Source organism: Winogradskyella sp. J14-2 (genome assembly GCF_001971725.1).
In the GTDB taxonomy this organism is placed as follows: domain Bacteria; phylum Bacteroidota; class Bacteroidia; order Flavobacteriales; family Flavobacteriaceae; genus Winogradskyella.
Genome location: NZ_CP019388.1, coordinates 807,400 through 922,742 on the forward strand (window position 1 = coordinate 807,400; position 115,343 = coordinate 922,742).

Consider the following 115,343-nt stretch of genomic DNA (forward strand, 5'->3'; position numbering starts at 1 on the left):
TGCGCTATACAATCGTTTTATAATCAACACCAATCTTACAACCTATGGCCTTAACCTATAGAGTTATACTACTCTTATTATTTTTTTGCCCAAGTGTACTACCAGCACAAGAAAAATTTACATTAAGCGGAACGATTACAGATAGTGAAAGTAACGAAACCTTGATTGGTGTGAATGTTCTTATTCCAGAAATTCAATCTGGTACCATGACCAATGAATACGGCTTCTACTCTATTACACTTCCAAAGGGAACTTACAACATTCAAATAAGCTATTTAGGGTTCAAAACCATAAGCCAGACTATTGAGTTAACTAATGACCTATCTAAAAATTTTCAACTTACTGAAGCTGCTGAGAGTTTAGACGAAGTGGTTATTACTGAAAACGTAGAACAACTTAACATCAGAAAACCACAAATGAGTGTTAACGCCTTATCTATAAATACCATAAAGCAAATGCCAGTAGTTTTAGGCGAAGTTGATGTTATTAAATCCATCACACTTTTGCCAGGTGTTACTAATGCAGGTGAAGGCTCGTCTGGATTCAATGTGCGCGGTGGTGCTGCAGATCAAAATCTTATATTATTAGATGAAGCTACTATTTTTAATTCATCTCACTTATTTGGATTCTTTTCTGTTTTTAATCCAGATGCTATAAAAGATATTAAGCTTTACAAAGGTGGAATTCCTGCCAAGTATGGTGGACGCGTATCGTCTGTTTTAGATATTTATCAAAAAGAAGGTAATAGTAGTAAATTTCAGATGAATGGTGGCATTGGTTTAATCTCCAGTAGGTTGTTAGCAGAAGGACCAATTAAAAAAAATAAGGGATCATTTTTATTTGGTGGTCGCAGTAGTTATGCTCATTTGTTTCTTCCACTTTTTGACCTTGATAATGTGGCCTATTTTTACGATTTAAACACCAAATTAAGTTACCGCTTAAATGATAATAACAGTATTTTCTTGTCGGGTTATTTTGGTAGAGACGTATTTAGCATTCAGGATAGTTTTGAAAACACTTACGGTAATACTGTAGTTAATTTTAGGTGGAATCATTTATTCTCAGATAAGTTATTTTCTAACCTGTCGCTCATTTACTCTGATTATTATTATGGCTTAGATTTAAATTTTGTAGGTTTTGAATGGGAATCTGGTATAAGAAACTTTAATGTTAAGTACGATTTAAAACATTATATAAATAATAATTTTAAGTTAGAATACGGACTCAACAGTATCTATTATAAATTTAATCCAGGAGAAATTAACCCTAATACCGAAGATTCTGGTATTAATCCTTTTAAACTCATTGATAAATATGCATTTGAAAATGCTGTCTATCTTGATGCAGAACATAAGCTAAGTAATAAACTTAGTCTTAGTTATGGAGCTCGGTTTAGTACATTCCATCGTTTGGGCCAAGATGAATTAAATATTTACCAAAATGATAATCCTGTTATTTTCAATGCAGATTTAGGTATTTATGAAGAAGCAGAACCAATAGACACAGCGTCTTTTAACAGAAGCGATGTTATTGAGTCTTTTGCCAACATTGAGCCACGTTTTTCATTAGCGTATCAGCTTAATGATTATTCATCAATAAAGGCAAGCTATAATAGAATGTCTCAATATCTTCATCTTCTATCTAATACAAATTCACCAACACCATTAGATGTGTGGACACCAAGTGGCAAATTCATTAAGCCACAACTTTTAGATCAATATGCGCTAGGCTATTTTAGGACTTTTAAAGACAACACATTCTCATTAGAAGTTGAAACGTTCTATAAAACCATAGATAACCGTATAGACTACATCGACGGTGCAAATCTTATTGCAAATGATGCCATAGAACAAGTTATTCTTAATGGAGAAGCTAGAGCTTATGGTCTAGAAATTCTATTTAGAAAAAACGAAGGACGATTAAAAGGATGGTTAGCTTATACATTATCAAAATCAGAGCAAAGAACCCCAGGAAGGACGGAAACAGAAACAGGTATTAATAATGGTGAATGGTATAATACACCATTTGACAAAACGCACGATATCTCCCTAACAGCAAGCTACGATCTAAATAAAAAATGGAAATTGAGTTCTAATTTTATTTTTCAAACTGGTCAACCGGCCACATTTCCAAATGGTCAATATGAGTATAATGGTATTGTAATACCAAGTTACGAAGCCAGAAACTCGAGTAGATTACCATCATATAATCGATTAGATGTTTCTGCGACCTTTAATCCAAAGCCAAACAGTCAAAAGCGATTTAAAGGCGAATGGGTTTTTGGAATATATAACGTTTATAACAGAAGAAATGCTGCTAATATTACATTTAGAGAAAATAGAATTACTGGAGTTAATGAAGCTGTAAGACTTGCTATATTTGGTATCGTACCTTCTATTTCTTATAATTTTAAATTTTAAATCATGAAAAAGTTTATAACCCTTTTCCTAATTATTTTTGCATTTACAAATTGTGAAGATGTTATAGATGTAGACTTAAATACTGCTGAACCAAGATTGGTTATCGATGCATCGATTAACTGGTTCAAAAATACATCAGGAAATGAACAAAGTATAAAGTTAACATTAACTGCACCCTTTTTTAATGACTCAGTACCACCAGCTAATAACGCTATAGTAACCATTACAGATACTAATAGCAATGTTTTTAATTTTATTGAAGATGGCCAAACAGGAATATACAGAAACAATAATTTTATACCAGTTTTAAACAACACTTACGTATTAACTATTATTTACGAAGGTGAAACTTATACGGCCACAGAAACTTTAAAATCAGTCGTTCCAATCGATTATGTAGAACAAAATGACGAAGGTGGATTTTCTGGTGAGGATATTGAGTTAAAAGCATTTTATACAGATCCTGCAAATATTGAAAATTACTATTTTTTTGAGTTTATAAGTGACATTGCCGTTATTCCAACGTTAGAAGTATATGAAGACCGTTTTACAGACGGAAATCAAATTTTTGGATTTTATACAGAAGAAGACTTAGCCACAAATGATATTGTAACTATAAGAAATTATGGAGTTTCAGAACAGTTTTACGACTATATGTTTATACTTTTACAACAAGGAAGTGAAGAGTCTGGCGGTCCCTTTGAAACACAACCAGCTACAGTTAGAGGTAATTGTATAAATAATACAAATCCAGAAAACTATCCGTTTGGTTATTTTAGATTATCTGAAGTGGATGAGTTAATTTATACAGTTCAATAACAAAAGTTACGTTTTAAATTCTGTAATTTTAGCTTATGAACTTTGAAAAAACTACCGAAAAAGAATCTCACTATAATCATCTCGAAAAGATGACAATTAAAGAGATTATAACTAACATTAACAACGAAGACCAAACTGTACCTAAAGCCGTAGAAAAAGCTTTACCACAAATTGAAACATTAATTAAAGTTATTGTAGAAAAATTACAAAGTGGTGGTCGCCTATTTTACATAGGTGCTGGCACAAGTGGTAGACTAGGAATTTTAGATGCCTCGGAATGTCCACCAACATTTGGTGTTCCACACGATTTAGTGATAGGGATTATTGCTGGTGGCGACACAGCAATTAGAAAAGCTGTAGAAAATGCAGAAGATTCTACAATTCAAGGTTGGAAAGATTTAGAACAATATAAAATAACAACAAAGGATGTTGTTGTTGGCATTGCTGCATCTGGTACTACACCATACGTAGTTCATACATTAAAAAGGTGTAATATCGAAAATATCGTTACAGGCTGTATAACTTGCAATAAAAATAGCCCTTTAAGTCTTACAGCTCAATACCCAATTGTAGTGACTGTTGGACCAGAATTTTTAACAGGAAGTTCAAGAATGAAAGCTGGTACCGCACAAAAATTAGTTCTCAATATGATTACTACTGCGGTAATGATACAGTTAGGACATGTAAAAGGAAACCGTATGGTAGATATGCAACTTAGTAATAATAAGCTTGTAGATCGAGGTCTAAAAATGATAATGGACGAACTTAACATATCACTGGCCACAGCAGAATCACTACTTAAAAAATATAAATCCGTTAGACTAAGTATCGAATATGGAAGAAGAAAACAACAAAACAGATAAAGAACTTCTTAGAAAAGGTCTAAAGCGGTTGGTCATTTGTCTATTCCTGATGTTCTTAGGACCTACTCTTCTTCATATTGCCTTTAGTAATAATGAAAAGGCATTTTACTATCCTATTTTAATAGTTGCCCTTTTAATTTGTATTACGGCTATTGTTATGCTTTATATAGGATTAAATACAATAATGAATAGTATATTTAACAAGGAAAATTAAACCTTAGTTGTATTTGCGTTAAAGTAATTATTAACACAAATACCACATAAAAACAAAAAACCCTTACTAAGTAATAGCAAGGGTTTTCAAAAAAGGCGGCGACCTACTCTTCCACGGATGTAGTACCATCGGCGCAAACGGGCTTAACTTCTCTGTTCGGAATGGTAAGAGGTGAGCCCCGTCGCTATAACCACCTTAAATCTTGGTTGTCATAAACATATACAACACTAATATTGTTGACATATTGAAAAAATCACATGATTGTTGTACCTATAAAAAGAGCGGCGTACAATAAGCCTATGGGTTATTAGTACTACTCGGCTATGACATTGCTGCCTTTACACCTGTAGCCTATCGACGTGGTCATCTTCCACGACCCTTTAAAGAAATCTCATCTTGTGGTGGGTTTCGCGCTTATATGCTTTCAGCGCTTATCCCTTCCGAACGTAGCTACCCTGCAATGCCCCTGGCGGAACAACAGGTACACTAGAGGTTCGTCCAACTCGGTCCTCTCGTACTAGAGTCAGATCCACTCAAATTTCTAACGCCCACAGTAGATAGAGACCGAACTGTCTCACGACGTTCTGAACCCAGCTCGCGTGCCACTTTAATGGGCGAACAGCCCAACCCTTGGGACCTTCTCCAGCCCCAGGATGTGACGAGCCGACATCGAGGTGCCAAACCCCCCCGTCGATGTGAGCTCTTGGGGGAGATCAGCCTGTTATCCCCGGAGTACCTTTTATCCTTTGAGCGATGGCCCTTCCATGCGGAACCACCGGATCACTATGCTCTACTTTCGTACCTGATCGACCTGTATGTCTCTCAGTCAAGCCCCCTTATGCCATTGCACTCTGCGCACGGTTACCAAGCGTGCTGAGGGAACCTTTAGAAGCCTCCGTTACTCTTTTGGAGGCGACCACCCCAGTCAAACTACCCACCAAGCACTGTCCTTCGTAAGAAGTTAGACTCTAGATAAGCAAAGGGTGGTATTTCAACAATGACTCCACAACGCCTGGCGACGCCGCTTCAAAGTCTCCCACCTATCCTACACATTACTTATCCAAAGCCAATACTAAGCTATAGTAAAGGTTCACGGGGTCTTTTCGTCCCACTGCGGGTAATCGGCATCTTCACCGATACTACAATTTCACCGAGCTCATGGCTGAGACAGTGTCCAGATCGTTACACCATTCGTGCAGGTCGGAACTTACCCGACAAGGAATTTCGCTACCTTAGGACCGTTATAGTTACGGCCGCCGTTTACTGGGGCTTCATTTGAGATCTTCGAAGTAAACTTCTAAACCCTCCACTTAACCTTCCAGCACCGGGCAGGTGTCAGGCCCTATACATCATCTTTCGATTTAGCAGAGCCCTGTGTTTTTGATAAACAGTCGCCTGGACCTTTTCACTGCGGCCCATCCGGAGATGGGCGACGCTTCTCCCGAAGTTACGCGTCAATTTTGCCTAGTTCCTTAGCCATGAATCTCTCGAGCACCTTAGAATTCTCATCCCAACTACCTGTGTCGGTTTACGGTACGGGCTGCTTCACTCGCTTTTCTTGGAACCCCCTTCGCTGCATTATCACCTTAGCCGTAGCCTCAGTGTACTATCGCTTGCGCTTCAACGTACTATTCCGTCAGTACGCAGCAACCACGGAGATCCGTCACTTTTAACGTGAGCAGGTACGGGAATATTAACCCGTTGTCCATCCACTACCCCTTTCGGGTTCGCGTTAGGTCCCGACTAACCCTCAGCTGATTAGCATAGCTGAGGAAACCTTAGTCTTTCGGTGTGCGGGTTTCTCGCCCGCATTATCGTTACTTATGCCTACATTTTCTTTTGTAGCTTCTCCAGCATACCTCACGGTACACCTTCGACGACACTACAATGCTCCCCTACCACTTTTTCAAGTCCATAGCTTCGGTAGTATATTTATGCCCGATTATTATCCATGCCGAACCGCTCGACTAGTGAGCTGTTACGCACTCTTTAAATGAATGGCTGCTTCCAAGCCAACATCCTAGCTGTCTAAGCAGTTCAACCTCGTTTATTCAACTTAACATACATTTGGGGACCTTAGCTGATGGTCTGGGTTCTTTCCCTCTCGGACATGGACCTTAGCACCCATGCCCTCACTGCTGATCATCATTTTATAGCATTCGGAGTTTGTCAGGAATTGGTAGGCGGTGAAGCCCCCGCATCCAATCAGTAGCTCTACCTCTATAAAACTAAATCAACGCTGCACCTAAATGCATTTCGGGGAGTACGAGCTATTTCCGAGTTTGATTGGCCTTTCACCCCTACCCACAGGTCATCCGAAGACTTTTCAACGTCAACCGGTTCGGGCCTCCACTATGTGTTACCACAGCTTCACCCTGCCCATGGGTAGATCACACGGTTTCGCGTCTACCACTACTAACTAAGCGCCCTGTTCAGACTCGCTTTCGCTACGGATCCGCACCTGAAGTGCTTAACCTTGCTAGCAACGGTAACTCGTAGGCTCATTATGCAAAAGGCACGCCGTCACGGATAAATCCGCTCCGACCGCTTGTAAGCGTATGGTTTCAGGTTCTATTTCACTCCCTTATTCAGGGTTCTTTTCACCTTTCCCTCACGGTACTAGTTCACTATCGGTCTCTCAGGAGTATTTAGCCTTATCGGATGGTCCCGACAAATTCATACAGGGTTACACGTGCCCCGCACTACTCAGGATACTGCTATCTTACTAATCTTTACCTATACCGGGCTATCACCGTCTTTGGCCTGTCTTTCCAAACAGTTCTAGTTCATTATAGCTCGAATATCGCAGTCCTACAACCCCAACATTGCCGTAACAATATTGGTTTGGGCTAATCCGCGTTCGCTCGCCACTACTAGCGGAATCACTTTTGTTTTCTTCTCCTCCGGGTACTTAGATGTTTCAGTTCTCCGGGTTCGCCTCCTTAAAGGATAACATGTCTTCAACATGCTGGGTTGCCCCATTCGGATATCTGCGGATCGATTTGTATGTGCCAATCCCCGCAGCTTTTCGCAGCTTATCACGTCCTTCATCGCCTCTGAGAGCCTAGGCATTCCCCATACGCTCTTATTTAGCTTATTGTACTTTTGTCTTTTTAATGAGTTATAATTGCTCGTTACAATTATTTTGTTTTATTAAATATTTCTATCTAATTATCATGTATCTTTTTTCAATATGTCAATGAACGTTTGTTCAGCTCGCAGTAACCAGTATCAGTTAGCGGTAAAACCGCTTTCCGTAAACTGTAACTGTCTACTGATCTTTGTGGAGAATACCGGAGTCGAACCGGTGACCTCCTGCGTGCAAGGCAGGCGCTCTAGCCAGCTGAGCTAATTCCCCATATACTAGTAGTTAGTACATAGTAGTTAGTAGTTTACCAAACTACCCTCTCAACTTCTAGAATTTCCTTTAATTTAGTAGTCTCAGGCAGACTCGAACTGCCGACCTCTACATTATCAGTGTAGCGCTCTAACCAGCTGAGCTATGAGACTCTACTTAATTATTGATATCTTAAATTAACAGCAAGAGAATAAAACCACTTATTTCCTTTTTTTGATAGCTTCCTATCAGTCGTCTTTCTCTAGAAAGGAGGTGTTCCAGCCGCACCTTCCGGTACGGCTACCTTGTTACGACTTAGCCCTAGTTACCGATTTTACCCTAGGCCGCTCCTTGCGGTGACGGACTTCAGGCACTCCCAGCTTCCATGGCTTGACGGGCGGTGTGTACAAGGCCCGGGAACGTATTCACCGGATCATGGCTGATATCCGATTACTAGCGATTCCAGCTTCACGGAGTCGAGTTGCAGACTCCGATCCGAACTGAGATATAGTTTGTAGATTCGCTCCTTCTCACGAAGTGGCTGCTCATTGTCTATACCATTGTAGCACGTGTGTAGCCCAGGACGTAAGGGCCGTGATGATTTGACGTCATCCCCACCTTCCTCGCGGTTTGCACCGGCAGTCTTGCTAGAGTTCCCATCTTTACATGCTGGCAACTAACAACAGGGGTTGCGCTCGTTATAGGACTTAACCTGACACCTCACGGCACGAGCTGACGACAACCATGCAGCACCTTGTAAAGTGTCCGAAGAAAAATCTATCTCTAGACCTGTCACTCTACATTTAAGCCCTGGTAAGGTTCCTCGCGTATCATCGAATTAAACCACATGCTCCACCGCTTGTGCGGGCCCCCGTCAATTCCTTTGAGTTTCATTCTTGCGAACGTACTCCCCAGGTGGGTCACTTATCACTTTCGCTTAGCCACTCAGACCGAAATCCGAACAGCTAGTGACCATCGTTTACGGCGTGGACTACCGGGGTATCTAATCCCGTTCGCTCCCCACGCTTTCGTCCATCAGTGTCAATATATTGTTAGTGATCTGCCTTCGCAATCGGTATTCTATGTAATATCTATGCATTTCACCGCTACACTACATATTCTAACCACTTCACAATAATTCAAGACTAGCAGTATCAAAGGCAGTTCTACAGTTGAGCTGCAGGCTTTCACCTCTGACTTACCAATCCACCTACGGACCCTTTAAACCCAATGATTCCGGATAACGCTTGCATCCTCCGTATTACCGCGGCTGCTGGCACGGAGTTAGCCGATGCTTATTCTTACGGTACCGTCAGCCACCTACACGTAGATGGGTTTCTTCCCGTATAAAAGCAGTTTACAACCCATAGGGCAGTCTTCCTGCACGCGGCATGGCTGGATCAGGCCCTCGCCCATTGTCCAATATTCCTCACTGCTGCCTCCCGTAGGAGTCTGGTCCGTGTCTCAGTACCAGTGTGGGGGATCCCCCTCTCAGGGCCCCTATCTATCGTTGCCATGGTGTGCCGTTACCACACCATCTAGCTAATAGAACGCATACTCATCTCTTACCGCCGAAGCTTTAATCTAAGTCCCATGCGGAACTTAGATACTATGGGGTATTATTCTTCGTTTCCAAAGGCTATTCCCCAGTAAAAGGTAGATTGTATACGCGTTACGCACCCGTGCGCCACTCGTCAGCAAAAAAGCAAGCTTTTTCCTGTTACCGTTCGACTTGCATGTGTTAGGCCTGCCGCTAGCGTTCATCCTGAGCCAGGATCAAACTCTTCATCGTTAAATTTTTAAGTCTCTCGACTTATTCTCTTAACAACTAATAGGAATTCTCTCAGTACTCTAAATGATCTATTCTCTTGTTATGAACCAACCGTTTCCAGTTGATCCTTACGCTGTCAATTCAATATGTTAATGAACTTGTTTTCTTTACTTTTTCTTAACCTTATTTCGTTAAGCGGGTGCAAATATAAAACCCTTTTTTTATTCCCACAACATCTTTTTGAAAAAAAATAAATTTATTTTCCTGATGCCCCTTTATGAGAATGAACTTACCCAAACTCGTCGCAATGCGCCCGTTTAGGGGGTGCAAATATAAAACCCTTTTTTATATTCACAAGCTAATTCTGAGTTTATTTTAAATAATGTTTTATTACACTAAATTTTTAACATATTATACAGAGTTGAATTTTATTAAAAACTTCACTTTGTCCTTTATATATATACATATATCTTTGTAGGCTTAATTTATATTAGAAACCAATGATTAAAATTACTCTACCTGATGGTTCTATAAGATCCTTTGATAAAGAGGTAACGCCTTATGATGTGGCTGTTGACATTAGCGAAGGTTTTGCGCGAAATGTGATTTCAGCAAAGTTCAATAACACTATTATTGAAACCACCACTCCATTAACTACTGATGGCAGCCTTACTCTGTATACTTGGAGAGATGCTGAGGGAAAAAAAGCCTTTTGGCACTCCTCAGCACATGTTTTAGCGCAAGCTTTAGAGGAACTTTATCCAAATGTAAAACTTTGGGTTGGTCCTGCAATTGAAAACGGTTTCTATTATGATGTCGATTTAGGTGAAGATTCTATTTCAGAAAAAGATTTTAAGGCTATTGAAAATAAGATGATGGAAATTGCTCGCGGAAAACATGAATTTAAAATGCGAGATGTCTCTAAGGCAGATGCTCTGTCCTATTACAAAAGTAAAAACGAATATAAGGTAGACCTCATTGAAAATCTAGAGGATGGTACTATAAGTTTTTGTGATCATTCTACATTTACAGATTTATGCCGAGGTGGACATATCCCTAATACAGGTATTATCAAAGCTGTCAAGATTTTAAGTGTAGCTGGTGCATATTATAAAGGTGATGAAAATGAAAAGCAACTCACGAGGGTTTATGGTATTTCATTTCCAAAACAAAAGGAATTAACTGAATATCTTCATTTACTGGAGGAAGCGAAAAAAAGAGATCACAGAAAGTTAGGAAAAGAATTAGAGTTATTTACGTTTTCTCAAAAAGTAGGTCAAGGATTACCACTGTGGCTTCCAAAAGGTGCTGCACTAAGAGAGCGGTTAGAAAACTTTTTGAAAGCTGCTCAAAAAAAAGCTGGTTATGAAATGGTTGTCACGCCACACATTGGTAACAAGGATTTATATATAACTTCTGGCCATTTTGCCAAATATGGTGAAGATAGCTTTCAACCTATAAATACGCCAGCAGAGGGTGAAGAGTTTTTACTGAAGCCAATGAATTGCCCACATCATTGTGAGATTTATAACAACAAACCTTATTCCTATAAAGAATTGCCTAAACGGTTTGCAGAATTTGGCACTGTTTACAGATATGAACAAAGCGGTGAACTTCATGGTTTAACTCGTGTAAGAGGGTTTACACAAGATGATGCCCATATTTTTTGTACACCAGACCAACTAGACGCTGAGTTTAAAGAAGTTATAGATTTGGTACTCTATGTATTTGGCTCTCTAGGGTTTGAGAACTTTACAGCGCAGGTATCTTTGAGAGATCCTGATAAACCCGAGAAATACATTGGTAGTGACGAAAATTGGGAGAAGGCAGAAAAAGCCATTTTAAATGCAGCACAAGATAAAGGATTAAATTACGTTGTGGAAACTGGTGAAGCCGCTTTTTATGGTCCAAAGTTAGATTTTATGGTTAAAGATGCTTTAGGTCGTCAATGGCAACTGGGTACTATACAGGTGGATTATAACCTTCCAGAGCGATTTGACCTAACCTATAAAGGTAGTGATAATGAGCTTCACAGACCAGTAATGATACACAGGGCTCCGTTTGGAAGTATGGAACGTTTTGTAGCCATTTTGTTAGAACATACGGGTGGAAATTTCCCACTTTGGCTTATGCCAGAACAGGTTATTATACTATCTGTTAGTGAGAAATATGAAAAATACGCCGAAAAAGTTTTAAATTTGCTAGAAAATAACGAAATTCGCGCCCTCGTAGATAATAGAAATGAAACTGTCGGTAAGAAAATTAGAGAAGCAGAAATTCAAAAATTTCCTTACATTATCGTGGTTGGTGAGCAAGAAGAAAAAAATAAAACTATAACTGTACGACAGCATGGAGGTGAAGATCTGGGTACGATAAGTGTCAGTGAATTCTCTGAAATGATAAACAAAAAAATAAATGAAAGCTTAAAAAGCTTTTAATAAAATAAAGTTTAATTAAAAAATATAAGCCATAGCAATACGTAGAAACAGAAGGAGTTACAACAGAAGAGAAGCCCAAGAGGACAAACATCGTATAAACTCTAAAATTAGAACCGAAGAAGTTCGAGTTGTAGGCGAAAATGTTGAAGTAGGCATTTACCCTATAAAAAAAGCATTATCCATGGCTGACGAACAAGGATTAGATCTTGTTGAGATTTCGCCAAATGCAAATCCGCCTGTTTGTAAAATTATGGATTATAAAAAGTTTCTTTACGAACAAAAGAAACGTGAAAAAGTTTTAAAAGCCAAAGCTTCTAAAGTCGTTGTTAAAGAAATTCGATTTGGTCCTCAAACCGATGACCATGATTACGAATTTAAAAAGAAACATGCTATTAAATTCTTGCAAGATGGTGCAAAGTTAAAAGCATTCGTATTTTTTAAAGGAAGGTCTATAGTTTTTAAAGAACAAGGACAAATCTTGTTATTAAGATTGGCTCAAGATCTCGAAGAGTACGGAAAAGTAGAGCAAATGCCAAAGCTTGAAGGAAAGCGAATGATTATGTTCATAGCACCAAAGAAAGCTAAATAAATTAAAAAATCGACTATTGGCAAAAGCTAATGGTTAATAAGAATAAGCGAAACGTAAAATTAAAACTAGGACAAAATGCCTAAAATGAAAACAAAATCAAGTGCTAAGAAACGTTTCAAACTAACTGGCACTGGTAAAATTAAAAGAAAGCACGCTTTTAAGAGTCATATCTTAACAAAGAAATCTAAAAAGCGTAAGCTAGCGTTAACTCATGACACATTAGTGCATAAGGCTGACGAAGATAATATTAAAACTATGTTGCGTTTAAAGTAACAATGTTTTAATCGGTTAAAACAAATTATAAACCCTGGAGTTAGGCAAATTTATTTAGCAAGTACCACATGGGTCGCCTACTACAAAAAACAATTTAAAGTAATGCCAAGATCAGTAAATTCAGTTGCAAAAAGGGCTAGAAGAAAAAAAGTTCTTAAGCAAGCAAAAGGTTACTTCGGAAGACGTAAAAACGTTTGGACAGTAGCAAAAAATGCGGTGGACAAAGCGATGCAATACTCGTACAGAGACCGTAGAAACAAAAAAAGAACATTCCGCGCACTATGGATTATGCGTATTAACGCAGGTGCCAGACAACACGGAATGAGTTATTCAAAATTTATGGGTAAGTTAAAAGCTAATAATATTGCATTGAATCGTAAGGTTCTTGCAGATTTAGCGATGAATCACCCAGAAGCTTTTGAAGCAATAGTAAACAAAGTTAAATAAGGCTTTTAGCCAAATTAATAACAACATTTCGCTTATAAAATCCGGCTTTTTCAAGTCGGATTTTTTTTATAAAAAAACCGTTGGTTAATGACATAAACCAACGGATTGCAAATAGTTAATCCCTACATTAACTATTTAACGTCTTTAGTTTTTATTCTTTATTAAGCTTTCTAAATGTTTGTTTTGCTTTATGAGCAACGCCACTGTATTTTTTAATTCATCTATTTGTTCTTGTTGTTGCTGTATTGCTTTAATTGCCACGGGTATTATATCACTATAATAGACTCCTAGTTTATTATTTTTTACCCTTACATAAGTTCCATCTTCGTTTTTTGCAACCCAACTATGTGTTTGCACTACTTCAGGAAGTATTTCTAACAAATTTTGTGCTGAAAAACCAATTTTTCTAGCTTGAAGAGCATTTGGAATATCGGTTTTACCTAGAGTTTGATCTTTCCATTTGTAACTAATAGTTTTAATTTTTAAAATCTCTTCCAAGCCATATTCAAGGTTTTGTATTTCTTTTTTATAGGTTTCATCTGAGGTAGTTATTACACCATTGGTAGCGTATACTGCACCCCATCTTCTATTAGATTTTCCGAGTGTATTACCAAACTGAGATGTTTCATCATCCATAGGGCTAAAACCACTTCCTTCAAAAAATAATTCATCTGTACCATCTACAAAGTACTCTATAGATCCCATGGCTACTGCAGTACCGCCTGTTGAGCCAGCATCGAATCCTGCCACAAAATCTTTGGTAAAAGTAGAACTACCAGAGTCTAGGAATGTAGAACCATCATCACCATCTACTAGCGGAAATCCACCTCCAAAATTAATATAGTTATCCTCTAGATTTGTTTCCATGACTTCTCTTAAATTCCCTTCAAATATTATATCGCCCGGAAACGCGGCTGTATTGCTTGTTGTAAAAGTAAGATCATTATCATCTAATGCTATGGTTGTATTTTGAATTAAGGTACCGCCTAATCTTACATTACCTGAAGTTTCTGAAATTCCGTTTTCAAAAATATAAGACCCACTTCCTGTAGGTAGTGTAACAGTATTACCATTTTCTATGGATAGTTGATTACCAGATATACTTATAGTTTGATTGTCCGTACCACCAACACTATTGCTTGGCTGCCAGGTTCCGTTACCATCTGCATCGCTTGTAAGAACATAGCCATCTTGTTGTTGGCCATCTTCTAATCTAAAGGCATAACTTCCAGTAACGGCAGTGGTGGTTTCTGTTACTAAAATATTATCTACCGAGGCACCAAAATCAAAAATTCCTTGATATTCAAAACGCAATGAATAATTATCTCCGGCAGTAACATTTACTGTACCATTGTATGAAGTATCTTGGTCAGTGGTAATATTAACTAGGTCTGCTCCTACTTGACTGTTGGTTGTATTATTAAAGAGGTAAGCTCTAAAAAAATCATCGGCTCCGAGATAATCATTATATCTGTAATCAAAACTTATAGTGATCACTGTAGATGCTGGATTTGCAACAAAATTAACTATTGCGGTAGAATTTTGACTGCAACCTGTTTCGTCAGAGTCTATAAAAATCCATGTTCCTGCACATGAATTACAATTAGCACTTGCATCGCCTGTTGTTGTGGTCTCCCAACCATCTACTGAACAGCCAATACTAGAATTAATCTCTGTTATTGTATAAGAATCAAAGTTTTGATTTAATAGTTCGGTAGTTCCGCCTGTGTTACCAGGTATAGTTGTGCCCACAACATGAAATGTTGCGGTAGGGTTAGTTGTACCAATACCTACTTGCGATAGAGCTTGATTAATACCTAATACTGAAATAACTAAAATGGCTAATAATGGTCTCATAATAAATATATAATAATTGTAAAACTATGAGAATCAATGCCTATGTTAATAAATTATTTGAGTAATGTTGTGTATTTTCCCTGAATCAGTACAAATAAATAATATTTTAATATATTGTTTTAAACCAAAGTAAGTTAGTTTTCTATGAGATATGTATAAGGTTTTACTTGTTATACCCACAATTATAGCAATAGTATTTGCGCTGCTTTTTATTAAAAAATCGAAAAAGACTAAAGTACAGTTTTACTTCTTAGGGTTATTTTTCTTCTTGTTTTTTTTAATACTAATGGCTATTCTTTTGGTCGCTGAGAACAATACCAATAGCTTTATTAAGTCTGTTATTGATTTCTTTTCGTTACTTTTCTATGTAGCTATTATTAGTATACCACAGACAGTATACTTTTATATTATTTCTCTTTCTAACATTAAGGATTCTGATAAAAAAATAAGTCGTGTAGTTCAACATTACTATCTTCCATTTATCTTATTAATTATTAATATTTTTTCATTTTTTTATTTAAAATTATCCACAGATAGCGATAGTCTTGTCTATGATATATCTGTGAAGATTATGAATTTTTCTAACTTTACAGCACTACTTTTCATATTTCCTGTTTTAAACTGCTACTATATTTATAACTCGGTTAGAGTCTATAGATTACACAAAGAGAATGTCCCTAGGATGTTTTCTTACGATACAGGTGTTGACCTAAGATGGATGCTAGAATATATCATTGGATATTGCATCTTTATTGTTATTATTTATTTACTACAAGTTTACACACATATTTTAGCATTAAATATTTTTACTGGCTTATTTTTATCATTTTACCTTCTTTATATAGGCATTAATGGCCTTAGGCAAAAGAAAGTGAGATTTGAGAAGGGGTTAGTAAGATCTACTTACACTAGCACCAAGTATGATGGTGATGATGCTTTAATAAGTGAAGACAAAGCAAATGAACTTAAGCTTCTTATTTTAGAAAAAATTAAAGAAGCACCTTATTTAGATAAATCTCTAACAATAAACCAATTTTCTAAATCAATTGGTTCTAATAGTAAGTATGTTTCTAAAATATTAAATACTGAATTTAAACAAAACTTTGCCACCTTCATAAACAGTTATAGAATAGAAAAAGCGAAATCTTTACTAACCTCTGAGACGTATTCTAAGTACACTATAGAGACCATAAGTGAGATTGTTGGTTTTCATTCTAAATCTGCATTTAATAAAGCATTTAAGTCTTTAGCAGGTATTACTCCGTCTGCATACCGCAAGAAAAATAAAGCTAGTTTAAACACAACCAAAAGCCGTAAGCACTAAAGATCGGCCAGAGGCATAGTTTCGGTGCTCACAAAGGTATATACCTTGCCAAATACCCATATTTAGTTTACCATTAGTAATTGGTATTTGTACTGAGGTTCCCATCAAAGAAGCTTTTATATGTGCTGGCATATCATCTGGTCCTTCATAGGTATGTTTATAATACGGTTGATTTTCGGGCACCATTTTATTAATATGACTTTCAAAATCTAATCTTACTGATGGGTCTGCATTTTCATTTATGGTTAAACTTGCTGATGTATGTTTAATAAAAACTTGTAATTGGCCAATTCTTATCTGTTTAACCTCAGGGATTGCATTTATTATTTTTGAAGTAATAAGATGAAAACCTCTTGGGTGAGCCTCTAATTTAATTTCTTTTTGAAAGCATATCATTTATGGTAATGTATATTACGTTTTCTGCTTCTTCTTCTTAGCAGCTGGAAAAAGTACATTATTTAATATTAACCTATAACCAGGAGATGTTGGGTGTAAATCGAGTTCTGTCTTTGGGTCTCCTACTCTATGTGTATAATCTTCTGGATCGTGACCTCCATAAAATGTAAAAAAGCCTTTACCCTTAATTCCGTGAATGTATTTTGCTTCTCCATTAGTTCTATTTTCGCCCATTACCAATACATTAGATTTTATTTCTTCTCTTGTAAAAGATGTCGTTTGTCCCATAAATCCCTTTACTAGAGATGTATGATTTTGTGTTAACATCGTTGGTATAGGATCCCACTTTGCAGAGTATTCCATTAAAGAAAAGTAGTCTGTTTTAAAAGGTATTTGACGTTTTTGAGTCATATCTATTGAAGAAAATTCATAAACATTAGGACTTCTTTCTAATATGTAGTCCTTAAACGCAAATGTTTTTGAGTAATCTATTTTGTTCTGATATCCAGGATCACTTCCATCTCCATCAAACATAGGCTCGCAAATGTCAACGCCTTCTGCTGATAAAGCAATATCAAAACTATCGGTTGCAGAACACATTGCAAACATAAATCCACCACCTACTACGTAATCTCTAATTTTTAGGGCTACTGCTAATTTTGCTTCAGACACCTTATCGTAACCCAGTCTATTTGCTAATTCTTCTGCCGCTTTCTTTTCTTCAATATACCATGCTGCAGAACGGTAGGTTCTATAAAATTTTCCGTACTGACCAGTAAAGTCCTCGTGATGCAAGTGAAGCCAGTCGTAAAGTAAGAGTTCATCGTTTAAAACTTCTTCGTCATAAATAGTTTCATACGGAATTTCAGCATAAGTTAAAACCATTGTTACAGCATCATCCCAAGGTTGCTTTCCGTAAGGTGTATAGACTGCAATCTTTGGTGCTTTTTCTAATACAACCGCCTCTTGATTTACCGCAGGACTAGCAATTTCATCCAAAATTTCTTGTGCTTTAGTATCTGAAATCACTTCAAAAGACACACCTCTGATTTGACATTCGCGCTGAATAATCTCAGCATCTGGTAACAAAAACGAACCTCCTCTATAATTTAACAACCAGTTTACTTTCAACTCTCGCTCTAACGTCCAGTAAGTAACTCCATAAGCTTTGAGATGATTTTCTTGAGACTCAGCATCCATAGGAATTAATATATATGAAGCGTATGCATTAACACTTAGAAACAATGCAAATATTACAAAAGTTAATTTTTTCAAGTTCATAGATTTAAAACGAAATATAACCAATTTTTAGTCTTTAATGGCTTATTTTATCATTCTTTTAAGAGCTAAATGGCATACTCCATCAGTCTATTATAATGAGGTAAACATTGTTCTAAAAGCGTATTTAGGTGTGCTGGAAAAGCTTCTGTTTTTGGTTTATATTCTTGAAATCCACTCGATTTATGAATGTTATGATACCAATATTTTGCCCAAATACCATCTTCTTCTCTTTTCTGAGGTTTCCAGGATAGCATTGATTTTTTAAATGGGATGTCTGCAAATTCGCATAACTTGCTTAATGTATCTTCAGGATTTTTAAGCACTTGTTTAGAATTTATAACCTTAAAAGGAATGCTTTGACTTTCAAAATAATTTAAAAGGTCAATATGAAGTTGATAACCTACATCATCAATTGTGAAATTATGAATCACTTTATCAAATGATGGCAGCATGTCTAAAGGATCTCTTGTTAAAATAATATTGATGGTATCTTTCATAAATGAACGCTCTAAATCTAAAAGATGATGCGTCATTTGCTTGAAAAACAATACTGGTTTTTCAGTATTACGTAGCATCACTTCTACTACCTTTTCACCATTAGATTCCATTGTTTTTATAATATCTTCAGCACCTGGATGATAACCTTTTGCATATGGATGGTGCCTGAGATAATAGGCATAAAGTGGTTCATCAAACACTTTTGTGTCTGTACGTTGTGCAAAAGCGTACATTAATGCAGTGGATATATTTCTTGGTCCAGACCATAAACATATACGTTTAATATTATCCATTAGCTACTGTTTTTTCGATTAACTGCTCATACAAATGGCTTAATTCTCTAGTCATTTTTCCAAATTTACCCTCTCCTATTTGTCGTCCATCAATTTTTGTAACAGGTGTTAAACCTCCAAAGGTTCCTGTAACAAAAGCTTCGTCTGCTCCGTAGACATCAAACAAAGAAAAGTCTTTTTCAAAACAGGATATATCGTTGGCATTACATAGCTCTATAACCTTAGCTCTGGTAATTCCATTCATACAATATTTATTTGTAGATGTCCACACCTCGCCATTTTTAATTATAAAAAAATTAGTAGCATTACAAGTCGCTACAAATCCGTTTATATCTAGCATTAAAGCTTCATCTGCTCCAGCTTCAATCGCTTGAATAAGCGCCTGAACTTCATGAAGCTTACTATGGCAATTTAACCTTGGGTCTAGATAATCTGGTGAACCTCTTCTTATGGTACTCGTAAACAATGTAATCCCTTTTTCTTTAGATGCTTTTGAAGCAATTTTATACTCTGGAATAATCACCACATTTGGTCCAGAAATGGTTAGTCTTGGATCTTGAGATGGTGTTTTTTTAATGCCACGCGTTACCATAATCCTAACGTGTACGTCATCCTTCATACCATTAGCATTAAGTGTGTCCCATACTTTTTGGGTTAACTCTTTTTTAGTAAATGGCAGTGCCATACCAACCGTTTTAGCAGATTGCCATAACCTATTGAAATGGTCTTTGATAAACACTAGAACTCCATTGTGTAACCGCAAAGCTTCCCATACACCATCTCCAACCAAATAGCCGCTGTCAAAAACTGAAATCTTTGCTTCATTTCTTGGGAAAAGCTGATTATTTACAGAAATGAGAATATGGTCATTTCTAGAATCTTCTTGAGCATTGTGTGTACCGTGAACCATAATTTTAAGTTTATAGAAGAAAGATACTTAAAATTATAAATTCTATTAACAAGAAAACCTTATTTGAGTTTGGTCTGCGTGCCAGATAATAAACTGGCTATGACCTTAGTACTAGGAAACTGTTCGAGAATAATCTTAATAAAAACTGTGATAGGAATAGCCATAATAAGACCTGGTATTCCCCAAAGGAATCCCCAAAACATTAACATAACTAAAACTGCTATAATATTAATTGAAAACGATTTACCCATAAAAATCGGTTCTAAAATTGCGCCAAACACTACTTGGACAAGAGCAATAGATAGTATAAAGAAGAATAAAGTGCTCGTAGGGTCTAACTCTACAAATGCAAAAATTGAAAGTAAAATTACCGAAATGAAAGAGCCTACCATTTGTACAAAGTTAATAGCAAAAGCAAATAATCCCCAAAATATAGGGAAACTAACATCAAAGAATACACACATTAAACCCGTAAATAAACCCGTTAATGCACTGACCAAAAACTTCACCTTTATAAATTTTATAAGGTCTTTTTCTATTTTCATAAATGCCTTGATAGAGGTATGTTTTTGTTTTAAGATTGTATTGTTTAATAAATTATGGACATTTATAGATTCGCCTAACCACAAGACAACAAAAAACGCGGTCATTAATAGGGTTGTTAAAAACGTTCTCAAAAAACCAAATGTTGATCCCAAATTTTCTTTTTCAAAAAATTGCGCTAAAAAGTTTTTATCTTGTTCAAACTCAATACCAAAACTATTGGATAGATATACCTTTAAATCTGCCAGTTTCTCCTCTGCTTTAGGAAAAAAATCTGATTTTGTTGCTAAAATTTCTTTACTAGAAAGCTGAATAAGTTCTATACCTAAGTAAACACAGGCAGATACCAAAAGTAAGACTACTATAATGCTTAAAAACTTTGGAACCTTTTTTCGTCCTAGTTGTCGCATCAGTGGTAAGAATAGCAATGCTATAAACATTGAAAAAATCAACGGAATAAATATAAAGGAAAGCACTTTAAGTAAATAAAATACTAAAGGAATAACTATAATTAGCAACAAGATGTTTGTTGTACGTCTTTGGTCTAACATGAGGCAACTTTCTTCTTTAGTGTCAAAACCACAAAGATAGGTTAAAAAGAAGGGTCACTAATTATAAAATGATGTTAAAAAGGTACACCGTCATCCTCTGGTTCATCAAAAGCATCAGAAGCTGAAGGGAAACTATCTGGTTTAAAGGTGTCGTCGTTAGCTGCCGCATTCAGTTTAGACTGAAACTCAAAAGGCGTATCAAAATCATCTAAATTATCAAACTTACCAAGATGCCCAATAAACTTCAATCTAATGTTGTCTAAACCACCATTTCTATGTTTAGCTACTATAAACTCACCTTGACCTTCAGTTGGTGAGCGCTCTTCATCATCCCATTCATCAATCTTGTAATATTCTGGCCTGTATATAAATGAAACAATATCAGCATCCTGCTCAATAGCACCAGACTCACGTAGATCTGATAAGAGCGGACGTTTGCTACCTCCACGCGTTTCTACAGCACGAGAAAGCTGCGATAAAGCAATAACAGGCACATTAAGTTCTTTTGCTAAGGCTTTTAGGTTACGGGAAATCATGGAGATTTCTTGTTCTCTGTTACCGCCTTTTTGGCTTCCACCAGCAGTCATTAGCTGTAAATAATCTATCATGATTACTTTAATATCGTATTGAGATGCTAGTCTGCGTGCTTTGGCTCTTAAATCAAAAATTGAAAGCGAAGGTGTATCATCTATAAACAAGGGAGCTTTTTCTAAGGTTTTTACCTTTACATTAAGCTGTTCCCACTCGTGTTTTTCAAGTTTACCTGTTCTTAATTTTTCTGAAGATAACCCTGTTTCACTAGAAATTAAACGCGTAATTAATTGTACTGAAGACATTTCTAAAGAAAAGAACGCTACGGCTTTGTTGAAATCTACGGCAATATTTCTGGCCATTGTGAGCGTAAGTGCTGTTTTACCCATACCAGGACGTGCTGCTACAATAATTAGGTCACTTGGTTGCCAACCCGAGGTTAATTTATCTAACTTATCAAAACCTGTTGGTATACCGCTTAAACCTTCCTTATTAGAGATTTCTTCAATTTTCTTTTTGGCTTGAATTACTAGACTTTGAGCTGTTTCTGTAGATTTTTTTACGTTACCTTGTGTAACTTCGTAAAGTTTAGCTTCGGCATTATCTAAAAGATCAAAAACATCTTTTGTTTCATCATAAGCATCTTCTATTATTTCATTAGAAATTTTAATTAGACTGCGTTGTATGTATTTTTGAAGAATAATTCGTGCATGAAACTCTATATGCGCAGACGATGATACGCGCTGTGTTAATGAAATAAGATAAAAATCGCCACCAACCAAATCTAACTTTTCATCTTTCTTTAATTGCGAAGAAACGGTTAATAAGTCTATAGGTTCGCTGTTTTCAAATAATTTGAAAATTGCTTCGAAGATATATTTATGGGCATCTTTATAGAATGCTTCTGGGCTTAAAATATCAATAACCTCGTCTACTCCTTTTTTATCTATCATCATTGCCCCAAGCACAACTTCTTCTAAATCAATAGCTTGAGGTGGTATCTTACCTTTTTCTAAGCTAATGATAGTGCTTTTATCGACTTTATAACCTTGTATTTGGTTGGGTTGTTTCATAAGTAGCAAAAGTAGTTAAATAGTGTCTATGAACTGCATTGTACATTGTTTCCATTCTTAACAGGTCTTCAACAATGCAACTGTTAATAACTTAAAAATATTGTTAATAGCGAAAAAAAAACCGAAGTCTCAACTTCGGCTTTTTTTAAGTTGCTTATGCTTGTTGGATTTAGTCCTTATAGACACCCATTTGATCATATTTATCCATACGATTTTTAACTAATTCTTTTGGTGATAAGTTTTTTAGCGCTTCATAAGATTTTACTATCGCGTCTCTTACAGCTAAAAATGTTTTTTCTCTATCTGTGTGAGCACCACCAAGCGGTTCTTTAATGATTTGGTCTACAAGTTTCATGCGTTTCATATCCTTAGCAGTCAACTTTAGGGCCTCTGCTGCCTGCTCTTTATACTCCCAGCTTCGCCATAAGATGGAAGAGCACGATTCTGGGGAAATAACAGAATACCAAGTATTTTCTAACATTAGTACCTTATCTCCTACTCCAATTCCTAAAGCACCACCAGAGGCTCCCTCGCCTATTATAATTGTAATAATTGGTACTTTTAAGCGAGACATTTCTAATATGTTTCTTGCAATAGCTTCGCCTTGGCCTCTTTCTTCTGCTTCTAGGCCTGGGTAAGCTCCAGGTGTATCTATTAAGGTTACCACAGGAATTCCAAATTTTTCTGCAGATTTCATAAGTCGAAGTGCCTTACGGTATCCCTCTGGGTTAGACATTCCAAAGTTTCTATATTGTCTGGTCTTGGTGTTATAACCTTTTTGCTGACCTATAAACATATAGGTTTGATCACCAATTTTACCTAAACCACCAATCATGGCTTTGTCGTCTTTGACATTACGATCCCCATGTAATTCTAAAAAGGAATCGCCACAAAGCGCCCTGATGTGGTCTAAAGTATAAGGTCTATTTGGGTGGCGCGATAACTGAACGCGCTGCCAAGCAGTTAAGTTTTTATAAATTTCTTTTTTTGTTTCTGCCAGCTTTTTTTCTATCTGTTTGCAGGTTTCGGTAACGTCTACATCACTTTCCTTACCAATAATTTGGCATTTATCGAGCTGCTCTTCTAGCTCTTTTATAGGTAATTCAAACTCTAAATATTCCATACAATCTGAAATTAGGTTTTAGTTAGTTTAGTTTACAAACCTACGTATTCTTATTCACTTTTTATAAAAAAATTAATACTTAGTAGGCTCTTCTTTGTCTTGGTTATAAAATATTATAAAATAAATATATAAAATTCAATTGTTAAGAGATATCTTTTTTTGCCTTTGCGCTTTGCTATTTTTTAATAGAGCATCTAGGAGCACCATGGATATTATTAAAGCAGCACCTAAATAAAACTGAGTTGACATTTTTTCGGTTTCTGGAAAAAGAAACAATGCTAAAATGATACCGTAAATGGGCTCTAAATTATAGGTTAAGATAACCGTAAATGGGCTTATATAACGCATAACCTCTACTGCGCCTACAAATGCATATGCTGTACACACTGATGCAAGAATGCATATAAAAACCCAATCTGATTGGGAGAGTGTAAAGAATTTTTCGTCAAAGTAAATACCTGAAAAATGTATAAATATGCTTAAAAAAACAACACCGCTTAGAAACTCATAAAATGAAATAACTGTGGCGTTGTAGTGCTCAATAAACCGTCCGTTAATAACAGCAAAAAGTGTTGAAAAGAGGGCAGAAAGTATGCCCAATATTATACCGTTGATATATTTTAGTTCGCTACTGGTAATTAAAAAAACACCAACAATTACGACTAAGCCAAAACCAATCTCATAGAGTAAAATACGTCTTTTAAAAAAAATTGGTTCTATAAAGGAAGCAAAGAACGCTCCCGAAGAAAACATAGCCAACGCAATAGAAACATTGGACTGTTTTATGGATTCGAAAAAAGTAATCCAATGCAGTGCGATTATGACTCCCGCTACAGAAAACTTAATGATTGCTTTTTTGCTCACTTTAATATTTAGCTTTATAAGTTTTATATAAATAAACATTAAAACAGCTGCAATAGTCATTCTGTACCAGACAATTGCTGTTGCACCCAGAGCTATTTCTTTACCAAGAATTGCTGTAAAACCAGCAATAAAAACCAGAAAATGTAAGTGAAGGTAGTCTTTAAGTCTAGCGTTTGGCATTCTGTAGAAGGTATATAGCTAAAATACCAAATATAAGGTTTGGAAACCAAACGGCTATTACTGGCGAAAAATTTGATTGTTCTGCCATAACGCCAAAAATTTTATCAAAAAATACATAAATCATAGCGATGGCTATACCAAACGCTAAATTAACGCCCATACCACCTCTTCGTTTTACCGAAGAAACTGCTACTGCTATTATCGTTAATATATATATAGATACTGGTAAACTCCATTTTTTTAATTTTACCACTTCGTACCTACCTATATTTTGAGAGCCTCTTTTTTTCTCGGCTTTTATAAATTTGAGTAGTTCTCCATAAGATTTTGTTTCCGCTGCATACTCAACGGGTGTTAAATCCTCAATCTCAAATGGAAAAATTGTGTCTTTTCTCCGTTCTTTTTCAATGGTTTCTATACCATTTTCAAAAGTCCGTTTTACGTAAGATGTTAATCTATAACTACTGTCCTTTTCCATGTATCTAATATAATCAGCAAAGATTTTATACTTTAGCTCATTTCCTTCAAAATGCTCATAAGTAAAATTACTTCCTGATTTACTCTTAGGTATAAAGTTACTTACATATATATAATCGTTATCATTGATCTGTTGATAAACATCTCTTGTCTTTTGTATGTTTTTATTTTTCTTTAGATAATTATATTTGAACTCGTTGAATCCTTGACTAGCTATTGGAGCTAAATACATGCCTAACACTAAAGCAAGTGCAGATACAATTGTTGCACCCACTAAGTAAGGTCTTAGAAATCTTGTGAACGATACACCAGAACTTAAAAAAGCTACTATTTCTGTATTGTTGGCTAGCTTGGAAGTAAACCAGATAACAGATAAAAATAAAAATAAAGGAAATAATAAATTAGCAAAGTAAACCGTGAAATCTACATAGTACGCTGTAACTTCTGCAAAAGGAGCTTCATTTTCTATTATTTTTCCTACTTTTTCAGCTAAATCTACAGTAATACCGATGGGTATAAAAAGTAGTAACATCATTAAAAATGTGAATAAATAGCGTTTTAGTATGTACCAATCTAAGATTTTCACGGACTACAATCTTTTATCCATTTGTTTAACCATTTTTTCTTTCCATACCTTAAAATCACCTGCAATAATGTGCTTCCTTGCTTCTCTAACCAACCACAAATAAAATCCTAAGTTATGAATTGTAGCGATTTGTTTTCCCAATAATTCGTTAACAGAAAACAGATGTTTAAGGTATGCCTTGCTATACTCAGTGTCTACATAGGTGATACCCATTTCGTCTAATGGAGAAAAATCATCTACCCATTTTTTATTTTTAATATTTATGGTGCCGTGCGCTGTAAATAGCATGCCATTTCTAGCATTTCGAGTTGGCATTACACAGTCAAACATGTCTACACCTAACGCAATATTCTCTAATATATTGATTGGCGTACCTACACCCATTAAATACCTTGGTTTATCTTCTGGTAAGATATCGCACACTACTTCGGTCATAGCATACATTTCCTCAGCCGGTTCGCCAACAGATAAACCACCTATGGCATTTCCTTGTGCACTTGCATTGGCAATGTACTCGGCGGATTGCATTCTTAAATCCTTGTAAGTACTACCTTGCACTATTGGAAAAAAAGTTTGCTCATATCCATATTTAAATGGTAGTTTACTTAAATGTGTTATGCATCGCTCTAGCCAACGATGCGTCATATGCATCGATCGTTTAGCGTAGTTATAATCACATGGGTAAGGTGTACACTCGTCAAAAGCCATAATTATGTCTGCACCTATAGTGCGTTGGATTTCCATGACATTCTCGGGTGTAAATACATGATAGCTACCATCTATGTGCGATTTAAATTTTACGCCCTCCTCTTTAATTTTTCTATTTGCAGATAAAGAATATACTTGGTAACCACCAGAGTCGGTTAAAATGTTTCTATCCCAATTCATAAACTTATGAAGTCCTCCTACTTGCTCTAATATTGGTGTCTGTGGTCTAAGATACAAGTGGTACGTGTTACCTAGAATAATATCTGGATTAATATCATTTTTCAGTTCTCTTTGATGTACCCCTTTCACTGTACCCACAGTACCAACCGGCATAAATATGGGAGTTTCAATTGTACCATGATCAGTAGTAATAACACCTGCTCTTGCTTTTGTTTCCTTGTCTTTTGCTAAATGATTAAATTTCATAAAAGTGGGTCTGGTGGCAAATATAATTAACTATAACACATTGGCATCTTAATTAAATTCAAAAATTGTTAGCAATTCATTAAAATCGTTAATAAGTGAGGGTATACGTCTTTTGAAAACGATTTATAAAAAAGTTATTTTTGCAGCAATAATTTAAGCTCAATAATATGCCTAATATTCAACAATTAGAAGATTTAACCACTCAAGTTCGTAGAGATATTCTACGCATGGTACACAAAGTGAATTCTGGTCATCCTGGCGGATCTCTGGGATGTGCAGAATTTTTTGTAAGCCTTTTCAACGAAATAATGGAAACCAAAGATGGCTTTGATATGGATGGTATTGGAGAAGATATATTTTTCTTATCCAATGGCCATATTTCGCCTGTATATTACAGTGTACTTGCTAGAGCAGGCTATTTTCCTGTTGAAGAATTAAATACGTTTAGATTAATAAACTCTAGATTACAAGGACACCCAACCACTCACGAAGGTTTACCTGGTGTAAGAATCGCTTCTGGCTCTCTTGGTCAAGGTATGTCTGTAGCTATAGGTGCTGCTGAAACCAAAAAATTAAATAACGATAATCATCTAATCTATAGTCTTCATGGAGATGGTGAGTTACAAGAAGGACAAAACTGGGAAGCCATAATGTATGCTGCTGGTAATAAAGTAGACAACCTTATTGCTACCATTGATCTTAATGGACAACAAATTGATGGCTCTACAGACAACGTTTTACCTATGGGAAACATTAAGGCTAAATTTGAAGCTTTTGGTTGGGATGTTGTAGACATTGAAGAAGGAAATACTATTGAAGCCATTTTAGAAGGTATGGCTCGCGCAAAATCCCTTACAGGAAAAGGAAAACCTGTTTGTGTTCTATTAAAGACAGTTATGGGTAATGGTGTAGATTTTATGATGCACACACACGCATGGCACGGAAAAGCACCAAACGATGAGCAACTAGCGACCGGCTTAGCTCAAAATACTGAAACTTTAGGAGATTATTAATCAGCAATCAAAACAAAAAATGAAAACATACACAAACACAGGAAATAAAGATACACGCTCAGGTTTTGGGGCTGGATTAACAGAGTTAGGGCAAATCAACGAAAATGTTGTAGCGCTTTGTGCTGACTTAACAGGATCTCTTAAAATGGATGAATTTAAAGAAAATCACCCTGAACGTTTTTTTCAAGTTGGTATTGCAGAAGCTAATATGATTGGTATTGCTGCTGGTATGACTATAGGTGGAAAAATCCCATTTACAGGGACCTTTGCCAACTTTTCTACTGGCAGGGTTTACGACCAAATTCGCCAAAGTGTTGCCTACTCTGGCAAAAACGTAAAAATTTGTGCTTCGCATGCTGGTGTTACACTTGGTGAAGATGGTGCAACGCACCAGATTCTAGAGGACATTGGCTTAATGAAAATGTTGCCAGGCATGACGGTAATTAACACTTGTGATTACAACCAAACAAAAGCTGCAACTTTAGCTATAGCAAAACATGATGGTCCTGTATATTTACGATTTGGCCGTCCTAAAGTTCCGAATTTTACACCAGAAAATGGTGCATTTGAAATCGGAAAAGCAGTAAAGCTAACCGAAGGTAATGACGTTACTATTGTAGCTACAGGGCATTTAGTATGGGAGGCATTAGAAGCTGCAAAAGCACTAAATGAAAATGGTATTGCAGCAGAAGTTATAAATATACATACCATTAAACCATTAGATGACAAAGCAATTATAGAATCCGTAGCCAAAACAGGCTGCATTGTTACTGCAGAAGAGCATAATTATTTAGGTGGCCTTGGCGAAAGTGTGGCTAGAGTATTAGCAAAACACAGCCCAACACCTCAAGAATTTGTTGCTACCAACGATACTTTTGGTGAATCTGGCACGCCAGCCCAACTTATGGATAAGTATGGCCTAAATAGTTTTGCCATAATTGAAGCCGTAAAAAAAGTCGTTAACAGAAAATAACTTCGTTTTGGCAACGTTTTTGATATTAGATACCTAATCTTAAAAACGAACATTATGAAAAATTTGAAAAAAGTAGTTTTATTAGCTGTAATTCTAGCCTTTGTAGGATTAAATGCTTATGCCCAAAAAGGAAGCTCCTTTGGGTTTAAAGGTGGACTAAACTATGGTGCTAATGGTGATTATTTCCAGTCTATAGGCGACAATGCCAGAAACCCTGATGAAAATATAGGTTATCATCTTGGTATTTTTGGTAAAATAGGAGACCGTTTATATTTTAGACCAGAACTTGTATATACAGCAACAAAAAGTAGTTATGATGATGATGATTTTCAGATAAAAAAAATTGATGCACCACTTCTTGTTGGACTTAAGGTTTTAGGACCAGTTAGCGTCTTTGCAGGTCCATCTGTGCAATACATATTAGATACAGAATTTGAAGGTATTGATATAAATGATGTAAGCGATGATCTAAGTATTGGATTAAATTTTGGTATTGGAGTTAATTTTAATAAAATTGGTATTGATCTAAGGTACGAGAGAGGTTTTAGCGATAATGAAGCGTCTTTTATAACAGATAACTTAGGTAACGTAACTATAGACACAAGACCAGAGCAGTTAATTCTAAGCTTATCTGTTGCTTTATAAATAATAAATATGCAGTAAAAAACAAAAGCCGCTAATTAGCGGCTTTTTATAATAAGAATGTTAAAATTAACCTTCTTCTTCATTGTAATTTTCAGCAATATCTTCTTGCAGATAATCTGGCGTTCCATTACTATCAGAATCTACAACCTTCACTGTATTGATAGTTAAAATACCGTTTGATGTAGATCGGCTTATCTCATACTCGCCAGGTCCTAGAACTGGCTCTTCTTCATTCATATTTGTGTCAACCGTATAGCTAGTTGGCATTAATTCATCTCTTGTATTAACACCATCATTATCATCATCTACATCTACATAATTAGGCGCTAAATCTTCATCAGTGTCATCATCTAAAACATCTAAATTTGCATCCAAATCCTCAATATAAGACGGTATGCCATCGCCATCATGGTCTATTTCTTCATATTGTAACAGTTCAAACTTAAAAACAAGGTTAGAGTAAGCCGCTACACTTCCTGAGGCTGTATTAGAAAAATAAGCCAATCCCGATGGTAAAAACATCATACCCAAACCAAAATTGTTATAGTTTGTAATCCCATCAGAGCCGATTGCAAAACTTTCGGCTGTGTTAAACATTGGTATTGTTAACTGCCAACCTCTAATGACTCCACCAGAAAAGCCTACACCTTGCATCGGTAAATCTTCTGGAGTGGCTCTAGAGTCAAACACTTCGCCATCTTCTAAAGTAAAACCTTCATAACGCATTCTAACAAAGTCTGTAAATCTTGGAGAATCTCCGGCTCCTTGATTAAGTTTTAATACATAATATTGGTAATCCGTTTCTTCAAAAGTGGTTGTATGTGTCTCTACGGCATTAATAAGTAAAGTATGGCCTGCCGGAACTACTTCTCCTTCAACAAGCTCTGTAACAACGATATCTGTATATTTATGGTTTGTTCCGGTTAGAAAAAAATCTGAATTATAATAGTGCGTAGATAGGTATCCTAGTAGCGAATCATTATCTGCTATTTGTTGTTCTCCTCTATCTCTAACCTCTACGTCTGGCACAGCGACATCATCGTCTTCACAAGAAATAGTGAGCGTTAGTACAACGGCTAAACTAAGGATAAGTTTTATTGATTTCATAGTCTAATTGTTATTTTTGGTAAGATTAACCACAAATCTTATCAAGTGTTCATTATTGCTTAAATATGTGGTGCAAGATACATTAAATTAATATTTTTATGCCAAAAGCTTAACGTAGATTTTAGTTAAAAAATATATGAGAGTAGATAAATTTCTTTGGTGTGTACGCTATTACAAAACGAGAAGTATAGCAACTCATGCCTGTAAAAAAGGCCAAATAAAAATAAACGGTACTGTGGCAAAACCCTCTAGAGAGGTATACCCAACAGATAAAATTGAGTTACGGAAAGATCAAATTGTGTATCAGCTCACGGTTAACGATTTACCACCAAACCGTGTTGGGGCAAAACTTGTAGATATATACAGAACAGATACCACACCAAAAGATGCTTTTGCTGCAAAAGAGCTTCTAAAATATAGTAAGGATTATTACCGCAAAAAAGGAACAGGAAGGCCAACCAAAAAAGATAGACGAGATATAGATAATTTTTATGAGGATGGAGAAGAATAAGTTTAATAAAGCATATTGGGAACTCAGATACGAAAAAAATAAAACCGGGTGGAATATTGGATACGCGTCACCACCGCTAGAGAATTTTATAAAACAATTAAGAGATACATCTATTTCTATACTAATTCCTGGTGCTGGCAATAGCTTTGAAGCAGAATTGCTTTGGAACGAAGGATTTACTAATACATTTGTTTTAGACATTGCAAAACAACCATTAGAAAATTTTAAAAAAAGAGTTAAGAATTTTCCTTATGAACAAGTTTTACATCAAGATTTTTTTGAACTTAACAGAACATTTGACCTTATAATTGAACAAACCTTCTTCTGCGCCTTAAATCCAGATTTAAGAAAACGTTATGTTGAGAAGATGGCTCAACTATTAAAACCTAATGGCAAGCTAGTTGGATTGTTTTTCGATTTTCCTTTAACAGAAGCTGGACCTCCATTTGGCGGAAGTATTAATGAGTACAAGTCTATTTTTAATAAGCACTTTAAAATTAACACATTACAGCGTGCAACAAATTCTATAAAAGAAAGGCAAGGTAAAGAACTCTTTTTTATATTTGAAGTCTAAAACGAATGTTAAATATAAATTAGACCGCTAGCACCAATACATGGCACTCACCAAAAACACAATTTTAAGCCATAAAGAAATTGAGCATAAAATAAGACGCATTGCCTACCAGATATACGAAAGTAATGTTAATGAGTCTGAAATTGTTATAGCTGGTATAGAAAGTAATGGCTTCATATTGGCAAAGAAAATTAAATCGCAACTTGATAAGATTTCTGATATTAACGCTACGCTTTGTAAAGTTACCATTGACAAAGAACAACCAACCAATACTATTAAGACCTCTATAAAGAGCGAGCACTACACTAACAAGTCTATAGTCTTAATTGATGATGTCTTAAACTCTGGTAGTACCTTAATTTATGGTATTAAACATTTTTTAGACGTACCATTAAAACAGTTTAAAACAGCCGTTTTGGTGAACAGAAACCATAAAAAATATCCTGTAAAAGCAGATTTTAAAGGTATTTCTTTGTCTACATCTCTTTTTGAACATGTGCATGTAAATCTTTCTAAGCAACCTTACGAAGCGTACCTAGATTAAAGACGTTAAAATCTCTTCTACAATGGCTTTCTTAGATTTATTATCCGCCAGTATAATGTAAGGAGCTTGGTTATAATATTGGGTGCGCTCAAAAAGATGTTTACCTATAAATTCTGTAAGCTCTTCTTTGGTTTTTAAATGACTAATTAAAGGTCTATTTTCTTTTTCGTTAAACAAGCGCTCTACCAGCATAGGCAATGTTAGTTTTAAATAAAACAACTTAACCATTGAACTATCTAGAAGTACATCTAAATTATTACCATAACAAGGTGTACCACCTCCTAATGCCAAAACAATGTTTTCTTGTGAATGTAATATATCATTTAAATACAAGGCTTCCTTTTTTCTAAAATATATTTCGCCTTTGTGCTTAAACACATCTTGGATTGAAGAATTTTCCTTTTCAGAAATATGGTGATCTAAGTCTAAAAAATTGTAACCCAATACAGTAGCTAAATTCTTACCCGCCGTGGATTTACCAGAACCCATATAACCCATTAAAACAACTATCATAAGGCTTAAAATATTAAAAATTAGGCATCAAACTTTAACAAAACAAAAAAACAAAAATTTAAATAAAAAAAGTATTGTTTTATTAATTAAACATTTTATATTTGCACCCTCATTTAAGAGAAAATCTTAAAGACCGGGTAGCTCAGTTGGTAGAGCATCTCCCTTTTAAGGAGAGGGTCCTGGGTTCGAGCCCCAGCCCGGTCACAACAGTTAAGCTAATGCTTAACTTTTTTTTTATCTTTATTTTTTGCGCACGTGGCGGAATTGGTAGACGCGCTGGCTTGAGGGGCCAGTGACCGTTTTAGGTCGTGGAAGTTCGAGTCTTCTCGTGCGCACAACTCTTCTAGATATTTTCTAATTACTCATTGTTTTTTTTACGGCCTAAGTTGTTAACAACATTTTTTTACTTAATTTTTGTTAATTCTAATTAATCTATCAGTTAAAACATTATTTTTGTTTAAACATTTTTAATAAAAAATGAACAATATTAAAAATCAATTTAGTATTAAAGATTTAGAAAATCTTACTGGTATTAAAGCGCATACGATTAGAATTTGGGAGAAGCGCTACAATTTGTTGCAACCAAAACGTACAGATACCAATATAAGATACTACGATCTCGCCAACTTTCAGAAATTACTAAATGTAAGTTATTTAAATAATAATGGCTATAAAATTTCTAAGATTGCCACCTTAGAAGAAAGTAAAATACCTGCTTTAGTTAGAGAAATTGCAGCCGAGAATAATATAGAAAGTCACGCTATTAATGCTTTTAAGCTATCTATGTTAAATTTTGACCAAGCGTTATTCTATAAAACTTATAATTCACTTTTAAACGAAAAAGACTTTGAAAATATCTTTTATGATATTTTCATCCCGCTATTAACAGAGATAGGTTTATTATGGCAAACAGATACTATTACGCCTTCTCATGAGCATTTTTTAACCTCACTAATACGCCAAAAAATACTTATAAATACAGAGAAAATACAGTCTAAGCAAGTCAATAAATCTAACAAAACTTTCGTACTATATCTTCCAGAAAACGAAATCCACGAATTGGGTCTATTTTTTATAAATCATCAACTCGTTAGTAAAGGATACCAATCCATTATGTTAGGTATGAGTGTTCCGTTACAAAGCCTAATGGATTTAAAGAATTATTATGATGAGCTTATCTACGTATCTTACTTTACTGTAAAACCCGAAAAGGACGAAATCCGTAAATATATTGATGATTTTAACCAACTATTAATTAAAAACTCTAACACAAAATTATGGATTCTAGGCAAGATGCTAAACTCCTTAGATTTAGATAAATTACCTAAGGGTGTAACTGCATTCAAAAGCATAAAATCTCTAACCAGCAGTCTTAAATAATGCGTAAAACAATATCAATAATAGGCTCGGGCTTTTCATCCCTTTCTGCATCTTGCTACTTAGCAAAAGCAGGTTACAACGTTTCCATTTATGAAAAAAACGATACCGTAGGCGGCAGAGCAAGACAACTCATTAAAGATGGCTTTACCTTTGATATCGGCCCAAGTTGGTATTGGATGCCAGATATTTTTGAAAAATTTTTTAATGATTTTGGTAAAAAAACAAGTGATTACTACAAGCTTGATAAATTAAGTCCTGCATACAAAATTTTCTTTTCAGACGAGGTGATTACTATTGGTGACCACATGGATCAGATTTGTGAAGAGTTTGAACGTATTGAAACGGGCAGCTCAAAACCACTTCGTAAATTTATAGCACAAGCCCAAGACCACTACGACATAGCAATAAATAAAGTTGTATTAAAACCAGGCATTTCACCATTTGAATTGGTAACAAAAGAAACGGTAACCAGAGTAGATCGTTTCTTTAAAACCATAAGTTCAGAGGTTAGAAAAAACTTTAAAAACCCAAAGCTCATTTCTACATTAGAATTTCCTGTTTTATTTTTAGGAGCAAAACCAAGCCAGACACCATCGTTTTATAGTTTTATGAATTTTGCAGATTTTGGTTTGGGCACCTGGCATCCAAAGGGTGGTATGTATGAAATTATTAAAGCAATGAAAAGTCTCGCAGAAAGTCTGGGTGTAAACATTATTACCAACAGTAATGTTGAAAAGATAAATGTTGAAAACCAAAAAGCTAAAGGTATAACCGTTAACGGTAAATTTATAGCATCAGATATTATACTCAGCGGTGCAGATTATCATCATTCTGAGACTTTATTAGACAAAAACTATCGGCAATATTCTCAAAGCTATTGGAGCAAGCGCACTTTTGCACCTTCTTCACTACTTTTTTACGTAGGCTTTAATAAAAAGCTAAAAGATGTAGAGCATCACAATTTATTTTTTGATACCGACTTCGAAAACCACGCCGAAGATATATATGATGACCCTAAATGGCCCGAAAATCCATTATTTTATGTTAACTTTCCTTCAGTAACAGATAAGAGTATGGCACCAGAAGGATGCGAAACAGGATTCTTTCTAATACCAATAGCACCAGGTTTAGAAGACACACCAGAGTTGAGACAACAATATTTTGATCTAATTATAGATCGTTTTGAAAACCTAACGCAACAAAATGTAAAAGACAACATTCTCTTTAAAGAATCATTCTGTGTTAATGACTTTATAAGCGAATATAACTCATACAAAGGCAACGCCTATGGTATGGCAAACACTTTACGACAAACTGCGTTTTTAAGACCTAAATTAAAAAGTAAAAAAGTAGATGGGCTCTATTTTACAGGACAATTAACAGTACCAGGTCCTGGTGTACCACCTGCTTTAATATCAGGAAAGTTAGTTTCTCAACTAATACAAAAAAATGAAATTTAATTGCTAAGAAAAGACATTATTATGAAATCAATTTTTGACAATATTTCTAAAGAGTGTAGCAAACTAGTTACCAATGCTTACAGTACGTCATTTTCTATGGCGACCAAAATGTTATCCGACAGCATCAGACAAGATATATATAACATATATGGTTTTGTTCGCTTTGCTGATGAAATCGTAGACACCTTTCATGATTATGATAAAGAAAAACTCTTTAACAATTTTGAAGCTAATTTAGAGGCTGCTTTAAAAGATAAAATAAGTTTAAACCCTATCCTTAATTCTTTTCAAGAAACGTATCATAAATATAATATCGACAAGCATTTGGTTGAAGCGTTTATGAAAAGTATGCGACTGGATCTGCACAAAAAAGACTACCTCACAGAAGAAGAATATAAATCTTACATATATGGTTCTGCTGATGTCGTAGGCTTAATGTGCTTAAAGGTTTTTGTAAAAGGAGATACTGAAAAATATGAAGACCTCAAAGATGCTGCAATGAGCTTGGGCTCTGCATTTCAAAAAGTAAATTTCTTAAGAGATTTAAAGGCAGATTTTGAAGATTTAAGTCGTACTTATTTTCCAAATACAGATTTAAATCAATTAGACGAAGCATCCAAAAAATCTATAATTTTAGATATTGAAGAAGATTTCTCTAAAGGTCTTCAAGGTATTAAACGCTTACCTCTAGAGGCTCGTTTTGGTGTGTTTATGGCTTACCGTTATTATAATAAGTTATTACAAAAACTTAAAAACACACCTGCTTTAGAGATAAAATCAACAAGAATACGTGTGCCAAACTATAAAAAGATTGAGTTGTTAACCCGTAGTTACGTAAAATATCATTTAAATTTATTATAATTTTAAACTATAAATTATGCAGACCGTTTATTGGATTTTAGTTTTCTTAGGAACTTTTTTTATAATGGAGTTTAATGCTTGGTTTACCCACAAATATATAATGCATGGGTTTTTGTGGAGTTTACACAAAGATCATCATCATAAAGACCATGATAGTTGGTTTGAGCGCAACGATGCTTTCTTTATTTTTTATGCAGTAGTGAGTATGATATGTTTCTATCTGTGGAATTATGAAGGCATCTGGTATACTCTACCTATTGGCTTGGGAATATTGTTTTACGGCATTGCATATTTTGTAGTACACGATATTTTTATTCATCAACGTTTTAAATGGCTTAGAAATATCGATAACAAATATGCGAGAGGAGTTAGACGTGCGCACAAGATTCATCATAAACACTTAGGTAAAAATGACGGTGAAAATTTTGGAATGCTCATTGTCCCGTTTAAATACTTTAAATAAATTATTCCGCTAGTAATTGCTCTAGTTGAACACGAACGCTATCACTGTTCCAATTTACAGCACCAGTTTCGTCTATGACGATTTCCCCTTTTTTGTTGATAACAAAGGTACGTGGTATAGATTTTGTCTTAAGCTCTATTGGGATGTTATTAATTGAATTGTAAACCTTAAAAGTGTACTTGTTTTTAGCCATAAAGCCCTTAACAAGGTCGAGCTCATCGTTGGTAACAAACAAAAACTTTACTTTAGTATTGTAATCGTTATACAACGCCTGAAGGCTTGGCATCTCGGCAACACATGGCGGGCACCAAGTTGCCCAAAAGTTAATGAGAACTACTTGGCCTTTTGTAGATTTAAAATCGAGGATTGTATTATTATCAGATTGTAATTTCCATTTATCATAGGTCACTTTAACTCTTTGGTCATTATCTATAATCGTTGATTGATTAATATAACTTAACCCTTTGTGTAACCAAACTTGAATAGGCCGTCTTGTTTGCGGAATTATCAGTAGCAAGATTACTATTATAAAGATAATATTGCTTTTTTTAAAATGCTTTTTCATTATCATCAAAGTTAAGCTGAAGTACTGAAAATTCTAATTTGTCGGCGGTTAAAATCAATAACATCTGCTTCTTTAAGTTCGTTCATTAAAATATTTAATGTCGGACGAGAAACACCTATTAAAGATGCGATATCTTTTTGAGTATACGGATGGTTAATAATATGGTCTCCGGTTTTTTCGCAATCATACCCATAATCTGTGCATAGTTCATTGAGGAATTCTAATAGTCTTGTTTTTGAATCTTTAAACAATAATAGCTGAAGTCTTCGTTCTAGCTTTTTAAATTTAAAGCCTATAAACTTATAAATCTTTAAGCTGAACGTTTTATTGTCTCGCATTAACGCGTGCATAGTATCAACGGCAACAGGACAGATAGATGTATTATTATCTAAAGATTGTGCAAACTCATCTCGCTTTTCTTCGCCTAATATAGCTTTTTCACCAAATAACTCGCCTTTCTTTAAAATAGCTTTAATAACTTCCGTGCCATCCTCGTTGTAATACCCAATCTTAACTTTACCTTTTTCTATAAGGTAGACTTTATTTGCTGCATCTTCTTCAAAATAGATATAGTCACTTTTCTTATAGGCATCAAAATCATGGCATGCCTTATATTTCTTAAACTTATGAGGACAGAGTAAATTAAATAAATTTACATCTTCAAGAATCCAAACGGTGTTCATGACTAAAGAAAGATTTAATTGAGTTAACGTTAAAGTCGTATAACATTGTAATACCTTTCGTTAATAAACTAAAAAAACTCTCAGACTATTGACTGAGAGTTTTTTTATTCCTTAAACTTAATGTTATTAAGCGTTTTGTTTTTTAATTAAATTAAGTGCAGATCCTTCCTTGTACCATAGAATTTGGGCATCATTATAAGTATGGTTTAATGCAATAACATCTTTAGAACCATCTGCATGTACAACCTCAACGTGCAATTGCTTGTCTGGCGCAAACTCGTTTAAGTCTAAGAAGTTAAATGTATCATCTTCTTGTATTAAATCATAATCCGCTTCATTAGCAAACGTAAGACCTAACATACCTTGTTTCTTAAGATTTGTTTCGTGTATACGTGCAAAAGACTTTACAATTACAGCAGCTACACCTAAATGTCTGGGCTGCATAGCAGCGTGCTCTCTAGAAGATCCTTCACCATAGTTGTGGTCACCGACAACAACGGACCAAATACCGTTTTTCTTGTATTCTCGCTGTGTATCTGGTACGCCACCATACTCACCTGTTAATTGGTTTTTAACAAAGTTGGTTTTTTGGTTGAAAGCATTTACAGCACCTATTAAAGTATTATTTGCAATGTTATCTAAGTGGCCTCTAAAACGTAACCAAGGGCCTGCCATAGAGATGTGGTCTGTCGTACATTTACCAAATGCTTTTATTAACAATTTTGCGCCTGTTATAGAATTACCAATGGGCTTAAAAGGTGTTAACAACTGTAATCTTTCAGAATCATCCTTAACAGTGACTTCTACACCGGTTCCATCTGCAAGCGGTTCTAAATATCCATTTTCTTTCACATCAAAACCTTTGGGTGGCAACTCCCATCCTGTTGGTTCATCTAACATCACTTCTTCACCATTTTCATTTATTAAGGTATCTGTCATTGGGTTAAAGTCTAATCTACCTGCAATTGCGATAGCTGCCGTAATTTCTGGCGAAGCCACAAAGGCATGGGTATTTGGGTTACCGTCTGCACGTTTTGCAAAGTTTCTATTAAATGAATGTACAATACTATTTTTGGGTGCATTCTTAGGATCGCTGTATCTTGCCCACTGCCCAATACAAGGGCCGCAAGCATTTGTAAAGATCTTTGCGTCTAATTTTTCAAAAACTTGAAGTATCCCATCGCGCTCCGCAGTATAACGGACCTGTTCGGAACCTGGGTTGATACCAAATTCAGCTTTTGTTTTTAATCCTTTATCTAAGGCTTGCTGTGCTATAGATGATGCTCTAGATAAATCTTCGTAAGACGAGTTTGTACAAGAACCTATCAATCCCCATTCTACTTGCATTGGCCATTCGTTAGCTTTCGCTTTCTCTGTCATTTCCTTACCAACAGTTGTTGACAAATCTGGTGTAAATGGTCCGTTTAATAATGGGCCTAGCTCAGAGAGGTTAATATCTATAACCTGGTCAAAGTATTGCTCCGGATTTGCATATACCTCAGCGTCTGCAGTTAGATATTCTTTAATCTTGTTGGCTTCGTCAGCAACATCTGCTCTATCTGTGGCACGTAAGTAACGCTCCATAGAATCATCGTATCCAAAAGTAGATGTTGTTGCACCTATCTCGGCACCCATGTTACAAATCGTTCCTTTACCAGTACAAGACATAGATAATGCACCTGGACCAAAATATTCAACGATAGCACCAGTACCTCCTTTAACTGTTAAAATCTCGGCAACTTTTAAAATAACATCTTTGGGTGCAGTCCATCCAGATAATTTTCCTGTTAATCTTACACCTATTAATTTTGGAAATTTAAGTTCCCAGGCCATGCCAGCCATAACATCTACTGCATCTGCACCACCAACACCGATTGCCACCATACCAAGTCCGCCTGCGTTAACTGTGTGCGAGTCTGTACCAATCATCATACCTCCCGGAAACGCATAGTTCTCCAATACGACTTGATGTATGATACCTGCGCCTGGTTTCCAGAAACCAATGCCATACTTATTAGACACTGACTCTAAGAAATTAAAAACTTCGCTACTGGTGTCATTTGCATGTTTTAAATCTGTCGCTGCACCGTCTTTAGCTTGTATTAAATGATCGCAATGTACCGTTGTAGGAACTGCTACTTTAGGTTTACCTGCTTGCATAAACTGAAGCAGTGCCATTTGAGCAGTTGCATCTTGACAAGCTACTCTATCTGGTGCAAAATCTACATAATCCTTACCTCTTGTAAAGGCTTTGGTAGGTTTACCATCCCAAAGGTGAGCGTACAATATTTTTTCTGAAAGTGTTAATGGTTTTCCAACAATATCTCTAGCCGCATCTACGCGCTCGGTCATGTTAGCATAAACCTTTTTTATCATATCAATGTCAAATGCCATAAAGTATATTTAAAGGTTGATAATTATTTTATTTTTTAAGTGTCACAAATTTACAAAATAGTAGCGATGTTTTAAAATATGTAAAGAAATCATTAAAACACTGAAAATAAATCATAAAAAGTTATTTTTTATACATTATATTCTAATAATTAACATCTTAAATGACATTTAAGTAAAAAATTAACAATTAGACTTATTTAGAATAATTCTGAATTTAAGATTTAGACTAATTAATCCCTCGTTCAAAAAGTATAATTTATATTTATTGAAACGGTTTAATGAGATTTGATTAACCTAAGGTAAAGTACTTAAAGACTGGTATTGCATTTTAAACAAGATAACAATCATGGTAATAAAACATGTTATAATATAACATTTCTCTTAAATTACCATTAACTAGTTTTTATTTAAACGCGTTGCTAAAAAAGACTTTCAATAATCTTTTCATCAGAGATACCTTCTGCTTCTGCCTTGTAGTTTTTTATTATTCTGTGTCTAAGAATACCCGTAGCTACTGCCTGTATATCCTCTATATCGGGCGAAAATTTACCTCTTGTAGCCGCGTGTGTTTTGGCTGCGAGGATTAAGTTTTGTGAAGCACGAGGGCCTGCACCCCAATCTACATATTCTTTAACAATTTTGGCAGCTGATTCTTCATTTGGTCTTGTTTTAGCTACCAACGAAACAGCATATTCAATAACATTATCAGCAACAGGGATACGACGTATTACATTTTGAAACGTTATTATATCTTGTGCAGAAAATAATGCGTTTACTGAAGTTTGAATATCTGTGGTAGTTGCTTTTACAACCTCGACCTCTTCTTTGAAAGATGGATATTGCAATTGTATCGCAAACATAAAGCGGTCTAACTGAGCCTCTGGCAGAGGGTAGGTTCCTTCTTGCTCTATTGGGTTTTGGGTTGCTAATACAAAATAAGGCAAGCTCAATTTGTATTGATGCCCAGCTACAGTAACTGCGCGCTCTTGCATAGCCTCCAAAAGTGCTGCTTGTGTTTTGGGTGGTGTTCTGTTAATCTCATCAGCAAGGATAATGTTTGCGAAAATGGGTCCTTTTATAAATTTAAAATGACGATCTTCATCTAAAATTTCACTTCCTAAAATGTCGCTTGGCATTAAGTCTGGTGTAAACTGAATCCGCTTAAAATCTAAACCCAGTGCTTGCGCTATTGTATTTACCATTAAGGTTTTTGCAAGACCTGGAACACCTATTAAAAGTGAATGACCACCTGAAAATATAGAAATAAGTATTTGATCTACAACCGCTTCTTGTCCTATAATAACTTTAGCAACTTCTTGCTTAAGTGCATTGTATTTTTTTACGAAATTCTCGATAGCAATAACATCAGACATAGACTATTGTATTTTTAACCAATTACTTTGATATTGACAATCTCTATATTCTCCGTTGATCTTTATGTAGGTTTGTTCAATTACTTCTTTTTGCCATTTTTCTATGGCCTTTACTTGTTTATCTTGAAGTGCTAGTTCTTTAATTTTTAAATAATCTCTGGCGTAGTCTGCTTCGTGATCATTGACCCTATCCGTCACCGTCATAATCTTAAATTTAATGTTGTTAATGCGGTCCTCGTCTTGTATAACCTCACTAACCTCTCCATCCTTTAGCCCTTGTATTTGGGTATACATTTCGGTATCCATTTTGGTTAACTCAAAATTAAAGTCTTGGGTAGTTGGATTGGTTAAACGACCGCCTTCGTATTTTGTCTCTTCTTCGTCACTAAATTCTCTAGCTGCGTCGGCGAATGATACCTTACCGCTTACTATGAGCTCTCTTACCTTTTCAATTTTTTCTTGGGCTTTTTGAATTGTTTCTGGTGTTAACTCGGGTCTTAGAAGAATATGCCTTACCATATATTCTTGTCCTCTTACCTTTTCTAGGTAGATGATATGGTACCCAAAGTCTGTTTCAAATGGTTCAGAAATTTCACCCTCTTGAAGATTAAATGCCACATCTCTGAATTCCTTAACCATTCTGGGCTGTTTTCTGTTCATGGCAGGCAATAAACCACCATTATTTTTAGAGCCAGAATCTTCTGAATAAAACAACGCCTTTGTTGCAAATTTTGCTCCGTTTTCCTCTACATCTTTTTTAAATCCATTAAGGCGATCGATAACGGCTTGTTTTGCTTCTTCCGTAACTTCTGGTACTACAACAATTTGAGCCACCTTTAGCTCAGTACCAAAGGTAGGTCTTTCATCTTTAGGAATGTCATTAAAAAACGTTCTAACTTCCTCTGGCGTCACTTCTACCTCGTTGATAACCTTTTTTCGCATTTCTTGTTCGAGATAACCATTTTTGTTAATCTCATACATCTCGTCTCGTAAGGCCTGTTCTGAATCTTTTTTGTAATACTTTATTAGCCAATCCATATCTTGCCTAGACTGTGCTAAAATCCCTTCGATTTGCTGGTCTACGAGAGATTTAATATATAATTCGTTAACAATAATACTATCTTGAATAGCTTGGTGCGCGTATAACTTTTTCTCTAAAAGAAGTCCAAAAAGCTCGCAACGGGTTACACCGCTTAAGTCTGCACCTTGTGCTTCTAATTGGGCAATTTCTCTATCTAGATCAGACTCTAGCACAATAAAATCGCCCACAACGGCAGCAACACCATCAGCTTTTATTCTACTAGTGTTAACAACGGTGTCTTTTGTTTTTTCTGTAACAACTTCATCTAGTATAATCTCTTGAGCACCAATTGCACTGACATAGAAAAAACAGTAAAGGCTTATGACTTTAGTTATAAATTTGAAATTTATTATTCTTAATTGCATCTTTTGTAATATCTTTTTCTAGTTGCTTAATAAGTTCTAATTTACGCTTATTAATTACAATTTGTTTTATGGATTTGTTTACATACTCTAATGGTGCATAGTCATTCTGCTTGCGTATGTCATTAACATGCATCAAATATAGGTTTATTGAATCTTTGAGCTGTAAGAAATTAGATTTTTTTAACAGTTGGTCTTTACTTTCTTGTGTTACTACAGGAACTTTATCTACAACCTGACTAAATTTAACCCAAATAGAATCGTTAAGAGAATACGATTTAAACTGTATAGATATGGAATCTAAGTAGCGTCTATCTTTTGGTTTGTAGCGTTTAAACCTATTTTTTATAGTATCGAAATCTATTGGATTAAGCGGCAAGCTTATGTATCTTAACTGTAGCAAATCATCGTTTAGTTTAAAGGATTCTTTGTTGGCCTGATAAAACACTTCTGCTTCATCAGGATTAACTACTGTATCAATATTTTTTTTTACTAGAGCTTCTAAATAAGCTTTAGTATACAAATCGCTTTTATACTGCTCTACTAATTTTAAAAACTCTTCTTGTTTTTCTTCTGATAAGTTGAGTAACGCACCATCCATGAGAAGTAACTGACGTGCCCAACGATTGATGTAGCTATTAACTATTACCAAGCTGTCTTCTTTACTTGTTCCAATAGGCACCAAACTTTCTATATCTTCTTTGTATAAATAGGTCTCATTTACTCTTGCAATGGGTTCTCGGCTATCTGACTTTTTAAAAAAATCACAGCTAAAACAAGCCAAGCAAATGGTTAGTGTAAGACAGAACTTTTTCAAGAAAATTTATTGATTTTTAATTTTAGTTTTAACCTTTTCTAGGACTTTTTTGTTAACCTCAACCTTAAAACGTTTGTAAAGATCATTAATCCAGTTCGTTTCTATCTCAGTTTGGTAATCACTAATAACATTACCTTTGGCTTCTTCTAAGGTTTTATTGCCTGACGGTAGTACAGACATAATATTTATAACATGAAACGCATCGTTGTGAGCATATATTTCAGAAACACCCTGTTCTAACTTAAGATTGGCAGGAAGTTTTGGGTCATTAGTATCAAATATTCCTTTAGTAAAAATGATATTTTTTTTAGATTCCGTATTCAAAGTTTTTTTTATGTCTTCTTCAGACTTTTTTCTTTTCATCATGCTTAAAGCCTCTCTTGCATAGTCTTTATCTGCAGAAGTAGCTATTACAACATCTACTCTATCATTCCACTGGTAATTAGCTTTATGTTTTTGATAATACATTTCTAGCCCAACGGAGTCTTTAGATGCTTTGTTCCAAATTTCTTTTTCCATTAAATCAAACAATAACAATCCGTCTCTATATTCTTTTAAGATATTTGCAAAGTCTTTGTTCTCTAACTCTAGGTTATCTTCTCTGTATTGCAGAATAGCGTTTTCGAAAAATTTATCAAACTCTTTATCTATTATAACCGAAAAATCACCTTTTTTGTTTGCGTAAGCGCGTTGCGCAGATACAAGATGGCGACCAAACTCATCGTAGGTAAATGAACGCTCGTTTATGGTAAAAATTGTTTTTTCCTTTTCAAATTCTTCGGGTAATTTCCATGAACTCTGAAAGAAATTATCATCTAAAAGTGATTCAAAATAGGTTCTAAAACCTTGGTTATAAGAAATCTTATAGCGACCTTTTAACTCATCTACCATGGCTTCATTGATAAGTTGAGACCTAGAATCTCTTTTAACTTGTGACTCTAATGTTGGTTTTAGTTCTTCAAAAGATTGAATGGGCTCTAGCTTTGTACGTTTTACGATATGCCAACCATATTCTGACTTAAAAGGTTTACTCACGTCTCCATCATTTTGTAAAGCAAATGCTTGATCTTCAAATATTGTTGAACTTAATTGACCACTTTTAAAAGGTGACAATTGTCCGCCATTTCTGGCAGAACTTTTATCGTCTGAAAATTGTTTGGCTAAAGACTCAAACTTTTCGCCTTGCTGTAATTTTTGGTAAATGTCATTGATGCGATCTTCTGGATCTAAAAGTGTATCCTTTTGTTGTAAGGCTACCATTATATGAGCTGCGGTAATAGTCCCTCTAGATGGACGTTTATCGTTAACCTTTACCACATGGTAACCAAATTGTGTTCTAAAAGGCATTGACATTTCACCCTTTTGGGTATTAAAGGCAGCAGTTTCAAAATCGTAAACCATTTTAAATGCTGAGAAGTACCCTAAATCTTCAAGAAATATGGTTTGTCCGTTATGTACATCTGCTTTTACGGCATCGAACCCTTCTTCTAACACGCGCGCTCTTAACTGTAAAACTTGGTTGTAAGCACCAAGAGTATCTTTTGCATTGGCATCTAAACGCACTAATATATGAGAGGCATTAATATCAAAACTAGTACGCTCATAGGCTTCTCTCACCAATGCATCTGTAACCTTATTCTCAGCAAGGTAGTTTTTTGTAAGCTGTTTCTTATATCTTAGAAACTCACGTTGGTAGTTTGCATCCTCATCTAGCTTAAGACGTTTAGCCTCTTGTAGCTTTAGCTGATACTCTGTAAATAATTTTAAGTATCCATCAATATCTTTCTGACTTTCGTCTTTTACCAAATCTAAATTCTTATTATAAACCCTTAAAAATTCTGAAACCATTACCGGTTTACCATCTACCTTTAATAACACTTCATCTTTGTCTTGAGCAAATGATATATTCAGTACTAGTAAAACGATAAGCAAACATTTAATTCTAGATTTCATGTTTATTAATTTTTTAGTTAAATTCTAATATTTAGGTTATAAAAATATTCTAGTTTAGAGGTGGAGCAAAAATAACATAAATCGCCTATTTTACAAGTTATAGCCATATCTTAATTTATTAATATTACCAGTTAAAAAAAGTTAATTACAACTTGTAAAAGGGTAGAAACGTCGATAAATTAAACCCAATATTAAGGTTTTATCTATCTTTAAAATTATTATAAATTTTTAGATGGAGTATACGACTGAGATCATAATAGAAAAACCTTTAGAGGAGGTGGCCAAGAAGATGGACTCTACCGACAATATGAAACATTGGCAAGAAGGTTTAATTAGTACCGAGCATATTTCTGGTACACCAGGCCAGTTCGGTGCTAAAATGAAATTAAACTATAATTTTGGCAGACGTAAGATGGAACTTATTGAAACCATCACCAAGCAAGAGTTTCCCAACGAGTTTCATGCTACCTATACTACAAATGGTGTAAGAAACATTCAACAAAATTATTTTGAAAGGACTCCTTTAGGCCATACCAAATGGATTAGTAAAAACGAATTTCAGCCAACAAATTTTATGATGAATGCCATGCTGTTTTTAATGCCTGGTGCCTTTAAGAAACAAACAAAAAAATACATGACTAACTTTAAAAATTTTGCCGAGAAAGGCACTTCTGTTTCTAATGCGTAAATTAAAATTAATATGGGATTTTAGAGGTCCTGCAAGTAAAAAAACTGCCCAACATCATTTGGTACATCTTAACGAGTATATTGCAGTAAACAACTTGAACATTACTATTACCGATATTGAAGTTTTAAACAACATGCATAGTATTGCCTATATCGTTGTTGATGAATCTGAAATGAAACCACTTAGAGATGCCCTAAAACCAAACAGAGGACAAATCTATTCTAAGAATTAAAATAAGCGTTTAAAAAACGATTGAATAAATCGTTTTGGTGGCACAGACAATATTATTCTCAGATCTTCGTATATAGTAGATTCTTCGTCTAAAAATTTAAAAATAGTTTTTACATCTGCTTTTTTAAACATAGATGCAAATAGAACAGCGCCTTCTTCATTATGATTAGCTAATACATCTAAAAAAATTAAATCGTAAAACCAAAATTTTGATTTTTTATGAAATTTCCTCAAATCATTATCGGTTTTTAAAAACTCAACTAATGCTCTAGTATTTTTTGATGTATTCCTAAAAGTGTATCCAGTGCTGGCTTTAGTCCAACCACCTGCGGTACCAATATTAAGTATATGTTTTGTGTTTAGTTGAGAAAACTTATAGGATGTCATTGGTATAGACCCAATTTCGCTTTCAATGATCCTGTAATTATTGATACCTTTTTCTGTAAGATATTGTTTTATTGCAGCTTCATAATCTGAACGTGACAACAAATTTTTAGAAAATAGCGTGTATTCAATTAAGGCGGTTTTGGTATCCAGAGGTAATACATACATAAAGCGCGTGTTTCCTTTTTGAGGTACCGTAAAATCCATAAAGGTTGCCGTGGTATCATCAAAAACAGCATCTTCTGTTTTTATAAACCATCCTAAAAAATGTTGATTGATGACTGGGTATTTTTCTTGAAAATTAAACGCTTCAAAATTACTTAAACTTGTAAAAACCTTTTTGCATTGGTACTTAGTCTCTTTAAGAATTGGGCCTGTAATCCCCTCTCTTTCAACAGTAACAACCTCAGCGCCACTCTTAGTTTCTTGAAACGATGTAATATTGGTTAACTGAAAAGTGAAATTTGATTTTTTACAAACTATATCCCAAAGCGAATTATAAAAATCTTTACTTCGTATCATTTTATATTGATAGGGCAATATGTTTATTTCTCTTTTGAAATTATCACTTCCAAAATAGATTTTAGACCATGTTTTGGTGAGTATACCATCCCATTCGCCGATACCATTTTCCCAAAAACACCAAGTTCTATCATTCCCTTTTTGTGTTTCCTTATCAATAATTAATATTGATTTGTCATCAAAAAACTCATCTAATGCCATGCGATATGCCAGCATAAGACCAGAAGCACCAGCTCCTAAAATGATGTAATCGTAGTTTGTCATTAATATATTTAAACGCCAGCTAAGATACAGTTTATTACACTTATGTTTATAAAATTTAATTATCTTCATAATATTATAATTCTCCTTATGAAGCTACTACATTACATACTCATTCTTTTTAATATATATTTTAGTTTTGCCCAAGACAGTGTAACTACAAAAACCTCAATTTCATGGAAAAAAGAAATAAAACTCAAATGGGAAGATTTTAAAGGGATACCAGACACGAACATCCTTGCCTACGCACAAACATCCTATAAAATTGAAATTTTTCCGACAGAAGTAAATGTAGATGCCGATAATAATATTCAGGGTTTTGAAAAGCTCTACGTTGTTGCAAATTTTTATTCTAATCACTCTTGGGTCTACAAAGAAAGCGATTATTTACTAAAACACGAGCAACTGCACTTTGACATAGCAGGCTTGTATGCACTAAAGATTAATGATGAGTTTAAAAAACTAATTGCTAAAAAAATCGCAAATTTTGATACCTACTTTGAGGTCTACCAAAACCTATGGAAAGAATGCTTAGAAACCCAAAAACAATACGATTTAGAAACTCAGCACGGACAGTTAGTAGAAGAAAATGATAAATGGATTAAAACTATTAACAGGCTAATAATAAACTTACTGTAATCATTATTCTTCCCTATATGTTTTAACATAATGCTCGGCTCTAGTATTTCTAGGATTTATCTGTAGTGCTATTTTATAATTATTATAAGCCTGCAAACTATCACCACCTCTTAAATAGGCCTCAGCTAAACTATCATAAACATTGCTGCTCTCTGGATATAATTTTACATTTAATTGAAACACGCCAATCGCTTTGTGGTATTCCTCGTTTTGTAAATGCTGATATCCTATTCTGTTAAAATGCCATTCATTGATGTAAGAACCTGTAGAATCTTGCTTTTTAAGTTCTATAAATCCATGTAAAGCCTTATCGTAATTACCTGCCTCTAAGTATTGGCTTGGTGTTTTATAATCTTCGTCAACTTTTACATAATCATAACTAATAGAATCCTTTTCGTCATTAAAGGTTGATAAATACTTCTTATTAGTTTCGGGATGTGTTACAAATTGAAACTTTTTATACATATCGGGTACAAAAAATTCATTTTCTGCCAATGCAACAGGCACTATTTCACCACCTTTCCAATTTAACTTTAAGGTATTGTTTTGGTAGTACACTAAAATTAACTCATCTGGATTGTATAAGTATTTACCCGCTGTTTGTTTTTTAAATTCTTCGGAATACTCAACTGGTGTTGTGCAATTAAAACAAAATAATGTAAGTAATGTTAGAGTAGTTATCGTTTTTAATTTCATATTTAATTGATTAGTATATTTAAAATAAAAAAAGTCTCACCAAAAGTGAGACGATTTTATTTGAGTTTTGTTACGATTTAAAATACCGAACTTAATTCGGTTTAAGTCCTAATTTACTTTTTAATACCTAAGCTTATAAAAATTAGAATCTTGCTTATTTTGTAGCCATCAATTCTACATCAAAAACTAATATTGCATTTGGCGGAATTACACCTCCTGCGCCTGCGGCACCGTAAGCTAAATCGCTAGGTATTACTAAACGCGCCTTATCTCCAACATTTAGTAAGCAAATACCTTCATCCCAACCAGGAATCACTTGGCCTACACCTACTTGAAAATCTAATGGTGCATTCCTTTTATAGGATGAATCGAAGACTGTGCCATCTGCCAATTGCCCTTTATAGTGCACAGACACCATATTCCCTTTTTCAGCTTTTTTACCATCCCCTTTTTGAATAATTTTATAACGCAACCCTGAAGCAGTTTCTTCAAAACCTGCTGCTAATTTATCTAAAGCTGCTTTTGCTGCTTCACGCTCTGCAGCAATACGTTTTTCGCGTGCACCCTCAAAAGTTCTAAATGCTTCAACGGCGTTGAATTTTTTGGCAGCCTCACCTACTCTTACAATTTCTAATTTCTCGATTTTATCGCCTTGTGCTATCGCATCAATGACATCTTGACCTTCTACAACATTACCAAAAACTGTGTGCTTTCCGTCTAACCAAGGTGTTTCAACATGAGTAATAAAAAACTGACTTCCATTTGTACCAGGCCCAGCATTTGCCATTGATAATTTTCCTGGTGCATCATGTTTTAGATCTGAGTGGATTTCATCGTCAAATTTATACCCAGGATTTCCTGTTCCTGTTCCTTGTGGACAACCTCCTTGTATCATAAAATCTGGGATAACTCTATGAAAGGTTAAACCATCATAATAAGGTGTACCTTGAGGTTTAGCCGAGTTTTCTAGATTTCCTTCTGCTAGAGCAACAAAGTTACCAACCGTACCTGGTGTTTTTTTAAATTCTAAATTGACTAGGACTTCTCCTTTTGAAGTGTTAAATTTTGCGTATAATCCGTCTTGCATTGTATTTTCTTTTATTTAAAGCTGCAAAGATAGACAATGTATTATAATTATTACTACCAATTAGATTAAGTCAGTTTATAGTAGCTTCATTAAGGTTTAAATTTAGTTTTATAAATACTATTTTTGTTAAGCGTTGTTACAAAACGATTTTAATTTAAGAGAACATCACATCAAATTTTAGCAGTTTTTCATAAATTAGATAGGTTTAGAAACACAGTTTTTGGCCTAACAAAATCTAAATAATAAATATTACCTGCGTTTTGAGGGTGTCTTAGACTTAACTAACAATACCATACAATAGCTTAATACCAATGAAAAAAATACTGATCATATTTACCGCGCTCTTTCTAAGTAGCTGTAAGGATCAAAAAATAAACAAAGAGACTTCTCTTCCATCCACCTTAGAAACGCCTAAAGGCATGGTTTGGGTACCCAAAAAAACTTTTATTATGGGTGCCAAAAAGGGAGATCGCTACGCAATGGATCGGGAAAAACCAGGACATACTGTTACTGTTGATGGCTTTTTTATTGACATTACCGAAGTCACTAACGCACAATTTAGAACTTTTGTTGAAGAAACAGGGTATATTACCATTGCAGAGAAACCTATAGATTGGGAAGCACTAAAAAAAGATCTACCTCCTGGAACAACAAAGCCTGCAGACTCACTTTTACAACCAGGTAGCCTTGTTTTTAACAAAAATGTAAATACAATAGTAGATATGAATAACTACAGCCAGTGGTGGACCTGGAAAATAGGAGCAAACTGGAAACACCCTTATGGCCCTGATAGTTCCATTGAGGGTAAAGATAATTTTCCTGTTGTTCACGTTGCCTACCAAGATGCTCTAGAATATTGTAAATGGGCCAATAGGAGGTTACCAACAGAAGCTGAGTGGGAAGCTGCCGCACAAGGTACACACAAAGATGCTATATATACTTGGGGAAATGACGGCAGTAAACTTACAGCTAAGGCCAACACCTGGCAAGGCATTTTCCCTGTAGACAATAATAGTGAAGATGGTTTTGAATATATAAGCCAAGTAAAGTCTTATGCTCCTAATGCATTAGGAATCTATGACATGATAGGAAATGTCTGGGAAATGACCGCAGATAAATATAACGTTAATTATTACAAAACACTCAATCCAGATAATATACTTATAAATCCACAAGGAGCCCATACGTACTATAATCCACAAAGTCCTTTTACTGAAGACCAGATTATGAAAGGTGGATCATTTTTGTGCCATAGCTCTTATTGCGCAAGCTATAGAATTTCTGCGAGAATGGCCACAAGTAAAGATACTGGCTCTGACCATTTAGGGTTTAGGACAGTAGCTTCGCCTACACGTTAAATAAAATATTAAAATTAAAGCTTTAGTTCAACTCATTAAAACTTTAGTTAGCTACTTCGCTAATAAACTTAATGCGATAGAGGCGCAATTCTTCATCGTCATAATCACCATCAAATTCTTCTATGGCATCAGAAATTTTATCGCTTTGTGAATCCATAAAATAGTCATGAATTTCTTCTTGCTGGTCTTCATCTAAAATTTCATCTATCCAATAATTGATGTTTAGCTTAGTCCCAGAGTAGACGATAGACTCCATTTCACCGATAAACTCTGGCATGTCCATGCCTTTTGCCGAAGCAATATCATCTAATGGTAATTTTCTATCAACATTTTGTATAATATAAAGTTTAAGAGCAGAATTAGAACCTGTAGATTTCACAATCATATCATCTGGTCTCATGATATCGTTCTCTTCTACATAGTCTGCTATAAGATTTACAAAGTCCTTACCGTACTTTTTGGCTTTGCTTTCGCCCACACCGTGCACATTGGATAACTCTTCTATATTTACAGGATATTTTAGTGCCATATCTTCTAATGATGGATCCTGAAAAATAACAAAAGGCGGTACACCTAATTTTTTAGCGTTGCGCTTTCGTAAGTCCTTAAGCATAGTCATTAACTTTTCGTCTGCTGCAGCGCCACCACCCTTGGTGTTGGTTATTATACTGTCGCTAGCTTCATCATCGTACGTGTGGTCTTCTGCCATCATAAACGATTGCGGATTCTTTAAAAAATCCTTGCCAGAATTACTTAGGCGCAATACGCCATAAGTTTCTATATCTTTTTTTAAAAGTCCTGCCACAATGACCTGTCTTATAAGCGCGATCCAAAAGCGATCTTCTTTCTCTTCTCCCACACCAAAGAACGGCTGTGTATCTGTTTTGTGCGATGAAATTAAGGCGTTAGATTTGCCAGTAATCACTTGTACTAAATCTTTAGCCTTATATTTTTCATTGGTCTTATTTACGACATCTAGAAGGATTTTAACTTCGTCTTTAGCTTCAACCTGTTTTTTGGGATTGCGAATGTTATCGTCCATATCGCCTCCTTCACCGGTTTCATTATCAAAGGCTTCTCCGAAATAATGAAGGATAAACTTTCTTCTAGACATCGATGTCTCGGCAAATGCAACAACTTCTTGTAATAAGGCATGACCAATTTCTTGCTCTGCCACAGGCTTACCAGACATAAACTTCTCAAGCTTTTCAATATCTTTATAGGCATAAAATGCTAAACAGTGGCCTTCACCTCCATCGCGCCCTGCTCTACCCGTTTCTTGGTAATAACTTTCTATACTTTTTGGTATATCGTGATGTATTACAAAACGCACGTCTGGTTTGTCAATACCCATGCCAAAAGCAATGGTTGCTACTACCACATCAGTGTCTTCCATTAAGAACATGTCTTGATGTTTTACTCTGGTTTTAGCGTCTAGACCTGCATGATATGGCACCGCCTTAATACCATTAACCTGAAGCACTTGCGCTAGTTCTTCTACACGTTTTCTACTAAGACAGTAAACAATACCAGATTTGCCTTCGTTTTGCTTTATAAAACGAATGATATCTGCATCTACATTTTTGGTTTTAGGGCGTACTTCGTAAAAAAGGTTTGGCCTGTTAAAGGATGCTTTAAAAGTAACGGCATCTGTCATACCCAAACTTTTCAGAATGTCTTCCTGTACTTTAGGTGTTGCCGTTGCTGTGAGTCCAACAATCGGAATATCATCGCCAATGCGTTTTATTATATGACGAAGATTTCTGTACTCTGGTCTAAAATCGTGTCCCCATTCGCTAATACAATGTGCTTCGTCCACAGCCATAAATGAGATTTTTTGAGTTTTCAAAAAATCTACATATTCTTCTTTGGTAAGCGACTCTGGCGCTACATAGAGTAGTTTTGTAATACCATTAATGATATCATCTTTTACACGTTTAACTTCGGTTTTGTTTAGTGACGAGTTTAAAACGTGTGCAACACCTTCGTTTTCAGACACGGCCCGTATGGCATCTACCTGGTTTTTCATTAAAGCTATAAGTGGAGATACTACTATTGCTGTACCTTCTTTAATTAGAGCTGGCAGCTGATAGCAAAGCGATTTGCCACCACCAGTTGGCATAATAACAAAAGTGTTATTACCTTTTACTACATTTTTAATTACTTCTTCTTGTAGCCCCTTAAACTCAGAAAAACCAAAGTATTTTTTTAGCGAGGAGTGTAAATCAATTTCTGCAATACTCATTAATCCCTTTTCGTATTTATTTCTTCTTTAAAAACTAAACTCTATTACAAATTTAACATATTGAGCTTAGTTTTGCATATGCAATTGTTTTGTTTAGTATCTAAAATTTTTTCATGATAATTTGAGATTATTTGAATGAAAAAATTCACGTACTTTTGCGTAAGCTTAAAGATAACAAAATCTTTATATCTAAAAAATACAATAAAAAATTAGTTTTGAACACTGTGTCGTCCATATTAAATACAGCTAAAAGCACCATTGCATTAGAAAGTAAGGCTATTGGATATTTATCAGAATTACTTACAGATGATTTTGCAAATGCTGTTGAGCTTATCTATAATTCTAAAGGTCGTGTTATTATTACAGGTATTGGTAAAAGTGCCATTATTGCCAATAAAATAGTTGCTACTTTAAACTCTACAGGCACGCCTGCAATTTTTATGCATGCAGCAGACGCCATACATGGTGATTTGGGTTTAATTTTAAAAGACGATGTGGTAATTTGCATTTCTAAAAGTGGTAATACACCAGAGATTAAAGTTTTGGTGCCTCTTATTAAAAACGCTAAAAATAAAATGATTGCTATTACTGGTAATAAAGACTCTTTTTTGGGTCAGCATTCAGATTTTGTTTTAAATGCCTACGTTGAGCAAGAGGCTTGCCCAAATAATCTGGCACCTACTACCAGCACCACTGCTCAACTTGTTATGGGTGATGCTTTAGCAATTTGTTTGTTAGAATTAAGAGGGTTTTCGAGTAAGGATTTTGCAAAATATCATCCTGGTGGAGCCTTAGGTAAACGTTTATATTTAAGAGTAAATGATTTATCTTCTCAAAATCAAAAACCAGAGGTGCATTTAAATGCTAGTGTAAAAGAAGTCATAGTAGAAATAACTGAAAAGATGCTTGGAGTTACTGCTGTTGTAGACAACGATAATATCGTGGGTATTATTACAGATGGAGACTTGCGCCGCATGCTAAGCAAAAGTGATGATATAACCAACCTTAAAGCAAAAGACATTATGAGCACCAACCCTAGGTGCATAGATGAAGGTGCTATGGCCGTAGACGCTAAAAAACTCATGGAAACCTACGGTATTTCGCAATTATTGGTTGAGAATAATAGCAAATATGCTGGTGTTGTTCACTTACATGATTTAATTAAAGAAGGCATTATATAATGGCAAAAAAGCGTATTGATGAAATGTCTTTTTTAGATCATCTCGAAGATTTAAGGTGGCATTTAATAAGATCAACTTTAGGTATTGTTATTGCAGCAACACTTGCATTTGTTTTTAAAAAATTTGTCTTCGATGTTATTATCTTTGGTCCTACTCAGATGAGTTTTCCCACCTATGAAGGCCTTTGTAAAATGTCGCAATTTTTAGGTATTGAAGATACAACGTTTTGCGCCGATAAATTTCCTTTTATTATACAGAACAGAACCGTAGCCGGACAATTTTCCGCGCATATTTGGACATCAATCTATGCAGGCTTCATTGTTGCCTTTCCTTATGTGCTCTATCAATTATGGAGTTTTATTAGTCCCGGACTAAATCCTAATGAGCGCAAAAACTCAAAAGGTTTTATAATAATTGCCTCAATTTTGTTTTTCTTAGGTGTATTATTCGGTTACTACATTATAACACCATTATCTATTAACTTTTTGGCCAACTATCAAATAAGCGAACAAATTTCAAATGAATTTGATATTAGCTCTGTTATTGCCATTGTAAGATCTTCTTCGTTGGCCTCTGGTTTTGTATTTGAGCTGCCGATTATCATTTACTTTTTAACCAAGGTTGGTTTGGTGACGCCACAGTTTTTAAGAACATATAGAAAGTACGCTTTGGTAATTGTGCTTATATTATCCGCTATAATAACGCCGCCAGATGTTGCTAGCCAGGTAATTGTAGCGATACCAATTTTAGTACTTTACCAAGTTAGTATATATATTTCTTCTGTAGTTGTTAGAAATCAAAATAGAAAAAGAAAACATGTCTGATATTGTAAAAGAATTCAATGATTATCGTTCTAAGATGAATGATAAAATCCTTTCGGATAACAATAAAATTGTAAAACGCATTTTTAATTTAGACACCAATGCCTTTGCAGAAGGTGTTTTAGACAAAAAAACCAAAGAATTATTAGGTTTAGTTGCATCTACAGTGCTTAGATGCGATGATTGCGTGAAATATCATTTAGAAGCATCTTACAACGAAGGGTTGAGTAAAGCCGAGGTTAGTGAAGCCTTAGGCATAGCTACCTTAATTGGTGGAACCATTGTAATACCGCACTTAAGAAGGGCTCATGAATACTGGGAAGCTCTTGAGAACCAAGGTTAAACTTTTTATAAAAATAAGACTAAAATAAGCCATTCTGTATGAATTTGTTATTTTTAGCGTTCTTAGAAATAGTATGAAGTTACGCGCAGAAAATTTAATGAAGTCCTACAGCGGACGAAAAGTTGTAAAAGACGTTTCCCTTGAGGTGAATCAAGGTGAAATTGTAGGTTTACTTGGGCCTAATGGTGCTGGTAAAACCACTTCATTTTATATGATAGTTGGTATTATTAAACCTAATGGTGGAAATATCTATTTAGATAACACAAACATTACCAAATACCCAATGTATAAGCGTGCACAAAATGGTATTGGTTATTTGGCACAAGAAGCTTCTGTTTTTAGAAAATTAAGTATTGAAGATAATATTTTGAGCGTGCTTCAGCTGACTAAACTAAGCAAAAAAGAACAGTATGAAAAAATGGAATCTCTAATTGAAGAGTTTGGTCTTGGTCATATAAGAACCAACCGTGGAGATTTGCTCTCTGGTGGAGAGCGTCGTCGTACCGAAATTGCTCGTGCGCTCGCTACAGACCCAAGCTTTATATTGTTAGATGAACCCTTTGCAGGTGTAGATCCCGTTGCGGTAGAAGATATTCAGCGTATTGTGGCTAAACTCACCAAAAAGAATATCGGTATTCTTATTACAGACCATAACGTACAAGAAACACTTGCCATTACAGACAGAACTTACCTGATGTTTGAAGGTGGCATCCTAAAAGCTGGAAAACCAGAAGAGCTTGCCAGTGATGAAATGGTGCGTAAAGTATACCTTGGGCAAAACTTTGAACTTCGTAAAAAGAAATTAGAATTTTAAGCTTAAGCTAATTTCTTTAATTTTCTTCTAAGCCTTTTAAAGCCTAAAATGAGTAAATATACTATTGCAGATTGTATAAAAAGATTTACAATCCAAAATATAGCTCTTATGTATAAACTTTCATTGACATAAAATGGTAAATTTCTGTGAATACCACTTATTGGCAAACTAAAAACAGCAATTACCACATTTGTAATTGAGGTAAGATCACTCCTAATTTTTGTTAACTGAACGTCCAAAAAGACAATCGAAAATTGAATCACCATTAGTGTAAAAAAAACGATGAGAAACGGTCTGAGCTTAAGCTTTTTTTTCATTTTTCTGTGATTTCTTGTTTTATTAATTTTTTTTGATAGCGTCCTTGTACAACATCTACTACAACCAATACTGCAATAACAAAATAGAATGTTGTTTTACTCATCGGTACAATCTCATTTCCAAAAATTTTGAGGTGTGCTAAATGGCCCCCTTCTGTAATAAGCATAATACCAACAATGAATAAAATAAACAATCCTAGTACTTCATACATTCTATTTTTGGATAGAAAAGTAGATATTTTATTAGCAAAAATTAACATCAAAAGACCACTTGCTATTATAGCTATTGCCATAACGATGAAAGCTGTTGTTGCGTTTTCTATCTCGCGTGTTAACCCAATAGCTGCCAATATAGAATCGAAAGAAAAAACCAAGTTCATAATAACTATACTCACTACAACAGCATTGGCCGACTTAGACCCTTTACCTGTGGCCATCTGATCTATAGTGAGCTCTTTTGTAGAGATCATGTGCCAAATCTCTTTTATTGCGGTATATATAATAAAACCACCACCTGCTAAAACTATTAAGCTATGACCATTAAAGGCAAACTCTAAAACGTCCTCGATATGGCCAGTTAAAAATGAAAATGGTTCTTGAAAATATTTTATCAGTGATACTAATACAAATAGCAGAACAATTCTCAATACAATAGCTATGAGTATACCTACCTTTCTTACTCGTTTTTGTTCACTTAAGGGTGCTTTTTTAGATTCTAAAGAGATGTAAAGCAAATTATCAAACCCGAGTACTGCCTGAAGCATTACCAGCATTAAGAGCGTAAAAATAACTTGTGCCATTTTTTGGTGATGTGTTTGTTATTTAGTTAATAGCGTTTTTAGTAATTAAAGATAAAATGATGTAAAGAGCTATAATTATTGGTATTGCGGCAAATTGAAGCACCACCAATAGCACTAAACTTGTAATTAAAAATAGATATCTTACTGCGTTACTCTCAAAGCTCCAATCTTTAAATTTTAGGGCAAACAATTTTATGTTAGAATTTAGGAGATAGCAACTAATAAGTGTCAGTGCAATTAAAAACCATTTATTAATAATGATGGTGTTCATCAAATCATTATTCTGATATTCTAAAATAAGTGGTAATGATAAAATAAGTAATGTATTAGCCGGCACAGGCAATCCCTTAAAATAGGTTTGCTGGTCTTCGTCTAAATTAAACTTGGCCAGTCTATATGCTGATCCTAATGGAATTAAAAGACCAATTAAAGGTGTATAGGAAATGTTAAATGCTTTCCAATACATTGTATCAGTCCAACTTTCTTCGTAAGTTAAAATATCATTAACGCCTACTGACCATGCTATTAATTTAAGCATAACAATACCAGGCACTACACCACTCGTTACGAGATCTGCTAAAGAATCTAACTGAATACCTAAAGGACTTTGCACACCTAATTTTCTTGCTAAAAGACCATCAAAAAAATCAAAAAAGATACCTAAAAACACAAAAAAAGCAGCCACAATAAAATTACCATGTACTGCAAATATTATAGCGATACATCCTGAAAATAAATTTAGAAGTGTAACTATATTAGGAATGTGCCGCTTAAAACTCATAAATATAATTTTTGTAAAAATATAAAAGTATTTGAGCTTAGCTTATTATTTTTTTCAAATTGTGCCCATTACAGAACAATAAGAAGACATTTTTACAGTTAAATACATAGAAAAATTGTGCATATTTGTAAAAAATTTTGCTGTTGAAAAATTACGTCGTAATTCTCTTAACGCTTATTACCACTTTCGCTTATACGCAAACGACAAGAAAATATTCTAATGAATTTATGAATATTGGTGTAGATGCGGCTGCTTTAGGGATGAGTAATGCTGTGGTCTCGCAAACTGCAGATGTTAATTCTGGATATTGGAATCCGGCTGGACTAGTACATCTTGAAGATAACCAACTCGCCCTAATGCACTCTAGCTATTTTGCAAATATTGCTAACTATAACTACATTGCTTATGGCATGGCTTTGGACAAACGCAGTGCCGTTGCAGTTTCTCTTATTAGATTTGGAGTTGACGATATCTTAGACACTACACAATTAATCGATGATGAAGGTAATATAAACTATGATAGAATAAGCACCTTCTCTACTGCAGACTATGGATTAACCTTCTCTTATGCAAGAAAATTACCTTTAGATGGGCTTAATTTTGGTGTAAACGCAAAAATAATTCGTCGAATTATTGGCGACTTTGCATCCTCTTGGGGATTTGGATTAGATGCTGGTATTCAGTTTGAAAACAAATCGGGTTGGAAATTTGGCTTTATGGCTAGAGACATTACAACCACATACAACACATGGTCCATTAACGAGGAAAAGTTTGAACAAATAAGCGGTGCCGTTGAAGGACAAAACCAGGAGCTACCAGAAACCACAGAAATTACAATACCAAAATTAGAATTAGGAATGTCTAAAAAATGGATTTTTAATTATGATTATTCCTTACTCGCTGCCGCAAATCTTAATGTACGCTTTGAAGAAAATAACGATATTATTTCAACATCTTTTGCAAGCATAAACCCTGCCTTAGGGTTTGAGTTTGGATATACAGATTTGGTTTTTTTGAGAGGTGGTGTTGGTAATTTTCAAAATGAATTACAAATAGATAATTCTGAAAATTTAACGTTTCAGCCAAATTTTGGGGTTGGGTTTAAATACAAAGGCATACAAATAGATTATGCATTTACAGATATTGGCGACCAAAGTGCGGCACTCTATTCTAATGTATTTTCACTAAAAATAGATTTTAGTATTTTTAGGTAGTTAATCAGAGCTCATGAAAATAAAACTATCGCTATTAGCATGTTTCATTCTTTCTATTTCTTTTGCATTTCAATTTCAGTTATCTAACGATGCCGAAGTGTCCGTTTTAACCTTTGGACCAGGTAAAAGCCTAAATGATGCGTTTGGCCATAATGCTTTTAGAATAAAAGACAAAGCTAAAGGTATAGATATTGTGTATGGCTACGGACAATATGATTTTGATGCGCCAAATTTTTATTTAAAATTTGCTAGAGGAAAACTCAATTACCTTATAAGCAGACACTTTTTTGATGATATTTTTAACTATTACTCACAAGAAAATAGAACCATTAAAGAACAAGTTTTAAACTTATCTAGCCAACAGCAACAAAAACTTTTCGATTATTTAGAAAACAATTATAAACCAGAGAATAGAAAGTATTTGTATGATTTTTTCTATGATAACTGTGCTACAAAAATCAGAGATGTTTTGTCTAAAGTTACCAAAAGTACCGTAAGCTATAAAAGACCTAGTAACTTTGAGCAAAAAACTTTTAGAGCACTTATTTATGAGCATGTAGACAAAAATTCTTGGGGAAGTGTAGGTATTGATATTGCTCTTGGGTCTGTTGTGGATAGAGAAGCTTCTGCTTATGAATATATGTTTTTACCAAAGTATATTTATTCTTTTTTTGAAGTTTCTAAAATTAACGGAGAAGCTAATTTGGTAACGTCTGAGTCCATACTTTTTAAAAAAAGAGAAGAAAAACAGACTTCTACTTTCCTCTTAAGTCCATTTATTTTTTTTGGACTGCTCTCAATTGTTATTTTGCTTATAACATTTAAAGACCTTAAACAACGCAAACGTACAAAATGGTTAGATATTTTGCTTTTTGCTATTACTGGTCTAATAGGTGTTGTTTTATTGTTTTTATGGTTTGCAACAGACCATACAGCAACTTGGCAAAATTACAATCTACTTTGGGCTTTTCCTTTCAATATTTTGGTTATTGGACAATTACTAAAAAACAAAATTAAAAACTGGTTTAAAGGTTACCTTAAATTCCTCATTATAATGCTTTGCCTTATGACTCTACATTGGATTATTGGTGTACAGGTATTTGCCATTACTATAATTCCCTTACTTATAGCATTGGTAATACGCTATATCTATTTAGTGAAATTCTACAACAAATAGGATTACTGACCTCTGTAGTATAAAATGGTACTAAGTGTTTTTATAGCAATATTAAAATCTAAGAATATACTTCTGTGCTTAATGTAGTATAAATCGTATTGTAATTTAGTAAGACTATCATCTATTGATGATCCATATCTTGTTTTAACCTGAGCCCAACCTGTGAGACCAGGTTTAATAATATGTCTTGTTTCATAAAATGGTATAATGCGTGATAGTTCATTTACAAAGAAAGGACGCTCAGGTCTTGGTCCAATAACACTCATATCGCCTTTTAACACATTATAAAACTGAGGTATTTCATCTAGACGAGATCTTCTTAAAAACTTACCAAACTTAGTAATACGTTTATCATTTTTCTTTGCCCATTTAACACCGTCTTTTTCGGCATTAACAATCATTGTTCGAAGTTTAAGGATTTTAAATGGCTTTCCGTTTCTACCAACGCGCTCCTGGGTGTATAGTAGTGGTCCTTTATTTCCTATTATATTTCCAATTAATATAATTGGTAAAATGACCATACCAATGAATAGACCTGTAATTGCTAATAAAATATCGAAAGCTCTTTGAAAAAAGATATACAGTTTATTTTCATTACTTCTGCTAAAGGGAAAGTATTTGTAAAAATCCTTACCAACAAACTGAATTGGGACTCTATGCAAAAGTTCTTCATATACCTGGGTGTACTCTCTTATTTTAAAACCTCGCTCTAACAGCATCATAAGATCGTGATAGACCTCTGCTATAATAGCTTCTGAGTTAAAACTGGCCACCAACACTTCAGATATTCTTTCTTTCTCTATTACATTGAGAAAATCTTTAGATTCATACTCTTTTAGACCCTTAAATTTTACAGACTCTGGTGTAGAGGCTTCACTGTTTATAAAACCAATAATTTTATAGTTTGGATCTGTTGTATTTAGAGCTCTAACCAAACCATCTATATTAGATATTTCGCCAACTAAAAGAACCCGTTTATAAAATCTTGGCGATTCAATGAGGTTAATATATACCAAGCGCCACAGTAAAATGGAAATAATTAGGGCTAGATAGAAATAGACAATCTGAATACGTTTCTCGGGCAAGTTGGGCGATAAAACTGGTGTTAATAGATAAAATAGAACAACTGTAGAGGTTGTAATAACTACGTTTCTAAAAGTTGTGTCAAATTTACTGGCTTTTTGAAGGTCGTAAAGTTCAAAAATGGTTCCAAAAATGATAAGGTAGATTCCCAATAATGTTAAAGAAATTACGTTTTCGGCATCAAAGCGCAAATATTCAAACTTAGGGTATAAATGTAAGACATATAGGGCAAGGATTACCATGACAATATCCATGATTCTTAGAAGAATCTTTCGTTCTGATACTTCAAAATGGATGCCTTTCTTATGGGCCATGATTGGTTAATTGGTAGTGTAAATATACTAACATCAATTGATTTTTATCTTCAAATTAAGACAAAAGCCTTTTCCATTGAGCTCTTATCTCTTTCCAATCAAAATTTTCTACTTTTTTACGCGCGTTTATTACCAATTTATCTTTAAAATTTTTGTTTTGTTTTAATTTTATGATCGCATCTACCATTGCGTTTACATCATTTGGTGAAACTAAGATGCCTTCTTTGTTGTGAGTTATTAAAAAAGGTAAACCACCTACGTTGGTTGAAACTACGGGTAAGCCTAGTGCCATTGCTTCAATAACACTTACTGGCGTATTATCAAAATTTGTGGTATTGATAAAAATATTATAGTCTTTAGAGCGCTCAACCCATTCGTTTTTTGGTAGTTTTCCTGTGAACTTTACATTAAGATTGAGTTTTTTAACTAATTGTTTGGTTTCATTTAAACTACCATCACTATCTGGTCCTACCATACATAGCTGAGCATCGTGTCCTTTTTTTGTAAGGCTATCTAGTATTAAAACAGCTAATTTTGGGTTATAAATTTTAGAAAACGATCTTAACCAGAATAATTTAATATGTTCTATGTTTCTATTAAAAAACTCAAAATCATTTATTTCTATGGTATTAGGAATAAATTCAACATTTTGATAACCAAAGCTTTGAAAACGTTCTTTTAAGAAATTTGAAGGCGATACTAACTTATACGCATTACCAAAAATCATTCTACTCATTTTTGGGTTTTCTTTTAAACGTTTTTCAAGATTTCCACCATGTAGAATTGGGATATAATTTATTCTTAGCATTCTACACATCTGACTGATTATAAATGCATAGTAAAAATTTAAGGTGCTGTAGGTATCTATAAGTACGAAATCTGTTTTTCTGCAATGTCTTAAAACTAAAAATACCATATCTAATAGTCTTAAAACTATGTTTTGTTTATCAGATGCGGTTTTTACTTCGCAGAATTGCCTTAAACGAAAACTTAATGTTTCTACAGAAGTTGCGTTTTTACCCTTTTGAGACAAGGCGTTTCCTATGTAAAATAGTCTTATCATCAATAATATTTAACAGTGACAAAGCGTATACAAAACCTGGTGCTGCCAAACGCATTGCAGAATGGTTTATTGTAGCAAACCAAAAAACTAAAAAGGCATAAAAGAATATATTATTGGTAGACCTTTCCCTTATACTTAAGGGCTTAAATATGAGGATACATATTATTAGTATACCAAATATTCCGTGTTCAGACAATAATCTACTAATTTCATTATGCGAGGCAATAATTTGTCCTTCTTTATCTAACCTAATTTTTTTCATACCGCTAGCTCCAACACCAAGAAAAGGTTCGTTCATAAACCCTTCTAACTCATTAAAAAACAGATCTGCGCGACCTGTTGTAAGATCTTCTTTAGATCGCCCAGCGGCATCTTGGTTAGAATAACGCTTTTCTATAAGGTCATTGGTTTGGTTTTTGCTCAATAGCCATGAGAATGCACCAAAAAAGCAAAATAACAAAAAGGTGAATATAATACGCTGCTTTTGCTTGTAACCTGATTTTAGGTATAAGAAAAATAAGAATATAACAATCATTAAAAGTGCCGTAAGGACACCACCACGACTAAAAGTTACTAAAGCTCTAAATGATATTGCCAAAATTATAACTCCGTTTACTAATTTTAATAATAGTGTTGGAGAGTTTAAAAAGAAGCGTACCGTAAACGCAAAAATACCAAGTCCCAGAATGGTAGAAACCTGATTAGGTCCAAAACCACCAGAAGCAGCAAAATTTGATGCTGTACTAGATATTATTTCTTTTATGGTGGGTGAATACAAGAAAAGGTATGTTGTCATTGATACTATGGGTAGCCCTATGTACTTAATAATATCTAATAATTCGGATTTTTTTATGGGTTTATCATAACAATATAAAGCACTAATTCCTAAACACACTGGACCACTTAATACAAACGCTACGGAACTTCTAAACCGTAAGTCATAACCAAGATTAACAGATGCCAAAACAACGGCTGGCACTAGAGCTATAAGATAAAAAAAGTATGGGTAAGCTTTGTTAGAAATACCAGAGTAAAACATACCAAAAATAGCAAACAGTATTACTAAATATTTAGAGATTTCATAGAAAAGGCCACCACCAGTCATTCTAAAAAGGGACTCACCAGAAATAATGTAACAACAAGCAAATAAAACTGTTATGGTTTTTTTAGATTCTTTAGCTGTAATGATCCTTATAAAAAAGAAAACAATAACAGCTAGATAAAAGGGTTGTCTTAATATTGGTAAGGCATAAATTAATACACCTATGACAATATGTAAAACCACTAAACCAATATAATTTATCTCTTTATCCATTAGTTGTTATATACTCCTAATACTAATTTTAATGTGGCAAATTGAGAGTACTTATTATAAACCGTATCTCTAAGCGCCAAGCCCATGTTTTTTGACTCAATTTTGTTAGTTATGAGATCTTCTAAGGCTTTCGCTAAAGCCACAGAATTTTCTTTTGGAACCAATAGACCAGAAAGGCCAGACCTAACAACCTTCTTACAATCGCCAACATTTGTTGCCGCTACGGCTAACCTAGCTTCACCGTATTCTAAAAGTGCTAAAGGTAAACCCTCTGACTTAGAAGACAAAACACCTATATTACAATGCGATAACATTGCTTTAACGTCCGCGCAACTACCATAAAAAAATACTTTGTGAGATAGTTGTAAGCTCTTTACTAAACTATATACTTTTTTTGAATAATCATCATTAAAGCTTGCTCCAACACAATGTAATGTATATTCTGGAAATTTCTTCTCTATTTTACTAAAGGCTTCAATAAGATTGAAATGGTCTTTTTGTGGTCTTAAGTTTGCCAAACAAACAATTCTTTTTCCTCGTTGTCCTTTTAACTTGGTTTTTAATAATGAATGTTTCTCAAATATTATAAAGTTTGGAAGATAGCTTACAGATGAGTTATTTAAGTGTTTTTTTGCCCATTGAAGTAACGTATCGTTTACTGCAAAACTATGAGAAAAGAAATAGGAGCATAACTTTAGAATGCTTCTAGGTCTTTTTGATAGATATTCACTATCACCGTAATGATCGTGCCATATAACTTTTATATTATTTAAGAATAAACTCACGAGTGTTGCTAAAAAAAAAGAACTAGAATGCGCATGGATAATATTTATTTTTTCACTCTTTATAAAAGCATGTAATCTTAGCATTGCTTTAATATCGAAAGTTCCTTTCTTTTTTAAAAATAAAAACCTAACATCTTTGTCTAAACTTTCTTTTAATAGTCCTTCTTTACGGGTTGCACATAAATAAGAGGCGTCTACGCTACCAGATAATGCATTAGCTAAATTAACGGCCATGCGCTCTGCGCCGCCAGCATCTAAGGTATCTATTAATTGAAGTACTCGCATTAGTTATTAACTAATTTACTAATTTCTAACTCTAGCTTATCAACAGTATATTGTTGAGACCATTCTAGTGCTTTTTTTGATAATTGATTTAGATGTAAATCGCCTTTTTCAAGTTCATCTATAATAATTTTTACAGCACTATCGGCGCTTGGCTCAATTAATATACCACGCTTACCAAAATCTAAAATCCAAGGCAAACATGAAATTTTTGTAGAAATCGGTATGGCACCAAAAAACATACCCTCAGCTATGGCTTTAGGCCATCCCTCACTTTTTGATGGTAAAATTGTGAAGTGTGCATTGAGTAAACATTGCTTTACTTGCTCCTTTGGTTGATTTCCGTAAATAAATACCGCATCTTCAAGGCCATGTGATTTAATATAAGACTTAGCATCATCTATTAAAGGCCCATCTCCAAACATATGTAGTTCTGAACTAAATCCATTATGTATAAGAGCTTCAATAATCTTTATTGTTAACAAGGGTCTTTTACCCGTAACCATCGCGCCTGTAAAAACAAATTTTAAGTGGCCTGAAAAATCTCGTTTTTTATACTCAATTTTTTCAGACTCATTATATGTAGCAGACATAAATGGAACGACATAGCTTGATTTATCTTTCCAATCACCATATACTAAGACTTTCATATTCTTGGTTAACAAGGTATTACTCAACAACCATTTCTGAAAACGATAGCCCATTGGTTGATTACTTTTAGGGTCCCAATTACCAGCATACTTAGTAGTCTTGTTTTTTTTAGGGTAAAAGACTTGAATTAAAGCTGCAACGGCAGATACATTACTCGGACAACGAAAATGTAAATGATCTGCACGTTGCATTGCCTTGGCCATTTTATATACCATGAGAGGCAAGTTAAGGACTAGTTTTATTACTCCTAAGATTGATTTTATATTAAACACCGGAACCTCTAGAAGCTCTACATTGTTATGAGCATAAGGTTTTTCTAACCTATCTATGTCTTTAGACTTACTAAAGCATCCAACTACTATGATGTTTTCAAAATGACTGGACCACATATTTATTTCACTTACATAGGGACTGTAACCATAGAGCTTACCTTCTTTTTTTTTGTGGGTTACTAAAGTGAAAATTGCTAATGTTCTCGGTCTATTTTTCAATTATTGGGTTTTTTAACTATTAATTTTGGGTTTAGAAACTATCAACTTCAACAGCCCTACAAATCTACCAAAACCTTCCTTTGCAGTGTTTACTTTATCTTTACTTTTTACAGCACTTATAAACGCCAGCACCATTAATAGTGCCTCTGTTGCATACCATTTAAGGATAGATTTTAAATTTACATTATTGTATTTTACGCGCCAAACGTACCAGCCATTTCTAACTACCATTTTTCCGTATTTGTAAGTACTAGGTCTACCCGAAGGTTCGTGGTAATGCCCTAGCCTGGCTGATGTATTAACATATAATTTCCCAATTTTAGATAAACGTAAACAAAAATCAGCATCTTCATACAATCCGTAGCCTTCAAAGTACTCTGAAAAGGTTATCTGGTCAAAAACTTCAGTTCTATAAGAGGCTACACCACCCATGAATAATTCTACCTCGTAAGTTTTTCCTGTTGGAGGTAAAAAACTCACAGATCTACCATGACCAAATGTTGGTAAATAACACGGAGGTCTATCTGGCTGTAATCCAAATTTAGCACGTATCCTAAATCGAAGTGGTTCTATACGACAGTACCCATCAAAGCAAAATAAACTTGGTGCTTTAATATGTTTACGCTTATGCCAGTCTACCTCATTGGTGATATACCCTCCTACACCAATTGCCGTTGGGTATTGTTTATAGGTATTTATAAGTCTGTTAAAATAGTTAGGTTCTAAAATGGTATCATCATCTAAAAAACAAACAACTTCAGTATCTTTTTCTAGTTTACTTATACCATAATTACGTTGCTTTGTTAGGCCTTTATCTTTTTCACCTACCTTATAATATTCTGTATTTATAAAATTACCATTAGATACTAAATGCTTTGTTTTTTCATTTTCTGAAGCATCAATAATTAGCACATAATTGGGATATAACGTTTGCTTTAAAACAGATTTAAGCAGTTTTTCTAGAGCCAAAGAACGATTGTATGTGCAAATGATTAAACTAAAGTTCATAATTATCTTGGCTTCTGTTTTTTATGAATTAGCGCTTGCGCCATGGATTCGCTCACTTGCCAACGCTTCCTAAAACGTTTAAGATATGCAATTGGGTTCTTAATATGTTGATGCTTATAATATTTAAGACACAAAATAGTCTTATATCCTAAAAGTTGTGTTTTGGTATGATGCAACTTTCTAAAAAGCATAATACTAGGTGATGGTTTGGGTGGCAACGCCGTGTTTTTGATATTCTCTTTTAAATTTGAAGCTCTAAAACCACCCAGAGGTGCCTTTAGATGTAGTAATTTTAGCTGTGATATATAGATAATGTCTTCGCCAATGCGTCTTAACTGCATTCCAAAATCAACATCTTCACCATAACCATGCTCAAAAGCCATATTAAACCTGAGGGTTTTAAGGACACCTGCATTTACTATACTGCAACCAGAACCAAAAGCTGCCCATTGTATTATCACTTTTGTTTGGTCAATCTCATTTAGTTGTAGGCATGCAAAATTAAGAACATTAGTGCCCAACTGCTGTAAATATACTAGTGCCTGCTGTAATAATGATGTGTCGTTTATTCTAATATCATCATCTGCAAAAAAAACATAGTTAGACGTTATAAGGTCTAAGGCCATATTGCGCGCATTACATGCTCCTGTCTTATGAATAAACTTATGAACTATTTTAAAAGGCCATGTTTCGTTGTATATGTAATCTAATTCTGAGCTTGATGTTTTATCTGGATTCTGCTCTACAATAATAATTTTAGTCGGTAAAATGGATTGTAACTTTAGGTCTTTCAGGAAGTTATACAGATAGGTCTTTCTACCCATTGTTGGTATAATAACATCTATAGATGGATTTGTAGTTTTAATGTTAGTATTGTCCACGGTAGGTAGCACACTAAAATCAATCTTACGCTTCTTAAAAACAACGCCATAAAAGCATCCTAAAACTGTAAGTCGTTTTTCGTAAATCAAAAGATTAATAAAAAATAAAACAAGCCATCTTTTTTTGTAGTGCAACGCAATAAACCTATAGAGATCATATATGCTTGCAGTTTTATGCTTAATATTTACTCTGTTAGATAGCAACTGAGGTACAGAATAACACCACAGACCAACAGCCATGCCTAACTTTGCTATAGAATTAAGTGCAAAATCGAAATTTTTGTCATTAACTGTATGGCGAAATTTTAATAAATTTTTTGAATGAATAACACCACAATCACTTCCCATTAACCAAGTAGAATACTTCACACTTTTATCTACATTTATGAATGGTGAATCTTCAACATAACCGATTTTACAGCCTATGTAAGGCAACGTGGTATATGACCACATAAAATGAGGCTTAAAATTATTTAAGATATATTCTCTGTTTATACAAGTTTGAAGACGCTCTTGGTACCATAATAAGACTTCGTCTTGGTGGTGGGCAGCAACAACATATATTTGATTAATTAAAGTTTGATTATTGTCTATACCCGAAAGTTCAACACGCCTTCCATTTTTATATAAATCTATAATTTTATAGCCATTATGTTTTACTTCAATCACTTGCTTATAAGTTTTTTGTAAAACTCAATATTTTTTCTAGCCTGAAACGTCATGTTAAACTCCTTATCTACTTTTAATCTAGCAGCCTTACCAATTTCAATACATTTTGGTATATCGTTTAGTAATTCAATAATTCTATAAGCGTATAACTGATGTTGGCTAGGATGTACTAAATAACCATTTTTACCATCGTCTATTAACGATTTTGCCCAACCAATATTAGTATTAACTACTGCCTTTTGTAAAGCCATAGACTCTATGGTAACCATCCCTAAGGTCTCTGCAAAAGAAGGAAAAACACAAACATGAGCACTTTTTATATAATCCTTAACATTACTGTAAGGTACCTTACCCAAATACGTAGTATGATTTAAGGCTTTTGAGGATAATTTTGCTTTAAATAACGAATAAGTAGATGCATTACCCGTCTGTATATCTGCACTATCTGCACCGACCAAAATTAGTTTTGCATTAGGGTTAGAATCTATAACTAGATTAAAAATTGATGCCAATTCTAAAACTCCTTTTTTTCTTATAACGGTGCCTATGTAAAGTATAGTATTGGGTTCAAAAACCGAAGGGTTATCGTTTTTAAAATCATCTAATGTTATACCGTAATGAATAGTCTTTATTCTATTTTCTTTTAAACGGAATAACCGTTTGGTTTGCTCACCTGCAAAATCAGTTGGTGCTATGTAAGCATCTGCTGCTTTGATGGCTTTTTGCTCCAAAAAACGGTTTTTCCATTTTTGAGGACGTTTTTCTAAATGGCAAAAGTAGGTATCGCTGCCATGAAATCTTATAACTAGTGGTAACTTAAACTTCATAAAAGCTGTGATACCTGTCCAATCTGGCGCTTCTAAAAGCTCAATACCTTCTTCTATGCAAATAGTATTGATACGCTTATTTACATAGCGCCTGTACAACAACCAATTAAGTGCAATAAACGTTCTGTGTTTTATCTTATAGAGCTTAATATTATTTTCTTTGATGATTTCATCTTTGTTTTGCCCCATAACAAATACACTAACGTTATGGCCTTCTTTAGACAGCGCTAATACTAAATGTTTTATGCTGGTGCCCAAACCACCAGAATTACCTGTAGATGGATGTGGATACTCCATTGTGATAAACCCTATGTGCAACTTTTTGTTTGACTCCATTGGCATTAAAGCGCTTTTAAAATCCGTTCCGACGCCTTATCAAAAGGTGCTGTGTTTACTATTTGAAACCATTTGTTTGCCGCTTCAGCAATTTTATCTGACGATTCTATCATTCTTAATACATCTGATTCCATATCTGGGCTATCCAACCAAACAACAACACCTCTACTAGGTTGTGATCTAAAATGGATATAGTTATATACTTTAACACCTTTTTTAATATTTAATTCGGCATCATAATGGTAATTCAGATAAGCACATGGCTTATGATGCGTAGCAAAATCGAAAGCCATTGAGGATCCTAAATTAATGACTCCTACACAATATTTGGCCAAATGCGTCAATAAGACACTATCCTTAGCTTCTGGAAAAATTTGATTCCATTGACCACCATACTGCTTCCATTGAGGCTCAATTGGGACTACAACATCCTTAAAGTCGTTTAAAACAGTATCGTAGCGAGACGAAAAATCTACTGGGCAACGTCTAAAAATCAACCCTATTTTATGTCCTTTATTATTGAGCTCTCTTACCGATTTGGCGACGTCCCTTAGGTACAAATGGTCCTTTGGACTCGTTGTAATATCATCGCCACTAAAGCATAGATAATTGTAATCCTTATTGAGATGGTATGCATTATAAAATTGATCTTTAGTTAAGCCTTCAGCAGCATTATAATAAGGCTCAAATTGAGGTGTACCAGTAACAGATACTTGATGATCTTTAATAAATCGGTGATAGTTGCATAGTTGAAATTTCATAAGGTCACTCCAAACATGATACTCATCTGTAATAACATCTAACGTGGATTTGGGTAAATTATCCCAAGAAAACACAAAACCTATTGTTTTAATATTTAAGGCTTTAGCTGCTTCAATCGGTGCAATAGCCAAAACAGATCTTTGACTTGTGTTATAGACCACATCTGGATTAATTGCTTTAAGCGTTTTAACACAACTTTTATAATATGCTGTTCTGCATTCTAGTTTGTTAGTCTTAAGTCTTAACCATTTTAGACCACTTTCGGTATTACAGAAAAAAATTAAAATCTTAGATAGAATTGTCCTGATAATGTTCTTAACACCCTTGTAAGACCAAGGAAATTTATAGGCATGATAGATTGGGTCTTTATCTCTCCGCGCAAAACAATTTAACTCTACATGCTTACGTGCGTTTTTAAAAACACTTGTAAGAAAATGTAATTTAGGAGGTGGTAGTTTTGTGGTTTTATATCCTAAACTTGAAATGTCAAATGCTGTACCATCCCAAAACATAATGTCGTAACCGGCTTCTTCTGCTTTTTTATAAAACGAAGTGTATGCAAAGTTTCTGAGGCTAACACCATCTGTTAATAAAACTAGAATACGTGGTTTACCCATAATTTTGAAATTGCTTTTGATGGTTTATGGACCATACTTTTGTTGACTCTAAAGTTCTTATAAACAACTCTGCACTATTGCCGTCGCCAAAATTATCTTTTTTATCTTGAGATATGCTACCCAACTGATTAAAAGCCTGTAAAATTTCTGATGTATTACAAGCCACATTAATAATTTTTTTAGAGTTGACTCTATTAAGTTGTCTGCTGCCAATATTAATGGTTGGTATGCCATAATATGGAGCTTCTCTAACACCTGCACTACTGTTACCTATTATAAATTTTGAATTTTTAAGTAGTGTTAAAAAATACTCAAACCTAATGGATGGATAAACCTTAAATCTCTTATTTTCATTTAACTTTTCGTAAGATTTTAAAATATATTTACTACCTAAATCATTATTTGGGTATATAACCACGTAATTTCTGTTACTCTCTATAAGTGCATTAACAAATTCGAGCGCTTTTTTTTCTATGCGTTCTATTTCTGTAGTTACAGGATGAAACATTGCAACAGCATAGTTTTCAAATTCAATCCCATAGTACTCCTTAACCTCGGCTATATTTGGCAGATTGTCTGAAAACATAATATCTACATCTGGCGAGCCTATTGTAAAAATTGAGTGCTCTAACTCTCCCATTTGCATTAATCGCTTTTTGGCTTCTTCGTTAGAAGTGTAATGAATATGGCTTAGTTTTGATACGGAGTGCCTAATAAGTTCGTCTATAGTTCCTGATATTTCACCGCCTTCAATATGTGCCACCAAAATATTATTTAAACTACCGACAATGGCACCTGCTAGGGCTTCTACTCTATCTCCATGTACTACGATGAGATCTGGTTTAATCGTTTTTATGTACTCTGAAAATCCGTTTATGGTCTTAGCTAGCGTTAAGTCCATAGTGGCTTCATCAGTATGGTTTTTAAACGTTGCTACGTTTTTAAAACCGCAACGTTCAACCTCAATAAGTGTGTAACCATACTCGTGCATCATATGCATACCAGTAACAAATATGTAGGGTTCAAACGCGTCGTGATTTTCGACTGCTTGGATTAAAGCTTTTATCTTTCCAAAATCTGCTCTAGTACCTGTTAAAAAAACTAGTCTGCGTTTCATTATTTAACAATGTATGAGATGGCGTTAGAGTAAGGTAATTTTTTAACTTCTACTTGGTCTTTGAAGAAGTCATCAACGGCTTTATTTGTGCCTGCAAAAGCACCATAGTCATCTAAAATAATGATGCCGCCTTTGGTTACTTTTGAGTATAGGCTTTCTAAAATGTATTTGGTAGGCTCATATAAATCTACGTCAATATGTAGTAATGAAATTTTAAGTTGTGGATTGTTTTGAAGGTAAACCTCTAATGTTTTTAGGATATCACCCTCAATGATATCAACATTTTTTCTAAGATTCTGCTTTTCTAAAAGTTGTATTAACTCATCTTTAGAAATGCTCTTTCCGCCTTTAGTTTCTTTAACAAAAGCGTCTCGCCTTAATTTATCATCTTCAAAATTTGCTTCAGGAAAATCACCAAAGACATCAAAACCTATAATCTTACGACTGCTGGTTTGCTCTAACAAATCCCTGAACTTTATCCATCTAAAAAAAGAATTGCCTTTAAAAATTCCGAACTCTACAATCTCTCCTCTAATATCTGAGGTACGTTTAAAAAACTCTAAATGTGTAATAAACTTGCTAAACCTTGAAGGGTCTGCAGTGGCATAGAATCCATTTTCATAGTCGAATCGCTTTTCTAAATCGTATAATTGTTCCATTATTTGAAATCTGAATAATCTAAGTGCTCACCTTCTTCAATATCTCTTGTCGCGGTTTTACCTAATAAATTATTGTAATGTTCAGCCAAAATTTTACCCGTACCTGGTCGTTTTACCCAAATATTATTCTCTGATAATATTTCGCCAGACTTAATATTGGCTATGGTACATACTGTTGCAAAAGCAAAGTCTATAGTTACTTTTTCTTCTGCGGCTGGTTGTTTTGTACCACCACGCATAGACCATATTTCTTGGCTACCGGCAACCAACTGCCTGCAAGCATGCTCATCCATACTACAAACAATATCTGGACCTTGTCTTTTCATGTGGTCTGTAAAATGACGCTCTAAAATGGAGGCTCCTAATGCCACTGCACCTAAACACGCATTATTGTTGAGCGTGTGGTCACTTAGCCCAAAAACATTATCTGGGAAAGCTTTGTGCAACTCTATCATTGCTCCATAACGCACCAGATGTGTAGGCGTAGGATATAAATTGGTAGTATGTAGTAATGCGAGTGGTGTTTTGTGTTTGTTGAAAATGTTCACTGCTTTTTGTACACTCTCAATGGTATTCATTCCGGTACTCATAATTACAGGTTTACCAAATTTAGCAATGTGTTCTAAAAGTGGGTAGTTATTACATTCTCCCGAACCAATTTTATATGCAGGAACATCAAACTTTTTTAATCGTTCTGCGGCAGCTCTAGAGAATGGTGTTGAGATAAAAATCATGCCTTTACTTTCTACATAATTTTTTAGCTCTAACTCTTCATTTTCGTTAAGTGCGCAGCGCTCCATAATTTCGTATATAGACACATCTGCATTACCAGGAATTACTGATTTTGCAGCTTTGCTCATTTCATCTTCTACAATGTGTGTTTGGTGCTTTACCATCTCTGCACCTGCTCTATGTGCTGCATCAACCATTTCTTTGGCTACTGACAAAGCGCCTTCGTGGTTAATCCCTATTTCTGCAATTACCAATGGAGGATAATCTCTTCCTATTTTTCTTCCTGCTATTTCTATAAATGGATTATTTGTCATTATAAGTGTTTAATATGTACTTGGCATACTCCAAATCCTCTAATGTATCAATATCTACTTCTGCAAATTTATGATTTACTTCTAGCGGATACGACGTTTCATCAAAGATAATATCCCTTTTTATCAACTCCTTACTGGTGATGTATAATAGGCCGTTTTCGTAGTACAAAGGTTCTAAATCCTGACTTCGTTGACCAAATGTATAATTAAACGGAATAAAGTTACCGTTGTTAATCTTACCAAGCTTTTTGTAATCCCTACTTACAGTAAATAAACTGGTAAGATTGTTTTGTGTATAGATGCTATAAGCATCTTTTAATAAGGATTTTGGTCGTAATGGATTGGTTGGTTGTAGTAGTATTACATCTGTAAACTGTTCTTTTAAAAACTCTAATGCATGTTTAAGCACTGATACTGTTGTTGAATCATCTAGCGCTAACGCTTTTGGTCTGTCTATAATTTTAGCTCCATAGTCTTTAGCGATTGTCTTTATTTGGGCATCGTCCGTAGAAACGTAAATGTGTTTTATGTTGTAGTGTTGTGCATATTTTATACTATGGGCAATTAGTGGTATACTGCCAAAAGGTAATATGTTTTTATTGGCCAAACGTTTAGATCCGCCTCTGGCAGGGATTATCGCAACTACATTTTTTAATACATTACTCATGCTTTTCTTTTTGCTTCTATACGTTTTCTATGAGCATACTTAACTTTTGTATTGAGTTTTTCCTTTAAATAGTGCACATAATTTTTTAGTGATGGGTTAATAAAAATGACGCGGCCTCCACCCATCCAGTGCGATTTAATAAATGGGCTGTAGTCTCTATTCTTTTCTACGCTTATTACATCTACCGCTATGGCTTTAGGAAATAGTTTCATAATCTTGTCGAATTGATTTTTACGGCATCCTTCTACAAACAATATCGTATCTTTTTTAACCAAAGTCTCCAAAGCCAATAAGTCTGTATCTCCTCCATCGATTATAATGAGGTCGAACTTATTATTGTTAATTTCGTTTACATTATCGTAAATCTTAATATCCTTATAAAACTTGGTGTTAGTCTTTAAGGCATTTAAGCAGAATGCATTGGGTTCGGTTCCTACGTAAGTGATGGGCTTACCTATACTATTGTAATAATAAAGCAATGTATCTGCTATACAGCCAATGCCAAGACCAATTTCTAAAACTGATTTTATATGATACGTTTTACAGAGATTTAAAAGTATATATAATGCATATTCTCCTGAAATATGATCACAGCCCTCATACTGACAAAATTCGTAAAATTTATGTTTTGCGATTTCTAGTTCTTTACCTGGCCTAAGTTTTATCATGATAATTATTTAATAAGTGTTTACTGTCCTAGACCTTAAAAGGGCAAACCGATAGTAATTTGTCTTGTAATGTACTAATATGTCTTTTTTCTGGCAAATTAGGATAGGTTTCAAACATACGCAACGCGTCTTCAACTTTAGGTTTTGTTGTTACTCTGCAAGGTTTATAAAGCGATAAATTTACAGACTCAAAGTAGTCTTGAAATTTAATACCATCACCAAATAGTTTATCTGAAAACTCTACCCAAACTGCTGGAATTCCATAAGCATGCGACACTATTAAACCATGGAGTGAAGACGATAAAACACGCTCGCATTGCAAAAACATATCTGTTGTAGCCTCTATGGATTGGGTCATTAAATCAATAATGCATACTGTAGCATCGTCTTTATACAACGTTTTCACAAATTCGTAGTCGGTGTAATGTGGCACTATTCCTAACTTGTACTTTTTTTTGATCGTTGGATTGTAATATTTTGGCAGTAGCAAAGCAGGATCGCCATAAACTTCTGGAACTTCGTATCCTTGTTTCAATAAGTTTTTTCGGGTTTGAGGACCTCTTACTGCCAAAAACTTAGCCGACCTAACTTTTTGATCTTTTTGAATAATACCGCTTCCCCAAACGACACATTTAGAGTTTACATTTGCCAATATGCTACCAATGGTAACATAAATGGGCTGAACATAATCTAACAAATGCCTCTTCTTTGGATGTACCCATATTATGGTCTTACCCGAGATTTTCTCTGCCAAGTATTTTCCCATTACATCTCCATAATTCTCATTTTGCTTACCCATTAATTGAGGCTCGCTCCACCAAAATAAGCGTATGTTCTTAGATTTAATCATTAGTTGGTTTGAGTTGTATTGTAAAGTGAATACGGTTTAAATCTTTAGCAATTGAGTAGGCATAATTATGATTGTAATAGTGATATAAAATTTTCTGAAGGATTAAGTCGTTAACTGCCTTCATGGTAATATATGGTTGAGACTGTTTGCCAAGCAATTTCTTTAATTGGTATTTAAAGCTTGCGTAATAAGGGTCTTCGGTTATAACAACACTTACTATTTTATTTTTGTATCCATTAAGTTCTTCTCCAAAAAAATGATCTACATGAGACTTAATATTAGAAATTTCTCTAATGACCTCCGGATTATTTAAAAGCAGTGCATCTTCTTCTGTATAGCAAATGCCCCAATTATCTGTATTTACAATTGTTGTTTGCTGCTCTTTGTGCAACAAATAATGACGTTGGTTTAACCGCATTATATTATTGAGACGCGGTAGTTTTGTTAGTTGATTATCTTTCTTTTTGGGATATCTGGGATGCCATTGGTGATATAGTAACACATCTTTTATGCTATTGTTTTTAGCTCCAAATGTTGTTAGGCGTAGGTTTAAATCCTCGTCCTCAGACCCATAAAAATGGAAAAACTCGTCTAATCCTCTTATACTTGTTAAATCTGCTTTTGAAAAAAGACCAATACCAAAGGTATCGCCTTCAAAAGACACTTTAACAGAATTTAAGTTGAGTTGTAATTGTTGCTTTTGGGTTTCTTGCTGAGATAAGTAGCCAATTCTAAACAATGAAAATGATTGTGGTTGGGCATGCTTTAAGACCGTTTCTATAAAATTTTCATTAAATAAAATATCGACATCTGCCGTTATAATATAGTTGCTTTCAGCTTTTCTTATTCCAAAGTTTAGGGTTTTGCTCTTATTCCATAATAAGCCTTTGTGACCAACATAGTAATAGGTTGCAAATTTGTATTTGTCTACAATATCTTTAATGGGTTTTGCAAAGTGCTCTTGGCTTCCGTAATCAACAAAGATGACCTCGAAATCTTTGATAGTTTGCAGCTTTAGAGACAACAAGCTAGAATTAACGCGCTTACCGTCTCGATCTCTGTAAGGAAAAATTATTGTAACCTTTTTATTACTCATTATGATTTTAAGACATACATGGTTAACAGTTAACTTATAAATTGTTTAGAGTTATTAATAATACTATTCATTCCTTCAATCCACTTTTCTTTTGTATAACAGTCTATTTTAGGTGCCAAGTAATTTTCTTTACTACCTAAATAAGCCTCTATAGCAGCAATCCATTCTTCAATAAAATGTGGGTTTTCTATCAATGTCCCTAACTTACCGTGCTGCAATACTTCTGGCACTCCACCCAAAGCCGAGGCAATACAATAATTGCCGCTATGTAACGCTTCTATCAGGCTCATTCCGAAGCCTTCGTGACATAGTGTTGGAAACAAATAACAATCTGATGTTTGGTAATACTCTGGTAAATCATCATTTGGGATTTTACCAAAAAAGCGCACACGATCTATACTTTTTTGTCGTTTTGCCCCTACAACCCATAACTCTATGGCACTGTGCTTTTTTATGAGTTGTTTCCAAACCTTAAGTATTACATCTAAGCCCTTTTTAGGACGGTCTTGAGCGCACCAAAGAAAAACTGTTTTGTTCTCTACTGAATGCTTACGTTTTAACTCTAACTTCTTTTCTACACTAAGGCTATAAAATTTAGAGTTGTCTATGCCATTATGCAACACTGAAAACAAGCAAGGTAAAATGGTGTAATAGTTTTTGTGCGCTCCGTAAGATGCCTGTGTTAAGACTACCATTTCATCAATAAACTCAAAAAACCATCGGCTTCTTGGATTTCCTAAAAACGGTGGATAGCCATGATAAAAAAACTGAATATACAGTTGGTCTCTAAGGTTTGGTTGTTCTAAGAGATTGGTATACAAAGCCTCTGCAAAGCCAAAATTATCTACAATTTGTATAATGTACGTTTCATTAGGTTTTATGTGCTCTAACAACGCATCTACATAGTTTTGGTGCGGTTTTTTCTTAAGCTTCTTTTTTAGTTTTGTGGTTATTGTATTAGGTACTATACAGTACGCTACGTTTTTAAATCTAGTCTTTGGTTCTTCACATACAATGGTGTCTATTAAAACATTGTCCGCCTCAAAATAGTTTTTGTACATCGTTGTCCAACTTCCTATGTCGTGGTAAGGTAATGGGTTTTGGGAAACTAGAATAACCTTAGGCATTGATACTTTTTTAATTTGTTCTTTGCTTTGCAAAGGTATAGGTAGACAACGAACTGTCGTTATATATATTTTGAGTTTAAAATTATACTTTTTTTATTAAAGTTTAAATAACCTGTAACCTTTTCCTGTAAATAAATATACAATAGGAGCTATAAATATGACTCTGGCTAACTTTAGTTTATATCGAGATTTTAAAAAGATACGACATAGGCCTTTTAATGTGAAAAATGCAGTATTGTAATATTTAAAATCTAAAGCATCTTTTACTGTGGTACATAAGGTTTGTAGTAAGATGTGTTCTCTTTCAGGGTTGAGTAGCTTTTTTTTATAATATGTAGTATAAATCTTAAACCTAGACGCTGCTGTAGATCGTATTTTAACCTCTGGAGGGTTGGTGTTTTTTCGCTCGCTGTGGCCACGAGCAAGGTAGGTCACCTTATCTATTATCGTATAGGACAGTGTATCGGATAGCATTTTTAAATGAAATGTCCACTCCTGCGAACTTGCCAAAGACTCATCAAAAGGGTTTACAGGCAGTTTTGATTTTTGCCAAACAATACAACCTGTTTGCCATAAGGTTTTATTGCCCATCATCTCGGCAATTAAATCAGATTTAGGAAAGATATTAGACCAATGATGTTCTATCTCTAATGTCCTATCATTAAAAACCCTAGCTTTACTTACTGATGCCACAATGCGTTTAGCCATGTGTGTCCTAAGGTGCAACTCTAAATGCTCTGGTGTTAATTTATCGTCACTATCTACCCAATTAACAAGCTGGCCTTTACTTTTTTCTAAACCAAAATTTCTAGCAGCATTACCTCCTTTAGGTCTATCTTTTGGTCTATTGTATAATTGTATTCTAGAATCTTTTTGCACATAGCCTTTAACCACTGTCTCTGTATTATCTGTACTACCATCATCTACCACTATACATTCCCAATGAGTATAAGTTTGTGCCATAATGGACTCCAGAGTATCACCAATAATATCAGCCCTGTTATAGGCTGGGATTATTATGGAAATATCGATACTCAAACTCATACCAAAAAGACTAATAATTATTAAAGATTAAATCCATATTAGTTTTAAGATTAAATCTTTGTCTAACAAACTCTTCAGCATTTTTACCCATTTCCTTTCTTAACCCTTCATTATCTATCAAAATTTTTATTGCTTTTGAAAATGATGCAATATCTTTATCTTCAACTAAAAAGCCCGTTTTACTCTCAATTATGGTATCCTTTATGCCTCCAGAGTTAAATGCAACCACAGGAACACCCATTGACTGTGCCTCAGCTGTGACTTGACCCTGCGCTTCTGCTCTTCCTGTTATATCTACAGTTGATGGCATAAGAAAAATATCCGTTTTTTCTAATAAATTTTTAATTTCTATTTGATCTCTGTGTCCTAAAAGTTTTATACTATCTTCTATCCCTAAACGGGTTATAAGATTATCTAACTTATCATAAAGTTTTCCATTTCCGACTATATTATACTTCACTTTATATCCTTGCTTAACTAGTTCACTAATAGACATTATTGCGTACTCATGTCCTTTTAATTCAATTAAACGACCTATAGATAACAATGTAATTGTCCCTTCCTCATGCTGAGAGTAATTTATATTAGCTTTAAAATAATTTACATCTACACCCATTGGGATAATAATAACCTTATTCTTTGGACAACCTAGTTTTTTTAATTTTTCATTTAAGTAATTGGAATTTACAGTTATTAGGTCTGCATATTTAAATACTTCACTATACTGTTTTTTTTTAGCATTATACTCAACGTCATCGAGCCAGTGTGCATCTATGCCATGAAATGTAATTATAACCTTTGATTGTATAACACCTAAACTTTTCAACTTAATGATATCAAAACTGGCATGGCCAAAATGAATATGAAATGTATCCGTTTTTTTAAATTTTTTAAAAAATTGAATTTGAAATGGTAGTAGAGTATATCTTTTACGAAATGATAAGTTTTTAGCCTTTATTATATAATTGTAAAATAAAAAATTAAGCTTTACAAGGCTCAATAGTTTAAGAAAAATATTAGTTGGGATATTATAATCAATCGCATTGACTCTTTGATGCAACTTATATTTTGAAAACAAATCTTCTTGAGACGAATTGCTTGGTTTTAAATAATTATAAGTCAATATACCCACATCAAAACCTTTTTCAATAGCAGCTGTAATCTGATTAACTATAAATGTCTCAGATTTGTGAGGAAAAGATTTAGTAAGATATATTATCGACTTCACTTAAATTTAATTTATATAATTCCAGATTAATATGAATGGTCTATAATTACTAGTGATAATTATGTTTAATTTTTGAAGATTTTATCAGGGTGTTAAATTTTAATTGATTCTCATAGTTAAGAAATTTCTTCCAAGCATCTTTAGTACCACTATTAGGCAATAAACCTAATGGTTTCTCTATTAAGCATAGTTCTTCGGGCAACAATAATTTCTCCTTTTTAAAAAACTTTCTATGTATTTCAGTATATACTTTACATGGATTATCTATTAAATCCTCGTACTTTACAAGTAATAAATTATTATCTGCTTCGGCTAAATCAAACCAACTATTTATATGAACAAGCCAGTGCTCAAAAATCGTTAAGCTTTTAGATGACTTTATTGATGGTGTACCATACCAATCAATCGGTTTCTGTAAAAATTCATTGAAATCTAATTTGGAATCCTCTTTATTTAAAAAATTTGGTGTTTTCCATACAGAATATGCCACGGCTCTACCATCTCTATAGATATAGATCTTAGGCAATTTGTTTTTATTGTGATATGCAAACAAATGATTTCCAAACAGCTTCCCATATGGGTTACCATCTTTTTTATTCTTTCGGTTAGACCAATGTCCCCAAACTACTTCCTTTAAATTTAAATCTTTATTATTATAAAAATTTTTGGCTAAAAAAGCCTCCAAGAAATGCGTACCAGATCTTGGGTGAGAATAGACTTTTACTAATGGTTTCTCTTTAAGCAATACACGCTTTACTTTTTTAGCTATGGAATTCATATTATATAGTATTAGTATTCCATTAGTTTAATTTCGCGTGCCCAAATTGTACTTATTAAATCCTTTTCTTCTTCAGAAAGAACTTCATCAAAAGGTCGTTTATCTTTTCTAAATTGCGATTTTAGTTTTGTCTTAGGTAGTTCTATTTTTTGTTGAAGACCTATTTTTTTTGCTATTGTATCTAATGCTGTTGGAATATCTTCATATTTAAAAATATCATCAACAGCGACAATATTGTTTACGGTATACTGATCGTAACCTTTTATAATTTTTAACCCTCCTTGAGCTATAAACTTTTTAAGTGATGTCCATCTTTCATATCCACCTTCGTGAAAAAATAAGGATATTGCTTTTTCATAAGGATTTCTTTCAAAACAAAATTTATAATAATCCTTAAAAATTTTATCGCCTATTACTGGTATTAATTCTTCGCAAGAGATGTGATTATAGAGTTCTCTACGTTTTCCTTTAAGAACCAAATCTACAATATCACTCTTAGAATATTTAACAAAAGGAACCTTATAATTTCTTGGCCCTAAATAGCCTAAGGATTGTCTTACTTTTTCATCGTTTTTAGATATTGGAGTAATTATATCTTCTTCACTACATAGTGATGAAAGTGCAATTTCTATAGAGGTACTTGCAGTTTTCTGTGTTTTAAAAAAAATGAACTTGTATTTATGACAAACTAACATCTATAAGCTTATTTAAGTACTCTAAATTTATGCTCAACAAGAACTCCTTCTTTAGAAAACTGCTCTCTTCCAGAGTTAAAAAAGTCACCACCAATTAAGTTAAAATCTACTGCTTTCTCAAGATCGTCTTCTAATCCATTTTCCGAAAAACATGTAAGTTGTATGGTATAGTTTCCATTTGGTAGCGGTAGTTTTTCTATAGTATATTCAACAATACCTTTATCTGTTTTTTCTAAATTTAGGGTAACTGTATCAATAAAATAATTATTTAGCAAAAAACGAATTTGTCCTTTACTATCTATAAAACGCACCCTTACTTTAGCATCAATAATAGTTTTTTTAGTGGAAAATTCAATTCTAAAACGATATAACTCACCAGAAAGTAAATTAAGGTGCTTTTCATTTGCTTCATTAAGTATAGATATCCCTTTAAATAGAAAATCACCTAGTCCCTTTCTGTCTTTTCGCTCTAAAAGATTATCTATGATTTCTCGGTTACTATCAGATAAATAAAAACTTACAGCATCTTGAGTACTACCATTATATGCTACTTTTCCGTGCTCTAGCACAATAGCTCTTGTACACAAACTCTTTACCGCAGCCATATTATGACTCACAAACAACACCGTTCTACCGTCACTATTAGAGATATCTTGCATTTTGCCTATGGCTTTTTTCTGAAATTCAGCATCACCAACTGCCAATACCTCATCTACTACCAAAATATCGGGTTCTAAATGCGCTGCCACGGCAAATGCCAAACGTACTTTCATACCAGAGCTGTAGCGTTTTACTGGCGTATCTACATATCTTACACAGCCCGAAAATTCGATGATTTCGTCTATTTTAGATGTTATCTCTGCTTTGGTCATTCCTAAAATAGCACCATTTAAGTAGATGTTTTCTCTACCAGTCATCTCAGGGTGAAACCCTGTCCCTACTTCTAACAACGAGGCTATACGTCCTTTGGTCTTTATCTCACCAACTGTTGGTGAGGTTACTCTAGACAGAATCTTAAGTAAGGTAGATTTTCCTGCACCATTCTTGCCTATAATACCTAAAACCTCACCTTTTTTAACATCAAAAGAGATGTCTTTTAATGCCCAGACATATTCTGAGTTTCCTTTTGCACTTCTATCGTTAGCTTCACCAATTTTTAGATAAGGATCTTCTTTGCCTCTCACTCTGCTCCACCATCTGTTAAGATCATGGCTAATAGTGCCTGTACCAACCAATCCTAGTCGGTATTGCTTAGCAACATTTTCTACTTTTAAAATAACATTAGAGCTCATTATATGGTGTCTATAAAGCTTTTTTCGGTTTTATTAAATATAGCCAATCCTACGATAAAGATTAAACAACTAATGATGATAGCATATGCTATTTTATATATATCTAAAGGATCGGTACCTAATACCATACCTCTAAACGATTCTATAATTATGGCTATTGGGTTCCACTCTATTAACCAATAATAGTTTGGTAGTTTGGCCTTAAAATAAGACATTGGATACATTACGGCAGAGCCATACATAAGTAATTGCACACCAAACTGAACTAAAAATGTAAGATCTCTGTATTTGGTTGTCATTGAGGATATAATCATTCCTATACCTAATCCCAACAAAGCCATAAAAAGTATTAAAACGGGAAAACCTATAATATCTACGCTTGGCGAAATATTAAACTTTGGTGTGTGAAACTGTATGTAGTAAATGTAAAATCCTGTTAAGACCAGGAGCTGAATGCCAAATTTTAACAAGTTAGACACCACCACAGACATTGGCATAATAACTCTTGGAAAATAGACCTTACCAAAAATATTTTCATTCTTTTTAAAGGTATCGCTCGTACCTACAAGACATTCTTTAAAGTAATTCCAAGCTGTAATTCCCGCTAGGTTAAACAAAAAGTTAGGAATTCCGTTACCTGTTGGTATATCTGCTAAATTATTAAATATTAGTGTAAATATTAAGGATGTAAATAAGGGCTGAATGAGATACCATAGTGGCCCTAAAATGGTTTGTTTGTATAGTGTAATGATATCTCGCTTTACAAACAAAACCAGCAAATCTTTATAGCGCCAAATCTCCCTGAAATTAAAATCTATTAATTTCTTTTGCGAATTAATAATATATAGCCAACGCTCTTCGGCGGTTTTCAATTTATAATAATTTTAGGCTAATATAAGAAATGAAATAAAGGTAAGTAAGTATAATACTAGGCTTTTTCTAAACTGTAAATTTTATAATGGGTTTTCATTTTTTGTATGCCTTCATCTAGCGATATTAAGTCGCGTCCTAGAAGCGTTTTCATCTTGGAAATGTCTGGACACCTTCTGTTCATATCGCCTTCTTTAAGGGCAGGAAGGAATATAATTTCAGATTTAGAATTAGTAATCTTAATTACTTTTTTTGCCAATTCTAAAATACTGATTTCATTATCGTTACCGACGTTTAAAACTTCATTGATGTATACATTATCATACAAAGCTCTTACACAAGTATCTACGTTATCGTCTATGTAACAAAATGATCTTGTCTGATGGCCGTGTCCGTTTATAGGTATAGGTTGGTTATTTAGTGCCAACCTCATAAATCTTGGCATTACAAAATCTATACTTTGAGCAGGTCCATAGGTGTTAAAAAACCTAAAAATGGTATAGTCTAGCCCATATTCTTCTTTGTAAGATTTAAAAAAAGCCTCACCTACATTTTTAACAATAGCGTACGGAAGTCTGGAATTTAAAGGTGTTGTTTTTTCATTCTGAGGAATTTCGAACGGCTCACCATAAACTTCAGAAGAACTCGAATAAAATACGCGCTTTACACCAGAGTTTTTAGATAGAGAAAGAATGTTTTTAATACCTTCAATATCATTAAGTACATCGATAGGATTTTTTAACGTTCTCTCAACACCAACAACGGCAGCATAATGAAAAACATACTCAAACTTATAGGTTGCAAAAATTGAAATGATGTCGTTATAATCATTAACATCAGCTCTAATAAACTTTACATTACTCTTTAAGGGAACTTTTGAGATTTTTCCTGTTGAGAGATTGTCTATAATAACAACATTGACATTGTTATTAAGAGCAAGCTTAGCAGCTAAAGCACTGCCCAATTGACCTGCACCTCCCGTAACTAAAATATTTGTCATTAATAATGGATTAATATTAAATACTTATATATTTAGGGAATATATTAGACTTAAATGGTTAACTAGCAGTTAAATATATAATTTTTTTTAAGGAAATAGCAGTAACCAATGCTAATTTTTAGTTATTAAAATAATCCCACGTAATTTTTAAACCTTCTCTTACGGTGTATTGTGGTTTATAACCTAGTAAATTTTGAGCTTTTGATATGTCTGCCAGAGAATCTCTTACATCGCCTTGTCTTGGTGGTCCATAAACTGCTTTTAGTTCTGATTCTGCTGCAGATTTTAAAGAATCCCATAAGTAATTAACGGTAATGCGTTCTCCACAAGCTACATTAAAGACCTCGTTTGCAGCGTCTCTGGGTGCAAAGAATCCTCTTATATTGGCCTGTACAGCATTATCTACAAAGGTAAAATCTCGAGTCTGCTCACCATCACCATTTATTTTAGACGGCTTATTGTCTTTTAACGCTTGCATAAAGAGTGGTATCACCGCTGCGTAGGCACCATTAGGGCTTTGCTTTGGACCAAATACATTAAAGTATCGCAACCCAATAACATCGGTTCCGTATGTTTTGCCAAAGACGTCTGCATACAACTCGTTAACATACTTTGTTACAGCATAAGGTGACAATGGTTTTCCTATTGTATCTTCAACTTTTGGTAAGCTTTTACTGTCTCCATAGGTAGAACTTGATGCCGCATACACCATACGCTTTACGGTAGTACTATCTTTTACTGCGATTAGCATATTTAAAAAGCCTGAAATATTGACTTCGTTGGAAGTTGCTGGGTCATTAATAGAACGCGGCACAGAACCTAAGGCAGCTTGATGCGTTACATAGTCTATACCTTCCATCGCTTTTTTGCAGGCACCTAAATCTCTAATATCTCCTTCTAATAACTCAAAAGAAGGGTTGTCCATAAACTCAGTTAAGTTTTCGCGATAACCGTTAGAAAAATTATCTAATACCCTAACTTTTTTTGCTCCATATTTTAGTAAATATTCTACAATATTTGAGCCTATAAAACCAGCTCCTCCTGTAACTAAAAAACTTAATTTTGATAAATCTTGGTTGTGGTATTGATTTGAGTACATGATCTAGGTTAGTTTTTAGTATTTATAAACGAGCATCTACTGAATGGATTGGCAATAAAGATTTAACATCAAATACAACGCATTTATCAGACTTGAGATTATCCATAGATAATTCTAAAAACTCATTATGAGATACTGCCAAAATGATGGCATCGTAATTAGATTGTAAATCATTAAGAGAAGATTTTAAATCTAGATTATACTCGTACTTTACTTCTTCTGTCGAAGCCCATGGATCGTAAACGTCTACGTTGACATGGTAAGATTGTAACTCTTCAATAATATCAATAACTCTAGAGTTTCTAATATCTGGGCAGTTTTCTTTAAAGGTAATACCTAACACCAAAGCATTAGATCCCTTGATTGTAGCACCTTTATTAATCATCATTTTAACTGTTTCTGTCGCTACATAGCCTCCCATACTGTCATTCATTTTACGACCTGCTAAAATAATTTCAGGATTATAACCAGATTCAATAGCTTTTTGCGCCAAATAATAAGGATCTACGCCAATGCAATGTCCGCCAACTAAGCCTGGTGAAAATTTTAAAAAATTCCACTTTGTACCAGCTGCTTCTAACACAGCTTTTGTATCTATCTTTAACAATCTAAATATTTTTGACAGTTCATTAACAAACGCAATATTGATATCGCGTTGAGAATTTTCAATAACTTTTGCTGCTTCAGCGACTTTAATTGAAGGTGCTAAATGTGTGCCTGCGGTTATTACTTTTTTATAAAGTTGATCTATTTTTTCTGCAATCTCTGGTGTAGAACCCGAAGTTACTTTTAGGATTTTGGTAACAGTGTGTTTTTTATCTCCTGGATTAATGCGCTCGGGTGAGTAACCTGCATAAAAATCTTTATTAAAGGTAAGGCCTGACACTTTTTCTAAAACAGGAATACAGATATCTTCAGTTGCTCCTGGATATACCGTAGATTCGTATATAACGATATCATTACTTGCTAAAACCGTCCCAACAGTTTCACTAGCCTTAATAAGTGGTGTAAAAACAGGGCGCTTAAGCTCGTCTGTTGGAGTTGGTACTGTTACTATGTATATATTTGCTACCGAAAGCGCATCGACATTATCGGTAATATATAACCCCTTATTGGCATCTAGATCTGAAGTTAATACAGATTGAAGATTAGCATTATCCACCTCTAGCGTTTTGTCTACTCCAGAATTTAATTCATTGATTCGTTGTTTGTTAATATCAAAACCAACAACAAAAAATTGTTTAGCAAACTCTACAGCGAGAGGTAGACCAACATATCCTAAACCTATGATTGCGATTTTATCTTCAGAATGTGTCATTTGTTTAAAGTAGATTTTATTATGAGTTTCAAATCTAAATAAAAACTGTAGTTCTTAACGTAGTTTTTATTGATTTTCACTTTATCTACCCAAATAATCGTTCTATTGTAATGGTCTGGGTCTTTTTGCCGTTCTAATACACGCTCTTCGTCTTTATATTTTAGAGTTGCTTCACCTGTTATACCTGGCTTAACCAACAATATAATTCTGTCATCTCCTTCTAATTCATCAGCAAAACCTTGGACGTCTGGTCTTGGCCCTACAAAACTCATGTCGCCCTTAAGCACATTAAACAATTGTGGGAGTTCATCTAGTTTGCTTTGTCTTAAAAATTTACCAAAAGCGGTTGCACTTTTGTTTAAATGACCCAGTTGATGTTCTTCTTCTTTAAGGGTTCGTATCTTATAAATATTAAATAATTTACCTTTTTGACCTACCCTTTTTTGTGTAAAAACACCATACTTTTTTGTATCTATTGTGGCGATACCTACCAAGATAAAAATAGGTATAATGGAAAGCGGTAAAAGCAACAAAACCAATAGAACATCAAATAATCGTTTTGTCCTAAGTTGCTTTTTAGTAATCAAAATCTAAAATATTAAAGCGGTTACAAACGTCTTAAGAAGTTTTTAACCTTCTTTAAAAAAGATAGGTTCTCTTTTTCGTGATATGCATTACCGTAGGCACCATAGCCATAGCCATAACCATAACCGTAGCCGTAGCCATAGCCATAGTTATGATTACTCTTGTGTTTATAGAAATTAAGCACAAAGCTTATGTTTTTTAATTCTCCGGTTTTATACTTAGCATTAACCAATTGTAACATACCTTTTTTGGTATAATCTAACCTAACCATAAAAATAGTAGCATCTGCATATTGGGTTAATTCTAATGCATCTGTTACCAAGCCTAATGGTGGTGTATCTAAAATGATAATATCGTATTGACTTTTTAAGATGGCTATCAGCGCTTTTAGGTTATCTCCCATTAATAACTCTGATGGGTTTGGTGGTATAGGTCCCGATGTTATTAAATCTAGATTTTCTATATGAGTGTTGGTTATAATGTCCTCTAAGCTACTATCGCCTATTAGATAGTTTACAATACCTTTTTCGTTTGTGATATTAAAGTCATCAAAGATTTTTGGCTTACGTAAATCTAAACCGAGTAGTATTGTTTTTTTTCCGGAGAGTGCGTAGACGGTAGCTATGTTTATTGATGTAAATGTTTTACCCTCGCCACTAACCGATGAGGTAATCATTAGCGTATTTGCTCTCGTATCTGATGGATTATTTTTAAATATAAATTGCAGACTAGATCTTATAGCTCTAAACGATTCTGCTACAGCCGATTTTGGTTTTTCATAGGCCACCAAATTGTTTTTGTAACGGTATTTACCAATAAGGCCTAAAATTGGGATTTTAGACATTTTCATTATCTCATCAGAACCGTGTATTGTACTATCTAGCAGATAGATAACAAAAATTAAAAACATTGGTGTAAAAAAACCAACCATTAAAGCCATCATATAATTAAGTGACTTTTTTGGTCCTATAGGTGCATTACCAATATCTTTTGCTTCATCTATTACAGTAATATCAGATACATTTGCTGCTTTTACGATAGCGGCTTCCCCTCGCTTTGCCTGATAAATATCGTAAGCCTCTCTGCTTAAGTCTAACTTACGTTGAATTTTTAGATATTCTTGTTGGTCTTTAGGCAAACCTAACAGCTCTGCTTCAATGGCAGCAATCTTATTGTTAATTGTATTGAGTTGCAGCCTTATAGTATTTTTTGTTACATCGATAGCTTCTAAAAGTACATTTTTCTCTGTATCAATACGTCTATCCAACTCATCAAATAAAACCGACCCTTCTTTAGTGGAGTATTCAAGGTTTTTTCGCTCTACGGATAATCCAATGATTTTACTCACACCCGATAAAATATTTACTTCTTCAATACCAACAGTTGATGGAGCTGCGATTTGACTGTAGTCACTTCTATTGCGCAAATAAGTTTCTAAATTATTGAGATAGTTTAGTTTAGATTCTTCAATTAACTTTTCTTTATCGTATTCTTTAAGCTGGGTAGATTTTTGAAAAATTTCCTCTTCTACGTTAAATACTTTATTGTCTTTTCTAAAGGCATTCATTTCATCCGTCACTGCCCTGAGTTTGTTGTCCACAGCATTTAGACTACTATCTATAAATTTTATGGTATTTGTAGCATACAAATTTTTGCGCTCTAATTCAGTTCTTCTCAAAATGGCAGAGGTAGCGTTTATGTAATCTACTATTTTAGATTTGTTTTTACCTACGAGCGATAATTTGAGAACAGATGAAGCCTCTTTTGATGCTGGTGCTATTTGAATAGCTGACCTGTAACTGTTAACAACCGAATCAAAATTTAGATACTTTACAAAATATGTGTTTCCAGCTACACTACTAGATTCGGGTTTTAAATTAACAACACCATTAAACACAGGAAGGCTAACTTGCTCACCAAACTTATACTTTGCGCTATATTTACCAGGTGTAATTGATACAGCTACTTTTTCTTTAGTTTCAAAAACTTGGCATGTTGCCCTACCGGTTTCAAATTCATAAAAGAGTTCGTAGGTATCTTTATTTAAAATCTTAATTCCAATACGTTTTCCTAGTACCTGAGGTTTAGTTTTATCTGTTTCAACAACAAAAGGAGCGTCTTTATATATGTCTATTAAATTGTACTTACCTTCTCTTAGGTACAGTTTGTAATATTCTAAGGAATCTACAACCAACTCGTTATGAGTTCTGGTTTTAACCTCAGTAATGATATTACCTACCTTACCAGAAACACCTCCCCAATTAAAAGAAATACTAGTGTTAGATGTAAAAAATGGGTTTTGATCATTCTCTACCGTAATTAGAGAATCTAATCTGTATATATTTTGTTTTCTAACATTGATGAAATATGCAACAATGAGAGCCACACCAATACAGAGCAAAACCAATTTCCAAAGATTTAAGGCTTTAAATAAAAACCCTTTAAAATCAAAACCTACACGTTGCGATTCTAATTCGTCAATATCTTCATAATCGTTGTAATCCATTGTCTATAATCTTGTAAAAAGTAAGAGCGTAGTTGCCGCTAACGAAACAATTGTGGCTATTGTAGAAATGGTAGACACTGCTGTTTCGCCAGTACCAATAGACTTTTGCTTTAAGGGTTTTACGTAAATCATATCGTTTGGCTGTATGTAGTAATAAGGTGATTTCATTACGTTGATGTCCGTTAAATCCAAGTGGTGTATTTTTTGCCCTTGTGGATATTGGCGTATAATTAAAACGTCTTTTTTATTGCCCGACAGCGGAATTTCCCCAGCATTTGCTATTGCTTCAAAAACATTAACACGCTCTTTAAACAAGGTAATTGTTCCAGGTTTGCCTATCTCACCGTTGGCGGTAAATCTAAGTCCTGCTAGCTTAACGGTTATAAAAATATTTGAAGTTTCTTTAAACTGCTCATCCAGTAACTTTGTCTTAATTTTTTCTTCTATCTCTGCTGTGGTATATCCTAAAACATTAAGGTCGCCAATAACTGGGATTCTTACATTTCCGTGCAAATCAACTGTAAATCCATCAAAATACGCGCGTTCTTCGCTGCTTGCATTAAGGTTACCCTCACCAGTGGGATTAAATATCTGTACATTATCCTGATCTAAAACCTTTATTCTAATATTCAAAATATCATCAACTTGTACACGATAAGGTTTTTGAATTTCAGACAAATTATAAGGTATCGTGTCATTTACTCCGTTGTCTTTATTCTGAAGGTATATTGTGTCTTTGTGCGGTATACATGACCAAATAAAAATGCAACTAAGGGCAATTATCAAAAGCTTAATGCTTCTCATAGATTTTATAGATGTTTACTGACAAATATAATGTATCACCTCCAATAACAAAACTATTAGGTTTCTTTTTGGTTTATTTCGTTCTTTGTAAAAAAAATTTAGCGTGAACTACCTCAACGTCGAAAATATATCAAAGTCTTATGGAGAGCTAGTGCTTTTTCGAGATTTATCATTTAGTATCCATAAAGATCAAAAAATTGCGTTTGTTGCAAAAAATGGAAGTGGAAAGACTTCCATACTAAACATATTGTCTGGAAAAGACACACCAGATGAAGGACAGGTGGTTATTAGAAACGGACTGCGCCTGGCGTTCTTGGATCAAGAGCCCGAATTAGACAATAAGCTTACTATTGAAGAAACCATCTTTGCTTCAGATATTCCAATACTAAAAGTCATTGAGGCTTACGAAAAAGCACTTAAAAATCCTGAAGATACTGAAGCTTATCAACTCGCTTTTGAAGCTATGGACAGAAACAACGCTTGGGAGTTTGAAACCCAATACCAACAAATTCTGTCGCAACTAAAATTAGATGACCTAAATCTTAAAGTTAGTGTACTTTCTGGCGGACAACGCAAACGTTTAGCACTTGCTCAAGCCCTATTAAGTAAACCCGATATTTTAATTTTAGATGAGCCAACAAACCATCTCGATCTAGAAATGATTGAATGGCTAGAAGATTACTTTGCAAAAACCCAACAAACCCTTTTTATGGTAACGCACGATCGCTACTTTTTAGAGCGTGTGTGCAACGAAATTATTGAGCTAGACCACGGACAATTGTATACCTACAAAGGCAATTATTCTTACTACCTCGAAAAGAAGGAATCTCGTATTGAGAGTGAAGCTACCGAAGTTGGAAAAGCCAAGCAGCTCTACAAAAAAGAACTCGACTGGATGCGTCGCCAACCTAAAGCACGTACCACAAAATCTAAGAGCAGAATTGATGACTTTTTTGAAATAAAAAAGAAAGCGCACCAACGCAGAAAAGACCACCAGGTACAGCTCGAAATTAATATGGAACGGCTTGGTAGTAAAATTATAGAGTTTCATAACGTCTCTAAAGCGTTTAAAGACAAGAAAATTCTGGAGGGTTTCGATTACACTTTTAAAAAAGGAGAACGCATAGGCATCATAGGCAAAAACGGAACCGGAAAATCAACTTTTCTTAATTTGCTTACTGGAGGTGTCAATGCAGACGGTGGAAAAATTGTTATCGGTGAAACCGTAAAAATTGGTTACTACACGCAAGGAGGCATCACAGTAAAGCCAGAACAAAAAGTCATTGATGTCATCCGCCAATATGGAGATTACATTCCTTTGGCCAAAGGAAGACAAATCAGTGCACAACAATTGTTAGAACGTTTCTTGTTTGATAGAAAAAAGCAATATGATTTTGTCGAAAAACTAAGTGGTGGCGAACAAAAACGTTTATATCTATGTACCGTTTTAATTCAGAATCCGAATGTTTTAATTCTTGATGAGCCAACGAATGATTTAGATATTGTAACACTAAATGTACTCGAAGATTTCCTTATGGATTTCCCAGGTGTGCTTTTAGTGGTATCGCACGACCGCTACTTTATGGATAAAATTGTAGACCATCTTTTTGTATTTAGAGGCGAAGGCGTTATTGAAGATTTTCCGGGTAATTACTCAGATTTTAGAGCTTATGACAGCAGTCTGCCAAAACAAGAAGAAACCACCGAAAAAACTGATAATACAAAAGTAATAAAGAAAAATGAAGCCACTAAACTTTCGTACAACGAACAAAAAGAATACAAGAATTTAGAGTCTAAAATTCGTTCGTTGGAATTAGACAAAAAAGCTATGGAAGCTAAATTCAATAATCCAGATTTATCACAAGACGATATCAACAAACTTTCTGAAGAATTGCAAGTCATAATTGACACTATTGAAGAGAAAGAACTACGCTGGTTTGAATTGGCTGAACGATTGGAAGAATAAAGATTTCTCGCAAAGACGCTAAGACGTTAAGCTAACTATACATCTTTGCGTCTCTGCTCCTTTGCGAGAGAACAAACACAGCAATGTACCAAATAATACAATACATAAAATTCCTTTTCAAAGCCACCAATCAACATGGTGTGCATTCTCCATTTGTATATAATTTTGTGACCAAATGTTTATATGACAAAAGAAGATATGAAGCCTATTCAAACCTAAAGAATTACAGAAACATTCTAAAAACCTCAAAAATTGAATTAGAAATTACAGATTTAGGCGAAGGCTCTAAAGTTTTAGATTCCGAAAAGCGAAAAGTCCGTGATATGGTAAAAACGTCGAGTAGCTCTATGAAAGAAGCAAAACTTTTATATCGAATTGCTCAATACTTCAAATTAAATACTGCCCTAGAATTAGGTACGTCTCTCGGAATGGGAACCTATGCTTTTGCTTTGGCAAACCCAAATTCAAAAATCATAACTATTGAAGGCTGTAAAAACACTTCAAATTTCACAGAATCAAACTTTATAGAAAATGTCTCCTTTATAAGAGGAGATTTTGCTTCAGTAATTCCAACTTTAAGAGAAAATTCTTTTGACTGTATTTACTTTGATGGTCATCACAATAAAGAAGCTACAATCCAATATTTTGAAGCACTTTTACCTAAAGCACATAACGACTCTGTCTTTATTTTTGACGACATCTATTGGTCAAAGGAAATGACTAAAGCTTGGGACTATATTAAGTCTCGCAATGCTGTTACAGTCACGGTAGATTGTTTCCATTTAGGATTCGTATTTTTTAGAAAAGAACAAGCTAAAGAACATTTTAAGATTAGATTGTAACAAGCCGACAACTTTAACGTCTTATTGACAAACTGATTTTTAAATTCTTTATCTTGCAGAGGATTTAAACAACCAACGGAATTTTATATGAGCGACAATGTCATTGAAATAAGAAGCATCATTAGAGATTTTAAATTAGGACAAGAAACTGTTCATGTTCTAAAAGGCATAGATTTAGACATAAAACGAGGCGAGTATGTAGCAATTATGGGACCATCTGGTTCTGGTAAATCTACCCTTATGAATCTTCTAGGCTGCTTAGACACACCAACAGCAGGATCTTACAATCTAAATGGTAAAGACGTTAGCCAAATGACAGACGATGAGCTTGCAGATATTAGAAATACCGAGATTGGTTTCGTTTTTCAAACCTTTAACCTTCTACCTAGAACCACGGCTTTAGATAACGTAGCCCTACCGATGGTTTATGCCGGCAAATCCAAAAAAGAACGTGTAGACAGAGCTTCTCAAGTGCTCGCAGATGTTGGTCTGGCCGATCGCATGGATCACAAACCTAATCAGCTTTCTGGTGGGCAAAGACAGCGTGTTGCCGTTGGCAGAGCCTTAGTAAACAAACCTTCTATTATCTTGGCTGATGAGCCTACAGGTAACCTAGACTCTAAAACCGGAACCGAAATTATGGCACTGTTCGATCAAATCCATGCTTCTGGCAACACCGTAATTATGGTAACGCACGAAGAAGACATCGCAGCACACGCCAAACGTGTTATTCGTTTACGTGATGGTATAATTGAAAGTGATACCTATAATTAGTGAGTAGTCAAGCTAAAAATTGCCTACATCCCAAAGAATTATTCCTTAGCTTCTCAATAATTAAACAAATACATACTTCAATAAATAAACACTTTAAATAATCAACTTTGCTAACTTTTTACTTTACAACTTTTAACTTGTAACTTTGTCTTTATGAAAGTATACACAAAAACAGGAGATAAAGGTACTACTGCCCTATTTGGAGGCACACGTGTTCCTAAACATCATATTCGTATAGAAAGTTACGGTACTATTGACGAGCTTAACTCGCACATAGGCCTTATAAGAGATCAAGACATTGACCAGTTGTACAAAAACACTCTAATGCATATTCAAGATCGGTTATTTACTGTTGGTGCCATTTTAGCAACCGATCCCGAAAAAGCCACTCTAAAAAATGGTGAGCAACGCTTAAAAATTCCAAAAATCTCTAATGATGATATAGAGCGTTTAGAAAAGGAAATGGATACAATGGAAGCGAGTTTGCCTCCAATGACGCATTTTGTGTTACCTGGTGGCCATCAAACTGTGTCATTCTGTCATATAGCACGTACAGTGTGCCGCAGAGCAGAACGCTTAGCCTCGCATCTTAATGACTTAGAGCCCTTTCAACCAGAAACTTTAATGTACATTAACCGTCTTTCTGACTACCTTTTTGTGTTGGCACGGAAGTTGTCACATGAGTTAAAAGCTGAAGAAATTAAGTGGATTCCTCAAAAAGAATCGTAAATATTATATGTCATTGCGAGCAACGCGTGGCAATCTATTCAGCATAGGATTATGACACCAAAGAAATAATCTAAAATAGTTGAAAACAACACGTTCTTTTTATTAATGAATAAATAATTTATTTTTTTCTTGAATAATTCAGCTAAAAAATTATTTTTGCAAAAAATTAAAACACACAACGCAAATGTATTGGACATTAGAATTAGCATCGTATTTAAGCGATGCACCTTGGCCAGCAACAAAAGATGAGCTTATAGACTATGCGATTAGAACCGGAGCACCTCTAGAAGTTGTAGAAAATTTACAATCAATTGAAGACGAAGGAGATTCCTACGATTCTATTGAAGAAATTTGGCCAGACTATCCAACAGATGAAGATTACCTCTGGAACGAGGACGAATATTAACATATAATATTATTATAAAAAAAGTCTCTTGCGTTAACTTAACTGAGAGACTTTTTTTATTTTCGGATGTTTTTTAAACATACCATAACTGTCATTTCGAGCGTAGTCGAGAAATCTCACCTTTTTTCCGAGCATCTCGACTACGCTCGATATGACAGAACAGAAACATAATATAAAACACAGGTTACCATAACCAACCTGAAACAAAACACATAAAATGGGCATATTAGATAAAGTACTAAAGGTATTTGTAGGAGATAAATCTAAACAAGACGTTAGTGCCATTAAACCAATCGTAGACAAAATAAAAACCTTTGAAAAAGCACTTGAAGCCTTATCGCATGATGAATTAAGAGCTAAAACTGCTGAATTCAAACAAAAAATAGCTGAAGCACGCCAACCACTTCTAGAAAGACAAAACGAGCTTTTAGCAAAAGCTGAAGACACAGAAGATATAGACGAGCGCGAAGACATCTACCAAGAAGCTGATAAAATAGAAGACGAAATTTATGAAGTAACAGAAGGTGTACTCAACGATATTTTACCAGAAGCCTTTGCTGTAGTTAAAGAAACTGCTAAGCGTTTTGTACACAATACTGAGATTCCAGTAACTGCTAATGCGTTCGACAGAGAAGTGTCTGGCGCAAAAGACTACGTTACTCTAGATGGTGACCAAGCCATTTGGGCCAATTCTTGGGATGCGGCTGGTAAACCCATTACTTGGGATATGATTCACTATGATGTACAGCTCATTGGTGGTATTGCAATGCACCAAGGAAAAATTGCAGAAATGCAAACTGGTGAAGGTAAAACCTTAGTAGCCACATTACCTGTTTATCTTAATGCACTTGCTGGAAAAGGTGTGCACCTTGTAACGGTAAACGATTACTTGGCAAAACGTGATAGCGCTTGGATGGCACCAATTTTTGAGTTTCATGGTATGAGTGTAGATTGTATAGATTATCACACGCCAAACTCAGACGCACGTCGCAAAGCCTATAACGCAGACATCACTTACGGTACTAATAACGAATTTGGTTTCGATTACCTGCGTGATAATATGGCGCATTCGCCTGAAGATTTAGTACAACGTCCACACCACTACGCTATCGTCGATGAGGTTGATTCTGTATTAATTGATGATGCGCGTACACCATTGATTATCTCTGGTCCAATCCCAAAAGGAGACGAACACGAATTTGATATGCTTAAGCCAAAAGTAAGTCAGATTGTAGATGTACAACGTAAGTATTTAGTAGGTGTATTAGCCGAAGCTAAAAAACTAATTGCATCAGGAGATACCAAAGAAGGTGGTTTCCAGTTATTGCGTGTTTACAGAGGTATTCCTAAGAATAAAGCCTTAATCAAGTTTTTGAGTGAAGAAGGTGTGAAACAATTGCTTCAAAAAACCGAAAACTTCTACATGCAAGATAACAATAGAGAGATGCCAAAAGTTGATGCGGAACTCTACTATGTTATAGATGAAAAGAACAATCAGGTTGAATTAACCGATAAAGGTGTTGACTATCTTTCTGGTAAGGACGATCCTAATTTCTTTGTTATGCCAGAAATGGGAACCGAAATTGCAAAGATTGAAAACAAAGGGCTTTCATCAGAAGAAGAAGCCAAACTAAAAGAAGAATTATTTAGAGACTTCGGTATTAAATCGGAACGTATCCATACCCTTAGCCAATTACTTAAAGCTTATGCGCTTTTCGAAAAAGACGTACAGTATGTGGTAATGGACAATAAGGTAATGATCGTAGATGAACAGACTGGACGTATTATGGATGGTCGTCGTTATTCAGATGGACTTCACCAGGCTATTGAAGCCAAAGAAAATGTAAAGATTGAAGCTGCCACACAAACGTTTGCAACGGTTACACTTCAAAATTACTTTAGAATGTACCGTAAGCTGTCTGGTATGACGGGTACTGCGGTTACTGAAGCAGGCGAGTTCTGGGAAATCTACAAGTTAGATGTGGTTGAAATCCCTACCAACAGACCAATTGCCAGAGACGATAGGGAAGATTTAGTTTATAAAACAAAGCGTGAAAAATATAATGCCGTAATCGATGAAGTTGTAGAATTATCTAACGCAGGAAGACCAGTACTAATTGGTACAACCAACGTAGAAATTTCTGAACTTTTAGGTAAAATGCTAAGTATTCGTAAGATTCCACATAACGTACTTAACGCGAAGCAGCACAAACGCGAGGCAGAGATTGTTGCCGAAGCTGGTAATGCTGGTCAGGTAACGATTGCTACCAACATGGCTGGTCGTGGTACAGATATTAAGTTGAATGACGACGTAAAAGCTGCTGGTGGTTTAGCCATTGTTGGTACAGAGCGTCACGATTCGCGTCGTGTAGACAGACAGTTACGTGGTAGAGCTGGTCGTCAAGGAGATCCAGGAAGTTCGCAATTCTATGTGTCTCTAGAAGATAACTTAATGCGTTTATTCGGTTCTGAGCGTATTGCTAAAATGATGGATCGTATGGGACTTAAAGAAGGGGAAGTTATTCAGCATTCTATGATTTCTAAGTCCATTGAACGTGCTCAGAAAAAAGTTGAAGAAAACAACTTTGGTGTACGTAAACGTTTATTGGAGTATGATGATGTTATGAACGCTCAGCGTGAAGTCGTTTACAAACGTCGTCGTCATGCCTTACATGGTGAGCGTCTTCGTGTAGATTTAGCAAACATGATTTTTGATACGTCAGAAGGTATTTCAATAAGCAACAAAGCTGCTAACGACTTCAAAAACTTTGAGTTTGAACTAATCCGTTATTTCTCAATGGCATCACCTATTTCTGAAGCAGATTTTGCTAAAATGGGTGAGCAGGAAATAGCCGGAGTTATCTATAAAGAAGCCTTTAAGCACTATCGTGAAAAAATGCAACGTGCGGCAGACTTGGCATATCCTGTGATTGAAAATGTGTATAATACCCAACGCGACAGATTTAAGCGTATCGTTGTGCCTTTTACAGATGGTGTTAAGAATTTGCAGGTTGTAACAGATTTAGAAAAAGCTTACGAAACAAAAGGTAAGCAGTTAATCAATGATTTTGAAAAGAACATTACACTTGCCATCGTAGATGACGCTTGGAAAACACATTTACGTAAAATGGATGAGTTAAAGCAGTCTGTACAGTTAGCGGTACACGAGCAAAAAGATCCGTTATTGATTTATAAGTTTGAAGCTTTTGAGCTATTTAAAGCGATGATAGATCAGGTGAATAAAGATGTGATCTCATTCCTGTTTAAAGGTGAAATTCCTCAGGAAACTGCCAACACTATTCAGGAAGCAAAACAGCGTAAGCAAGAAAAACTTGAAACGCAGAAAGAGGAAATCCCTAATATGGATGAGCGTGCTGCGCAAAGCAGAGCTGCAGGACAAGGTGCATCTCGCCAACAGCAACAAGTGGTAGAAACTATTGTTAGAGAGCAACCAAAAATTGGTCGTAATGATAAAGTAACCATCAAGCACGTAATGAGTGGCGAAAGTAAAGTCGTAAAATACAAGCAAGCCATTCCATTAATAGATAAAGGAGAGTGGGTTTTGGTTAATGACTAAACCTAACGTCACTTCGAGTGAAATTCTAAACGAATTTTGTATCGAGAAGCTCAGTAACTAAAATAGTTCTCGATACATTTCTCGTAAACTCGAAACACTCGAACTGACAAAAAATAAAATATTGTCATCCTGAATTTATTTCAGGATCTAAAATCCTGATGCTTAACCATCAGGATTTTTTTATTTTACTCATTTCAATACTATAATTCACTCGGACTGACATTCGGTTTTTATGGCTACATTTAACCAATTAACACAAAGTATATGAAGCTTAAATTATTATTCATCTGTTTTTTATTTCCTGTTATAATTACTCAAGCCCAAACCACTGAAGATACCAAACTAATGGGCGAATGGGAGGCTGTTAAGGTAATTATTGCAAATGCTGATGAGATTCCTCAAAAAGATGCAATTAAGTTTTTGGAAGATGCTTTTTTAGGCTCTAAATTTAATTTTAAAGGCAACCAAGTCTTTAGAATTACCTTTGGCAGTGAGGCTGATGAGCGCATCAAAGAACTTTTTAAGCTAGATAAAACCAACTGGATTATAGAAAATGAACTCATTAAAATTGGCTCTAAAAACAATGGTTTTAATTTAATGAATATTAGGTATCGAGAACAAGATGATAAAGTCTTCTTTGCTTTACCAATGTTGGCTTTAGAAATGAAAAAGCTAAGGGATGACAAGCCTTCTGAAGCTGAATGGATAGAGTCTGAGGAAGACAACATTCCGACTGTTCAACCTGTAGATTATTCTAAATCTGAAATTGTTACAAAAGATATTGATGAAACTTCTGTTTTAGAATTTCAGGATGCCGAAAATCCACCTTTGGCACCAGAATGTAAAGAAAACTGGGATAGTGAAAAGAAGCGGGACTGTACCAACAAATATATTAATCGTCATTTGATGAGGAAATTTAATGTAGATTTAGCTTCTAAAATTCAAGAATCAGGAAAAATTAAAATTTTAATAACCTTTATTATAGATACTGAAGGTAAGGCCATAAATATTAAGGCTACAGGTGGGCCAGAAATTTTAAACAAACATGCTATTGAAATTGTTGGTTTACTACCTACTCTAACTCCAGCAACTAAAGATGATAAACCTGTAAATGTTTCATACAAACTACCGTTTACATTTTTTATTGCTAACTAACCGCTGATTATGAGACATTTAGCGAATTAAATTTTTATCCTATATTTACAGTATAACCTACTTATAATTAATTTATTATGAACCCAAATCTATTACGCACACTTGCGTTAGTGCTATGTATGGCATTAGTATCGTGTTCTTCGGACGATACAAGCTCAATTCAAGATGAAACAAATAATGCGTTTACTTTTAATGGAACGACATACAATTTAGTTTCGGCAATCATTGTTGATGAAAATACTGCAAATAATGATCCAAGTGAAATTAGTATTAGCCTTTTTAATAAAACCAGTGCTGAGATTACAGGCAATAATGATTTGAGTGATATTAGTTATGTGTACTTTGATTTTGAAGATACTACTATTCAGAATACCACATACAGTCAGATAGAAGACTATGACATCTCAATTGACGGAACCATTACAAATGGTGAATTTACACCTGGTACTGTTCTACTTGATGATAACGATCCGCAATCAGATGTGTATGCTCAATCCGCATTAGTTACTGTTACCAATTTTACGGAATTCAATATTGCTTTTACATTCACTTTTACCAGAAACGACGGACAAATAATTTCTGGCAGCTACGATGGTAATTACTTTATGCCTAATTAGACTGTATACGCCCATTTTATTGGGCAAGTTTTAAAAGTAAATTAGGGTCTGGACAATTCGTTTTATAAAAGTCTAAATCAAGTTGGTTGCTCACACCTGGATAATCTCCATTGTAATTTTGAATATCCCTTATAATCTGAAAATGTAAATGTGGTGCATAGTCTCCATTGACCTCTGCTGTACCAAGAGTTGCGATTGGGTCTCCTTGCTTCACTTCTACTCCAACTTTTAAATTACGGATGGACTCTAAACTTAAGTGACCATATAAAGTGAAAAACTTTAGGTTGTCAATACAATGCTCTAAAATTATAGTTGGCCCATAATCACCATAATTAGTATTGTTGTTAAAACTGTGAATTTTCCCAACTAGAGGTGCAGAAATTTCAGTGCCTGCTTCTATCCAAAGGTCTAATCCTAAATGAATATTGCGTTCTTCTTCTGGTTTGGCTGTATTAAAATAATCACTACGATTATAAATACCTCGATGTTCTAAATAACCACCAAAGGCCACTCTAGCATTATTGCTTTTTAAATGATTCCAGATATATGCTTCTAAAGCTTTAGAAGATGATACGTCAATACTATCTAATTCTTTATTATGATTAGATAAATCTAGTGACATATAAGTATTCCTAGAAATCTCTGGGTGAATCAAAGGATGTGCTTGGAGCGATTTTAGAAATTCTTCAAAAGAAGATAAAGTCATAAAAAACAAAATTTCCACAAAAATAAGAATCTATTTTAATGGAAAAACACAAAGAAAGGTTACTAAGCTAAGATTGTAACTAATAAAGATTCTGAAATACACTTCGACTGCGCTCAGCGGAACAATTCAGAATGATAGATTTAACTTTTAATAGTTAATTCATAATAATATTACTAAACTTAGCATTAACGACGATGCTTCTGTCAGAACTTTGGCCATCAGGATAATTTCTAATGGTTTTTTGTGTCGTAGCTTTATTATTGAATTTTGAGCGATTACCCTTGAAATACATACTGTAATCTATATTTTGTGGTAAGTTGATAAAAGCATCACTATTCTCTAAAACTAAATTGAGATTTTTAAACGTCTCTTCTAGATTAGAAATGGTAAGATCACCAAAACTACCATCAATGATACCTGTTTCGGTTAAAGTTTCAATATTAATATTAGAAGACTTTGCATTTAACACCAAGTTTTTTGCATTTTTAATTTGAGCTTTATCGACATAATTCAAATTTAAAGTTCCCAAATTCCAAGAATTAATAACTACTGGCGAATAAGATACATTGATGGAGGTGTCTCCTCCATCAATGTGATCTGCTACCAAAAAGGTGTGTGAAATATCTCCTTGTAAGTTATAAATAACCGAGGAAATTTTTAAATCACCATGTCTTATGTTGGTTTTTAATTTCGCTTTCTTAGGAATTTTTATTTTAATCACCTTACGAATTTTGCTATTGCTACCAGACTCTAAACGTCTTACCATTGCAGCTTCTCTTCGTTTATGAACATCTTTTCTGCGTTCAGCCATTTCAGCTCTTCGTTCTGCCATTTCTTTAGAGCGCTCAGCATATCGCTCAGCGATTCTCTCACTACGCTCAGCTTGTTGTTCTATTAATTCTGCTTGTCGTTCCATTTGTTGTCCAAAGCGTTCTCCCCAAGCTTCCATTTTCTCTTCCCATTCCTTGCCAAACTTCTCACCAAATTCTTCTCCCCATTTTTCCATCTCTTTGGCATATTTTTCGCCAAATTCTTCTCCCCACTTTTCCATGTCTTTAGCCCATTTTCCTTCAAAGCGCTTACCATACGCTTCGCCCCATTTTTCCATTTTTTCCTGGTATCCAGACTCAGCAAACTTTTTTGCCCATTCTTCCATACGTTTTTGCAGTTCTTTACCACCTTCTTTTTCGTAACGCTTGCTCCATTCCTCAAGGTATTTTTGCCCATCCTTTTGGTATCTATCGTAATCAAACTTAATAGTTTTTATACCTTCTGGTAATTCAGGTAACTCAGGAAATTCTGGCATTTCTGGTAATTCTGGCATCTTTGGCATAGCAGCTAATTCTGGGATTTCAGGTAGTACAATGACTTCAGGAATTTCTGGAAAATCTGCCAACTCAAACTCTAAGTCCTTTAATAATGCAGAATAGTCTCCTTCTCCCATAAATGCTAAAGCTCGTCCACCATGAGAAAAAATCACAACCTTATTATTAGAACCATCAACTTTGAGATTCCATGCTTCAAGAGCTTTTTCTAACTCTGCTTCAGATAGTTTATCGCTTTCTAAATACGCTTCAATTTCTACGACATCTCTGTTCCATGTATCGATTTCAATTTCGGCATAACTGGTGTTTAAGTCCACTACAACATCTTTATCTACCTTAATAGACTGTGATATTTTACTTAACTTTTTTTGTGCATAACCAAATGTGGTTAACAAGCACAACACTAAAACTCTAATTGTGTTCATGATTTTTTTGATTTAACTGTTCGTTTTTTGATTTATGAATTTTTGATTTGATTACGTAATTTCTTGTTCAAAGGCATCGTCATTAAACTCTTCTAGCTTATCTTTTAGACGCATTACAAGGTTTAATCTCAGCTTTAAATTTTCTATAAGCGCATCTAAGGTTACAGAGTTTGGACCGTTTTCGTTAAGTTCTTCTAATAATTTATCGTATTCTTTATTTAACTCTTGAAGTCTCAACACATAGCCATCAAATAATTCTTTGTTTTGTGGTGTTAACTCTACTTTAGACAATTCTAAATTAATACTAGCTAAATAGTAATCCTCCACTTTTTTTAGGTCTGGTGATACATCGCCAAGCGTCTTTAAATCTGTATCTACAATTTCTTGCTTTGGATCTACAACATCAGGTGTTTGAAAATACTTGTAAGCACCAAAACTCAATCCTAGTAGCATCACTACACTCGCCGCGATATTTAAGAAACTAAATCCACTAGATTTCTTCTCTATTGGCAATTCTTTATCTAGCTTCTCTAAAAAGCGTGCTTCATGATCTTGAGACATTTTTGCACGTTGTGCCAACCTATCTTTCTCAAATAAATTTCTAAGATCTTGTGCCATTTCTTTCTGCTTTTAATACGGTTTGTAACTTTTGTTTTCCTCTAGATAATTGTGTTCGCGAAGCCACTTCAGAAATATTTAATATCTCTGAGATTTCGCTGTGGTCATAACCTTCAATTAAATAGAGCATGACGACATATCTATATTTTTCGGGCAATTCTTCAATTGCTGTTTTTACATCATCAATAGTAATATCATCATCAACCAACCACTCTTTTTCATCTTTTGCATCAACCACATTGAGATGATGCTCTTCCAGCTCGATTAATCGTTGTTTTTTAGATTTTAAAACATCAATACACCTATTCACAACGATGCGTTTTAACCAAGCACCAAAACTTACTTCAGCTCTGTATTGATCTAATCTAGAGAATGCTTTTATAAAAGCTTCCTGCACAATATCTTCGGCCTCCATGGTATCTTTCACAAATCGAAGTGCCACGATAAGCATACCATCACAATATTGCTTGTACAATTGCATTTGCGCTTGCCTGTCATTCTGTTTGCATTTTTCAACAATATGAATCTGAAACGTATTGATGATTAATTGTTTTTGGTTGATCTCACTTTAAAGACGACACAAATTTTTGAGTGTTGCAAAAAATTTCAAAAAAAGTTTGATTTTATAAGATTTGCTTAAAATTCTGCGTTCTGTTCTATAAATTTAGGGAATTGAATTATCTTTATTTTTTAAAACATGTTGAAGCACATTCAGCACAAATAAATTAGCTAAAAACTGCTTAAGAAAATTCACTATGCTAAAACGCATTCTTATTATTCTGTCAATAATAGCTTTGGGTCTACTATTGTATTCTGTTTTTGTTGAAAATATTTTTTCTCCAAGGCTCAGCCCAAAGGATACCGCAAAAATAACCCTAAACGACTTAAAACTTCAAGTAGAGTACAACAGGCCATCAAAACGCGAACGTGATATTTTTGGGGCACTTGTCCCTTTTAATAAGGTTTGGAGAACTGGTGCCAACGAAGCTACTACATTTGAAACCAATGAAGATTTAATGATTGATGGTATGTTACTAAAAAAAGGTAAATACACGCTTTGGACTGTACCAATGGAAAATTCTTGGAAGGTAATGTTCAACACCAAACAGTATCAATGGGGAGTTAATGAAAAAATGGAACCAATGTGGGACCCTAATTACGATGCTATTGAAATTGAAGTCCCTAAGCAAAGTATTGATGAAACTGTAGAAAAATTCACGATTGCTTTTGATAATAAAACTGGTAACTTAAAGCTTACCATGGCTTGGGATCAGACATTGATTGAAATTCCGATGCAGATCTATCCACACAAACATTAACAATGCTAAACTGTGGCAAAAAAGGATGAAACATATAAATCTGCTTTACACGAGCAAGATGGTATAGAACCACCTAAAATTCTAAGTACTAATTCTGCAAACTTTATAAAAGCTAAACGCAAAAAGCAACCTTCGGTTGAGGATTTAGTAAAAGGAATTACCTCAGGAAATATTACAGATTTAAGTAGAGCCATCACTTTGGTAGAAAGTACTAACCAGATGCATACCCAAAAGGCTCACAACATTATTACTGCTTGTTTACCTTATGCTAACCAATCTGTAAGAATTGGTATTACTGGAGTTCCTGGTGTTGGTAAGAGTACATTTATTGAGGCTTTTGGTAGTTATCTAACAAGCATTGGCAGAAAAGTGGCTGTACTTGCTGTTGACCCAAGTAGTAGCCTAAGTAAAGGTAGTATTCTTGGTGATAAAACCAGAATGGAAGATTTGGTAAAAGACAAAAACGCTTTTATTAGACCTTCTCCCTCTGGAGATTCGCTTGGTGGTGTGGCCAGAAAAACCAGAGAAACTATAATCCTTTGTGAAGCCGCTGGATTTGATACTATTATTATAGAAACTGTTGGTGTTGGACAAAGTGAAACTGCTGTGCATAGTATGGTAGATTTCTTTTTGTTATTAAAGCTTGCAGGTGCTGGCGATGAACTTCAAGGCATAAAACGAGGCATTATAGAAATGGCTGACGCTATTGTTATCAATAAAGCTGATGGAGATAATCTAAAAGCTGCAAAATCTGCTAAAGTAGAATTTAATAGAGCCTTGCATTTGTATCCTGAAAAAGCGTCTGGCTGGTCACCAAAAGTATCACTTTGCAGCGCTCTAAAACAAGAAGGCATTTCTGAAGTTTGGGAATTAATACAAGAGTACTTGAAAACCACGTCTACCAATCATTATTTTGAACACAACAGAAATAATCAAAACAAATTCTGGTTACTTCAAACCATCGAGGAACGTCTTAAATCTGACTTCTACAAATCTGAAAATATTAAAAAGGAGCTTCCTGCTCAAATTAAACTCGTAGAGGAAGGAAAAACTACCCCTTTTGCTGCTGCTGAGTATTTACTCAATCTGTCAATTTAGTTCAATTTACCTTAAACCATCAAGGTTTTCTCCGTAATACTAAAAAAGCATACTTTTGTGCCAGAAATTGTATCCATACATGAATTACAAATTAACCATCATAATACCTGTTTATAATGAAGAGGATAATCTAGAACGTGTTGAAACAGAGCTTTCAAACTATTTAAAGATTGCTTCTGTACCAACATGTATTTTATTTGTAAATGATGGTTCTAAGGACAATAGTCAAGCTATGATTGAGGCTATTTGCGATCGTAATGACGCTTTTGACTATGTACTTTTTAAAGGAAACCGCGGTTTAAGTGCTGCTATAAAAGCTGGCTTTGATTATGCTGAAACTGAACTTGTTGGTTATATTGATTCAGACTTACAAACCTCTCCAGAGGATTTTAATTTATTATTAGATCATATTAATGACAACGAATTAGTAACTGGTGTACGTGCCGATCGCAAGGATTCTTTTGTTAAGAATATGTCTTCCAAGATTGCTAATGGCATTAGACGTGCGTTTACCAAAGATGGTATGGATGATACAGGTTGTCCTCTTAAAATCATTAAAACTGACTATGCCAAACGTATTCCAATGTTTAGAGGTTTACATCGTTTTTTACCTGCAATGATTATGCTGCAGAATGGCAGAGTTACCCAAATACCTGTTCGTCATTTTCCAAGGATAGCTGGTACCGCAAAATTTGGACTTTGGAATCGTCTTCTTGGACCATTAATGGATTGCTTTGCCTATTTATGGATGAAGAAAAAGTACATTAATTATGATGTTGCTAAAACCAGCAAATGAAACATCAACAATTAATTATTAATCACTAATAGAAATGATAATAAGATGTTCCATGTGTCCATTAAAAGGCAATAGATATTAATACATGAAAGACTGGATCATTTATAGCATAGGATTTTTTGCGCAGATACTGTTCTCGTCTAGATTGCTCATTCAATGGGTAACTTCAGAAAAACAACGCAAGGTTATTACTCCTACGACGTTCTGGACATTAAGCCTAATGGCGTCATTCTTGTTATTTATTTATGGATACTTACGCTTAGATTTTGCTATAATGCTTGGTCAGAGTTTAACATACTTTATTTATATCAGAAACTTACAGCTACAAGGTCAATGGCAAAAGTTTCCTAAGCTGGTTCAGATATTATTATTTATTGTTCCGGTTCTTATTGTAATTTTCTATTACAATAACAATAAGATTGATATTGAGCTTCTATTTAAAAACGAAGCCATACCAACATGGTTGCTTATTTTAGGTATTGTAGCTCAAGTGATTTTTACGCTGCGTTTTGTATACCAATGGATTCATGCAGAACGACATAAAGAATCATCTTTACCCATGGGATTTTGGGTACTGAGTTTAATCGGCGCTTCTTTAATTTTAACTTATGCTATCATAAGACAAGATCCTGTCTTATTTGTTGGTCATCTCTTTGGTATGATCATTTATGCAAGAAACGCTTATCTTATTAGACAAACCAATGATTAAGCTCATAGAAAAATACCCTATTGTTAGCCTTTTACTCTTTGTGGTAATTATGCTTGGCTTTACTATAGATGCAATTCCTGTGACGATAATGGAAGCTCGAAATTTTATTTCGGCAAGAGAAATGCTTACGGATAATAATTGGATTTTAACCACAATGAATGGGGAAGCACGCTACCAAAAACCACCTTTACCAACTTGGATAACGGCTTTTTTTGGTATGCTCTTCGGTATAAAATCTGTCCTTGCTTTACGTTGGCCAGCCCTTTTATTCATGGCAAGCATTGGTATTTCTACATATTTGATTTCAAAACAATTAAAACTTACCAAATCACATAGTCTTATCAATGGTTTTATTGTGTTGAGCTCATTCTATGTTATTGGTATTACCGTTGAAGCACCTTGGGATATTTACGCTCATGGTTTTATGCTTATGGCTTTATTCCAACTCTTTATTATGCTGAAGCATCAAAAAACAAACATTATAAATAGCCTTCTGTTTGTGTTGTTTATAGCTGGTTCTGTACTCTCTAAAGGTCCAGTTTCTTTATATGTGTTGTTTTTATCTTTTGTGGTTGCTTATGGTATAGCATTTAGATTAAAAGGGAATATTTTACACTTTTTAAAGCTTATTAGCCTTTTAATTTTTGGAATTGTCATTGGTGGCTGGTGGTACATGCATGTTCGTATTGCAGATCCTGAAACATTTGCAGCTATAGCAGTTAAGGAAACAACTAATTGGAGCAGCTATAATGTAAGACCCTTTTATTATTACTGGAGCTTTTTTGTACAGAGTGGATTGTGGACCGTTCCAGCATTTATAAGTTTATTATACCCTTATTTAAAGTCGCGCGTGTCTCATCTCAAAGCCTATCGTTTTAGTTTTTTCTGGACGCTTATTGCTGTGATTTTATTGTCTGTAATTCCTGAAAAAAAATCACGCTACCTCATGCCAGTTTTAATTCCTCTGGCTATTAATATTGGATTTTATATTGCGTATTTAATCAGAGAATTTAAAAACCTAAAGGATAAACGCGAAACCTATCCTGTGTACTTTCACTTTGGACTGATAGGATTAATTGGCATTTTGTTTTGGATGTCTGAATTCTTTAAAGATTCTTTTATTTTTAGTGATTATGCCGTTAGGTATTTTATCACTTCTATCGTACTTATTAGTATTGGTGTTTTCATCATTCAAAATTTAAAGAAAAAAGATATTAAAACGGTGTTCTATTTATGCTTAGCTATGATGGTTAGTATTGGATTTTTCGCTCTACCCTTAGCAAATTCAAATGTTAAAGATGACAACAAACCTATTTCAGAATTACAAGACAAGGCCATTGATTTATATCATTTAGACTATGTTGCTCCTGAAATGATTTATAATTATGGTGATAAAATTCCGAGTATTAAAGCAGAAGAAGGCTATCACATACCAATTGAAAAAACATTTTATTTATTAACAAGAACCCATCAACCAGATACGATTGAAGTCCTTTCAAAATTATATAAAATGGAATTTATAGATACGTATGACCTTAATCGTGCTTCCAAGGATTCTAGAGCCTATAATGAGCGATTAGTTAATCAGTTATACAAACTTACTCTAAAATAATAATTCTCTATTCTCGATATAGTTTTTTTTAACTTCGACAAGCGCAGTCATAAAAACCACTCGAACTGACAAATTATTATTCAATCGTCAGTTCGAGTTTTTCTTCGGAAAAAATATCGAGAACAAGGTTTAATAATTTAATTGAATCGCTTAAGGATATAGGTATTCAGCTTATAAAAACCAAAGCCAGCTAAAGCACCAAAAGTCATTCCTGCTAAAATATCTATCGGAAAGTGCACTCCAACATAAATACGACTGTAAGCCACTAAAAACGCCCAAAACAACAGAATAAATATGAGGTTTTTAAAGTAAGGTCGCAAAACTAAGCCACCAAAAACAGCTGCTGCCATGGAGTTAGATGCATGACCAGAGAAAAAACTACGGTTGCTACTGCATCGTTCTGCTATAAACCGTATGCTATCCTTTATTTCATCGCAAGCACAAGGTCTAAATCGCAATACTGTACGTTTTACCAAATTAGTAGTCTGATCTGTAAATAATATCATTAAAGCAATGACCACTATGATTACCAACAAGGATTTCCAACCCAGTTTTCTATAGATTAAAAACAGTAGTAAGGCATATAGAGGCGCAAAAGTAAACTCATGCGTTATGGCCAGCCACATGCCATCCCAAGTAGGTGAACCTAGGCCATTGAGATATACAAAAAGTTCGGTATCTAAGTCTAAAAGTTTGTCTAGCATTAGTTGTCGTCGTAACGTGCTACTTCCCTATCGTAGAACTCAGTAGCCTGCATTATATAATTTTCCATTTCGGTTTCGAGTTCTTTTTGATCGTGCTGATCGAATTCTTCAAACCACTCTACCTCATCATTTTCAAGATTGATGATAAATCTCGGAAACTCAGTATGAATAACGAATATAGCATCTGGATAATCTGTGTTATCGCCTAAGATGAATTTTGGTAATTCCATTGGTTAAAAGTTTGAATTTTGAAGGACAAAAATACAAATTTAGTGATGAGTTCTTCATACTATTTTTTGCTTTGTCATTTCTAGTAACTTATTACGCTTATGACTTCTCGATACAATCCTTCATACTTCAGGACCACTCGAAGTGTCGCAATGCATAAAAATAAAACCTCAACCGTCAGTTCGAGTGAATTTTATGACGATAGGAATAAAATTAGTACTTCGACAAGCTCAGCAGAACTATCGAGAACTATTTTGGTAACTCAACTTCTCGATACAATCCTTCATACTTCAGGATCACTCGAAGTGACGTAAACAACAAAGTTGAACCTCTATCGTCAGTTCGAGTGATTTGTGAGTATGCGAGCAAATAGTATCGAGAACTATTTAGACAACAAAACTTCTCGATACAATCCTTCATACTTCAGGATCACTCGAAGTGACGTATACGAGTTATTTAGCTTGTTGCGAAATCAACTTCTTCGTCAAAAAATTAAAACGAATAAAGAGCAATAAAGCCGCAGCACTTAAGCCAGCTAATAAGCCCAACCAAATTCCCAAACTGCCATAGGCGTCTTCTTTGCCTAAATAGTAACTAATCGGAAACCCAATCACCCAATACGAAATAAAAGTAATGATGGTAGGAATCTTAACGTCTTGCAAACCACGAAGTGCTCCAAGTGCAATAACTTGCAGACTATCACTAATCTGAAACACTGCCGAAGCCAATAATAAAGTCGCTGCGATTTTAACCACCTCAGCGGTGTCCATGGCATTGGCTGGATCGTCTAAATCCACATACAACTCCGGTAACGCTTTATGAAAAATCACAAACAACAACGCGAAAATGACAGCGAATATAAACCCAACAAAAAAGATAGATTCTGCAATACGTTTTAGGTTTTTGTAATCCTTTAATCCTTTTTGATTACCAACACGCACCATAGCGGCAACACTCAAGCCCATAGCCACCATAAAAGTCATGGATGATAAGTTAAGTGCAATCTGGTTGGCAGCCTGTGCATTTTTACCCAACAATCCACTGAGCCAAATTGCTGCTGTAAAAATAGCCACCTCAAAAAACATCTGCATCGCACTAGGCAACCCTAAGTTGGTGAGCTTTTTTAGAGGTTGTTTACTGAGTTTAAAGAATTTTATATTGGTCACATACGCTCTAGATCTGTGACGTTTTGCCAACAGCCACCACAAGAAAAACAACATCGTAAAACGCGATACTAAAGTACCAACAGCAGCACCAACAATACCCATTTGCGGAAACCCAAATTTTCCAAAAATAAGCACGTAGTTAATAGCGACGTTGAGAATATTAGCCACCAACGTAGCATACATAGGGTATTTGGTTAAGGACATGCCGTCGCTAAACTGCTTAAATGCCTGAAACACGATAAGCGGCACCAAAGAAAAAGCTACCAAATCTAAATACGGAATAGCGAGTTCTACCACTTCTGCTGGCTGATCCATAACATACATTAAGGGCTTGGACAGTAAAGTGACTAAAAACAACAAAACACCCAGTACCGTACATAAGAAAAACCCATGCTTAAAAGCCGATTTCCCTTTCACGAAGTTTTGCTCTGTATCTGCCTCTGCTACCAAAGGTGTTATGGCTGTAGAAAAGCCAATACCCAAAGACATGGCAATAAAAATAAAGCTATTACCCAAAGACACAGCTGCCAACTCAGCCGAGCCCAATTGCCCAACCATCACATTATCTACAAAGCTCACAAAGGTATGCCCAAGCATGCCTAACATTACTGGTGATGCCAGTTTTAGGTTGTATTGAAATTCTTTAGTGTAGTTGCTTAAAACCATGCCGCGAAGGTAGTGGTTTTGGGTTTAGGTTTTAGAGTTTATTTTTTACTCGAATATAAATTAAATAACTAGTTACAAACGAGCGCTAGCAAGGGTTTTTATTTAATTTTTTCTTTCACAAATGATATTACATTTTTAAACTCTATTTCTCCAATCTCTGATTTTCCAATAACCACAATATCACCTTGTTCTTTGTTTCTCATTAAAAGCAAATTTGATTTTACGATTTTATATTCTTGGAAATTATTCCATTCAGTTTTGGTTTCGGAAAAGTCATCAGTAAAAACTAAACAGTCCTTGTTAAATTCAAAAATGCCGTATTTTGGAATTTCATTTTCTTTATCTATTAATGCCTTTATACGACTCATATAGTCGTTTTTTAAATTATGATACTTCTTATTATAAGTGTAAAAATTGTAGAATGAAAAAAGAGAGAAAGCAAGGAATAAAAAACCTAAATTACCTTTTCCAATAATTATGAAAATACCTAAGCATATAAAAATTATAAACCAAAATAGTGCCTCTTTACTTTTCCTATAAGAATCAGAGAAGACATAAGGAAATGTTATTTTGGTTTGCAGATAATAAAGTTCTAAGTCAAAAGGTATTTCGTATCTCAATTGATTTTTTTTAATGAGTTCAGTTGATTTATTAAGTTTCTTTCAATTACTTGTATCCATCGATAAGCAAAGTTCTTTTTTTTTAAACAACAAGTCAATACGTAACGTTGCATATTTTTCAATACAATT

General features: G+C 34.5%; 106 protein-coding genes, 4 tRNA genes and 3 rRNA genes. 44 read left to right on the plus strand and 69 right to left on the minus strand.

Going from position 1 to position 115,343, the window contains the following annotated elements:
- Window positions 1-44 precede the first annotated feature (44 nt).
- From BWZ20_RS03820 to BWZ20_RS03835, 4 genes are read left to right on the plus strand one after another with little or no spacing between them, the layout of a single operon-like run.
- Window positions 45-2,420: a TonB-dependent receptor gene (locus BWZ20_RS03820; protein ID WP_076616562.1), complete on the plus strand. Its 2,376-nt coding sequence runs from the start codon at window positions 45-47 to the stop codon at window positions 2,418-2,420.
- A 3-nt stretch (window positions 2,421-2,423) separates the two neighbouring features.
- On the plus strand, window positions 2,424-3,239 hold the full coding sequence (locus BWZ20_RS03825; RefSeq protein WP_076616566.1) for a DUF4249 family protein: 816 nt from the start codon (window positions 2,424-2,426) through the stop codon (window positions 3,237-3,239).
- A gap of 35 nt (window positions 3,240-3,274) precedes the next feature.
- Window positions 3,275-4,102: an N-acetylmuramic acid 6-phosphate etherase gene (murQ, locus tag BWZ20_RS03830; RefSeq protein WP_076616569.1), complete on the plus strand. Its 828-nt coding sequence runs from the start codon at window positions 3,275-3,277 to the stop codon at window positions 4,100-4,102.
- On the plus strand, window positions 4,074-4,316 hold the full coding sequence (locus tag BWZ20_RS03835; protein WP_076616574.1) for a DUF6095 family protein: 243 nt from the start codon (window positions 4,074-4,076) through the stop codon (window positions 4,314-4,316). Before murQ ends, BWZ20_RS03835 begins: the two co-directional genes overlap by 29 nt.
- Window positions 4,317-4,406: 90 nt before the next feature.
- Here BWZ20_RS03835 and rrf read toward each other — a convergent pair.
- The 5 genes from rrf to BWZ20_RS03860 all read right to left on the minus strand — a co-directional run bounded on the left by rrf (window position 4,407) and on the right by BWZ20_RS03860 (window position 9,445).
- Window positions 4,407-4,514 (minus strand): 5S ribosomal RNA (rrf, locus tag BWZ20_RS03840).
- Between the two features lie 89 nt (window positions 4,515-4,603).
- A 23S ribosomal RNA gene (locus BWZ20_RS03845) occupies window positions 4,604-7,416 on the minus strand.
- Window positions 7,417-7,600: 184 nt separating this feature from the next.
- Window positions 7,601-7,674 (minus strand) — tRNA-Ala (locus BWZ20_RS03850).
- 78 nt (window positions 7,675-7,752) lie between these two features.
- Window positions 7,753-7,826 (minus strand) — tRNA-Ile (locus BWZ20_RS03855).
- 93 nt (window positions 7,827-7,919) lie between these two features.
- Window positions 7,920-9,445 (minus strand): 16S ribosomal RNA (locus BWZ20_RS03860).
- Together the 16S, 23S and 5S rRNA genes with 2 tRNA genes alongside form the textbook arrangement of a ribosomal RNA operon.
- 479 nt (window positions 9,446-9,924) lie before the next feature.
- Between BWZ20_RS03860 and thrS the strand changes: the two genes are divergently transcribed.
- The 4 genes from thrS to rplT all read left to right on the plus strand — a co-directional run bounded on the left by thrS (window position 9,925) and on the right by rplT (window position 13,171).
- The gene (gene thrS / locus BWZ20_RS03865; protein ID WP_076616577.1) at window positions 9,925-11,862 is read left to right on the plus strand and encodes a threonine--tRNA ligase; all 1,938 of its coding nucleotides are present in this window, start codon (window positions 9,925-9,927) and stop codon (window positions 11,860-11,862) included.
- 94 nt (window positions 11,863-11,956) lie between these two features.
- Entirely contained in the window at window positions 11,957-12,451 is a 495-nt protein-coding gene (gene infC / locus BWZ20_RS03870) for a translation initiation factor IF-3 (RefSeq protein ID WP_232217153.1), read from the plus strand.
- Window positions 12,452-12,526: 75 nt separating this feature from the next.
- A complete protein-coding gene (gene rpmI / locus BWZ20_RS03875) occupies window positions 12,527-12,724 on the plus strand; it encodes a 50S ribosomal protein L35 (RefSeq protein ID WP_019388182.1) in 198 nt (65 codons plus the stop codon).
- Window positions 12,725-12,826: 102 nt separating this feature from the next.
- A complete protein-coding gene (gene rplT / locus BWZ20_RS03880) occupies window positions 12,827-13,171 on the plus strand; it encodes a 50S ribosomal protein L20 (RefSeq protein WP_076616585.1) in 345 nt (114 codons plus the stop codon).
- 144 nt (window positions 13,172-13,315) lie between these two features.
- Here the strand turns inward: rplT and BWZ20_RS03885 are convergent, their stop codons facing one another.
- On the minus strand, window positions 13,316-15,028 hold the full coding sequence (locus BWZ20_RS03885; protein ID WP_076616587.1) for a tail fiber domain-containing protein: 1,713 nt from the start codon (window positions 15,026-15,028) through the stop codon (window positions 13,316-13,318).
- A gap of 286 nt (window positions 15,029-15,314) precedes the next feature.
- Between BWZ20_RS03885 and BWZ20_RS03890 the strand changes: the two genes are divergently transcribed.
- Window positions 15,315-16,352, plus strand: a complete 1,038-nt coding sequence (locus tag BWZ20_RS03890; protein ID WP_198034969.1) for a helix-turn-helix domain-containing protein — start codon at window positions 15,315-15,317, stop codon at window positions 16,350-16,352.
- Here the strand turns inward: BWZ20_RS03890 and BWZ20_RS03895 are convergent.
- The 10 genes from BWZ20_RS03895 to tgt all read right to left on the minus strand — a co-directional run bounded on the left by BWZ20_RS03895 (window position 16,323) and on the right by tgt (window position 26,792).
- Window positions 16,323-16,748, minus strand: coding sequence for a secondary thiamine-phosphate synthase enzyme YjbQ (locus tag BWZ20_RS03895; RefSeq protein ID WP_076616592.1), 426 nt, complete (start codon window positions 16,746-16,748; stop codon window positions 16,323-16,325). The genes BWZ20_RS03890 and BWZ20_RS03895 overlap by 30 nt on opposite strands.
- A gap of 15 nt (window positions 16,749-16,763) precedes the next feature.
- Window positions 16,764-17,948 (minus strand): asparagine synthetase B, encoded by a 1,185-nt coding sequence (locus BWZ20_RS03900; protein WP_076621252.1) that lies wholly within the window; start codon window positions 17,946-17,948, stop codon window positions 16,764-16,766.
- Between the two features lie 146 nt (window positions 17,949-18,094).
- On the minus strand, window positions 18,095-18,820 hold the full coding sequence (locus BWZ20_RS03905; protein WP_076616595.1) for a sulfotransferase family protein: 726 nt from the start codon (window positions 18,818-18,820) through the stop codon (window positions 18,095-18,097).
- Window positions 18,813-19,730 (minus strand): aminotransferase class IV, encoded by a 918-nt coding sequence (locus tag BWZ20_RS03910; RefSeq protein WP_076616597.1) that lies wholly within the window; start codon window positions 19,728-19,730, stop codon window positions 18,813-18,815. Before BWZ20_RS03910 ends, BWZ20_RS03905 begins: the two co-directional genes overlap by 8 nt.
- 59 nt (window positions 19,731-19,789) lie before the next feature.
- The gene (locus tag BWZ20_RS03915) at window positions 19,790-20,824 is read right to left on the minus strand and encodes an AI-2E family transporter (protein ID WP_076616600.1); all 1,035 of its coding nucleotides are present in this window, start codon (window positions 20,822-20,824) and stop codon (window positions 19,790-19,792) included.
- A gap of 74 nt (window positions 20,825-20,898) precedes the next feature.
- Window positions 20,899-22,428, minus strand: a complete 1,530-nt coding sequence (gene dnaB, locus BWZ20_RS03920; RefSeq protein WP_076616603.1) for a replicative DNA helicase — start codon at window positions 22,426-22,428, stop codon at window positions 20,899-20,901.
- Window positions 22,429-22,597: 169 nt separating this feature from the next.
- On the minus strand, window positions 22,598-23,551 hold the full coding sequence (locus BWZ20_RS03925; RefSeq protein ID WP_076616606.1) for an acetyl-CoA carboxylase carboxyltransferase subunit alpha: 954 nt from the start codon (window positions 23,549-23,551) through the stop codon (window positions 22,598-22,600).
- Window positions 23,552-23,686: 135 nt separating this feature from the next.
- A complete protein-coding gene (locus tag BWZ20_RS03930) occupies window positions 23,687-24,595 on the minus strand; it encodes a DMT family transporter (RefSeq protein ID WP_076616609.1) in 909 nt (302 codons plus the stop codon).
- Window positions 24,582-25,604 (minus strand): LptF/LptG family permease, encoded by a 1,023-nt coding sequence (locus tag BWZ20_RS03935; RefSeq protein WP_232217154.1) that lies wholly within the window; start codon window positions 25,602-25,604, stop codon window positions 24,582-24,584. Before BWZ20_RS03935 ends, BWZ20_RS03930 begins: the two co-directional genes overlap by 14 nt.
- Before the next feature lie 57 nt (window positions 25,605-25,661).
- On the minus strand, window positions 25,662-26,792 hold the full coding sequence (tgt, locus tag BWZ20_RS03940; protein WP_076616614.1) for a tRNA guanosine(34) transglycosylase Tgt: 1,131 nt from the start codon (window positions 26,790-26,792) through the stop codon (window positions 25,662-25,664).
- A 167-nt stretch (window positions 26,793-26,959) separates the two neighbouring features.
- On the opposite strand from tgt, the gene BWZ20_RS03945 reads away from it, so the two are divergent.
- From BWZ20_RS03945 to BWZ20_RS03955, 3 genes are read left to right on the plus strand one after another with little or no spacing between them, the layout of a single operon-like run.
- The gene (locus BWZ20_RS03945; protein ID WP_076616617.1) at window positions 26,960-27,805 is read left to right on the plus strand and encodes a transketolase; all 846 of its coding nucleotides are present in this window, start codon (window positions 26,960-26,962) and stop codon (window positions 27,803-27,805) included.
- A 19-nt stretch (window positions 27,806-27,824) separates the two neighbouring features.
- Entirely contained in the window at window positions 27,825-28,778 is a 954-nt protein-coding gene (locus BWZ20_RS03950) for a transketolase family protein (RefSeq protein WP_076616620.1), read from the plus strand.
- 54 nt (window positions 28,779-28,832) lie between these two features.
- Complete coding sequence (locus BWZ20_RS03955; protein ID WP_076616623.1) at window positions 28,833-29,423, plus strand: outer membrane beta-barrel protein; 591 nt, start codon at window positions 28,833-28,835, stop codon at window positions 29,421-29,423.
- Between the two features lie 66 nt (window positions 29,424-29,489).
- On the opposite strand, the gene BWZ20_RS03960 is transcribed toward BWZ20_RS03955, so the two are convergent.
- Window positions 29,490-30,530 carry an FKBP-type peptidyl-prolyl cis-trans isomerase gene (locus BWZ20_RS03960; protein ID WP_076616625.1) on the minus strand — a complete coding sequence of 347 codons (1,041 nt, stop codon included), beginning with the start codon at window positions 30,528-30,530 and terminating at the stop codon, window positions 29,490-29,492.
- 136 nt (window positions 30,531-30,666) lie between these two features.
- Here BWZ20_RS03960 and BWZ20_RS03965 point away from each other — a divergent pair, with 136 nt between their 5' ends.
- The 3 genes from BWZ20_RS03965 to BWZ20_RS03975 are packed head-to-tail and all read left to right on the plus strand — an operon-like array spanning window position 30,667 to window position 32,159.
- Entirely contained in the window at window positions 30,667-31,041 is a 375-nt protein-coding gene (locus tag BWZ20_RS03965) for an RNA-binding S4 domain-containing protein (protein WP_076616628.1), read from the plus strand.
- Window positions 31,028-31,615 (plus strand): methyltransferase domain-containing protein, encoded by a 588-nt coding sequence (locus BWZ20_RS03970; protein ID WP_232217139.1) that lies wholly within the window; start codon window positions 31,028-31,030, stop codon window positions 31,613-31,615. Before BWZ20_RS03965 ends, BWZ20_RS03970 begins: the two co-directional genes overlap by 14 nt.
- Before the next feature lie 40 nt (window positions 31,616-31,655).
- The gene (locus BWZ20_RS03975; protein ID WP_076616634.1) at window positions 31,656-32,159 is read left to right on the plus strand and encodes a phosphoribosyltransferase family protein; all 504 of its coding nucleotides are present in this window, start codon (window positions 31,656-31,658) and stop codon (window positions 32,157-32,159) included.
- Here the strand turns inward: BWZ20_RS03975 and BWZ20_RS03980 are convergent.
- A complete protein-coding gene (locus tag BWZ20_RS03980; RefSeq protein WP_076616635.1) occupies window positions 32,151-32,672 on the minus strand; it encodes a shikimate kinase in 522 nt (173 codons plus the stop codon). The genes BWZ20_RS03975 and BWZ20_RS03980 overlap by 9 nt on opposite strands.
- A gap of 131 nt (window positions 32,673-32,803) precedes the next feature.
- Between BWZ20_RS03980 and BWZ20_RS03985 the strand changes: the two genes are divergently transcribed.
- From BWZ20_RS03985 to BWZ20_RS04010, 6 genes are all read left to right on the plus strand, one after another.
- Window positions 32,804-32,876: transfer RNA gene (locus BWZ20_RS03985), tRNA-Lys, on the plus strand.
- A gap of 45 nt (window positions 32,877-32,921) precedes the next feature.
- Window positions 32,922-33,007, plus strand: a tRNA-Leu gene (locus BWZ20_RS03990).
- A 142-nt stretch (window positions 33,008-33,149) separates the two neighbouring features.
- The gene (locus tag BWZ20_RS03995; RefSeq protein ID WP_076616638.1) at window positions 33,150-34,052 is read left to right on the plus strand and encodes a MerR family transcriptional regulator; all 903 of its coding nucleotides are present in this window, start codon (window positions 33,150-33,152) and stop codon (window positions 34,050-34,052) included.
- Window positions 34,052-35,512: a phytoene desaturase family protein gene (locus BWZ20_RS04000; RefSeq protein ID WP_076616640.1), complete on the plus strand. Its 1,461-nt coding sequence runs from the start codon at window positions 34,052-34,054 to the stop codon at window positions 35,510-35,512. Before BWZ20_RS03995 ends, BWZ20_RS04000 begins: the two co-directional genes overlap by 1 nt.
- A 21-nt stretch (window positions 35,513-35,533) precedes the next feature.
- Window positions 35,534-36,373, plus strand: coding sequence for a phytoene/squalene synthase family protein (locus BWZ20_RS04005; protein ID WP_076616642.1), 840 nt, complete (start codon window positions 35,534-35,536; stop codon window positions 36,371-36,373).
- Between the two features lie 16 nt (window positions 36,374-36,389).
- Entirely contained in the window at window positions 36,390-36,836 is a 447-nt protein-coding gene (locus BWZ20_RS04010; protein WP_076616646.1) for a sterol desaturase family protein, read from the plus strand.
- 1 nt (window position 36,837) lies between these two features.
- Here the strand turns inward: BWZ20_RS04010 and BWZ20_RS04015 are convergent, their stop codons facing one another.
- From BWZ20_RS04015 to BWZ20_RS04045, 7 genes are all read right to left on the minus strand, one after another.
- Window positions 36,838-37,401 carry a TlpA family protein disulfide reductase gene (locus tag BWZ20_RS04015; RefSeq protein ID WP_076616648.1) on the minus strand — a complete coding sequence of 188 codons (564 nt, stop codon included), beginning with the start codon at window positions 37,399-37,401 and terminating at the stop codon, window positions 36,838-36,840.
- An 11-nt stretch (window positions 37,402-37,412) separates the two neighbouring features.
- Window positions 37,413-38,084, minus strand: a complete 672-nt coding sequence (locus tag BWZ20_RS04020; protein WP_076616651.1) for a Crp/Fnr family transcriptional regulator — start codon at window positions 38,082-38,084, stop codon at window positions 37,413-37,415.
- A gap of 126 nt (window positions 38,085-38,210) precedes the next feature.
- Entirely contained in the window at window positions 38,211-40,478 is a 2,268-nt protein-coding gene (locus BWZ20_RS04025) for an aconitate hydratase (RefSeq protein WP_076616653.1), read from the minus strand.
- Window positions 40,479-40,897: 419 nt separating this feature from the next.
- Window positions 40,898-41,851, minus strand: a complete 954-nt coding sequence (locus BWZ20_RS04030; protein WP_076616656.1) for an AAA family ATPase — start codon at window positions 41,849-41,851, stop codon at window positions 40,898-40,900.
- A gap of 3 nt (window positions 41,852-41,854) precedes the next feature.
- Complete coding sequence (locus BWZ20_RS04035; protein WP_076616659.1) at window positions 41,855-43,297, minus strand: peptidylprolyl isomerase; 1,443 nt, start codon at window positions 43,295-43,297, stop codon at window positions 41,855-41,857.
- Window positions 43,260-44,111: a peptidyl-prolyl cis-trans isomerase gene (locus BWZ20_RS04040; protein ID WP_317041691.1), complete on the minus strand. Its 852-nt coding sequence runs from the start codon at window positions 44,109-44,111 to the stop codon at window positions 43,260-43,262. Before BWZ20_RS04040 ends, BWZ20_RS04035 begins: the two co-directional genes overlap by 38 nt.
- 6 nt (window positions 44,112-44,117) lie before the next feature.
- Window positions 44,118-46,064, minus strand: a complete 1,947-nt coding sequence (locus tag BWZ20_RS04045; protein ID WP_076616664.1) for a peptidylprolyl isomerase — start codon at window positions 46,062-46,064, stop codon at window positions 44,118-44,120.
- Window positions 46,065-46,296: 232 nt separating this feature from the next.
- Here BWZ20_RS04045 and BWZ20_RS04050 point away from each other — a divergent pair, with 232 nt between their 5' ends.
- Entirely contained in the window at window positions 46,297-46,752 is a 456-nt protein-coding gene (locus BWZ20_RS04050) for an SRPBCC family protein (RefSeq protein ID WP_076616667.1), read from the plus strand.
- Window positions 46,745-46,984, plus strand: a complete 240-nt coding sequence (locus BWZ20_RS04055) for a hypothetical protein (protein WP_076616670.1) — start codon at window positions 46,745-46,747, stop codon at window positions 46,982-46,984. Before BWZ20_RS04050 ends, BWZ20_RS04055 begins: the two co-directional genes overlap by 8 nt.
- On the opposite strand, the gene BWZ20_RS04060 is transcribed toward BWZ20_RS04055, so the two are convergent.
- Window positions 46,981-48,153 carry a lycopene cyclase family protein gene (locus BWZ20_RS04060; RefSeq protein WP_076616673.1) on the minus strand — a complete coding sequence of 391 codons (1,173 nt, stop codon included), beginning with the start codon at window positions 48,151-48,153 and terminating at the stop codon, window positions 46,981-46,983. The two genes, BWZ20_RS04055 and BWZ20_RS04060, sit on opposite strands and share 4 nt — an antisense overlap.
- An 87-nt stretch (window positions 48,154-48,240) precedes the next feature.
- Here BWZ20_RS04060 and BWZ20_RS04065 point away from each other — a divergent pair, with 87 nt between their 5' ends.
- Window positions 48,241-48,789 carry a hypothetical protein gene (locus BWZ20_RS04065; protein WP_076616675.1) on the plus strand — a complete coding sequence of 183 codons (549 nt, stop codon included), beginning with the start codon at window positions 48,241-48,243 and terminating at the stop codon, window positions 48,787-48,789.
- Between the two features lie 3 nt (window positions 48,790-48,792).
- Here BWZ20_RS04065 and BWZ20_RS04070 read toward each other — a convergent pair whose 3' ends face one another.
- Together BWZ20_RS04070 and BWZ20_RS04075 are read right to left on the minus strand one after the other, a co-directional pair.
- Window positions 48,793-49,485, minus strand: coding sequence for a tetratricopeptide repeat protein (locus BWZ20_RS04070; RefSeq protein WP_076616678.1), 693 nt, complete (start codon window positions 49,483-49,485; stop codon window positions 48,793-48,795).
- Between the two features lie 154 nt (window positions 49,486-49,639).
- Window positions 49,640-50,572: a peptidylprolyl isomerase gene (locus tag BWZ20_RS04075; protein WP_076616681.1), complete on the minus strand. Its 933-nt coding sequence runs from the start codon at window positions 50,570-50,572 to the stop codon at window positions 49,640-49,642.
- A gap of 311 nt (window positions 50,573-50,883) precedes the next feature.
- Between BWZ20_RS04075 and BWZ20_RS04080 the strand changes: the two genes are divergently transcribed.
- Window positions 50,884-51,930 (plus strand): formylglycine-generating enzyme family protein, encoded by a 1,047-nt coding sequence (locus BWZ20_RS04080; RefSeq protein WP_076616684.1) that lies wholly within the window; start codon window positions 50,884-50,886, stop codon window positions 51,928-51,930.
- 43 nt (window positions 51,931-51,973) lie between these two features.
- Here the strand turns inward: BWZ20_RS04080 and recQ are convergent, their stop codons facing one another.
- Complete coding sequence (recQ, locus tag BWZ20_RS04085; protein ID WP_076616686.1) at window positions 51,974-54,175, minus strand: DNA helicase RecQ; 2,202 nt, start codon at window positions 54,173-54,175, stop codon at window positions 51,974-51,976.
- A gap of 215 nt (window positions 54,176-54,390) precedes the next feature.
- Here recQ and BWZ20_RS04090 point away from each other — a divergent pair, with 215 nt between their 5' ends.
- The 4 genes from BWZ20_RS04090 to lptB all read left to right on the plus strand — a co-directional run bounded on the left by BWZ20_RS04090 (window position 54,391) and on the right by lptB (window position 57,334).
- On the plus strand, window positions 54,391-55,356 hold the full coding sequence (locus BWZ20_RS04090) for an SIS domain-containing protein (protein WP_076621253.1): 966 nt from the start codon (window positions 54,391-54,393) through the stop codon (window positions 55,354-55,356).
- Complete coding sequence (gene tatC / locus BWZ20_RS04095; RefSeq protein ID WP_076616688.1) at window positions 55,356-56,180, plus strand: twin-arginine translocase subunit TatC; 825 nt, start codon at window positions 55,356-55,358, stop codon at window positions 56,178-56,180. The genes BWZ20_RS04090 and tatC overlap by 1 nt, the downstream gene beginning before the upstream one ends.
- On the plus strand, window positions 56,173-56,520 hold the full coding sequence (locus BWZ20_RS04100) for a carboxymuconolactone decarboxylase family protein (RefSeq protein ID WP_076621254.1): 348 nt from the start codon (window positions 56,173-56,175) through the stop codon (window positions 56,518-56,520). Before tatC ends, BWZ20_RS04100 begins: the two co-directional genes overlap by 8 nt.
- Before the next feature lie 73 nt (window positions 56,521-56,593).
- Window positions 56,594-57,334, plus strand: a complete 741-nt coding sequence (lptB, locus tag BWZ20_RS04105) for an LPS export ABC transporter ATP-binding protein (RefSeq protein WP_076616690.1) — start codon at window positions 56,594-56,596, stop codon at window positions 57,332-57,334.
- A 2-nt stretch (window positions 57,335-57,336) separates the two neighbouring features.
- Here lptB and BWZ20_RS15385 read toward each other — a convergent pair whose 3' ends face one another.
- From BWZ20_RS15385 to BWZ20_RS04120, 3 genes are read right to left on the minus strand one after another with little or no spacing between them, the layout of a single operon-like run.
- Window positions 57,337-57,651 (minus strand): hypothetical protein, encoded by a 315-nt coding sequence (locus BWZ20_RS15385; protein WP_076616693.1) that lies wholly within the window; start codon window positions 57,649-57,651, stop codon window positions 57,337-57,339.
- Entirely contained in the window at window positions 57,648-58,451 is an 804-nt protein-coding gene (locus BWZ20_RS04115; RefSeq protein WP_076616696.1) for a TerC family protein, read from the minus strand. Before BWZ20_RS04115 ends, BWZ20_RS15385 begins: the two co-directional genes overlap by 4 nt.
- A 22-nt stretch (window positions 58,452-58,473) precedes the next feature.
- On the minus strand, window positions 58,474-59,232 hold the full coding sequence (locus BWZ20_RS04120; protein ID WP_076616700.1) for a CDP-alcohol phosphatidyltransferase family protein: 759 nt from the start codon (window positions 59,230-59,232) through the stop codon (window positions 58,474-58,476).
- 143 nt (window positions 59,233-59,375) lie between these two features.
- On the opposite strand from BWZ20_RS04120, the gene BWZ20_RS04125 reads away from it, so the two are divergent.
- Window positions 59,376-60,446, plus strand: coding sequence for a PorV/PorQ family protein (locus BWZ20_RS04125; RefSeq protein WP_076616703.1), 1,071 nt, complete (start codon window positions 59,376-59,378; stop codon window positions 60,444-60,446).
- A 13-nt stretch (window positions 60,447-60,459) separates the two neighbouring features.
- Window positions 60,460-61,623 carry a DUF4105 domain-containing protein gene (locus BWZ20_RS04130; protein ID WP_076616706.1) on the plus strand — a complete coding sequence of 388 codons (1,164 nt, stop codon included), beginning with the start codon at window positions 60,460-60,462 and terminating at the stop codon, window positions 61,621-61,623.
- A 2-nt stretch (window positions 61,624-61,625) separates the two neighbouring features.
- Here the strand turns inward: BWZ20_RS04130 and BWZ20_RS04135 are convergent, their stop codons facing one another.
- The 29 genes from BWZ20_RS04135 to BWZ20_RS04275 form a co-directional block, all read right to left on the minus strand.
- Window positions 61,626-63,020: a sugar transferase gene (locus BWZ20_RS04135; protein ID WP_076616709.1), complete on the minus strand. Its 1,395-nt coding sequence runs from the start codon at window positions 63,018-63,020 to the stop codon at window positions 61,626-61,628.
- A 55-nt stretch (window positions 63,021-63,075) separates the two neighbouring features.
- On the minus strand, window positions 63,076-64,083 hold the full coding sequence (locus BWZ20_RS04140) for a glycosyltransferase family 4 protein (RefSeq protein ID WP_076616713.1): 1,008 nt from the start codon (window positions 64,081-64,083) through the stop codon (window positions 63,076-63,078).
- The gene (locus BWZ20_RS04145) at window positions 64,037-65,398 is read right to left on the minus strand and encodes an O-antigen ligase family protein (protein ID WP_076616716.1); all 1,362 of its coding nucleotides are present in this window, start codon (window positions 65,396-65,398) and stop codon (window positions 64,037-64,039) included. The genes BWZ20_RS04140 and BWZ20_RS04145 overlap by 47 nt, the downstream gene beginning before the upstream one ends.
- The gene (locus BWZ20_RS04150) at window positions 65,398-66,468 is read right to left on the minus strand and encodes a glycosyltransferase (RefSeq protein ID WP_076616719.1); all 1,071 of its coding nucleotides are present in this window, start codon (window positions 66,466-66,468) and stop codon (window positions 65,398-65,400) included. The genes BWZ20_RS04145 and BWZ20_RS04150 overlap by 1 nt, the downstream gene beginning before the upstream one ends.
- Entirely contained in the window at window positions 66,468-67,607 is a 1,140-nt protein-coding gene (locus BWZ20_RS04155) for a glycosyltransferase (RefSeq protein ID WP_076616722.1), read from the minus strand. Before BWZ20_RS04155 ends, BWZ20_RS04150 begins: the two co-directional genes overlap by 1 nt.
- Before the next feature lie 12 nt (window positions 67,608-67,619).
- Window positions 67,620-68,615, minus strand: a complete 996-nt coding sequence (locus BWZ20_RS04160; RefSeq protein ID WP_076616725.1) for a glycosyltransferase family 2 protein — start codon at window positions 68,613-68,615, stop codon at window positions 67,620-67,622.
- Between the two features lie 2 nt (window positions 68,616-68,617).
- Window positions 68,618-70,165, minus strand: coding sequence for a glycosyltransferase family 2 protein (locus BWZ20_RS04165; RefSeq protein WP_076616729.1), 1,548 nt, complete (start codon window positions 70,163-70,165; stop codon window positions 68,618-68,620).
- A complete protein-coding gene (locus tag BWZ20_RS04170) occupies window positions 70,162-71,328 on the minus strand; it encodes a glycosyltransferase family 4 protein (protein WP_232217140.1) in 1,167 nt (388 codons plus the stop codon). The genes BWZ20_RS04165 and BWZ20_RS04170 overlap by 4 nt, the downstream gene beginning before the upstream one ends.
- 5 nt (window positions 71,329-71,333) lie before the next feature.
- Window positions 71,334-72,707 carry a UDP-glycosyltransferase gene (locus BWZ20_RS04175; protein WP_076616733.1) on the minus strand — a complete coding sequence of 458 codons (1,374 nt, stop codon included), beginning with the start codon at window positions 72,705-72,707 and terminating at the stop codon, window positions 71,334-71,336.
- Window positions 72,700-73,824 carry a UDP-N-acetylglucosamine 2-epimerase gene (gene neuC / locus BWZ20_RS04180; protein WP_076616737.1) on the minus strand — a complete coding sequence of 375 codons (1,125 nt, stop codon included), beginning with the start codon at window positions 73,822-73,824 and terminating at the stop codon, window positions 72,700-72,702. The genes BWZ20_RS04175 and neuC overlap by 8 nt, the downstream gene beginning before the upstream one ends.
- The gene (locus tag BWZ20_RS04185; protein ID WP_076616740.1) at window positions 73,824-74,483 is read right to left on the minus strand and encodes a TylF/MycF/NovP-related O-methyltransferase; all 660 of its coding nucleotides are present in this window, start codon (window positions 74,481-74,483) and stop codon (window positions 73,824-73,826) included. Before BWZ20_RS04185 ends, neuC begins: the two co-directional genes overlap by 1 nt.
- Window positions 74,483-75,529: an N-acetylneuraminate synthase family protein gene (locus BWZ20_RS04190; protein ID WP_076616744.1), complete on the minus strand. Its 1,047-nt coding sequence runs from the start codon at window positions 75,527-75,529 to the stop codon at window positions 74,483-74,485. Before BWZ20_RS04190 ends, BWZ20_RS04185 begins: the two co-directional genes overlap by 1 nt.
- Window positions 75,519-76,196, minus strand: coding sequence for a cytidylyltransferase domain-containing protein (locus BWZ20_RS04195; RefSeq protein ID WP_076616747.1), 678 nt, complete (start codon window positions 76,194-76,196; stop codon window positions 75,519-75,521). Before BWZ20_RS04195 ends, BWZ20_RS04190 begins: the two co-directional genes overlap by 11 nt.
- Complete coding sequence (locus BWZ20_RS04200; RefSeq protein ID WP_076616749.1) at window positions 76,193-76,864, minus strand: hypothetical protein; 672 nt, start codon at window positions 76,862-76,864, stop codon at window positions 76,193-76,195. Before BWZ20_RS04200 ends, BWZ20_RS04195 begins: the two co-directional genes overlap by 4 nt.
- Before the next feature lie 28 nt (window positions 76,865-76,892).
- Window positions 76,893-77,714, minus strand: a complete 822-nt coding sequence (locus BWZ20_RS04205; protein WP_076616752.1) for a polysaccharide pyruvyl transferase family protein — start codon at window positions 77,712-77,714, stop codon at window positions 76,893-76,895.
- Window positions 77,707-78,810 (minus strand): glycosyltransferase, encoded by a 1,104-nt coding sequence (locus BWZ20_RS04210; protein ID WP_076616755.1) that lies wholly within the window; start codon window positions 78,808-78,810, stop codon window positions 77,707-77,709. The genes BWZ20_RS04205 and BWZ20_RS04210 overlap by 8 nt, the downstream gene beginning before the upstream one ends.
- Window positions 78,811-78,839: 29 nt before the next feature.
- Window positions 78,840-79,937 (minus strand): glycosyltransferase family 4 protein, encoded by a 1,098-nt coding sequence (locus BWZ20_RS04215; protein WP_076616757.1) that lies wholly within the window; start codon window positions 79,935-79,937, stop codon window positions 78,840-78,842.
- A 96-nt stretch (window positions 79,938-80,033) separates the two neighbouring features.
- A complete protein-coding gene (locus tag BWZ20_RS04220) occupies window positions 80,034-80,981 on the minus strand; it encodes a glycosyltransferase family 2 protein (RefSeq protein ID WP_076616760.1) in 948 nt (315 codons plus the stop codon).
- Between the two features lie 10 nt (window positions 80,982-80,991).
- Window positions 80,992-82,209 (minus strand): glycosyltransferase, encoded by a 1,218-nt coding sequence (locus tag BWZ20_RS04225; RefSeq protein WP_076616763.1) that lies wholly within the window; start codon window positions 82,207-82,209, stop codon window positions 80,992-80,994.
- 49 nt (window positions 82,210-82,258) lie between these two features.
- The gene (locus BWZ20_RS04230) at window positions 82,259-82,987 is read right to left on the minus strand and encodes a sulfotransferase domain-containing protein (protein ID WP_076616766.1); all 729 of its coding nucleotides are present in this window, start codon (window positions 82,985-82,987) and stop codon (window positions 82,259-82,261) included.
- Between the two features lie 11 nt (window positions 82,988-82,998).
- A complete protein-coding gene (locus BWZ20_RS04235; protein WP_076616768.1) occupies window positions 82,999-83,682 on the minus strand; it encodes a sulfotransferase family 2 domain-containing protein in 684 nt (227 codons plus the stop codon).
- A gap of 8 nt (window positions 83,683-83,690) precedes the next feature.
- Entirely contained in the window at window positions 83,691-84,974 is a 1,284-nt protein-coding gene (locus BWZ20_RS04240) for an ABC transporter ATP-binding protein (protein ID WP_076616771.1), read from the minus strand.
- Window positions 84,974-85,846, minus strand: a complete 873-nt coding sequence (locus tag BWZ20_RS04245) for an ABC transporter permease (RefSeq protein ID WP_076616775.1) — start codon at window positions 85,844-85,846, stop codon at window positions 84,974-84,976. Before BWZ20_RS04245 ends, BWZ20_RS04240 begins: the two co-directional genes overlap by 1 nt.
- A gap of 56 nt (window positions 85,847-85,902) precedes the next feature.
- Window positions 85,903-86,844, minus strand: coding sequence for an NAD-dependent epimerase/dehydratase family protein (locus tag BWZ20_RS04250; RefSeq protein ID WP_076616779.1), 942 nt, complete (start codon window positions 86,842-86,844; stop codon window positions 85,903-85,905).
- A 118-nt stretch (window positions 86,845-86,962) separates the two neighbouring features.
- Window positions 86,963-87,943: an SDR family oxidoreductase gene (locus BWZ20_RS04255; RefSeq protein ID WP_076616782.1), complete on the minus strand. Its 981-nt coding sequence runs from the start codon at window positions 87,941-87,943 to the stop codon at window positions 86,963-86,965.
- Window positions 87,944-87,965: 22 nt separating this feature from the next.
- A complete protein-coding gene (locus BWZ20_RS04260; protein WP_076616785.1) occupies window positions 87,966-89,261 on the minus strand; it encodes a nucleotide sugar dehydrogenase in 1,296 nt (431 codons plus the stop codon).
- Window positions 89,258-89,848, minus strand: a complete 591-nt coding sequence (locus BWZ20_RS04265; RefSeq protein WP_317041692.1) for a sugar transferase — start codon at window positions 89,846-89,848, stop codon at window positions 89,258-89,260. Before BWZ20_RS04265 ends, BWZ20_RS04260 begins: the two co-directional genes overlap by 4 nt.
- A 20-nt stretch (window positions 89,849-89,868) precedes the next feature.
- Complete coding sequence (locus tag BWZ20_RS04270; protein WP_076616789.1) at window positions 89,869-92,352, minus strand: polysaccharide biosynthesis tyrosine autokinase; 2,484 nt, start codon at window positions 92,350-92,352, stop codon at window positions 89,869-89,871.
- A 3-nt stretch (window positions 92,353-92,355) separates the two neighbouring features.
- A complete protein-coding gene (locus BWZ20_RS04275) occupies window positions 92,356-93,156 on the minus strand; it encodes a polysaccharide biosynthesis/export family protein (protein ID WP_076616792.1) in 801 nt (266 codons plus the stop codon).
- Between the two features lie 103 nt (window positions 93,157-93,259).
- On the opposite strand from BWZ20_RS04275, the gene BWZ20_RS04280 reads away from it, so the two are divergent.
- From BWZ20_RS04280 to BWZ20_RS04315, 8 genes are all read left to right on the plus strand, one after another.
- Window positions 93,260-95,122 (plus strand): ABC-F family ATP-binding cassette domain-containing protein, encoded by a 1,863-nt coding sequence (locus BWZ20_RS04280; protein ID WP_076616795.1) that lies wholly within the window; start codon window positions 93,260-93,262, stop codon window positions 95,120-95,122.
- Between the two features lie 83 nt (window positions 95,123-95,205).
- Window positions 95,206-95,964 carry an O-methyltransferase gene (locus BWZ20_RS04285; RefSeq protein ID WP_076616798.1) on the plus strand — a complete coding sequence of 253 codons (759 nt, stop codon included), beginning with the start codon at window positions 95,206-95,208 and terminating at the stop codon, window positions 95,962-95,964.
- An 87-nt stretch (window positions 95,965-96,051) separates the two neighbouring features.
- Window positions 96,052-96,738: an ABC transporter ATP-binding protein gene (locus BWZ20_RS04290; protein ID WP_076616800.1), complete on the plus strand. Its 687-nt coding sequence runs from the start codon at window positions 96,052-96,054 to the stop codon at window positions 96,736-96,738.
- Window positions 96,739-96,891: 153 nt separating this feature from the next.
- Window positions 96,892-97,467, plus strand: a complete 576-nt coding sequence (locus BWZ20_RS04295; protein WP_076616803.1) for a cob(I)yrinic acid a,c-diamide adenosyltransferase — start codon at window positions 96,892-96,894, stop codon at window positions 97,465-97,467.
- Window positions 97,468-97,651: 184 nt separating this feature from the next.
- On the plus strand, window positions 97,652-97,873 hold the full coding sequence (locus BWZ20_RS04300) for a DUF2795 domain-containing protein (protein ID WP_006989959.1): 222 nt from the start codon (window positions 97,652-97,654) through the stop codon (window positions 97,871-97,873).
- Window positions 97,874-98,090: 217 nt separating this feature from the next.
- Complete coding sequence (secA, locus tag BWZ20_RS04305; RefSeq protein WP_076616807.1) at window positions 98,091-101,450, plus strand: preprotein translocase subunit SecA; 3,360 nt, start codon at window positions 98,091-98,093, stop codon at window positions 101,448-101,450.
- Between the two features lie 264 nt (window positions 101,451-101,714).
- Window positions 101,715-102,605, plus strand: a complete 891-nt coding sequence (locus BWZ20_RS04310) for an energy transducer TonB (protein WP_076616810.1) — start codon at window positions 101,715-101,717, stop codon at window positions 102,603-102,605.
- Window positions 102,606-102,682: 77 nt separating this feature from the next.
- A complete protein-coding gene (locus tag BWZ20_RS04315; RefSeq protein ID WP_076616814.1) occupies window positions 102,683-103,222 on the plus strand; it encodes a hypothetical protein in 540 nt (179 codons plus the stop codon).
- A 16-nt stretch (window positions 103,223-103,238) separates the two neighbouring features.
- Here the strand turns inward: BWZ20_RS04315 and BWZ20_RS04320 are convergent, their stop codons facing one another.
- The 4 genes from BWZ20_RS04320 to BWZ20_RS04335 form a co-directional block, all read right to left on the minus strand.
- The gene (locus BWZ20_RS04320) at window positions 103,239-103,928 is read right to left on the minus strand and encodes a peptidoglycan DD-metalloendopeptidase family protein (protein ID WP_076616816.1); all 690 of its coding nucleotides are present in this window, start codon (window positions 103,926-103,928) and stop codon (window positions 103,239-103,241) included.
- A 154-nt stretch (window positions 103,929-104,082) separates the two neighbouring features.
- Window positions 104,083-105,678: a hypothetical protein gene (locus BWZ20_RS04325; protein ID WP_157358312.1), complete on the minus strand. Its 1,596-nt coding sequence runs from the start codon at window positions 105,676-105,678 to the stop codon at window positions 104,083-104,085.
- 51 nt (window positions 105,679-105,729) lie between these two features.
- Window positions 105,730-106,296, minus strand: coding sequence for a hypothetical protein (locus tag BWZ20_RS04330; RefSeq protein WP_076616821.1), 567 nt, complete (start codon window positions 106,294-106,296; stop codon window positions 105,730-105,732).
- Window positions 106,280-106,777, minus strand: a complete 498-nt coding sequence (locus tag BWZ20_RS04335) for an RNA polymerase sigma factor (RefSeq protein ID WP_076616824.1) — start codon at window positions 106,775-106,777, stop codon at window positions 106,280-106,282. Before BWZ20_RS04335 ends, BWZ20_RS04330 begins: the two co-directional genes overlap by 17 nt.
- A gap of 274 nt (window positions 106,778-107,051) precedes the next feature.
- On the opposite strand from BWZ20_RS04335, the gene BWZ20_RS04340 reads away from it, so the two are divergent.
- The 5 genes from BWZ20_RS04340 to BWZ20_RS04360 all read left to right on the plus strand — a co-directional run bounded on the left by BWZ20_RS04340 (window position 107,052) and on the right by BWZ20_RS04360 (window position 111,830).
- Window positions 107,052-107,615, plus strand: coding sequence for a DUF2911 domain-containing protein (locus tag BWZ20_RS04340; protein WP_076616827.1), 564 nt, complete (start codon window positions 107,052-107,054; stop codon window positions 107,613-107,615).
- A gap of 12 nt (window positions 107,616-107,627) precedes the next feature.
- Window positions 107,628-108,713: a methylmalonyl Co-A mutase-associated GTPase MeaB gene (meaB, locus tag BWZ20_RS04345; protein ID WP_076616829.1), complete on the plus strand. Its 1,086-nt coding sequence runs from the start codon at window positions 107,628-107,630 to the stop codon at window positions 108,711-108,713.
- A gap of 79 nt (window positions 108,714-108,792) precedes the next feature.
- Window positions 108,793-109,509, plus strand: coding sequence for a glycosyltransferase family 2 protein (locus BWZ20_RS04350; protein ID WP_076616831.1), 717 nt, complete (start codon window positions 108,793-108,795; stop codon window positions 109,507-109,509).
- An 85-nt stretch (window positions 109,510-109,594) separates the two neighbouring features.
- Window positions 109,595-110,218, plus strand: coding sequence for a lipid-A-disaccharide synthase N-terminal domain-containing protein (locus BWZ20_RS04355; RefSeq protein ID WP_076616834.1), 624 nt, complete (start codon window positions 109,595-109,597; stop codon window positions 110,216-110,218).
- Entirely contained in the window at window positions 110,211-111,830 is a 1,620-nt protein-coding gene (locus tag BWZ20_RS04360) for an ArnT family glycosyltransferase (protein ID WP_076616836.1), read from the plus strand. Before BWZ20_RS04355 ends, BWZ20_RS04360 begins: the two co-directional genes overlap by 8 nt.
- A 137-nt stretch (window positions 111,831-111,967) precedes the next feature.
- On the opposite strand, the gene BWZ20_RS04365 is transcribed toward BWZ20_RS04360, so the two are convergent.
- The 4 genes from BWZ20_RS04365 to BWZ20_RS04380 all read right to left on the minus strand — a co-directional run bounded on the left by BWZ20_RS04365 (window position 111,968) and on the right by BWZ20_RS04380 (window position 115,214).
- Window positions 111,968-112,534 carry a phosphatase PAP2 family protein gene (locus BWZ20_RS04365; protein WP_076616839.1) on the minus strand — a complete coding sequence of 189 codons (567 nt, stop codon included), beginning with the start codon at window positions 112,532-112,534 and terminating at the stop codon, window positions 111,968-111,970.
- Window positions 112,534-112,764: a hypothetical protein gene (locus BWZ20_RS04370; RefSeq protein ID WP_076616842.1), complete on the minus strand. Its 231-nt coding sequence runs from the start codon at window positions 112,762-112,764 to the stop codon at window positions 112,534-112,536. Before BWZ20_RS04370 ends, BWZ20_RS04365 begins: the two co-directional genes overlap by 1 nt.
- 450 nt (window positions 112,765-113,214) lie before the next feature.
- Window positions 113,215-114,594, minus strand: a complete 1,380-nt coding sequence (locus BWZ20_RS04375; protein ID WP_076616844.1) for an MATE family efflux transporter — start codon at window positions 114,592-114,594, stop codon at window positions 113,215-113,217.
- Window positions 114,595-114,692: 98 nt separating this feature from the next.
- On the minus strand, window positions 114,693-115,214 hold the full coding sequence (locus BWZ20_RS04380) for a hypothetical protein (RefSeq protein WP_076616847.1): 522 nt from the start codon (window positions 115,212-115,214) through the stop codon (window positions 114,693-114,695).
- Between the last annotated feature and the right edge of the window lie 129 nt (window positions 115,215-115,343).

Bases quoted from the DNA above. Each gene is read 5' to 3' on its own strand.
- BWZ20_RS03820 (WP_076616562.1), top strand. From the start codon at position 45: ATGGCCTTAACCTATAGAGTTATACTACTCTTATTATTTTTTTGCCCA.
- BWZ20_RS03825 (WP_076616566.1), top strand. From the start codon at position 2,424: ATGAAAAAGTTTATAACCCTTTTCCTAATTATTTTTGCATTTACAAAT.
- murQ (WP_076616569.1), top strand. From the start codon at position 3,275: ATGAACTTTGAAAAAACTACCGAAAAAGAATCTCACTATAATCATCTC.
- BWZ20_RS03835 (WP_076616574.1), top strand. From the start codon at position 4,074: ATGGAAGAAGAAAACAACAAAACAGATAAAGAACTTCTTAGAAAAGGT.
- thrS (WP_076616577.1), top strand. From the start codon at position 9,925: ATGATTAAAATTACTCTACCTGATGGTTCTATAAGATCCTTTGATAAA.
- rpmI (WP_019388182.1), top strand. From the start codon at position 12,527: ATGCCTAAAATGAAAACAAAATCAAGTGCTAAGAAACGTTTCAAACTA.
- rplT (WP_076616585.1), top strand. From the start codon at position 12,827: ATGCCAAGATCAGTAAATTCAGTTGCAAAAAGGGCTAGAAGAAAAAAA.
- BWZ20_RS03885 (WP_076616587.1), bottom strand. From the start codon at position 15,028: ATGAGACCATTATTAGCCATTTTAGTTATTTCAGTATTAGGTATTAAT.
- BWZ20_RS03890 (WP_198034969.1), top strand. From the start codon at position 15,315: ATGGCTATTCTTTTGGTCGCTGAGAACAATACCAATAGCTTTATTAAG.
- BWZ20_RS03895 (WP_076616592.1), bottom strand. From the start codon at position 16,748: ATGATATGCTTTCAAAAAGAAATTAAATTAGAGGCTCACCCAAGAGGT.
- BWZ20_RS03900 (WP_076621252.1), bottom strand. From the start codon at position 17,948: ATGGATGCTGAGTCTCAAGAAAATCATCTCAAAGCTTATGGAGTTACT.
- BWZ20_RS03905 (WP_076616595.1), bottom strand. From the start codon at position 18,820: ATGGATAATATTAAACGTATATGTTTATGGTCTGGACCAAGAAATATA.
- BWZ20_RS03910 (WP_076616597.1), bottom strand. From the start codon at position 19,730: ATGGTTCACGGTACACACAATGCTCAAGAAGATTCTAGAAATGACCAT.
- BWZ20_RS03915 (WP_076616600.1), bottom strand. From the start codon at position 20,824: ATGTTAGACCAAAGACGTACAACAAACATCTTGTTGCTAATTATAGTT.
- dnaB (WP_076616603.1), bottom strand. From the start codon at position 22,428: ATGAAACAACCCAACCAAATACAAGGTTATAAAGTCGATAAAAGCACT.
- BWZ20_RS03925 (WP_076616606.1), bottom strand. From the start codon at position 23,551: ATGGAATATTTAGAGTTTGAATTACCTATAAAAGAGCTAGAAGAGCAG.
- BWZ20_RS03930 (WP_076616609.1), bottom strand. From the start codon at position 24,595: ATGCCAAACGCTAGACTTAAAGACTACCTTCACTTACATTTTCTGGTT.
- BWZ20_RS03935 (WP_232217154.1), bottom strand. From the start codon at position 25,604: ATGTTACTACTTTTTATACCCATCGGTATTACTGTAGATTTAGCTGAA.
- tgt (WP_076616614.1), bottom strand. From the start codon at position 26,792: ATGAAATTTAATCATTTAGCAAAAGACAAGGAAACAAAAGCAAGAGCA.
- BWZ20_RS03945 (WP_076616617.1), top strand. From the start codon at position 26,960: ATGCCTAATATTCAACAATTAGAAGATTTAACCACTCAAGTTCGTAGA.
- BWZ20_RS03950 (WP_076616620.1), top strand. From the start codon at position 27,825: ATGAAAACATACACAAACACAGGAAATAAAGATACACGCTCAGGTTTT.
- BWZ20_RS03955 (WP_076616623.1), top strand. From the start codon at position 28,833: ATGAAAAATTTGAAAAAAGTAGTTTTATTAGCTGTAATTCTAGCCTTT.
- BWZ20_RS03960 (WP_076616625.1), bottom strand. From the start codon at position 30,530: ATGAAATCAATAAAACTTATCCTTAGTTTAGCCGTTGTACTAACGCTC.
- BWZ20_RS03965 (WP_076616628.1), top strand. From the start codon at position 30,667: ATGAGAGTAGATAAATTTCTTTGGTGTGTACGCTATTACAAAACGAGA.
- BWZ20_RS03970 (WP_232217139.1), top strand. From the start codon at position 31,028: ATGGAGAAGAATAAGTTTAATAAAGCATATTGGGAACTCAGATACGAA.
- BWZ20_RS03975 (WP_076616634.1), top strand. From the start codon at position 31,656: ATGGCACTCACCAAAAACACAATTTTAAGCCATAAAGAAATTGAGCAT.
- BWZ20_RS03980 (WP_076616635.1), bottom strand. From the start codon at position 32,672: ATGATAGTTGTTTTAATGGGTTATATGGGTTCTGGTAAATCCACGGCG.
- BWZ20_RS03995 (WP_076616638.1), top strand. From the start codon at position 33,150: ATGAACAATATTAAAAATCAATTTAGTATTAAAGATTTAGAAAATCTT.
- BWZ20_RS04000 (WP_076616640.1), top strand. From the start codon at position 34,052: ATGCGTAAAACAATATCAATAATAGGCTCGGGCTTTTCATCCCTTTCT.
- BWZ20_RS04005 (WP_076616642.1), top strand. From the start codon at position 35,534: ATGAAATCAATTTTTGACAATATTTCTAAAGAGTGTAGCAAACTAGTT.
- BWZ20_RS04010 (WP_076616646.1), top strand. From the start codon at position 36,390: ATGCAGACCGTTTATTGGATTTTAGTTTTCTTAGGAACTTTTTTTATA.
- BWZ20_RS04015 (WP_076616648.1), bottom strand. From the start codon at position 37,401: ATGAAAAAGCATTTTAAAAAAAGCAATATTATCTTTATAATAGTAATC.
- BWZ20_RS04020 (WP_076616651.1), bottom strand. From the start codon at position 38,084: ATGAACACCGTTTGGATTCTTGAAGATGTAAATTTATTTAATTTACTC.
- BWZ20_RS04025 (WP_076616653.1), bottom strand. From the start codon at position 40,478: ATGGCATTTGACATTGATATGATAAAAAAGGTTTATGCTAACATGACC.
- BWZ20_RS04030 (WP_076616656.1), bottom strand. From the start codon at position 41,851: ATGTCTGATGTTATTGCTATCGAGAATTTCGTAAAAAAATACAATGCA.
- BWZ20_RS04035 (WP_076616659.1), bottom strand. From the start codon at position 43,297: ATGCAATTAAGAATAATAAATTTCAAATTTATAACTAAAGTCATAAGC.
- BWZ20_RS04045 (WP_076616664.1), bottom strand. From the start codon at position 46,064: ATGAAATCTAGAATTAAATGTTTGCTTATCGTTTTACTAGTACTGAAT.
- BWZ20_RS04050 (WP_076616667.1), top strand. From the start codon at position 46,297: ATGGAGTATACGACTGAGATCATAATAGAAAAACCTTTAGAGGAGGTG.
- BWZ20_RS04055 (WP_076616670.1), top strand. From the start codon at position 46,745: ATGCGTAAATTAAAATTAATATGGGATTTTAGAGGTCCTGCAAGTAAA.
- BWZ20_RS04060 (WP_076616673.1), bottom strand. From the start codon at position 48,153: ATGACAAACTACGATTACATCATTTTAGGAGCTGGTGCTTCTGGTCTT.
- BWZ20_RS04065 (WP_076616675.1), top strand. From the start codon at position 48,241: ATGAAGCTACTACATTACATACTCATTCTTTTTAATATATATTTTAGT.
- BWZ20_RS04070 (WP_076616678.1), bottom strand. From the start codon at position 49,485: ATGAAATTAAAAACGATAACTACTCTAACATTACTTACATTATTTTGT.
- BWZ20_RS04075 (WP_076616681.1), bottom strand. From the start codon at position 50,572: ATGCAAGACGGATTATACGCAAAATTTAACACTTCAAAAGGAGAAGTC.
- BWZ20_RS04080 (WP_076616684.1), top strand. From the start codon at position 50,884: ATGAAAAAAATACTGATCATATTTACCGCGCTCTTTCTAAGTAGCTGT.
- recQ (WP_076616686.1), bottom strand. From the start codon at position 54,175: ATGAGTATTGCAGAAATTGATTTACACTCCTCGCTAAAAAAATACTTT.
- tatC (WP_076616688.1), top strand. From the start codon at position 55,356: ATGGCAAAAAAGCGTATTGATGAAATGTCTTTTTTAGATCATCTCGAA.
- BWZ20_RS04100 (WP_076621254.1), top strand. From the start codon at position 56,173: ATGTCTGATATTGTAAAAGAATTCAATGATTATCGTTCTAAGATGAAT.
- lptB (WP_076616690.1), top strand. From the start codon at position 56,594: ATGAAGTTACGCGCAGAAAATTTAATGAAGTCCTACAGCGGACGAAAA.
- BWZ20_RS15385 (WP_076616693.1), bottom strand. From the start codon at position 57,651: ATGAAAAAAAAGCTTAAGCTCAGACCGTTTCTCATCGTTTTTTTTACA.
- BWZ20_RS04115 (WP_076616696.1), bottom strand. From the start codon at position 58,451: ATGGCACAAGTTATTTTTACGCTCTTAATGCTGGTAATGCTTCAGGCA.
- BWZ20_RS04120 (WP_076616700.1), bottom strand. From the start codon at position 59,232: ATGAGTTTTAAGCGGCACATTCCTAATATAGTTACACTTCTAAATTTA.
- BWZ20_RS04130 (WP_076616706.1), top strand. From the start codon at position 60,460: ATGAAAATAAAACTATCGCTATTAGCATGTTTCATTCTTTCTATTTCT.
- BWZ20_RS04135 (WP_076616709.1), bottom strand. From the start codon at position 63,020: ATGGCCCATAAGAAAGGCATCCATTTTGAAGTATCAGAACGAAAGATT.
- BWZ20_RS04140 (WP_076616713.1), bottom strand. From the start codon at position 64,083: ATGATAAGACTATTTTACATAGGAAACGCCTTGTCTCAAAAGGGTAAA.
- BWZ20_RS04145 (WP_076616716.1), bottom strand. From the start codon at position 65,398: ATGGATAAAGAGATAAATTATATTGGTTTAGTGGTTTTACATATTGTC.
- BWZ20_RS04150 (WP_076616719.1), bottom strand. From the start codon at position 66,468: ATGCGAGTACTTCAATTAATAGATACCTTAGATGCTGGCGGCGCAGAG.
- BWZ20_RS04160 (WP_076616725.1), bottom strand. From the start codon at position 68,615: ATGAACTTTAGTTTAATCATTTGCACATACAATCGTTCTTTGGCTCTA.
- BWZ20_RS04170 (WP_232217140.1), bottom strand. From the start codon at position 71,328: ATGGAGTCAAACAAAAAGTTGCACATAGGGTTTATCACAATGGAGTAT.
- BWZ20_RS04175 (WP_076616733.1), bottom strand. From the start codon at position 72,707: ATGGGTAAACCACGTATTCTAGTTTTATTAACAGATGGTGTTAGCCTC.
- neuC (WP_076616737.1), bottom strand. From the start codon at position 73,824: ATGAAACGCAGACTAGTTTTTTTAACAGGTACTAGAGCAGATTTTGGA.
- BWZ20_RS04185 (WP_076616740.1), bottom strand. From the start codon at position 74,483: ATGGAACAATTATACGATTTAGAAAAGCGATTCGACTATGAAAATGGA.
- BWZ20_RS04190 (WP_076616744.1), bottom strand. From the start codon at position 75,529: ATGACAAATAATCCATTTATAGAAATAGCAGGAAGAAAAATAGGAAGA.
- BWZ20_RS04195 (WP_076616747.1), bottom strand. From the start codon at position 76,196: ATGAGTAATGTATTAAAAAATGTAGTTGCGATAATCCCTGCCAGAGGC.
- BWZ20_RS04200 (WP_076616749.1), bottom strand. From the start codon at position 76,864: ATGATAAAACTTAGGCCAGGTAAAGAACTAGAAATCGCAAAACATAAA.
- BWZ20_RS04205 (WP_076616752.1), bottom strand. From the start codon at position 77,714: ATGATTAAATCTAAGAACATACGCTTATTTTGGTGGAGCGAGCCTCAA.
- BWZ20_RS04210 (WP_076616755.1), bottom strand. From the start codon at position 78,810: ATGAGTAATAAAAAGGTTACAATAATTTTTCCTTACAGAGATCGAGAC.
- BWZ20_RS04215 (WP_076616757.1), bottom strand. From the start codon at position 79,937: ATGCCTAAGGTTATTCTAGTTTCCCAAAACCCATTACCTTACCACGAC.
- BWZ20_RS04220 (WP_076616760.1), bottom strand. From the start codon at position 80,981: ATGAGTTTGAGTATCGATATTTCCATAATAATCCCAGCCTATAACAGG.
- BWZ20_RS04230 (WP_076616766.1), bottom strand. From the start codon at position 82,987: ATGAATTCCATAGCTAAAAAAGTAAAGCGTGTATTGCTTAAAGAGAAA.
- BWZ20_RS04235 (WP_076616768.1), bottom strand. From the start codon at position 83,682: ATGTTAGTTTGTCATAAATACAAGTTCATTTTTTTTAAAACACAGAAA.
- BWZ20_RS04240 (WP_076616771.1), bottom strand. From the start codon at position 84,974: ATGAGCTCTAATGTTATTTTAAAAGTAGAAAATGTTGCTAAGCAATAC.
- BWZ20_RS04250 (WP_076616779.1), bottom strand. From the start codon at position 86,844: ATGACAAATATTTTAGTTACGGGAGGTGCAGGTCAATTGGGCAGTGCT.
- BWZ20_RS04255 (WP_076616782.1), bottom strand. From the start codon at position 87,943: ATGTACTCAAATCAATACCACAACCAAGATTTATCAAAATTAAGTTTT.
- BWZ20_RS04260 (WP_076616785.1), bottom strand. From the start codon at position 89,261: ATGACACATTCTGAAGATAAAATCGCAATCATAGGTTTAGGATATGTT.
- BWZ20_RS04270 (WP_076616789.1), bottom strand. From the start codon at position 92,352: ATGGATTACAACGATTATGAAGATATTGACGAATTAGAATCGCAACGT.
- BWZ20_RS04275 (WP_076616792.1), bottom strand. From the start codon at position 93,156: ATGAGAAGCATTAAGCTTTTGATAATTGCCCTTAGTTGCATTTTTATT.
- BWZ20_RS04285 (WP_076616798.1), top strand. From the start codon at position 95,206: ATGTACCAAATAATACAATACATAAAATTCCTTTTCAAAGCCACCAAT.
- BWZ20_RS04290 (WP_076616800.1), top strand. From the start codon at position 96,052: ATGAGCGACAATGTCATTGAAATAAGAAGCATCATTAGAGATTTTAAA.
- BWZ20_RS04295 (WP_076616803.1), top strand. From the start codon at position 96,892: ATGAAAGTATACACAAAAACAGGAGATAAAGGTACTACTGCCCTATTT.
- BWZ20_RS04300 (WP_006989959.1), top strand. From the start codon at position 97,652: ATGTATTGGACATTAGAATTAGCATCGTATTTAAGCGATGCACCTTGG.
- secA (WP_076616807.1), top strand. From the start codon at position 98,091: ATGGGCATATTAGATAAAGTACTAAAGGTATTTGTAGGAGATAAATCT.
- BWZ20_RS04310 (WP_076616810.1), top strand. From the start codon at position 101,715: ATGAAGCTTAAATTATTATTCATCTGTTTTTTATTTCCTGTTATAATT.
- BWZ20_RS04315 (WP_076616814.1), top strand. From the start codon at position 102,683: ATGAACCCAAATCTATTACGCACACTTGCGTTAGTGCTATGTATGGCA.
- BWZ20_RS04320 (WP_076616816.1), bottom strand. From the start codon at position 103,928: ATGACTTTATCTTCTTTTGAAGAATTTCTAAAATCGCTCCAAGCACAT.
- BWZ20_RS04325 (WP_157358312.1), bottom strand. From the start codon at position 105,678: ATGAACACAATTAGAGTTTTAGTGTTGTGCTTGTTAACCACATTTGGT.
- BWZ20_RS04330 (WP_076616821.1), bottom strand. From the start codon at position 106,296: ATGGCACAAGATCTTAGAAATTTATTTGAGAAAGATAGGTTGGCACAA.
- BWZ20_RS04335 (WP_076616824.1), bottom strand. From the start codon at position 106,777: ATGCAATTGTACAAGCAATATTGTGATGGTATGCTTATCGTGGCACTT.
- BWZ20_RS04340 (WP_076616827.1), top strand. From the start codon at position 107,052: ATGCTAAAACGCATTCTTATTATTCTGTCAATAATAGCTTTGGGTCTA.
- BWZ20_RS04350 (WP_076616831.1), top strand. From the start codon at position 108,793: ATGAATTACAAATTAACCATCATAATACCTGTTTATAATGAAGAGGAT.
- BWZ20_RS04355 (WP_076616834.1), top strand. From the start codon at position 109,595: ATGAAAGACTGGATCATTTATAGCATAGGATTTTTTGCGCAGATACTG.
- BWZ20_RS04360 (WP_076616836.1), top strand. From the start codon at position 110,211: ATGATTAAGCTCATAGAAAAATACCCTATTGTTAGCCTTTTACTCTTT.
- BWZ20_RS04365 (WP_076616839.1), bottom strand. From the start codon at position 112,534: ATGCTAGACAAACTTTTAGACTTAGATACCGAACTTTTTGTATATCTC.
- BWZ20_RS04370 (WP_076616842.1), bottom strand. From the start codon at position 112,764: ATGGAATTACCAAAATTCATCTTAGGCGATAACACAGATTATCCAGAT.
- BWZ20_RS04375 (WP_076616844.1), bottom strand. From the start codon at position 114,594: ATGGTTTTAAGCAACTACACTAAAGAATTTCAATACAACCTAAAACTG.